Source organism: Streptomyces sp. NPDC098101 (genome assembly GCF_044760185.1).
Taxonomy (GTDB): domain Bacteria; phylum Actinomycetota; class Actinomycetes; order Streptomycetales; family Streptomycetaceae; genus Streptomyces.
In genome coordinates this window covers 112916-228258 of record NZ_JBIWAS010000001.1, presented here as the reverse complement: position 1 = coordinate 228258, position 115343 = coordinate 112916, and the positions used below count along the sequence as shown (strand labels likewise).

At 72.7% G+C, this 115343-nt stretch carries 95 protein-coding genes and 2 pseudogenes (2 of these 97 running past the window's edge); 58 read left to right on the top strand and 39 right to left on the bottom strand.

The features are described 5' to 3' along the window. Positions 1 to 2202, top strand: the 3' portion of a protein-coding gene (locus ACIQVI_RS00965; protein ID WP_403589682.1) for a S8 family peptidase. The gene continues 576 nt to the left of window position 1, outside the view; only the last 2202 of its 2778 coding nucleotides appear in the window; its start codon lies off the left edge, out of view; the stop codon is at positions 2200 to 2202. Between the two features lie 48 nt (positions 2203 to 2250). On the opposite strand, the gene ACIQVI_RS00960 is transcribed toward ACIQVI_RS00965, so the two are convergent. Both ACIQVI_RS00960 and rsgA read right to left on the bottom strand, forming a co-directional pair. After that, a complete protein-coding gene (locus tag ACIQVI_RS00960) occupies positions 2251 to 3708 on the bottom strand; it encodes a DNA-3-methyladenine glycosylase 2 family protein (RefSeq protein ID WP_403589680.1) in 1458 nt (485 codons plus the stop codon). A gap of 37 nt (positions 3709 to 3745) precedes the next feature. Beyond that, positions 3746 to 4855 (bottom strand): ribosome small subunit-dependent GTPase A, encoded by a 1110-nt coding sequence (rsgA, locus tag ACIQVI_RS00955; protein ID WP_351973183.1) that lies wholly within the window; start codon positions 4853 to 4855, stop codon positions 3746 to 3748. A 786-nt stretch (positions 4856 to 5641) separates the two neighbouring features. On the opposite strand from rsgA, the gene ACIQVI_RS00950 reads away from it, so the two are divergent. The 7 genes and pseudogenes from ACIQVI_RS00950 to ACIQVI_RS00920 all read left to right on the top strand — a co-directional run. Continuing rightward, entirely contained in the window at positions 5642 to 9289 is a 3648-nt protein-coding gene (locus ACIQVI_RS00950) for a LamG-like jellyroll fold domain-containing protein (protein WP_403589678.1), read from the top strand. An 81-nt stretch (positions 9290 to 9370) separates the two neighbouring features. Further along, a complete protein-coding gene (locus tag ACIQVI_RS00945) occupies positions 9371 to 16456 on the top strand; it encodes a polymorphic toxin-type HINT domain-containing protein (RefSeq protein ID WP_403589676.1) in 7086 nt (2361 codons plus the stop codon). Next, positions 16453 to 16959 carry an Imm1 family immunity protein gene (locus ACIQVI_RS00940; RefSeq protein WP_332436597.1) on the top strand — a complete coding sequence of 169 codons (507 nt, stop codon included), beginning with the start codon at positions 16453 to 16455 and terminating at the stop codon, positions 16957 to 16959. Before ACIQVI_RS00945 ends, ACIQVI_RS00940 begins: the two co-directional genes overlap by 4 nt. 466 nt (positions 16960 to 17425) lie before the next feature. Beyond that, the gene (locus tag ACIQVI_RS00935) at positions 17426 to 17818 is read left to right on the top strand and encodes a transposase (RefSeq protein ID WP_403592172.1); all 393 of its coding nucleotides are present in this window, start codon (positions 17426 to 17428) and stop codon (positions 17816 to 17818) included. A 112-nt stretch (positions 17819 to 17930) separates the two neighbouring features. Continuing rightward, complete coding sequence (locus ACIQVI_RS00930; protein ID WP_403589673.1) at positions 17931 to 18170, top strand: transposase family protein; 240 nt, start codon at positions 17931 to 17933, stop codon at positions 18168 to 18170. A 23-nt stretch (positions 18171 to 18193) separates the two neighbouring features. Next, positions 18194 to 18672 (top strand): annotated as a pseudogene (locus tag ACIQVI_RS00925) (transposase family protein). Between the two features lie 18 nt (positions 18673 to 18690). After that, positions 18691 to 18876: pseudogene (locus ACIQVI_RS00920) on the top strand (transposase); the annotation flags it as partial. Here the strand turns inward: ACIQVI_RS00920 and ACIQVI_RS00915 are convergent. Then, a complete protein-coding gene (locus ACIQVI_RS00915; protein WP_403589671.1) occupies positions 18787 to 19260 on the bottom strand; it encodes a transposase in 474 nt (157 codons plus the stop codon). The pseudogene ACIQVI_RS00920 and the gene ACIQVI_RS00915 sit on opposite strands and share 90 nt — an antisense overlap. Before the next feature lie 376 nt (positions 19261 to 19636). Here ACIQVI_RS00915 and ACIQVI_RS00910 point away from each other — a divergent pair, with 376 nt between their 5' ends. Beyond that, a complete protein-coding gene (locus tag ACIQVI_RS00910) occupies positions 19637 to 20056 on the top strand; it encodes a VOC family protein (protein ID WP_403589669.1) in 420 nt (139 codons plus the stop codon). Here ACIQVI_RS00910 and ACIQVI_RS00905 read toward each other — a convergent pair. Together ACIQVI_RS00905 and ACIQVI_RS00900 are read right to left on the bottom strand one after the other, a co-directional pair. Beyond that, positions 19993 to 20727: a helix-turn-helix domain-containing protein gene (locus tag ACIQVI_RS00905; RefSeq protein ID WP_403589667.1), complete on the bottom strand. Its 735-nt coding sequence runs from the start codon at positions 20725 to 20727 to the stop codon at positions 19993 to 19995. The genes ACIQVI_RS00910 and ACIQVI_RS00905 overlap by 64 nt on opposite strands. A 14-nt stretch (positions 20728 to 20741) precedes the next feature. Then, a complete protein-coding gene (locus tag ACIQVI_RS00900; protein WP_351973184.1) occupies positions 20742 to 21866 on the bottom strand; it encodes a YihY/virulence factor BrkB family protein in 1125 nt (374 codons plus the stop codon). A gap of 17 nt (positions 21867 to 21883) precedes the next feature. Between ACIQVI_RS00900 and ACIQVI_RS00895 the strand changes: the two genes are divergently transcribed. The 16 genes from ACIQVI_RS00895 (at position 21884) to ACIQVI_RS00820 (ending at position 38633) form a co-directional block, all read left to right on the top strand. Continuing rightward, positions 21884 to 23539, top strand: a complete 1656-nt coding sequence (locus ACIQVI_RS00895) for an acyl-CoA dehydrogenase family protein (protein ID WP_403589664.1) — start codon at positions 21884 to 21886, stop codon at positions 23537 to 23539. 346 nt (positions 23540 to 23885) lie between these two features. Beyond that, complete coding sequence (locus ACIQVI_RS00890) at positions 23886 to 25202, top strand: GAF domain-containing protein (RefSeq protein WP_403589662.1); 1317 nt, start codon at positions 23886 to 23888, stop codon at positions 25200 to 25202. Positions 25203 to 25515: 313 nt separating this feature from the next. Beyond that, complete coding sequence (locus ACIQVI_RS00885; RefSeq protein WP_351973187.1) at positions 25516 to 26085, top strand: GNAT family N-acetyltransferase; 570 nt, start codon at positions 25516 to 25518, stop codon at positions 26083 to 26085. 172 nt (positions 26086 to 26257) lie between these two features. Beyond that, positions 26258 to 26341 (top strand): putative leader peptide, encoded by an 84-nt coding sequence (locus ACIQVI_RS00880; protein WP_310591794.1) that lies wholly within the window; start codon positions 26258 to 26260, stop codon positions 26339 to 26341. 137 nt (positions 26342 to 26478) lie between these two features. Beyond that, a complete protein-coding gene (locus tag ACIQVI_RS00875; RefSeq protein ID WP_403589660.1) occupies positions 26479 to 28176 on the top strand; it encodes a nitrite/sulfite reductase in 1698 nt (565 codons plus the stop codon). After that, positions 28173 to 28352 (top strand): hypothetical protein, encoded by a 180-nt coding sequence (locus ACIQVI_RS00870; RefSeq protein ID WP_351973524.1) that lies wholly within the window; start codon positions 28173 to 28175, stop codon positions 28350 to 28352. Before ACIQVI_RS00875 ends, ACIQVI_RS00870 begins: the two co-directional genes overlap by 4 nt. Next, a complete protein-coding gene (locus ACIQVI_RS00865) occupies positions 28349 to 29056 on the top strand; it encodes a phosphoadenylyl-sulfate reductase (RefSeq protein WP_403589658.1) in 708 nt (235 codons plus the stop codon). The genes ACIQVI_RS00870 and ACIQVI_RS00865 overlap by 4 nt, the downstream gene beginning before the upstream one ends. Then, a complete protein-coding gene (gene cysC / locus ACIQVI_RS00860; protein ID WP_161373340.1) occupies positions 29056 to 29637 on the top strand; it encodes an adenylyl-sulfate kinase in 582 nt (193 codons plus the stop codon). Before ACIQVI_RS00865 ends, cysC begins: the two co-directional genes overlap by 1 nt. Beyond that, the gene (cysD, locus tag ACIQVI_RS00855) at positions 29634 to 30569 is read left to right on the top strand and encodes a sulfate adenylyltransferase subunit CysD (protein WP_403589656.1); all 936 of its coding nucleotides are present in this window, start codon (positions 29634 to 29636) and stop codon (positions 30567 to 30569) included. The genes cysC and cysD overlap by 4 nt, the downstream gene beginning before the upstream one ends. Continuing rightward, positions 30569 to 31912, top strand: a complete 1344-nt coding sequence (locus ACIQVI_RS00850) for a sulfate adenylyltransferase subunit 1 (protein ID WP_403589654.1) — start codon at positions 30569 to 30571, stop codon at positions 31910 to 31912. The genes cysD and ACIQVI_RS00850 overlap by 1 nt, the downstream gene beginning before the upstream one ends. 209 nt (positions 31913 to 32121) lie before the next feature. Further along, a complete protein-coding gene (locus ACIQVI_RS00845) occupies positions 32122 to 33246 on the top strand; it encodes an aliphatic sulfonate ABC transporter substrate-binding protein (protein WP_351971706.1) in 1125 nt (374 codons plus the stop codon). Between the two features lie 37 nt (positions 33247 to 33283). Then, a complete protein-coding gene (locus tag ACIQVI_RS00840; RefSeq protein WP_403589652.1) occupies positions 33284 to 34078 on the top strand; it encodes an ABC transporter ATP-binding protein in 795 nt (264 codons plus the stop codon). Continuing rightward, a complete protein-coding gene (locus ACIQVI_RS00835; RefSeq protein WP_351971704.1) occupies positions 34065 to 34952 on the top strand; it encodes an ABC transporter permease in 888 nt (295 codons plus the stop codon). The genes ACIQVI_RS00840 and ACIQVI_RS00835 overlap by 14 nt, the downstream gene beginning before the upstream one ends. 16 nt (positions 34953 to 34968) lie before the next feature. Next, positions 34969 to 35715: a sirohydrochlorin chelatase gene (locus tag ACIQVI_RS00830; RefSeq protein ID WP_403589650.1), complete on the top strand. Its 747-nt coding sequence runs from the start codon at positions 34969 to 34971 to the stop codon at positions 35713 to 35715. A 133-nt stretch (positions 35716 to 35848) separates the two neighbouring features. Beyond that, positions 35849 to 37069 (top strand): lycopene cyclase family protein, encoded by a 1221-nt coding sequence (locus ACIQVI_RS00825; RefSeq protein ID WP_403589648.1) that lies wholly within the window; start codon positions 35849 to 35851, stop codon positions 37067 to 37069. Continuing rightward, positions 37056 to 38633, top strand: a complete 1578-nt coding sequence (locus ACIQVI_RS00820; protein WP_403589646.1) for an FAD-dependent oxidoreductase — start codon at positions 37056 to 37058, stop codon at positions 38631 to 38633. The genes ACIQVI_RS00825 and ACIQVI_RS00820 overlap by 14 nt, the downstream gene beginning before the upstream one ends. A gap of 30 nt (positions 38634 to 38663) precedes the next feature. Here the strand turns inward: ACIQVI_RS00820 and ACIQVI_RS00815 are convergent, their stop codons facing one another. The 4 genes from ACIQVI_RS00815 to ACIQVI_RS00800 are packed head-to-tail and all read right to left on the bottom strand — an operon-like array spanning position 38664 to position 43538. Continuing rightward, positions 38664 to 39650, bottom strand: coding sequence for a DUF5914 domain-containing protein (locus tag ACIQVI_RS00815; protein ID WP_403592168.1), 987 nt, complete (start codon positions 39648 to 39650; stop codon positions 38664 to 38666). Positions 39651 to 39655: 5 nt separating this feature from the next. Continuing rightward, entirely contained in the window at positions 39656 to 40774 is a 1119-nt protein-coding gene (locus ACIQVI_RS00810; RefSeq protein WP_403589644.1) for a phytoene/squalene synthase family protein, read from the bottom strand. Further along, a complete protein-coding gene (crtI, locus tag ACIQVI_RS00805) occupies positions 40771 to 42327 on the bottom strand; it encodes a phytoene desaturase family protein (protein ID WP_403589642.1) in 1557 nt (518 codons plus the stop codon). The genes ACIQVI_RS00810 and crtI overlap by 4 nt, the downstream gene beginning before the upstream one ends. Beyond that, positions 42324 to 43538, bottom strand: coding sequence for a polyprenyl synthetase family protein (locus ACIQVI_RS00800; protein ID WP_403589640.1), 1215 nt, complete (start codon positions 43536 to 43538; stop codon positions 42324 to 42326). Before ACIQVI_RS00800 ends, crtI begins: the two co-directional genes overlap by 4 nt. 194 nt (positions 43539 to 43732) lie before the next feature. Between ACIQVI_RS00800 and ACIQVI_RS00795 the strand changes: the two genes are divergently transcribed. After that, positions 43733 to 44440, top strand: coding sequence for a methyltransferase domain-containing protein (locus ACIQVI_RS00795; RefSeq protein ID WP_403589638.1), 708 nt, complete (start codon positions 43733 to 43735; stop codon positions 44438 to 44440). A 97-nt stretch (positions 44441 to 44537) separates the two neighbouring features. After that, a complete protein-coding gene (locus tag ACIQVI_RS00790; RefSeq protein ID WP_403589636.1) occupies positions 44538 to 45416 on the top strand; it encodes a MurR/RpiR family transcriptional regulator in 879 nt (292 codons plus the stop codon). Between the two features lie 10 nt (positions 45417 to 45426). Here the strand turns inward: ACIQVI_RS00790 and ACIQVI_RS00785 are convergent, their stop codons facing one another. From ACIQVI_RS00785 to ACIQVI_RS00765, 5 genes are all read right to left on the bottom strand, one after another. Continuing rightward, a complete protein-coding gene (locus ACIQVI_RS00785) occupies positions 45427 to 46725 on the bottom strand; it encodes a cyanophycinase (RefSeq protein WP_403589634.1) in 1299 nt (432 codons plus the stop codon). 81 nt (positions 46726 to 46806) lie between these two features. Continuing rightward, positions 46807 to 48021 carry a M20 family metallopeptidase gene (locus ACIQVI_RS00780; RefSeq protein ID WP_403589632.1) on the bottom strand — a complete coding sequence of 405 codons (1215 nt, stop codon included), beginning with the start codon at positions 48019 to 48021 and terminating at the stop codon, positions 46807 to 46809. Next, positions 48018 to 48770, bottom strand: coding sequence for an amino acid ABC transporter ATP-binding protein (locus tag ACIQVI_RS00775; RefSeq protein WP_403592165.1), 753 nt, complete (start codon positions 48768 to 48770; stop codon positions 48018 to 48020). Before ACIQVI_RS00775 ends, ACIQVI_RS00780 begins: the two co-directional genes overlap by 4 nt. 8 nt (positions 48771 to 48778) lie before the next feature. Next, complete coding sequence (locus ACIQVI_RS00770) at positions 48779 to 49813, bottom strand: amino acid ABC transporter permease (protein WP_403589630.1); 1035 nt, start codon at positions 49811 to 49813, stop codon at positions 48779 to 48781. A gap of 2 nt (positions 49814 to 49815) precedes the next feature. Next, positions 49816 to 50760, bottom strand: coding sequence for an ABC transporter substrate-binding protein (locus ACIQVI_RS00765; protein WP_403589628.1), 945 nt, complete (start codon positions 50758 to 50760; stop codon positions 49816 to 49818). A gap of 289 nt (positions 50761 to 51049) precedes the next feature. Between ACIQVI_RS00765 and ACIQVI_RS00760 the strand changes: the two genes are divergently transcribed. Then, positions 51050 to 52474 (top strand): pre-peptidase C-terminal domain-containing protein, encoded by a 1425-nt coding sequence (locus ACIQVI_RS00760; RefSeq protein ID WP_403589626.1) that lies wholly within the window; start codon positions 51050 to 51052, stop codon positions 52472 to 52474. Positions 52475 to 52487: 13 nt separating this feature from the next. On the opposite strand, the gene ACIQVI_RS00755 is transcribed toward ACIQVI_RS00760, so the two are convergent. Both ACIQVI_RS00755 and ACIQVI_RS00750 read right to left on the bottom strand, forming a co-directional pair. Further along, the gene (locus tag ACIQVI_RS00755) at positions 52488 to 53102 is read right to left on the bottom strand and encodes a DsbA family protein (RefSeq protein ID WP_351971698.1); all 615 of its coding nucleotides are present in this window, start codon (positions 53100 to 53102) and stop codon (positions 52488 to 52490) included. A gap of 74 nt (positions 53103 to 53176) precedes the next feature. Next, positions 53177 to 53731, bottom strand: a complete 555-nt coding sequence (locus ACIQVI_RS00750) for a DUF1697 domain-containing protein (protein WP_403589624.1) — start codon at positions 53729 to 53731, stop codon at positions 53177 to 53179. Positions 53732 to 53990: 259 nt separating this feature from the next. Between ACIQVI_RS00750 and ACIQVI_RS00745 the strand changes: the two genes are divergently transcribed. After that, the gene (locus ACIQVI_RS00745; RefSeq protein ID WP_403589622.1) at positions 53991 to 54848 is read left to right on the top strand and encodes a phosphotransferase; all 858 of its coding nucleotides are present in this window, start codon (positions 53991 to 53993) and stop codon (positions 54846 to 54848) included. A 67-nt stretch (positions 54849 to 54915) separates the two neighbouring features. Here the strand turns inward: ACIQVI_RS00745 and ACIQVI_RS00740 are convergent, their stop codons facing one another. Next, positions 54916 to 55641, bottom strand: a complete 726-nt coding sequence (locus ACIQVI_RS00740; RefSeq protein ID WP_351971695.1) for a 3'-5' exonuclease — start codon at positions 55639 to 55641, stop codon at positions 54916 to 54918. Positions 55642 to 55728: 87 nt separating this feature from the next. Then, complete coding sequence (locus ACIQVI_RS00735) at positions 55729 to 56925, bottom strand: SAV2148 family HEPN domain-containing protein (protein WP_053641949.1); 1197 nt, start codon at positions 56923 to 56925, stop codon at positions 55729 to 55731. A 587-nt stretch (positions 56926 to 57512) separates the two neighbouring features. On the opposite strand from ACIQVI_RS00735, the gene glgX reads away from it, so the two are divergent. Next, positions 57513 to 59636 carry a glycogen debranching protein GlgX gene (gene glgX / locus ACIQVI_RS00730; protein WP_351970310.1) on the top strand — a complete coding sequence of 708 codons (2124 nt, stop codon included), beginning with the start codon at positions 57513 to 57515 and terminating at the stop codon, positions 59634 to 59636. A 141-nt stretch (positions 59637 to 59777) separates the two neighbouring features. Next, positions 59778 to 62150, top strand: a complete 2373-nt coding sequence (gene treY / locus ACIQVI_RS00725) for a malto-oligosyltrehalose synthase (protein ID WP_403589619.1) — start codon at positions 59778 to 59780, stop codon at positions 62148 to 62150. 37 nt (positions 62151 to 62187) lie between these two features. On the opposite strand, the gene ACIQVI_RS00720 is transcribed toward treY, so the two are convergent. From ACIQVI_RS00720 to ACIQVI_RS00710, 3 genes are all read right to left on the bottom strand, one after another. After that, on the bottom strand, positions 62188 to 62682 hold the full coding sequence (locus tag ACIQVI_RS00720) for a hypothetical protein (protein WP_403589617.1): 495 nt from the start codon (positions 62680 to 62682) through the stop codon (positions 62188 to 62190). Between the two features lie 84 nt (positions 62683 to 62766). Then, positions 62767 to 63825, bottom strand: coding sequence for a cytochrome P450 (locus ACIQVI_RS00715; protein WP_403589615.1), 1059 nt, complete (start codon positions 63823 to 63825; stop codon positions 62767 to 62769). 482 nt (positions 63826 to 64307) lie between these two features. Continuing rightward, a complete protein-coding gene (locus tag ACIQVI_RS00710; protein WP_351970315.1) occupies positions 64308 to 64856 on the bottom strand; it encodes a DUF1707 and FHA domain-containing protein in 549 nt (182 codons plus the stop codon). 175 nt (positions 64857 to 65031) lie between these two features. On the opposite strand from ACIQVI_RS00710, the gene ACIQVI_RS00705 reads away from it, so the two are divergent. Both ACIQVI_RS00705 and treZ read left to right on the top strand, forming a co-directional pair. Then, positions 65032 to 65988: a GNAT family N-acetyltransferase gene (locus ACIQVI_RS00705; RefSeq protein WP_403592161.1), complete on the top strand. Its 957-nt coding sequence runs from the start codon at positions 65032 to 65034 to the stop codon at positions 65986 to 65988. 73 nt (positions 65989 to 66061) lie between these two features. After that, the gene (treZ, locus tag ACIQVI_RS00700) at positions 66062 to 67813 is read left to right on the top strand and encodes a malto-oligosyltrehalose trehalohydrolase (RefSeq protein ID WP_351970316.1); all 1752 of its coding nucleotides are present in this window, start codon (positions 66062 to 66064) and stop codon (positions 67811 to 67813) included. Positions 67814 to 67828: 15 nt separating this feature from the next. On the opposite strand, the gene ACIQVI_RS00695 is transcribed toward treZ, so the two are convergent. Both ACIQVI_RS00695 and ACIQVI_RS00690 read right to left on the bottom strand, forming a co-directional pair. After that, a complete protein-coding gene (locus ACIQVI_RS00695; RefSeq protein ID WP_403592158.1) occupies positions 67829 to 68908 on the bottom strand; it encodes an aminopeptidase P family protein in 1080 nt (359 codons plus the stop codon). A gap of 197 nt (positions 68909 to 69105) precedes the next feature. Next, positions 69106 to 70065, bottom strand: a complete 960-nt coding sequence (locus tag ACIQVI_RS00690; RefSeq protein WP_351970317.1) for a hypothetical protein — start codon at positions 70063 to 70065, stop codon at positions 69106 to 69108. 212 nt (positions 70066 to 70277) lie between these two features. On the opposite strand from ACIQVI_RS00690, the gene ACIQVI_RS00685 reads away from it, so the two are divergent. Continuing rightward, positions 70278 to 71540, top strand: coding sequence for a hypothetical protein (locus tag ACIQVI_RS00685; RefSeq protein WP_403589612.1), 1263 nt, complete (start codon positions 70278 to 70280; stop codon positions 71538 to 71540). 3 nt (positions 71541 to 71543) lie between these two features. Here ACIQVI_RS00685 and ACIQVI_RS00680 read toward each other — a convergent pair whose 3' ends face one another. Continuing rightward, positions 71544 to 72086 carry a tetratricopeptide repeat protein gene (locus ACIQVI_RS00680; protein ID WP_403589610.1) on the bottom strand — a complete coding sequence of 181 codons (543 nt, stop codon included), beginning with the start codon at positions 72084 to 72086 and terminating at the stop codon, positions 71544 to 71546. Between the two features lie 315 nt (positions 72087 to 72401). Then, entirely contained in the window at positions 72402 to 72908 is a 507-nt protein-coding gene (locus ACIQVI_RS00675) for a MarR family winged helix-turn-helix transcriptional regulator (RefSeq protein ID WP_403589608.1), read from the bottom strand. Between the two features lie 81 nt (positions 72909 to 72989). Between ACIQVI_RS00675 and ACIQVI_RS00670 the strand changes: the two genes are divergently transcribed. Then, positions 72990 to 73550, top strand: a complete 561-nt coding sequence (locus tag ACIQVI_RS00670) for a hypothetical protein (protein ID WP_351970321.1) — start codon at positions 72990 to 72992, stop codon at positions 73548 to 73550. Positions 73551 to 73673: 123 nt separating this feature from the next. Here the strand turns inward: ACIQVI_RS00670 and ACIQVI_RS00665 are convergent, their stop codons facing one another. Together ACIQVI_RS00665 and ACIQVI_RS00660 are read right to left on the bottom strand one after the other, a co-directional pair. Continuing rightward, complete coding sequence (locus tag ACIQVI_RS00665; RefSeq protein WP_403589606.1) at positions 73674 to 74444, bottom strand: hypothetical protein; 771 nt, start codon at positions 74442 to 74444, stop codon at positions 73674 to 73676. Further along, positions 74428 to 75657: a hypothetical protein gene (locus ACIQVI_RS00660; RefSeq protein WP_403589604.1), complete on the bottom strand. Its 1230-nt coding sequence runs from the start codon at positions 75655 to 75657 to the stop codon at positions 74428 to 74430. Before ACIQVI_RS00660 ends, ACIQVI_RS00665 begins: the two co-directional genes overlap by 17 nt. Before the next feature lie 351 nt (positions 75658 to 76008). Between ACIQVI_RS00660 and ACIQVI_RS00655 the strand changes: the two genes are divergently transcribed. Both ACIQVI_RS00655 and ACIQVI_RS00650 read left to right on the top strand, forming a co-directional pair. Continuing rightward, positions 76009 to 76176 (top strand): hypothetical protein, encoded by a 168-nt coding sequence (locus ACIQVI_RS00655; protein ID WP_403589602.1) that lies wholly within the window; start codon positions 76009 to 76011, stop codon positions 76174 to 76176. 256 nt (positions 76177 to 76432) lie between these two features. Then, positions 76433 to 76855, top strand: a complete 423-nt coding sequence (locus ACIQVI_RS00650; protein ID WP_403589600.1) for a hypothetical protein — start codon at positions 76433 to 76435, stop codon at positions 76853 to 76855. Here the strand turns inward: ACIQVI_RS00650 and ACIQVI_RS00645 are convergent. From ACIQVI_RS00645 to ACIQVI_RS00635, 3 genes are all read right to left on the bottom strand, one after another. Next, positions 76825 to 78672 (bottom strand): dynamin family protein, encoded by a 1848-nt coding sequence (locus ACIQVI_RS00645; RefSeq protein ID WP_403589598.1) that lies wholly within the window; start codon positions 78670 to 78672, stop codon positions 76825 to 76827. The genes ACIQVI_RS00650 and ACIQVI_RS00645 overlap by 31 nt on opposite strands. Then, positions 78662 to 79885 carry a hypothetical protein gene (locus ACIQVI_RS00640; protein WP_403589596.1) on the bottom strand — a complete coding sequence of 408 codons (1224 nt, stop codon included), beginning with the start codon at positions 79883 to 79885 and terminating at the stop codon, positions 78662 to 78664. The genes ACIQVI_RS00645 and ACIQVI_RS00640 overlap by 11 nt, the downstream gene beginning before the upstream one ends. Before the next feature lie 95 nt (positions 79886 to 79980). Then, entirely contained in the window at positions 79981 to 80616 is a 636-nt protein-coding gene (locus ACIQVI_RS00635; protein ID WP_403589594.1) for a nucleoside/nucleotide kinase family protein, read from the bottom strand. Positions 80617 to 80675: 59 nt separating this feature from the next. Between ACIQVI_RS00635 and ACIQVI_RS00630 the strand changes: the two genes are divergently transcribed. The 3 genes from ACIQVI_RS00630 to fusA all read left to right on the top strand — a co-directional run bounded on the left by ACIQVI_RS00630 (position 80676) and on the right by fusA (position 85084). Beyond that, positions 80676 to 81110 carry a VOC family protein gene (locus ACIQVI_RS00630; protein ID WP_403589592.1) on the top strand — a complete coding sequence of 145 codons (435 nt, stop codon included), beginning with the start codon at positions 80676 to 80678 and terminating at the stop codon, positions 81108 to 81110. Positions 81111 to 81258: 148 nt separating this feature from the next. Next, a complete protein-coding gene (locus ACIQVI_RS00625; RefSeq protein WP_403589590.1) occupies positions 81259 to 82632 on the top strand; it encodes a PQQ-binding-like beta-propeller repeat protein in 1374 nt (457 codons plus the stop codon). A 445-nt stretch (positions 82633 to 83077) separates the two neighbouring features. Next, positions 83078 to 85084: an elongation factor G gene (gene fusA, locus ACIQVI_RS00620; protein ID WP_403589589.1), complete on the top strand. Its 2007-nt coding sequence runs from the start codon at positions 83078 to 83080 to the stop codon at positions 85082 to 85084. Here the strand turns inward: fusA and ACIQVI_RS00615 are convergent. Continuing rightward, complete coding sequence (locus tag ACIQVI_RS00615; RefSeq protein ID WP_403589587.1) at positions 85044 to 85511, bottom strand: ATP-binding protein; 468 nt, start codon at positions 85509 to 85511, stop codon at positions 85044 to 85046. The genes fusA and ACIQVI_RS00615 overlap by 41 nt on opposite strands. Positions 85512 to 85661: 150 nt before the next feature. Between ACIQVI_RS00615 and ACIQVI_RS00610 the strand changes: the two genes are divergently transcribed. From ACIQVI_RS00610 to ACIQVI_RS00560, 11 genes are all read left to right on the top strand, one after another. After that, positions 85662 to 86507 carry a Scr1 family TA system antitoxin-like transcriptional regulator gene (locus ACIQVI_RS00610; RefSeq protein WP_403589586.1) on the top strand — a complete coding sequence of 282 codons (846 nt, stop codon included), beginning with the start codon at positions 85662 to 85664 and terminating at the stop codon, positions 86505 to 86507. Further along, complete coding sequence (locus ACIQVI_RS00605) at positions 86504 to 86743, top strand: DUF397 domain-containing protein (RefSeq protein ID WP_403589584.1); 240 nt, start codon at positions 86504 to 86506, stop codon at positions 86741 to 86743. The genes ACIQVI_RS00610 and ACIQVI_RS00605 overlap by 4 nt, the downstream gene beginning before the upstream one ends. A gap of 11 nt (positions 86744 to 86754) precedes the next feature. Beyond that, a complete protein-coding gene (locus ACIQVI_RS00600) occupies positions 86755 to 87540 on the top strand; it encodes an SDR family NAD(P)-dependent oxidoreductase (RefSeq protein ID WP_403589582.1) in 786 nt (261 codons plus the stop codon). A 159-nt stretch (positions 87541 to 87699) separates the two neighbouring features. Further along, entirely contained in the window at positions 87700 to 90153 is a 2454-nt protein-coding gene (locus tag ACIQVI_RS00595) for a hypothetical protein (protein WP_403589580.1), read from the top strand. Between the two features lies 1 nt (position 90154). Beyond that, positions 90155 to 91405 carry a hypothetical protein gene (locus ACIQVI_RS00590; protein ID WP_403589578.1) on the top strand — a complete coding sequence of 417 codons (1251 nt, stop codon included), beginning with the start codon at positions 90155 to 90157 and terminating at the stop codon, positions 91403 to 91405. Continuing rightward, the gene (locus ACIQVI_RS00585) at positions 91402 to 93897 is read left to right on the top strand and encodes a GTPase-associated protein 1-related protein (protein WP_403589576.1); all 2496 of its coding nucleotides are present in this window, start codon (positions 91402 to 91404) and stop codon (positions 93895 to 93897) included. The genes ACIQVI_RS00590 and ACIQVI_RS00585 overlap by 4 nt, the downstream gene beginning before the upstream one ends. 28 nt (positions 93898 to 93925) lie before the next feature. Next, positions 93926 to 95575 (top strand): hypothetical protein, encoded by a 1650-nt coding sequence (locus ACIQVI_RS00580; protein WP_403589574.1) that lies wholly within the window; start codon positions 93926 to 93928, stop codon positions 95573 to 95575. Then, entirely contained in the window at positions 95572 to 95730 is a 159-nt protein-coding gene (locus ACIQVI_RS00575) for a hypothetical protein (protein WP_351969704.1), read from the top strand. The genes ACIQVI_RS00580 and ACIQVI_RS00575 overlap by 4 nt, the downstream gene beginning before the upstream one ends. Positions 95731 to 95848: 118 nt before the next feature. Continuing rightward, positions 95849 to 96514 (top strand): tellurium resistance protein, encoded by a 666-nt coding sequence (locus ACIQVI_RS00570; RefSeq protein ID WP_351969738.1) that lies wholly within the window; start codon positions 95849 to 95851, stop codon positions 96512 to 96514. Continuing rightward, positions 96511 to 97647, top strand: coding sequence for a PP2C family serine/threonine-protein phosphatase (locus ACIQVI_RS00565; protein WP_403589572.1), 1137 nt, complete (start codon positions 96511 to 96513; stop codon positions 97645 to 97647). Before ACIQVI_RS00570 ends, ACIQVI_RS00565 begins: the two co-directional genes overlap by 4 nt. After that, positions 97644 to 98987, top strand: a complete 1344-nt coding sequence (locus tag ACIQVI_RS00560; protein WP_403589570.1) for a protein kinase — start codon at positions 97644 to 97646, stop codon at positions 98985 to 98987. Before ACIQVI_RS00565 ends, ACIQVI_RS00560 begins: the two co-directional genes overlap by 4 nt. Positions 98988 to 99037: 50 nt before the next feature. Here ACIQVI_RS00560 and ACIQVI_RS00555 read toward each other — a convergent pair whose 3' ends face one another. Next, positions 99038 to 99367 carry a hypothetical protein gene (locus ACIQVI_RS00555; protein ID WP_351969707.1) on the bottom strand — a complete coding sequence of 110 codons (330 nt, stop codon included), beginning with the start codon at positions 99365 to 99367 and terminating at the stop codon, positions 99038 to 99040. 26 nt (positions 99368 to 99393) lie between these two features. Next, positions 99394 to 100869: a hypothetical protein gene (locus ACIQVI_RS00550; RefSeq protein WP_403589568.1), complete on the bottom strand. Its 1476-nt coding sequence runs from the start codon at positions 100867 to 100869 to the stop codon at positions 99394 to 99396. 223 nt (positions 100870 to 101092) lie between these two features. On the opposite strand from ACIQVI_RS00550, the gene ACIQVI_RS00545 reads away from it, so the two are divergent. The 3 genes from ACIQVI_RS00545 to ACIQVI_RS00535 are packed head-to-tail and all read left to right on the top strand — an operon-like array spanning position 101093 to position 106275. Further along, positions 101093 to 103576: an alpha-glucosidase gene (locus ACIQVI_RS00545; protein ID WP_403589566.1), complete on the top strand. Its 2484-nt coding sequence runs from the start codon at positions 101093 to 101095 to the stop codon at positions 103574 to 103576. 9 nt (positions 103577 to 103585) lie between these two features. Beyond that, a complete protein-coding gene (locus ACIQVI_RS00540; protein ID WP_403589565.1) occupies positions 103586 to 104584 on the top strand; it encodes a TIGR03885 family FMN-dependent LLM class oxidoreductase in 999 nt (332 codons plus the stop codon). Further along, positions 104581 to 106275, top strand: a complete 1695-nt coding sequence (locus ACIQVI_RS00535; RefSeq protein ID WP_403589563.1) for an alpha-amylase family protein — start codon at positions 104581 to 104583, stop codon at positions 106273 to 106275. The genes ACIQVI_RS00540 and ACIQVI_RS00535 overlap by 4 nt, the downstream gene beginning before the upstream one ends. 50 nt (positions 106276 to 106325) lie before the next feature. On the opposite strand, the gene ACIQVI_RS00530 is transcribed toward ACIQVI_RS00535, so the two are convergent. The 6 genes from ACIQVI_RS00530 to ACIQVI_RS00505 form a co-directional block, all read right to left on the bottom strand. Further along, on the bottom strand, positions 106326 to 106982 hold the full coding sequence (locus ACIQVI_RS00530; RefSeq protein WP_403589562.1) for a DUF5701 family protein: 657 nt from the start codon (positions 106980 to 106982) through the stop codon (positions 106326 to 106328). A gap of 43 nt (positions 106983 to 107025) precedes the next feature. After that, positions 107026 to 107967, bottom strand: coding sequence for an endonuclease/exonuclease/phosphatase family protein (locus tag ACIQVI_RS00525; RefSeq protein WP_403589560.1), 942 nt, complete (start codon positions 107965 to 107967; stop codon positions 107026 to 107028). A 178-nt stretch (positions 107968 to 108145) separates the two neighbouring features. Then, positions 108146 to 108553, bottom strand: coding sequence for a peptide-methionine (R)-S-oxide reductase MsrB (gene msrB / locus ACIQVI_RS00520; protein WP_121831270.1), 408 nt, complete (start codon positions 108551 to 108553; stop codon positions 108146 to 108148). Positions 108554 to 108576: 23 nt separating this feature from the next. Beyond that, the gene (murC, locus tag ACIQVI_RS00515) at positions 108577 to 109968 is read right to left on the bottom strand and encodes a UDP-N-acetylmuramate--L-alanine ligase (protein WP_351972885.1); all 1392 of its coding nucleotides are present in this window, start codon (positions 109966 to 109968) and stop codon (positions 108577 to 108579) included. A gap of 161 nt (positions 109969 to 110129) precedes the next feature. After that, positions 110130 to 110600, bottom strand: coding sequence for an indole-3-glycerol phosphate synthase (locus tag ACIQVI_RS00510; RefSeq protein WP_351972886.1), 471 nt, complete (start codon positions 110598 to 110600; stop codon positions 110130 to 110132). A 105-nt stretch (positions 110601 to 110705) separates the two neighbouring features. After that, entirely contained in the window at positions 110706 to 111515 is an 810-nt protein-coding gene (locus ACIQVI_RS00505) for a pyrimidine reductase family protein (protein ID WP_403589557.1), read from the bottom strand. Positions 111516 to 111551: 36 nt separating this feature from the next. On the opposite strand from ACIQVI_RS00505, the gene zapE reads away from it, so the two are divergent. The 4 genes from zapE to ACIQVI_RS00485 form a co-directional block, all read left to right on the top strand. After that, a complete protein-coding gene (gene zapE / locus ACIQVI_RS00500) occupies positions 111552 to 112637 on the top strand; it encodes a cell division protein ZapE (protein ID WP_403589555.1) in 1086 nt (361 codons plus the stop codon). 38 nt (positions 112638 to 112675) lie between these two features. Beyond that, a complete protein-coding gene (locus ACIQVI_RS00495; RefSeq protein WP_351972889.1) occupies positions 112676 to 113101 on the top strand; it encodes an OsmC family protein in 426 nt (141 codons plus the stop codon). A gap of 169 nt (positions 113102 to 113270) precedes the next feature. Beyond that, on the top strand, positions 113271 to 114647 hold the full coding sequence (locus ACIQVI_RS00490; RefSeq protein ID WP_403589553.1) for an alkaline phosphatase PhoX: 1377 nt from the start codon (positions 113271 to 113273) through the stop codon (positions 114645 to 114647). Positions 114648 to 114726: 79 nt separating this feature from the next. Next, positions 114727 to 115343 carry the 5' portion of a PPK2 family polyphosphate kinase gene (locus ACIQVI_RS00485; protein ID WP_403589551.1) on the top strand. Its footprint extends 265 nt past the window's final position, so the window shows 617 of its 882 coding nt (coding positions 1-617); it begins with the start codon at positions 114727 to 114729; the stop codon falls past the right edge of the window.

Genomic DNA, 115343 nt, shown 5'->3' with positions numbered 1-115343 from the left:
GACTCCGAGACCGGGCCGTGCGCGACCATCTCCGGGTGCGACCACGGGACCCACGTGGCCGGCATCGCCGTCGGCAACGGCGCCGGCATCAGCGGCGCCCCGGCGCGCGGCGTGGCCCCCGGCGCCGACCTCATCGCCATCCAGGTCTTCAGCAAGTTCGACTCCGAGGACTACTGCGGCGGTTCCACCCCGTGCGTCCTCAGCTTCACCAGCGCCCAGCTCGCGGGCCTCGACAAGGTGCTGCAGCTCCGTCAGGCCGGGACGCCCGTCATCGCGGCCAACCTGAGCCTCGGCGGCGGCCGTTACACCACCGACTGCACCGCCGACCCCCGCAAGGTGGCCGTCGACAAGCTGCTGGCCGCCGGTGTCGCCACCGTGGTCTCGGCCGGCAACAACGGCTACGCCGACGCGGTCAGCGCCCCCGGCTGCGTCTCCTCCGCCGTCACCGTCGGCTCCACCACCCCCGACGACGAGCTGTCCGGATTCACCAACAGGGGCCCGCTCCTGGACCTGTTCGCCCCCGGCACCAGCATCGTCTCCTCCGTCCCCGGCGGTACGTACGCCCCCAAGAACGGCACCTCCATGGCCGCGCCGCACGTGACCGGCGCCTTCGCGGTGCTGCGGCAGACGTACCCCACCAAGAGCGTCACGGAGCTCCAGGCGCTCCTGAAGAGCACCGGTCGGCCCATCGGCTACACGGGCGCCACCACCCCGCGCATCGACCTCGGCCAGGCGATCGCCCCGAAGAAGACCGGCATCGTGGACTTCAACGGCGACGGCGCCGAGGACATCGCGATCGCCGACCCGGCGGCCACCGTCGGCGGCACCACGACCGCCGGCGCGGTCTGGATCACGTACGGCGGCGGCAAGGGCACCGCGGGCATCCACCAGGACCTCGACTGGGTGCCGGGCGGCTCGGAGCAGGGCGACTGGTTCGGCGAGAAGCTCGCCACCGTCGACTACGACAAGGACGGCTACACCGACCTGGTCGTGGGCACCCCCGGGGAGGACGCGGGCTCCGTGGTCGACGCGGGCTTCGTGGACGTGCTCTACGGCGCGGCCGGCGGCCTCGGCACCGGCAGCAAGAAGGCCACGCACTTCGAGCAGGGCCAGGGCACGGGCGCGATCGCCGCCTCGGGCCCCGAGGCGGGCGACCGCATGGGCCACTCCCTCGCGGCCGGCACCACCCGGTCGGGCGAGCCGTACCTGCTGATCGGCGTCCCCGGCGAGTCCCTCGGCACCCTCACCAACGCGGGCGGGGCCTTCTACGTGCGCGGCACCACCAGCGTCGCCATCCACCAGGACAAGGCGGGCGTCCCGGGCACGGCGGAGAAGGACGACAAGTTCGGCTTCAGCGTGGCCGGCGACTCCAACTTCCTCGCCATCGGCTCCCCCGGCGAGGCCATCGGCAGCCTGGCGAAGTCCGGCGGGGTGGCGATCTTCAACCCCAACAAGCTCGACTCCGAGGGGAAGCCCACACCGCTGGCGGGCCTCGACCAGGACAACCCCGCGATCTCCGGCGGCGCCGAGGCCGGTGACGAGTTCGGCTTCGCGGTGGCCATCGCCCCGTTCCGGGCGTCGGGCGCCGCCACCGCCTCCGAGTCGATCCTCGCGATCGGTTCGCCCGGCGAGGGCGTGGTCGTGGACGGCCAGGACCGGGCCAACGCGGGCCGGGTCGTGCAGATCCGCATCAAGGCCGACGGCACGTGGAGCTACCTGCGCGAGCTGAAGCAGGGCACCGCGGACGACACGGTCTCCGGCACCTCCGAGGTCGGCGACCGCATGGGCGAGACCCTGGCCGCCGTCAACACCGCCCCGGACGCGGTGAGCACCTCCGCCTCCATGCGGCTCGCCGTCGGCACGCCCGGCGAGACCCTCGGCACGGCCGCCCAGGCGGGCGCGGTGCACACCTTCTCCCTGGCCGGTGCGGCCGGGACCAACGACCGCTGGATCGAGGCGGGCGACGGCGACGGCATCCCCGGCACCCCGGGCGCCAAGCAGTACCTCGGCAAGAGCCTCGCCTTCACCGGCACGCGCCTGTACGTCGGCATGGCCTACGGCCCGAACGCCGGCGGCGCGCTGTACGCCCTGCCGATGTCCAACGTCACCGCCGGAGGGGCGGTCGCCCCGGTGACCGCGTACCGGCCGGGGACGGGCGGGCTGCCCTCGGGCGGCGTCCGCTTCGGGTACGCCGCGCGGTAGCCGATCCGCGGGAAGAACCACGGGAGCCCCGTGAGGACCGTCCGGTCCTCACGGGGCTCCCGCGTCTTCGGCGCGCGGAAGCGGACTCCCGGCGGTCCCGGCGGTCCCGGCGGTCTCGGCCGGGAAGAGATAGCGGAAGGCGTACGAGCGCCAGGGCCGCCACTCCTCCGCCCCGGGCCCGTCCGGCAGGGCCGCGTCGGGGTCCCCGAGGGCCCGCATCCGGATCAGGGCGGCGGCCCCGGGGGTCACTCCGGGGACGGCGAGCAGCGCGCGCTCGGCCTCGTCGCGGTCGGCCCCGGGATCGAGGCGTACGGCTCCGTCGGCGAGCGCGCGGGCCAGCGGCCCCGCGACGGGGTGGCCGGTCAGGTCCCGGGGCGCGGGGAAGAGGCGGGTGAGGCCGCCGCAGGCGGTGGCCGCCGGGGTGCCGTGCTCCTCGACGACCCGGGCGGACTCCTCGGCGCCGAGGAGGGTCCGCAGCGCGAACTCCTCGGGTTCGGCCGTGCCCGGGGAGCGCACGCCGGGCCGGGCGGCCACCTCGGCGGCGAGCCCGGGGGCGGCGCCGAGGCGTTCGGCGACGGCGTACGGGTCGGCGTCCAGGTCGAAGAGGCGGCGGAGCCGGTGCACGGCGGTGGTCAGGTCGCGCAGCTCGGTGAGGTGGATCCGGGCGTCCAGCCAGCGCCCGGCGGAGCGCTCGTCGACGGAGACGATCCCGGTGCCGTACGGGAGGCGGAGGGTGCGCCGGTAGGTGCGGGCGCCGGGGGCGCCGACGACCTCCTCGACGCGGGGCAGGGCCTCGGCGGCGAGCAGGTCGAAGACCTCGCCGGCCGCGTAGGGGCCCCGGTGGGCGAGCCGCAGCGGCACCCCGGCGGCGAGGGCGGTGCGGGCTCCCGCGCCGGTGCCGGACTCGGCGCGCAGGGCGGTGGGGGTGCGGGCGTAGACGGCGCGGATCGTGTCGTTGAACTGGCGGACGCTGGCGAAGCCGGACGCGAAGGCGATCTCGGTGACGGGGAGCCCGGTGGTCTGGAGCAGCAGCCGGGCGGTGTGGGCCCGCTGGGCGCGGGCGAGGGCGACGGGCCCGGCGCCGAGTTCGGCGGTGAGCTGGCGCTGGACCTGGCGGGGGCTGTAGCCGAGGCGTCCGGCGAGGCCGGGGACGCCCTCGCGGTCGACGACGCCGTCCCCGATCATGCGGACGGCGCGTCCGACGACGTCGGCCCGGACGTTCCACTCGGCGGAGCCGGGCACGGCGTCTGGGCGGCAGCGGCGGCAGGCCCGGAAGCCGTGGCCCTGGGCTGCGGCGGCCGTCGGGAAGAAGGCGACGTTCCGCCGCTTGGGGGTGACGGCGGGGCAGCTGGGACGGCAGTAGATGCCGGTGGTCCGGACGGCGAAGAAGAACTCTCCGTCGAACCGCGCGTCCCTGCTGCTGACCGCCTCGTAGCGGGTGTCGTCGTCCCTCACGGGTTCCAGTGTGCGGCGGCGCACGGCCCGGGGCTCGCGGTTTTCGGACATCGCGCTCCCCGGAGCCGTACGTCCCCGCCCGTACGGGCTACCGCAGCCGGCCGCTGCGCTTGAACTCGCCGGCGGCCCGGCCCGCGTCCCCCTTGCGCTTCCAGTCCTTGCGGATCTCGTTGCGCAGGCGGGCGTCGGTCTTGGCCACCAGCCGCTGGTTCTCGCGCATGAGCTTGCGGAAGCTCTCCAGGCGGCGGACGGGCAGGGTGCCGTCCTCGATGGCGGCGGCCACCGCGCAGCCCGGCTCCGCCTCGTGGGCGCAGTCGTGGAAGCGGCACTCCGCCGCCAGCTCCTCGATCTCCGAGAAGACCTGGCCGACGCCGGTCTCGGCGTCCCAGAGCCCGACGCCGCGCAGGCCGGGGGTGTCGATGAGGACGCCCCCGCCCGGCAGGACGAAGAGGTTGCGGGTGGTGGTGGTGTGGCGGCCCTTGCCGTCGACGTCGCGGGCGGCTTGGACGGACATGACGTCCTCGCCGACGAGCGCGTTGGCGAGGGTGGACTTGCCGGCGCCGGAGACCCCGAGCAGCACGGTCGTGCCGCCCGCGACGACGCCGGAGAGCACGTCGACCCCCTCGCCCGTGGCCGAGCTGAGGGGCAGCACCCGTACGCCGGGGGCGACGGTCTCGACGTCCTCGACGAGGTAGGAGAGACCGACGGGGTCGGGGACGAGGTCCGCCTTGGTGAGGACGACGACCGGCTGGGCGCCGGACTCCCACGCCAGGGCGAGGAAGCGTTCGATCCGGCCGAGGTCGAGCTCGACGGCGAGCGAGACGGCGATCACGGCGTGGTCGACGTTGGCGGCGAGGATCTGCCCCTCGGACCGCTTGGAGGAGGTGGAGCGCGCGAACGCGGTACGGCGCGGCAGACACGCCCGTACGTACCGGGGATCACCGGCGCCCTCGGGGTCGACGGCGGCCCAGTCACCGGTGCACACGACCCGCAGCGGGTCGTGCGGGGTCACGAACGCGGTGTCGGCGCGGACGGTCCCGTCGGCGGTGACGACGTCGCACTGACCCCGGTCGACCCGGACGACCCGCCCGGGAACGAGCCCCCGGACGGCGTACGGCGCGAAGGCGTCGGCCCAGCCGGAGTCCCAGCCATGGGCGTCGAGAAGGGAGGAGGAGTCAAGGGAAAGCGGGAAAGACAAGGGGGACCCTTCACAGGGGTGGCCCCGGCGGCGCGCTCCGAGCGCGCGAATCGAGTGGGTGTCAGCCGGAGGCCACGGAGGTGGGAACGATGAACTCCTGAATGCGGGCAGAGCCCGTCAGCGTGACAGTCATCAATGTCCTCACCTCCTGCTTCTTCATTCGACGAACCGACCACCGTTCCCTCGGCGACGACACAGCCGCGCCCTGGAACGAGCAGAACCATAGCCCCACCTCGGGGCACGGCACCACCGATTAAATTCGGGGCTTCACCTGGACGCCCCCGACAGCCTGCGGACCAGCGTCATGCCGCGCGTCGTAGAGCATCCTGAGCGAGGACTTACGGTCCACCGGCCTCAACGACCGGCCGCCGGTAGTTCACGGAAATCCCGAAGCGCGTGGTGAACTCCACCAAGTTCGTACCGCAGTACCCACGGCCTGAACAACCGCCATGTCCAGGACAGCAGCCAATACGGTCAGCTCAGCAGCGAGTTCCGCTACGCCGACGGGAGGAAGATCGCACCCAGCTCAGAAGTCCGACAGCCGGAACCCGATGCGCACCTCCGCGCACGTCTTGCCTCCAGAGAAGCGATGGACGGGTTCGACCTGATGCGGGACGCCGGACTACTACGCTCCTCGCTCAACTTGCCATACTCACTGAACGCGCCTTGACCTGCCGTTGATCAGAGCATTGGGTGACCCACCTACTGTGAGCGTTGTGTTAAGCAGGGGTGGGGATTGTGAAGAGACACCGGGCGTATCAACGTGCCTGGAGCGCGGGAGTCGTCTTGTCCGCTTTGGCCATGGGGTTGATGGTTCCATCTCCTGCAGCACGGGCAGCCGCGCCAACCGTTGATGCGCCCGTTCTTGGCGAGGCGGACCTCGCTCTGAAGACGGCCAAGGAGTCCGGCCAGCGTGTCGAGGTCGAGAGCAAGCGTTCCGAGCGAGCAAGCGTGTTCGCGAACTCCGACGGGTTCACTTTCACTTTGGAGCAGCACACGGTGCCGGTGCGCGTGGCAAAACCCGGTGGTGGCTGGCAGGTGCCGGACCCGATGCTGGAGCGGCGTGAGGACGGGTCGATTGGCCCCAAAGCCGCGTCTGCGGTGATGTCGTTCTCTGGGGGCGGCGACGCCGCCCCGCTGGTCGAGATCGCCGATCGCGGTCGTTCGCTTCAGCTCGATTGGCCGGGCGATCTGCCAGTTCCTGAAATCGATGGAGCGAACGCGGTCTACCGCGATGTGTTGCCTGACGTCGACCTGAAGCTGACCGCGACAGTTGAGAGCTTCCAGCAAGTACTGGTGGTCAAGACGCCGGCAGCAGCGGCGAACCCGGCACTCAAGGAGCTCACTTTTGGTCTGAAGGCACATGCCCTGACTGTTCGGGAAGGTGCTGCCGGGAGTCTTGCCGCAGTCGACGGCAGCGGGGCCACTGTCTTCCGTGCTCCGCCGGCTCGAATGTGGGACTCGGCCGGAAAGGTTGATGACGTGCCTGGCGCGGCGCCACAGTTGGTGCGGCAGACTGTCGTAGCGGCGAATGACGCGCCGCCGGGTCCCGCCGACCCGTCTGAGCAGGCGCCTTCCGGTACCGGTCTGCAGCCGGGGCAGGGTGACAACGTCGCCCGCATGGATGTCGATGTCAAGGCAGATGCGCTCACTGTCGTTCCGGACGCCGGGATGCTCAGCAGTACCGCATCCGAGGACTACCCGTTGTTCATCGACCCGACAGTGACGTGGGGTGAGTCGGAGCGGACATTGCTGCGCAACGACGGTTACGAGTCCTACGGGTGGGGTAACGGCGACGACGAGCGCGGTCAGGGCGCCGGCAAGTGCGGCAGCTGGAACGGCTACTACTGCGGCCCCGGCTACGTTCAGCGTCTGTACTTCGAGTTCGCTCCTGACAACCTCAAGGGCAAGCAGGTGCTGGACGCTACGTTCGCGGTGACCGAGCCGTGGTCTTTCCAGTGCGATCCCCGGCAGGTTGACCTGGTTCGAACGAACAACATCTCCTCGGCCACCACGTGGGCGTCCCGGCCCGCCGAGCTCGACTGGATGGCCGATCTGTGGGTTTCCGCCGGACGCGGATCGCTGTGTGATCCGGACTCCCCTGATGCTCCGATCGAGTTCAACGACAACCCGCAGGAGCCGAACGAGAACCTCACGCCAACTGTGCAGGCTTTCGCTGCCGGCAAGTTCGCGCGGCTGACGTTGGAGCTCCGGGCTGGGAGTGAGACTGATACCTCGGCGTGGAAGCGCTTCAGGAATGACGCGGTCCTGCGGGTGCTGTACGTCGCCAAACCGGCATTGCCGACCAACGTCGGCATCGTGAGCGGTAGCAGCCGGATATGCGACACCAACGGCGCGGACCCGGCGGTACTGGACAATCCGCAGCCCACCTTTACCGCAACCCCGCAGACCGCTCCTGGCGGCGAGGCTCAGGCCAAACTGAGGACGTGGATGCGCCTTGAGTACTGGGTTTCTGACGGCGTCTGGTCCGGCAGTGGTATGGCGAGTCCGAGTACCAGCACTGTCCCGGACAACTGGAAGACCACGGCACTGTGGCCCACGAAGCTGACCGAGGGGCGCCTCTACCGTTACTCGGCCGCCACCCAGGTATTCACCGACGCCAATGTCCAGGCATCTGCCTCGGGGTATGCGCCCTGGTGCTACTTCATGGTCGATCCGACGGCGCCGAAGGCACCCACGGTCACCTTCGGGAGCCCCTACAAGCCGTGTTCCGATCCAAATAGCTGTCCCTTCTACGGCGCCCCTGGCGTGCCTGGAACGGTTTCCTTCAAGCCTGCCGCCGGCGACACCGTCGTGTCGTACCACTACCGCCTCTCCAACGGCTACTGGGCTGAAGTGGCTGGCTCGACTGCAACGGTGACGATAAAGCCACCCGCAGCCGGTACCTACACGCTCCTCGTACGAGCCGAGGACCCTCAAGGGCGATGGGGCACCCAGATGGCACATGACTTCAGAGTCGCCAAGGGAGCTGATCCTGTCGGCCGATGGCAGTTCATGGGGACATCCGGCGCGGCACTCGACAACGCGCCGGACGGGGGTTTGTCCCACGCGACCTTGTACGGGGCCGCGACTCGCGACAACCGCGGCCGCCGAGGAGTGATCACCCATGACAAGGACGGGGCGCTTCTGGATCCGCAGGTGGTGGACGGGGGCCTTTCACTCGGCGGCACCACCGGCTATGCCTCCACCGCTGGGCCCGTAGTGACGACCGGCTCTTCCTACACAGTTTCCGCCTGGGTCAGGTTGGAGGACGGTAGCCAGAATCAAACGGCGCTGAGCCAGGACGGCACGATGACCGGCGGTTGGTACAGCGCCTTCTACCTCGGGTATCGCTCCGAGTCGGGGAAATGGGAGATACGCACCTCGCCGAAGGATGCCACGGACGGCAACCTGACCACCCAGTTCGTGCAGTCCAAGGAACCGGCCACCCTCGGTGTGTGGACTCATCTCGCAGCCGTCTACGACGCTACCAACACAGAGATCACCCTCTACGTCAACGGCAAGCTCCAGGGAACGGACCAGGTGGCCCCGTCGTGGACGTCCACGGGTAAGTTCCAGATTGGTCGAGCTTGGTGGCGTGGTGCGTACTACGACTATTGGAAGGGTTCGATCGACGAGGTCAACGTCTGGCAGAGCAAGGTGGATGCCTCGGACATCCTTGATGAGGCGAGCGCCCTCCTTCCGGGCGGCTTCAACGCGGCCGAACTCGTGGCCGACTGGTCCCCTGGCGGAGCCTCCGGAACGACGGTCGCAGACACCACATCCGGATACGGCAAGACTCTGACTTTGACGGGCGGCGCCACGGTGGCTGGTGAAGACATCGTCTTCGACGGCGTCGACGACGCTGCCACGTACAAGGGCCCGTTGGTCGATGACACGGGGTCGTTCACGGTGACGACTCAGGTAGCTCTGGACAAGACCAAGATCAACGCAAAGAGCACGGGCTATGTCGGCCAGATTCTCGGACAGCGCACCGCGGACGGCTCAGCCTGGGGTTTGTGGTACCAAGCCGCTGAGACCAAGCTGGACCTTGTCGAGATCACGCTCCCAGATGGAACGAAGGACATGGTCGAGAAAGAAGTGCCAGTAGGTTACTGGCACTTCGGGCGGCTCAACACGGATGGCACCTTCTCTTCGGTCCGGTCCGAAAAAGAGTCCGAACTGGATACCCCTGTCCGCCTGACCGGGGTGTATGACGCCCAGGCCGCCACGATCTCACTCCGCGTCGGCACGGAACTCGACGCTGTTCCGAAGACGTTCACGGCCAAACTCGGCACCGGAGAGCTCACGATCGCCAAGGGACTGTCCGCCGGAACCTGGAAGCACTTCCTCGCAGCCCGCGTATCCGACATACGGGTGTGGTCGGGAGCTGTACACAACGAGACCCAGATCGACGCGCTGATCAGTTCCTGACGGCACAGCTAGGCAAGGAGTGGGCGGCACCGTGTGCCTGGTGCCGCCCACTCCTGCTCTTCAAGCCAGGGCAAGGAGCCCATGGCTTCTATCAATCCGCAGTTCGAAGGGGTGGGGAGAGTATCTGTGAAACCCGTAATAGGCAGAACAAGTGCGCAAGAGGGAAGGCCGCGGCGTAGACGCCGCAGAGCGCTCGTCATCGTGCCTCTGGCCCTGGCGCTGTCGATCCCGATCGGCCTTACCCCTGTAGCTGCCGAAGGCACAGGCGGCCTGGGCCGACCGGACGTGCCCAAGCCTCGAGTCGGCAAGATCCATGAGGGCTCGGGTCCGGGCGCCAAAAAGGCCCGGGAACAGGTTGCGAAGGAACTGCAGGAGAGCACGACCCAGGTGATGCGCGCCCGGGCCGAGCAGCTGCGATCGGTCTGGCCCGCGGCCGGCAATGCCGATGTCACACTAACGGCCGGGCGCACCAAGATCGCACCCGGCGGCCTACCCGTCACCCTCGCTCGCTCCAACGCCAGGAACGCTCTCCAAGCGAACGGCCATGCGACGGTCACGGTGCTGGGCCAGAAGGCCGCAGACCAACTCGGGATATCCGGAGTTGTGCTGACCGCCGAGGCAGAACGAGCCGGTGGGGCCGAGGTGAGCATCGGTTACAGCGGTTTCGCGTCCGCCATCGGAGGTGGCTGGGCCGGCCGACTCCGGCTAGTGCAACTCCCGACGTGCTCCCTGACCACGCCGCAGAAGGCCGAGTGCCGGACCCAAACCCCCCTTCCTTCGCGCAACGACCCGAAGAACCAGACGGTCACCTCCCGCGTCTCTCTCGCCCAGAGCGCCGACGGAGAGGGCGTCGAACCCCAGCTCGGGTCCTCGACCTCTGGCGTGACAGTCATGGCCCTGACCGCAGCCGGCGCCGATGGCGCAGCGGCGAACGGCACCGGCGACTACAGCGCGACACCGCTTTCAGCCTCGTCCTCGTGGTCCGCCGGAGGTAGCTCCGGCTCGTTCACCTGGTCGTACGGTCTCGCTCTCCCGCCTGCAGCCGCAGGCCCGACTCCGTCCCTCAGTCTGGGCTACGACTCTGGCAGCATCGATGGGCGCACCGCGACCACCAATAACCAGGGAACCACCATCGGTGAAGGGTTCTCCCTCACCGAGTCCTACATCGAACGCTCGTATGGCATCTGCGACAAAGACGGACACACGGATGTGTTCGACCGCTGCTGGAAGTACGACAACGCACGGATCGTGCTGAACGGGAAATCCTCGCGCCTGGTGAAGGCTGACGCGACGAACCCGACTGCCACCACCAGCGAGTGGAAGCTGGAGAACGACGACGCGTCGAAGGTGACCCGTTCCACTGGAGCCGCCAACGACGATGACAACGGCGAGTACTGGACCGTCATCACCGGCGACGGAACGAAGTACGTGTTCGGCCGTGACAAACTCGACGGCGCCACCACCGAGCGCACCAATTCCGCCTGGACCACGCCCGTATTCGGCGACGACGCCGGTGAGCCCGGCCATGACGCGGGTGCCACGTTCGCCGAACGGTCGGTGACGCAGGCCTGGCGCTGGAACCTCGACTACGTCGAGGACACCCACGGGAACGCCGCTACTTACTGGTACACGGCAGAGAAGAACTACTACAAGAAGAACAAGGCCACAAAGGCCGATGCCGAATACGTACGCGGCGGGTACCTGAAGGAGATCAAGTACGGCCTTCGCAAGGGTGCCCTGTTCACGGACGACGCAGACGCCAAAGTGACCTTCGGCTACGCCGAGCGCTGCACGGAGGGAGCATGCTCGTCGCTGACGAAGGAGACGGCCGAGACCTGGCCGGACGTACCCTTCGATGCCATCTGCGCCAGTGGCTCCACCGAGTGTCTGTCCCAGTCGCCCTCGTTCTTCACCCGCAAGCGGCTGACCGGCATCGACACTCACTCGTGGAATACGACCACAGGCACCTACGACGCGGTCGACAGTTGGGACCTCGTTCAGGAGTACCAGGACGGAGGCGACATCGGTGACACCTCCGACCACGTCCTCACACTGAAGTCGATCACACGGACCGCAAAGGCCGGGACGACCGCCATCAAGTCGAACCCGGTGGTCTTCACCTACGACATGCGTCCGAACCGAGTGGATGACAACGCCGACCACATCCTGGCTCTGACCCGCCCTCGGATCCGCACGGTCGTCTCCGAGACCGGCGGCATCACCACCGTGGAGATGTCCCCTGCGGAGTGCGTACGCAGCCAGGTTCTCACCGCTGCCGAGGACACCAACACCCGGAACTGCTATCCCCAGTACTGGAACATCAACGGCAGTTCCATAGCGTCGGTCGACTGGTTTCACAAGTACCGTGTGATCGGCGTCCTCACATCCGACCTGGCAGGCTGGAACGAGCCCGTCGAGAACCAGTACGTCTATAGCGGCGCTGCCTGGCGCTACAACGATGACCCGTTCACGCCGGAGGACGAGCGGACCTGGTCGGACTGGCGCGGTTACCGTGAGGTCACGGTCTACAAGGGTGCGGTCAGAACCGGAGTCAACCGGACCAAGACGGTGTCGCTGTACATGCAGGGCATGCACGGCGACAGGAACAAGAACGGCACGACCAAGTCCGTGTCGATCGCCCCGCTCACGCAGCCAGCAATCGGGCTCGCCTCGGTGCCGGACGCTAACTACTACGCGGGAACACTGCGCGAGCAGGTGACCTACGACGGTGCAACTCCGATCTCCGCGACGGCTAACCTGCCCTGGTCGCGCGAAACCGCGCGCCAATCCGCTGTCCCCGACGCCGGCGACCATGTATCCCGCTTCGTCCGCACCCAGCGCACGACGTCCTACACCTACCTCACCGCATCCAGCTCCTGGCGCTCACGCGCCACGTCGACCGTCTCGTTCGACGACTACGGCATGCCCACCGAGGCTGTCGACCTGGGTGACGAGGACAAGTCGGGCGACGAGGTCTGCACCGAGACCTGGTACGCCCGCAATGCCGACGCAGGGTTGACCAATCTCGTCTCGCGTGTGCGCACTGTGGGCCTCAACTGCGGGTACAAGGAGGCCGATCTCCAGCTCGCCGCGGCCGACGGCACGCGCTCCAACGTCATGGCCGATACGGCGATCTCCTACGACGACATCGCCTGGTCCACGACGATGAAGCCGGTCAAGGGGCTTCCCACCTGGACCGGACGCGCCTCCGCATACGGCACAGGCGGAGCTGTGACGTGGCAGAAGACCAGCGTCACCGCCTACGACAACCTCGGTCGGCCCACTGCGGTCACCGACGCGCAGGGAAGCACCATGACCACGGCGTACTCGCCCGTGGATTCGGGTCCGCTGACGAGAACGACCGTCACCAATCCCCTGACGCACAAGGTCACCAGCTACCTCGACCCGCGGCGCGGCCTCGCCCAGCGCACCTACGACGCGAACCTGAAGAAGACCGAGCTCGCCTACGACGCGATGGGCCGCCTGACCGACGTGTGGTTGCCGAACCGCAACCGCAGCACACAGTTGCCCAACACTCAGTACAGGTATTCGCTCAGCAACACCGCAGAGTCCTGGGTCTCGACGGCAAGCCTCAAGGCCGACGGCGAAACGTACAACACGAGCTACGCGATCTACGACTCGCTACTGCGACCGCTTCAGACACAGACCCCGACTCCTCAGGGCGGGCGCCTGCTGACGGACACCCGCTACAACACCCTGGGAAGCGTCTACGCCACCTACTCCGACGTCTTCGACACGAACGTACCGGGCTCGAAGTACGCGCGGGCGATGTACGGAGGAGCACCGAAGCAGACCGAGACGGTCTTCGACGGTGCAGGGCGACCCACGTCCAATGCCCTGTACGTCAAGGGCACGCTGAAGTGGACTACCAGCACTACTTACACCGGCGACTCCACCGCCACCACCGCGCTCGACGGCGGTTCCGCGACGCGTGCAATCACCGACGCCCTCGGCCGGACGATCGAGACCCGTGCGTACGCGGGTCCGAGCCCGGCGGACGCCGAGTACGGGGCAACGCTCGGAAGTTCTTACACCTCGACTGAGTTCGAGTACACCCGTGACGGCAAGCAGTCGAAGATCACGGGGCCGGACGGCGCCGTGTGGAAGTACTTCTACGACCAGTACGGTCGGCAGAAGACCACGGAGGACCCTGATAAGGGTACGACTCGTACCGAATACGACGGCCTTGACCGGCCGGTGAAGGTGACGACCGGAAGTTCCACGGTCGTGACCGGATACGACGTTCTCGGCCGTCCGACCAACACCTGGTCGGGCACGGCATCGGACGCCGCGCTTTTGACGAGCCGCACCTACGACACCCCCCTCAAGGGTCTTCCCGCCGCCTCAACCCGCTACATCGGAGGCAAGTCCGGCAAGGCGTACACCAAGTCGGTCACGGCGTACGACATCTTCAATCAGCCCGCGACGACCGAGCTGACCCTCCCTGCCACAGACCCGATCACCCCGTCCGTGCCAGGCGGGAAACTGACCTATCAGTCCACCTACCGCATCGACGGAACCGTGGGCAGCACCAGCGAACCCGCTCTGGGCGGTCTGGCGAGCGAGGTCATCGGGTACGGCTACGGAGCCCTGGGCCAGCTCACGTCCGTGAAGGGCCTCAACGGCTACCTGCAGCAGGCCGACTACTCCGAGACCGGCCAAGTCCTGCAGCTCACCCTCGGCAAGGGCGGCACAGGTGACCGCAACGTCTATGTCACCAACAGGTACGAGGAAGGAACAGACCGCCTGACCCTCAGTCATGTCACGGACCAGACACACCCGTACATGCTGCAGCACCTCACCTACACCTATGACCAAGCCGGCAACGTCACCTCGATCACCGACCCGACGACCCTCGGCGGCACCACCAAGGCCGAAACCCAGTGCTTCGCCTACGACGGCCACAGCCGCCTGACCGAAGCCTGGACCCCGACCTCCCAGAACTGTGGCGATACGCGCAACGCCAGCACCCTAGACGGCCCCGCCCCGTACTGGACGTCGTACACCTACAACACCGCCGGTCAGCGCAAGACGGAGACACAGCACCTCTCCACAGGCAACACGACCACGACGTACTGCTACGACCCGGCCAAGCAGCCGCACGCACTGCGCTACACCACCCCCCGCACCACATGCGGCACCGCCGCCGACCCCACCAAGGACAAGGTCTACGACTACGACACAGCAGGCAATACCACCAAGCGTCCCGGTGACACCGCACAGCAGAACCTGACCTGGTCACCCGAAGGCCAGCTCACCACACTCACCGAAAGCACCAAGTCGACCGACTACGTGTACGACGCTGACGGCACTCTGCTGATCCGCAACACCAAGGCCGGCGAACGCGTCCTGTACGTCGGCGCGACGGAACTCCACCGCCGTGACAACGGCACCACCTGGGCCCAACGCAGCTACACCGCTGGCGGCACCCCGATCGCCGTCCGCACGAACGAGACCGGAACGACCCAGCTCCAGTTCCTCGCAGGCGACCACCACGGCACCCAAAGCCTCGCTGTCACCTCGGACACCACACAAAAACCCACAAAGCGCTACATGACCCCGTTCGGGGGGGAACGCGTCGGCTCAATTGGCACCTGGCCCACTGATAAGGGCTTCCTCAACAAGACCGCTGACAAATCGACGGGTCTTACACACATCGGCGCGCGCCAGTATGACCCAAAAATCGGTCAGTTCATCAGCGTCGACCCAATCCTCTCAACCGACCAGCACCAATCTCTTAACGGATACAGTTACGCCAACCAACACCCCACCACGTCCTCGGACCCCACCGGCCTCAGAGAGGTTTGCGGAGCCTACGGAAACTCCTGCATCCCAACTGCCCCAGAGCTCACGGGCACAGTCCCAGGAGACGTTCAGAAACCCTCTGAAGGTGGCAACACCAATGTTGGAACCGTCACCGCCGGCGCAGGAGAGGCATCCGGAACAGCTAGCTCCAACAGTGGAGGTGGTAGAGGAGGAGGATCAAGTGGAACTGCCCCTGCGGGAAACTATGACCTCTCCTGGTCGAATCCTTTCAGCGAAGCATTCTGGGGCACAGTCAGCATTGCCGCACACACGTCATCCCTCTTCGGGTGGCTAGGCGACTCCGACTGCTGGAACGGCGGAGCTGGCGCCCCGGGCTGCGACTACGGCGGCAGCTTCGACCAATGGGTCCTCGAACAAGGCGTGGACTCGACGTCCGACTGGTACCAAGTGCCCGGCTTCATCGGGGAAATGATTGCGCACGGCCGCGCTGGCGGAGGCGCAGGAACAACCCCTCGCAAGTCAACCCCACTGACCGGTGGCCAGTGCTTCCTCGCCGGAACACTCGTCCTCATGGGCGATGGCAGCACGAAGGAGATCCAGGACGTCGAGGTCGGCGACGAGGTCCTCGCGACTGATCCCGAAACCGGAGAATCTGGCGCGCGACCCGTCACTCAACTGATCCGCACCGAGGAAACCAAGCACCTCAACACACTCTCCATCGCCACCCCCGACGGCACGGAGACCCTCACGGCAACGGCTGAGCACCCCTTCTGGTCAGCCTCGCAGCACGCCTGGATTGCTGCGAAGGACCTGAAGCCGGGCATGACCCTGCTCACCGACAAGGGCGAGACTGTTGCCGTCAACAGAAACGCTTCATTCACCAAGTACGTGAAGACGTACAACTTCACCGTTGACGATCTGCACACGTACTACGTGCTGGCCGGCCAGACCCCGGTCCTCGTCCACAACACCTGCCTCAATGTTGCTCAGATATTGAGCGAACTCGCGAACAAGCGCGTCACGACGGGGCGCCTGTTTAGCAACTCAAAGGAAATACATGATGAGATTGAGGCCGGAGGAAACAGTCCTCTGGTTCAAGCGACCGACGCGTACTTGAGGAAGCACGGAGCACCTATCAACCCAAGGGTGAAGTATTATCCGGCAGCGCAGCACGTCGAAGCGCAATACGCCATGGTAATGCGCGACGGGAGAACGAAATCAGCCACTGTGGTCATGAACAATAAAGCGGGCGTGTGTGGCGACATGTACGGCTGTCAAGGGGCAGTTGCCAAGATCCTTCCCGTCGGTTACACAATGGAGGTCTGGTATCCTGGCGCGGAGGCTGCGAAGATAATACATGGAGAGGGATCGGCGCCATGATCCTTAACGCAATAATCCACGGGCGATACCAGTACGCCGATGATTGGAACGGGAAATCTGCACTAATCACGGAGGTTCTAGAGAATCTTCAGCATGAGGACCGTAGTGGGCCATGGATCAGCGCCGGAGAGACCGCGTCGTTCATGTTCGCCGAACGGCGCCACTCTGAAACGGTGCGCGACTGGTGGCCTGACAACTGCCTTCAGGTTGCTGTAAATTCGGAGTCCGGATACGGCGGTCTCGTTTGGTCTGCAAATCAAGACCGGATCACGAGGGACGAGATCTCCGAACACATCTGGGTCTCCGATAATCCGAATCCCCCAGATTTCGATCCGCGCGTGGTATCAGATCCTGGCGTCCCGTACTTCTTCGACCCAAGAAGCACCCTCCCTGTCAACCAGATCAGAGCAGCGCTTGAGGAATTCTGTCGGAATGAATCAGGCAATCGCCCCGAGTGCGTAGCGTGGGTTCACGGGGAATTGAATGGAGAGCGCCATTCATAGAATGATTCACGCAGCCAGCGTGGCACTTAAGCGATAGGCCTCGCGTCACCCAAGCGGAGGACTTCCGACAAGAATCGGATTCCCAGCGTAAGAGTCGAAGCCCCGTCAGGTTACCCTGACGGGGCTTCTGCGATCGACGCCCCCTCTAGCATCCAGTGCGGCTCTCACTATTGTTCCAAAACGCTTTGGGTTCACACTCGTTAACCATGCGTGAGTGATCTGGTGGGGGATGCGCGGACGTGATCGCCGGACACGCAGGAGGCTGTGCGGCTGCTGGCGGTGTCCGCGCTGGTGGAGGGCCGAGACCGGGTGGAGGTCGCGGCCTTGTTCAAGGTGTCGGTCAGGGCCGTGAACCATTCTGTACCGGGTCCGGTTCACCGAGCCCGGTGTGGGCAAGTAACTCAGGCGGTGGTGTCTGACCTTCTGACGGCCGGACAAGCGGGCTGTCGAACAGGATCCGCAGGCTATCTGCGTCTGGTGTGAGGAGACCTGGCCAGCGATCCGGGCCAGGGCAAAGGCGGAGGGCGTCGAAGTCCTCTTCGGCGACCAGGTCGGAACCCGCTCGAACCAGGTCACCGGCCGCACCTGGGGCGAGCAAGGGCGGACACCGGTTGTCCGGCGTACTGGGAACCAGTTTTCCGTGAAGGCGATGTCTGCGATCAGCACGAAGGGGATGCACTTCATAGTCTTCCCGACCGAGACCTTCGACGCGAAGGTCGTGTGCCGCTTCCTCGCCCGGCTCGTGGGGCACTTCGACCGGAAGGTGCACCTGATCGTGAACCGGCACTCGGCTCACCGTTCGAAGACTGTCCGGGCCTGGCTCGCCGACCACAGTGAGCCTTTTCTAACCTGTTCCTGATGCGGTGCAGTTGGGCTGACAACATGGCGAAGCCCCTGGTAAATAGATTTTTGACCAAGAGAACCGGCTCCACCAGAGACTTCACGTGCTTGTTTACCCGTCAGGTATCGACGTGTCCAGTTCCACCCTTTGCTTCCTCACGCAGCAACTGCGTCGCCACCGCCGCACGATCGGCTCCCGGTGGCGGCGCCTGACCGCCGGCCGCCAGGCCCTGCTCACCCTCGCCCATCTACGGATGGGACACACCCATGCCCAGCTCGCCGCCGAATTCGGCATCGGTACCACGACGGCCTACCGCTACGTCACCGAAGCGGTCGAGCTCCTGGCCACGCCACTCTCGCCCCCGGCCTGACCAAAGCGGTGCGGACCGCGTCGATGAAGGCGTACCTGATCCTGGACGGCACCCTCCTGCCGATCGACCGCATCGCCGCGGATCGGCCGTTCTACTCCGGCAAGCACAAGAAGCACGGGATGAACGTGCAGATCCTCGCCAACCCCTTCGGGCGGCTGCTGTGGGCCTCACCAGCCCTGCCCGACGCCGTCCACGACATCCGCGCGGCCCGCGAACACGGCATCGTCGACACCCTCGCCGAGGCAGACATCCCGTGCTGGCCGACAAGGCATACCGAGGCGCCGGCAGCACGGTCCGTATCCCGCGCTGGGGACGGTGGGAGACCCTCTCCACAGGCCAACAAGCGGTCGACCGGTCTCACGCGAAGATCCGAGCCCTCGTCGAGCAGGCCGTCGCCACCCTCAAGTCCTGGCGGCTCCTGCGCAAACTGTGGTGCTCGACCACCCGCGTCACCAACCTCGTCCAAGCCGTCCTCACCCTTCATCTGACCAGCTCAGGGTGAGGATGGAAAAGGCTCAGTGACGAGATCGAGCTGCACTTCCTGCCCTCGTACTCACCCGAGCTCAACCCCGACGAGCTGGTCAACTCCGACCTCAAACAAATCCTTCCCCAACACTCACCGGGCCAGGACCCAGGCGAACTCGCCACTGAAACCCGCAGGTTCTTCCACCGCCGACAGCGTCAGCCCCACGTCGTCACCGGCTAATTCAAAGCCCCGCACATCCGCTACATCCTCGACGAGTGAACCCAATGAGTTTCTGATCAATACCGACCCGTTCCAGCGTCCACAAATCAGTCTCGAAGCCATGGGCCCGGCGCCCTGCCCCAGCGCGATCCGCACCCGCTCGACCTGGGCATCGTCCAGCTTGGGCGGACACCCGGTGGCCGGACGCCGACGCAGCCCGTCGGCACCGCCCTCGTCCCAGACCCGTCTCCACCGCCGCACACTCTCCTCGCTGACACCCAGCATCCGCGCGATCTCGGCACCCGAACGCCCCTGCTCGAACAACTCGGCCGCCCGTACACGACGCGCCTCGGCCAACTGCGGCCGCGTCAAAGGAGGAACAGCTGGCGATGGCTTGAAAGACACGCCACCAGGATCCCACCAACTACGTCATCACGCCCACGGAACTAACGAAAAGATCAGTAGTGATGCGTCTCGGTGGCCGTCTTCGGCGCGGGCAGTTACTACGGCGTCGGCAACACAAGGGAACGTACGGGTCCGACCTGCACTCTTTGTAAGCGGGTCCTGCGCTGCGCATTCAGTTCTTCCGGAGCAAGATCGACGTGGGGCTGGCCCTCGGACCGCTCAGAGGAGGGAGTACGGCGCGCGCGGCATGCATGCCCGTGCATAGCGGGGGGTTGGCGGCGGTCTAGCCGTCGGGAACGTGTCACAGGTTTACCCCCGGAGGCCGTGTCCGATTCGTACAAGACCCGGAGGGCGAGTGCGCCCTAGCGTGCGGCGTATGGACACCACACCCTGTACCGCTCTCGTTCCCCGGTTCGATCTGATCGGGCTCGTCGTCTCCGACATGGCCGCCTCGCTCGCCTTCTACCGGCGGCTCGGGCTGGAGGTTCCCGAGGGGGTCGAGGAGGCGTCGCACGTGGAGGTGGTGCTGCCCGGTGGGGTGCGGTTCGCGTGGGACACCGAGGAGGTGGTCCGGTCCTTCGATCCGGGGTGGACGCGGCCCGGGGGCGGGCACCGGATCGAGCCGGCCTTCCGGTGCGGGGCGCCTGCGGACGTGGACGCGTTGTACGGGGAGCTGGTCGCCGCCGGGTACCGGGGGCACCTGGAGCCCTGGGACGCGGTCTGGGGGCAGCGTTACGCGGTGGTCCTCGATCCGGACGGGGGTGCGGTGTCGTTGTTCGCCGACGAGGCCGTGTAGGCACCGAGCGTCGTGCCCGTGAGCGCGCGGACCTCGCGGGCCAGGTGGGCCTGGTCCGCGCAGCCCGTGCGGGCGGCGGTCTCGGCGTACGGCACGCCGGAGCGGACGAGGGCGAGGGCGCGCTGGAGGCGGAGGATCCGGGCGAGGGTCTTGGGGCCGTAGCCGAAGGCGTCGAGGGAGCGGCGGTGGAGCTGACGGGCGCCGAGCCCGACCGCGTCGGCCGTCTCCGCGACCGGGCGGCCGGCGGCGAGGCGCGCCACGACGGTCCGCAGGAGCGGGTCGGGCGCGGGGGCGTCGGCGGCCCGGAGCCGTACGAACCCCTCCAGGGCCGTGGCCGGGTCGGGGGCTTCCGTGATCCGTTCGCCGGTTCGGCGGGCCTCGGCCCCGGGCCACAGGGCTTCCAGGGGAACCAGGCGGTCGCGCAGTTCGCGGGCCGGGACGCCGAGGACGCGGGGCGCGTCGCCGGGGGCGAAGCGGAGTCCGGCGTACCGGGCGGCGGTGTCCGTCGGCACGTGCGCGCGCGTGTCGGGTCCGGCGACCAGGAGGCGGCCGTCGGCCCAGATGAGGTCCATGCAGCCGTCGGGGAGGATCGGGTGGGCCGAGGCCGCCGGGTCCGTCGTGGCGGTCCACAGGACGGCTCCGGCGAGGCGGGCCGGGCGTTCCTCGTACAACGGTCCTCCCGGTGTCAGTCCTTCTCCCAGCCCGAGTGCAGCCGGGACTTCACGTCGTCCGGGGGGAGGAACTTCGACCAGCGTTCGGGGAACTCGGAGGGCATGTCCGGGTCGTCCTCGTCGACGTCGTCGGCCTCGGCGCGGACGCGGGCGACGAGTTCCGCCGCCTGGACGGCGCGGGCGCGTTCGTTGGCCTCGCGGGCGGCGGCGGTGGCGACGGAGGGCCAGACGCGGTCGATGGCGGCGTTGACGGCGGCGCCGACGAGGACGGCGAAGGCGGAGACGCCGATCCAGAGGAGGACGGCGATGGGGGCGGCGAGCGAGCCGTAGATGGTGGGGCCCTCGACCTGGCTGGTGAGGTAGATGCGCAGCAGGAAGCTGCCGAGGACCCACATGGCGAGCGCGACGAGGGCGCCGGGGATGTCCTCGATCCACGGCGACCTGACGGGCACGGACACGTGGTAGAGCGTGGTGAGGAAGGCGATGGAGAGGAGGATGACGGCCGGCCAGTACAGGACGGAGACGACCTCCGTCCCCCAGGGGATGAGTTCGACGACCCGGTCGGGGCCGACGACGGCCAGGGGCAGCACGACGGCGCCGATGACCAGGGCCACGAGGTAGAGCAGGAAGGCCAGCAGCCGGGTCTTCACGATGCCGCGGTGGCCGTCGAGGCCGTACATGACGGTGATGGTGTCGATGAAGACGTTCACCGCGCGGGAGCCCGACCAGAGGGCGATGGCGAAGCCGAGGGAGATCAGGTCGGGCCGTTTGCCCCGGGTGACGTCGTCCAGGACCGGTTTGGCGATCTCCTCGACGCCCCGGTCGGAGAGGACCGTTCCGGCGGCGCGGAGGATGTTCTCCTGGATGCTGGTGACGGTGTCGGTGTTGGTCCAGTCGTCGGCGTAGCCCAGGAGGGCGATCAGGCCGAGGAGCAGGGGCGGCAGGGACAGCAGGGTGAAGAACGCCGCCTCGGCGGCGAGCCCGAGGATCCGGTACTCGATGCACGAGTTGACGGTGTCCTTGAGGAGCAGCCAGACCATCTTCCGCTTCGAGACGTTGCGGTAGAGGACGCGGGCGCGGTGGAGCTTGCTCCAGGGCCGCCGGTCGGGCCGTTCGGGTGTTTCGCTTGCTGCCTGCACCTGCTTACCGTATCCGCATGGCGCGGACCACCCACACAGTGACCAATCAGCCCCCTCCCCTGGTGGGGTACGACGTCTTCACGGGCGACCGTGCCCTGGTCGAGGCGGTCGAGCGGCACCTCGGTCCGGGGCTGTTCGAGGAGGCCCGGGGGTCGCTCGCGCTGCTCGGCCGGGCGACGGGTTCGGAGCAGGTGCGGGAGTGGGGCGAGCAGGCGAACGAGAACCCGCCCCGCCTGCGGACCCACGACCGCTACGGCCACCGGGTCGACGAGGTCCGCTTCCATCCGGCCTGGCACCGGCTCCTGGGGCGTTCCGTATCGGCCGGTCTGACCGACGCGTGGGACCGGCCGGGCGGGCACGTGCGGCGCGCCGCCGGGTTCCTGGTGGCGACGCAGGCGGAGGCGGGGCACGGCTGCCCGCTGTCGATGACCCACGCGGCGGTGCCCGCGCTGCGGATCGAGCCGGAGCTCGCCGAGGTCTGGGAGCCGGCGGCCCGCTCGCACGTGTACGAGCGGGCGCTGCTGCCGGTCGCGGAGAAGCCGGGCGTGCTGCTCGGGATGGCGATGACGGAGAAGCAGGGCGGCAGCGACGTCCGGGCGAACACGACGGAGGCGAGCCCGCTGGCGGCGGCGGGCGAGTACGTCCTGACCGGGCACAAGTGGTTCTGCTCGGCGCCGATGTCGGACGCCTTCCTGGTCCTCGCGCAGGCCCCGGCGGGGCTCACGTGCTTCCTGGTGCCCCGGGTGCTCGCGGACGGCTCGCGCAACGCGTTCGCGATCCAGCGCCTGAAGGACAAGCTGGGCAACCGGTCGAACGCCTCGGCCGAGGTGGAGTTCGACGGGACGACGTGGGCGCGCCGGATCGGCGAGGAGGGGCGCGGGGTCCGCTCGATCATGGGGATGGTGGCGGCGACCCGGCTCGACTGCGTGCTCGGCTCGGCGGCGCTGATGCGGCAGGCGGTGGCGCAGGCCGTGCACCACTGCGCGTACCGGAGCGCCTTCGGCGGGCCGCTGGCCGAGAAGCCGCTGATGCGGAACGTGCTGGCCGACCTGGCCCTGGAGTCGGAGGCGGCGACGGTCCTCGGGATGCGGCTGGCGGCGGCGTACGACGCGGCGGAGGACGGTGGGGAGGACGCGGCGCGGGAGCGGGCGCTGCTGCGGATCGCGGTGCCGGTGGCGAAGTACTGGGTGACCAAGCGGTGTACGCCGGTGGTGACCGAGGCCCTGGAGTGCCTGGGCGGCAACGGGTACGTGGAGGAGTCCGGGATGCCCCGGCTGCTGCGGGAGTCGCCGCTCAACTCGGTCTGGGAGGGCTCGGGGAACGTGCAGGCCCTGGACGTGGTCCGGGTGCTGCGGACCGAACCGCTCTCGCTGGACGCCTTCCTGCGGGAGGTCGGGGCGGCGCGGGGCGCGGACCACCGGTTCGACCGGGCGGTGCGGGAGCTGCTCGCGGAGCTGGCGGACCTGGACGGGATCGAGGCGCGGGCGCGGCGGCTGGTGGAGCGGATGGCCCTGGTGCTCCAGGGGGCGCTGCTCGTGCGGTGGGCCCCGCCGGAGGTGGCGGACGCGTTCTGCGCGGCGCGGCTCGGCGGGGACGGCGGCGCGGCCTTCGGGACGCTGCCGCACACCCTGGACCTGCGGTCGGTGGTGGAGCGGGCGCGGGTGGAGGTGTAGGGGTCGGGCACGCCCGTATCCGTACGCCCATCTGTACGTGTATCCGTATCCGTATCCGTATCCGTGCGCGTGCGGGCGTCAGGCGCGTCCCCGCGCGCGGGCGCGCGAAAAAGCGGGGGTGGTGCTGCGCCGACACGGCACCACCCGCCGCTCGTCCAAGGCTCGCCCAGGAGGGCGGGTGAGGGCGAGAGTTGCAAAGGGTTGCAGGATTACCCGAACCGGGTCTCGCCGGACGGTCCCGGACGGCACGATGGGCACCGACGCTCCGGACGTCCGCCCCGTGCGGAACCCCGGTCGTCTGCCCTGTGCAGAACCGATACAGCACCCGGGTGGCGGGGAGAGACCGATGAAGAACACGCAGCTCGACATGAAGCGGCTGGCCGCCATGGACGCCGCCCGGGCCACCCGGCTGCTGCACCGGGTGCGCGAGGAGACGCTGGCGGGCCGGACGCCGCCGATCGCGCCCCGTCCGGTCATCGACGCGTCCTGGCAGCGGATGGCCCGGCTCGGCCTCGACCCCGACCAGGGCACCAGCACCGTGCTGCTCCACCGCGACGAGCTGGAGGAGCGGCGCAGGACCACGCTCCTCGCCGAGGTCATGCAGACCCTGACCCGGGGGCTCGCCGGCATCGCCGACGCCTCCCTCCAGATCATGGTGGTCACCGACGAGCACGGCCGGGTGCTGTGGCGGCAGGGGAACTCCGGGGTGCTGCGGCGGGCGAACGGCATCTGCCTGGAGGAGGGCGCGGCCTGGACCGAGCACACGACCGGCACCAACGCGGTCGGCACGGCGCTCGCCCTGGGCCGGGCGGTACAGGTCCACTCCGCCGAGCACTACCTGCACACGCTGCACAACTGGACCTGCGCCGCCGCGCCCGTGCGCGACCCGCGCGACCGGCGGCTCCTGGGGATCCTCGACGTGAGCGGTCCGGCGTCCACCTTCCATCCGGCGATGCTGGCCCTGGTCGACTCGGTGGCGCAGCTCGCCGAGGCCGAGATGCGGGAGCGGCATCGCCGGTCGGTCGAGCGGCTGCGGGCGGTCGCCGCGCCGATCCTGTGCCGGGTGGGCGGCCGGGCCGTCGCGGTGGACGCGCACGGCTGGACGGCGGCGGTGACGGGGCTCGCGCCGGTGGACCGGATCCCGCTGCCCAAGTCCTTCCGTGCCGGGCGGGTCTGGCTGCCCTCGCTCGGGACCTGCGCGGTGGAGCCGCTGCCGGGCGGCTGGCTGCTGCGGGTCGAGGACGGGCCGGGGGCCGGGAAGCCGGACGCGGAGGCGCCGCAGCGGGTGGTCCTCGACCTGAGCCGGCCGCGCCGCTGGACGGTGTCCGTCTCGGGCCCGGCGGGCGGCTGGCAGCAGGAGCTCAGCCCCCGGCACGCCGAGCTGCTCTGCGTCCTGGCGCTGCACCGGGACGGGCGGACGGCGGCGGAGCTGGCCGAGGACGTGTTCGGGGACCGTACGAGGACGGTGACCGTGCGGGCCGAGATGTCCCGGGTGCGCCGGACCCTGGCGGGGGTCCTGGCCCACCGCCCGTACCGCTTCCGCGAGGAGGTGACGGTGGAGGTCCTGCGCCCGGAGCAGCCGGCGGACCTGCTCCCGCACTCGACGGCACCGGCGGTACGGGCGGTACGGGCGAGGGCGGGGCGGCCGGGACGGCCGGGGTGACGTGGGCGGGTGCCGGGCGGGCGGGTGAACGTAGGCGGCTGCCGGGCGGGCGCCTGGCGGCCGGGGTGACGCGCGGGGACCGGGGTGGCGGGTGAGGGTGCGGGGCTGCCGGGGTGACGTGGACGGGTGCCTGGCGGGCCGGTGACGTAGGCGGGTGCCGGGGGGGCGGTGTGACGCGCGGGGTGCGGGTCGCCGGAGTCCGTTCCGTACGGAGGCACCCCCCTGTCCACCATGCGGACACCCGTCTCCCCGCTCCTCCCCCTCCCCCGGGGCCGCTCTGGGAATCTCGTGCTCCGCGTGATGCGATGGCCCCATGAGCATCACTCTCACCACCTGGTCCCTCGAACAGACCTCCCCGTCCGACCTGCGCCCCGCCACCCCGCCGGAGGGCGACGACGTGGCGATCCGGCGCGCCGAGGTGCCGTCGGCGGAGTTCAGCCGCTTCCTCTACACCGCCGTCGGCGGCGACATCCGCTGGTCCGACCGGCTGTCCCTGACGTACAAGCAGTGGCAGGAGATCGTCGAGAGGCCGGGCGCCGAGATCTGGGTGGCGTACGAGAAGGGGACGCCGGCCGGGTACGTGGAGCTGGAGGCCCAGGCCGACGGCGTGGTGGAGATCGTCTACTTCGGCCTGATCCCGGCCTTCCGGGGCCGCCGGATCGGCGGTCACCTGCTGTCGTACGCGACGGCCCGCGCCTGGGACCTGGCCGACCGCTGGCCCGGCCGGGAGGCGACGGAGCGCGTCTGGCTGCACACCTGCTCGCTCGACGGCCCGCACGCCATGGCCAACTACGAGCGGCGCGGCTTCCGGCTGTTCGACACCAAGGTGGAGCAGGCCGAGGAGAGCGAGACGCCCGGCCCGTGGCCCGGCGCGTACGCCTGAGGACAGCCGCCCGAGACCGGTCGCCGGAAGGGGTTCGGGGAGGGGGTCCGGAGGGCCTCCCCCGGGCCCCTTCCGCGTGACGCAGCACACACCATCTCGTTCTACGAGACGACAATGTCCAAATGATGGACGATGCTGGACTGGTTCCAAAGTCCCGTGACACGCTTCCGCCATGTCTGGAACTGGAATTGCCTTGGTGAGTCGGCGGCACGTCGACCTCGGCCGCATGTCCAGCGCCATCTGTCCGGCGCGCTGAGGGAACCAGCACCGCCGCGATCACCCTTTCCACCCGACTCTGCCCCATCCTGCTGCGCACTGCCGCGCCACCCTCCGACCCGAGCGCGAGTGTGCAGGTCAGAGCCGCCCTCTCGCAGTCCCGAAGGACGAAACGCCATGGCCGCCACCCCGGAAAACCACGCCCCCGCCGCCGCCCGCCGCAAGGTCGGACGCCACCGCGGCGAGGGTCAGTGGGCCGTGGGGCACTTCACCCCCCTGAACGGCAATGAGCAGTTCAAGAAGGACGACGACGGTCTCAATGTGCGGACACGTATTGAGACGGTCTACTCGAAGCGCGGCTTCGACTCCATCGACCCCAACGACCTGCGCGGACGGATGCGCTGGTGGGGCCTCTACACCCAGCGCAAGCAGGGTCTGGACGGCACCAAGACCGGCGTCCTGGAGCCGGAGGAGCTGGACGACGAGTACTTCATGCTCCGGGTCCGCATCGACGGCGGCCGGCTGACCACCGAGCAGCTGCGGGTCGTCGGCGAGATCTCCGAGGAGTTCGCCCGGGGCACCGCCGACATCACGGACCGGCAGAACGTCCAGTACCACTGGATCCGCATCGAGGACGTCCCCGAGATCTGGAACCGCCTGGAGGCGGTCGGCCTGTCCACCACCGAGGCCTGCGGCGACACCCCGCGCGTCATCCTCGGCTCCCCCGTCGCCGGCATCGCCGCCGACGAGATCATCGACGGCACGCCCGCCATCGAGGAGATCTACCGCCGCATCGTCGGCAACAAGGACTTCTCGAACCTGCCCCGCAAGTTCAAGTCGGCGGTCTCCGGCTCGCCGCTGCTCGACGTGGCGCACGAGATCAACGACATCGCCTTCGTCGGCGTGCACCACCCGGAGCACGGCCCCGGCTTCGACGTGTGGGTCGGCGGCGGCCTGTCCACCAACCCCAAGCTCGGCGTCCGCCTCGGCACCTGGGTCTCCCTCGACGAGGTCCCCGACGTGTACGAGGGCGTCATCTCGATCTTCCGCGACTACGGCTACCGGCGGCTGCGCAACCGCGCCCGCCTGAAGTTCCTCGTCGCCGACTGGGGCCCGGAGAAGTTCCGTCAGGTCCTGGAGGACGAGTACCTGAAGCGGAAGCTGACGGACGGTCCGGCCCCCGAGCAGCCCGCCGGCCGCTGGCGCGACCACGTCGGCGTCCACCGGCAGAAGGACGGCCGGTTCTACGTCGGCTTCGCGCCCCGCGTCGGCCGCGTCGACGGCGCCACCCTGACGAAGATCGCCGAGGTCGCCGAGGCGCACGGCTCCGGCCGGGTCCGCACCACCGCCGAGCAGAAGATGCTCGTCCTGGACATCGAGGAGAACCAGGTCGACTCGCTCGTCGCCGCCCTGGAGGCGCTCGACCTGCGGGTCACCCCCTCGCCCTTCCGGCGCGGCACGATGGCCTGCACCGGCATCGAGTTCTGCAAGCTGGCGATCGTCGAGACGAAGGGCCGCGGCTCCTCGCTCATCGACGAACTGGAGCGCCGGATCCCGGAGTTCGACGAGCCGCTGACCATCAACATCAACGGCTGCCCGAACGCCTGCGCCCGCATCCAGGTCGCGGACATCGGCCTCAAGGGCCAGCTCGTCCTGGACGACGCGGGCAACCGCGTCGAGGGCTACCAGGTGCACCTGGGCGGCGCGCTCGGCCTGGAGGCCGGCTTCGGCCGCAAGGTCCGCGGCCTCAAGGTCACCGCGGCCGAACTCCCCGACTACGTGGAGCGGGTCCTCAAGCGCTTCCAGGCGGAGCGCGAGACCGGCGAGCGCTTCGCGACCTGGGCGGCCCGCGCCTCCGAGGAGGCGCTGTCATGAGCGAGCGCGCCGCACCGTTCTTCTGCCCCTACTGCGGCGACGAGGACCTGCGTCCCAACGAGCAGGGTCACGGCGCCTGGGAGTGCGCCGCGTGCAGCCGGGCCTTCCAGCTGAAGTTCCTGGGGCTGCTCGCCCCGGGCACTCCGGCCAACCCTTCTGGAAGGGACGGGATATGACGATCGCTCAGGACGTCACCGCAGCCGACCTCAAGGCACTCGCCGAACGGGCCGGCCGCGAGCTGGAGGACGCCCCCGCGACGGAGATCCTCCGCTGGGCCGTCGACGCCTTCGGCGAGCGCTTCTGCGTCACCTCCTCCATGGAGGACGCGGTCGTCGCCCACCTCGCCTCCCGGGTCCGCCCCGGCGTGGACGTCGTCTTCCTCGACACGGGCTACCACTTCGAGGAGACCATCGGCACCCGTGACGCCGTGGACGCCGTCATGGACGTCAACGTCATCACCCTGACGCCCCGTCAGACGGTGGCCGAGCAGGACGCCGAGTACGGTCCGAAGCTGCACGACCGCGACCCCGACCGGTGCTGCGCGCTGCGCAAGGTCGCCCCCCTCGAAGAGGGCCTGACCTCGTACCGCGCGTGGGCCACCGGACTGCGCCGCGACGAGTCCCCGACCCGGGCGAACACCCCGGTCGTCGGCTGGGACGAGAAGCGCCGCAAGGTGAAGGTCTCGCCCATCGCCCGCTGGACCCAGGACGACGTCGACGCGTACGTCACGGAGCACGGCGTCCTCACCAATCCGCTCCTCATGGACGGGTACGCCTCCGTCGGCTGCGCCCCCTGCACCCGCCGCGTCCTGGAGGGCGAGGACGCCCGCGCCGGACGCTGGGCGGGCCGCGCCAAGACCGAGTGCGGGCTGCACGGCTGATGACCACGACCCCCCACCCCCCTTCACAGACCTCCCGGGAGAACCACGTGACCGGTGCCACCATCTGGCTCACCGGCCTGCCGAGCGCCGGCAAGACGACCATCGCGTACGAGCTGGCCGGACGGCTGCGCGGCGAGGGCCACCGCGTCGAGGTCCTCGACGGCGACGAGATCCGCGAGTTCCTCTCGGCGGGCCTCGGCTTCAGCCGCGAGGACCGGCACACCAACGTGCAGCGGATCGGCTTCGTCGCCGAGCTGCTCGCCTCGCACGGCGTGAAGGTCCTGGTGCCGGTCATCGCCCCGTACGCCGACAGCCGCGAGGCCGTCCGCAAGCGGCACCACGCCGAGGGCACCGCCTTCGTCGAGGTGCACGTGGCCACCCCCGTCGAGGTCTGCTCCGTCCGCGACGTGAAGGGCCTGTACGCCAAGCAGGCGGCGGGCGAGATCAGCGGCCTCACCGGGGTCGACGACCCCTACGAGGCCCCCGAGGCGCCCGACCTGCGGATCGAGTCCCAGAACCAGACCGTGCAGGAGTCCGCGGCGCAGCTCCACGCGCTGCTCACCGAGAAGGGTCTGCTGTGACCACTGTCGCCCACGTCCACGACACGACCGACGGCTCGTTCGCGCTGTCGCACCTGGACTCGTTGGAGTCCGAGGCGGTGCACATCTTCCGTGAGGTGGCGGGGGAGTTCGAGCGGCCGGTGATCCTGTTCTCCGGTGGCAAGGACTCCATCGTCATGCTGCACCTGGCCCTGAAGGCGTTCGCGCCGGCCCCGGTGCCCTTCACGCTGCTGCACGTCGACACCGGGCACAACTTCCCCGAGGTCATCGACTACCGCGACCGCACCGTCGCAAAGCACGGCCTGCGCCTCCACGTCGCCTCGGTGCAGGAGTACATCGACGCCGGGACCCTGCGCGAGCGCCCCGACGGCACCCGCAACCCGCTGCAGACCGTTCCGCTGACCGAGGCCATCCAGCGTCACCGGTTCGACGCGGTCTTCGGCGGCGGACGCCGCGACGAGGAGAAGGCCCGGGCCAAGGAACGCGTCTTCTCGCTGCGCGACGAGTTCTCCCAGTGGGACCCGCGCCGCCAGCGCCCCGAGCTGTGGCAGCTCTACAACGGCCGCCACGCCCCCGGCGAACACGTCCGCGTCTTCCCGCTGTCCAACTGGACCGAGCTGGACGTGTGGCAGTACATCCAGCGCGAGGGGATCGAGCTCCCGGAGATCTACTTCGCCCACGAGCGCGAGGTGTTCGCCCGCAACGGCATGTGGCTCACCGCCGGTGACTGGGGCGGTCCGAAGGAGGGCGAGACGGTTCAGACCCGTCTGATCCGTTACCGGACGGTGGGGGACATGTCCTGCACCGGTGCGGTGGACTCCGACGCCACCACGCTGGACGCGGTGATCACGGAGATCGCCGCCTCCCGGCTCACCGAACGGGGCGCCACCCGCGCCGACGACAAGATGTCCGAGGCCGCGATGGAAGACCGCAAGCGCGAAGGGTACTTCTAATGAGCACGTCCACCGAGCAGCCGGCCGACCTGACGGCGGCCACCACCCTGCTGCGCTTCGCGACCGCCGGTTCCGTCGACGACGGCAAGTCCACCCTGGTGGGCCGGCTGCTGCACGACTCCAAGTCGGTCCTCGCCGACCAGCTGGAGGCCGTGGAGCACGCCTCGCGCTCCCGTGGCCAGGAGGCGCCGGACCTGGCGCTGCTCACCGACGGTCTGCGGGCCGAGCGGGAGCAGGGCATCACCATCGACGTGGCCTACCGCTACTTCGCCACCGCACGGCGCCGGTTCATCCTCGCCGACACCCCCGGCCACGTGCAGTACACCCGCAACATGGTCACCGGCGCCTCCACCGCCGAACTCGCCGTCGTCCTCGTCGACGCCCGCAACGGCGTCGTCGAACAAACCCGCCGCCACGCCGCCGTCGCCGCCCTCCTCCGCGTCCCCCACGTCGTCCTCGCCGTCAACAAAATGGACCTCGTCGACTACGCCGAACCCGTCTTCGCCACCATCGCCGAAGAGTTCACCACCTACGCCACCGAACTCGGCGTCCCCGAGATCACCGCGATCCCCATCTCCGCACTCGCCGGGGACAACGTCGTGGAGCCGTCGGCGAACATGGACTGGTACGGCGGTCCGACGGTCCTGGAGCACCTGGAGACGGTCCCGGTCAGCCACGACCTGACGGCCTGCCACGCCCGCTTCCCGGTGCAGTACGTGATCCGGCCGCAGACCGCCGAGCACCCCGACTACCGGGGCTACGCCGGGCAGATCGCCGCCGGCGCCTTCCGGGTCGGCGAGGAGGTCACCGTACTGCCGTCCGGGAAGACCTCCACGATCACGGCGATCGACGCGCTCGGCGAGGCCGTCGACATCGCGTGGGCGCCGCAGTCGGTGACGATCCGGCTCGCGGACGACATCGACATCTCCCGCGGCGACCTGATCGCCCCGGCCGGGGACGCCCCGGCCACCAGCCAGGACGTCGAGGCGACGGTCTGCCACGTGGCGGACCAGCCGCTCGCGGTAGGCCGGCGGGTCCTGCTCAAGCACACCACCCGTACGGTCAAGGCGATCGTCAAGGACATCCCCTCGCGGCTGACCCTGGACGACCTCTCCCAGCACCCGAACCCCGGGCAGCTGGTCGCCAACGACATCGGCCGGGTCGTGGTCCGCACCGCCGAGCCGCTCGCGCTCGACGCGTACGCGGACTCCCGCCGCACCGGTTCGTTCCTGCTGATCGACCCGGCCGACGGCACCACCCTCGCGGCCGGCATGGCGGGCGAGTCCTTCGCCACCGCCAAGGCCGTCGTGAGCGTCGAAGACGAGGAAGGATGGGACTTCTGATGATCCAGGACGTCTACGCCACCTTCGCCAAGGAGGGCGGCCGGGTGGGCTCCGGCGCCCTCGGCGCGGGCCGGGGAGGTGTCGCACGATGTGCGTGCTGACCTCGGTGCGCCGCGCGAGCGGTGCGACACGGCTCCACCCGCTCCACCCCGTACGTGACAGACACAGACACAGACTTCGAAGACGCTGAATCGAGGGGAACACCTCCCGTGCCTTCCACCACCCGTACCACCCCGCGCCGCGGCCTGCTCGCCGCCGCCGCCCTGCCCCTGCTGATCGGCGCACTCGCCTCCTGCGGCTACGGTTCCGACGCGACGAAGGAAGAGCCCGCCGACAAGAAGGCCCCGGCCGCCGCCGACGCGAAGAAGCTCTCCGCCTCCGAGGTACGGATCGGCTACTTCCCGAACCTGACGCACGCCACCGCGCTGATCGGCGTCCAGGACGGCCTCATCCAGAAGGAGCTGGGCGGCACGACGCTGAAGCCCCAGACCTTCAACGCCGGCCCGTCCGAGATCGAGGCGCTCAACGGCGGCTCCCTCGACATCGGCTTCATCGGCCCCTCGCCCTCCATCAACGCGTACGTCAAGTCCAAGGGCAAGAACCTGCGGATCGTCTCCGGCTCCGCCTCGGGCGGCGTGAAGCTGGTGGTGAACCCGGACAAGATCAAGACCCTGGACGACCTCAAGGGCAAGAAGATCGCCACCCCGCAGAAGGGGAACACGCAGGACGTCGCGCTCCTCAACTGGATCTCCGAGAAGGGCTGGAAGGTCGACCCGGAGTCCGGCAAGGGTGACGTCTCGGTCGTCCGCACGGACAACAAGGTCACCCCGGACGCCTTCAAGTCCGGTTCGATCGACGGCGCGTGGGTGCCGGAGCCGACCGCGTCCAAGCTGGTCTCCCAGGGCGGATCCGTCCTCCTGGACGAGACCACCCTGTGGCCCGACAAGAAGTTCGTGATCACGAACATCATCGTGTCGCAGAAGTTCCTCGCGGAGCACCCGGACGTCGTCGAGGCCGTCCTCAAGGGGACGGTGAAGACCAACGAGTGGATCAACGCCAACCCGGACAAGGCCAAGGAGTCGGCCAACGCGGCTCTGAAGAGCCTCAGCGGCAAGGCCCTGGACGCCAAGGTCATCGACCCGGCGTGGCCCAGCATCGCGATCACCAACGACCCGCTGGCCGCGACGCTGAAGACCCAGTCCGAGTGGGCGGTCAAGGCCGGGCTCATCAAGCAGCCCGACCTGGCCGGCATCTACGACCTGACGCTCCTCAACAAGGTGCTGAAGGCCGCAGGTCAGCCCGAGGTCTCCGACGCCGGTCTCGGCGTCAAGTAACCGCAGGCGAATCCACGAACCCCAGGAGGTGACGACCATGGCCACGACACTCGCCAAGGCGGCCGAGGACACGGCGGCGGAGCGGACGCACGCCGCCCGGATCGAGCACGTCTCGAAGTCCTTCTCCGGCCCGGCCGGTAACCAGCTCGTCCTGGACGACGTCACCCTCGACGTCGCGCCCGGCGAGTTCGTCACCATCCTGGGGGCCTCGGGGTGCGGCAAGTCCACCCTGCTGAACCTGGTCGCGGGCCTCGACCGGCCGACCCAGGGGTCCATCGAGACCCCGGGCGGCCGGCCGGCCCTGATGTTCCAGGAGCACGCCCTCTTCCCGTGGCTGACCGCGGGCAAGAACATCGAACTCGCCCTGCGGCTGCGCGGGGTGCCCCGGGCGGAGCGCAGGCCGGAGGCCGAGCGGCTGCTCGAACTGGTCCGGCTCGGCGGCGCGTACGGCAAGCGGGTGCACGAGCTGTCCGGCGGCATGAGGCAGCGGGTGGCCCTCGCCCGGGCGCTCGCCCAGGACAGCCAACTGCTCCTGATGGACGAGCCGTTCGCGGCCCTGGACGCCATCACGCGCGACGTGCTGCACGGCGAGCTGACCCGCATCTGGGAAGAGACCAGTCTCTCCGTCCTCTTCGTCACCCACAACGTGCGCGAGGCCGTCCGCCTCGCCCAGCGCGTGGTCCTGCTCTCCTCCCGGCCCGGCCGGGTGGCCAAGGAGTGGACCGTGGACATCCCGCAGCCGCGCCGCATCGAGGACGCGGACGTGGCCGAGCTGTCCGTCGAGATCACTGAACACCTGCGTGGGGAGATCCGCCGCCATGGCCAGCACTGACACCGCCGCGGCGGTCAAGAAGGACGACCTCGCCGGTCTGGAAGCCGGGCTCGACGCCCTGGACGCGGTCGAGATCCGCCGCACCCCGGTCCGCGAGGTCCTCGTCAAGAAGGTCCTCCCGCCCACCCTCGCCGTCGCCCTGGTCCTCGCCGTCTGGCAGGTCCTCGTCTCCGCCGGGATCACCGAGGAGACCAAGCTGCCCGCGCCGTCCGCGGTGTGGGACGGCCTGACCGACATGTGGCTCCAGGGCACCCTCCTGGAAGTCATCTGGACCAGCGTGTCCCGGGGCCTGGCCGGCTTCCTGCTGGCCCTGGCCATCGGCACCCCGCTGGGCCTGCTCGTGGCCCGGGTGAAGTTCGTGCGCGCCGCGATCGGCCCGATCCTGTCCGGTCTGCAGTCGCTGCCCTCGGTGGCGTGGGTGCCGCCGGCCGTGCTCTGGTTCGGCCTGAACGACGCGATGATGTTCACCGTCATCCTGCTCGGCGCCGTCCCGTCCATCGCCAACGGTCTGGTCTCCGGCGTGGACCAGGTCCCGCCGCTGTTCCTGCGGGCCGGCCGCACCATGGGCGCCACCGGCCTCAAGGGCACCTGGCACGTGGTCCTCCCGGCCGCGCTGCCCGGCTACCTGGCGGGCCTGAAGCAGGGCTGGGCGTTCTCCTGGCGCTCGCTGATGGCCGCCGAGATCATCGCCTCCTCGCCGGACCTGGGCCTCGGCCTGGGCCAGCTCCTGGAGAACGGCCGGAACAACATCGACCTGCCCGGCGTGTTCCTGGCGATCCTGCTGATCCTGGTCGTCGGCATCGCGATCGACCTGCTGATCTTCAGTCCGCTGGAGCGGTGGGTGCTCCGCAGCCGCGGCCTGCTCGTGAAGTGAAGTGAGCCGAACCACCATGAACCGCCCCGTCCTCCTCGTGATCGCCCACGGCAGCCGCGACCCGCGGCACGCCGCCACCGTCCAGGCGCTGGTGCGCCGGGCCGGTGCGCTGCGGCCGGGACTGCGCGTGGAGACGGCGTTCCTGGACTTCAACCTGCCGTCGGTGACGGGGGTCCTCGACCGGCTCGCCGCCGAGGGGATCCGGGACGTGGTGGCGCTGCCGCTGCTCCTGACCCGGGCCTTCCACGCGAAGGCGGACGTGCCGGCCGTCCTGCGGCAGGCCCCCGCCTCGCTGCGGATCCGGCAGGCGGAGGTCCTGGGACCGTCGCCGCTGCTCATCGCGGCGGTGGAACGGCGGCTGTACGAGGCCGGGCTCGCGCCCGGCGACAAGAGCGCGACCGGGGTCGTCCTGGCCTCGGCGGGCTCCACCGACCCGGAGGCGATCGCGGTGATCGCAGAAACGGCGCGGGAGCTGCGGCGCACCGGTTGGTGCTCCGTGCGGCCCGCGTTCGCCTCCGCATCCCTTCCGCGCACGGAGGACGCCGTACGGGCCCTGCGCGCCGAGCCGGGCGTCCGGCGGGTGGCCGTCGCCCCGTACGTGATCGCGCCGGGGCGCCTCCCGGACCGGATCGCCGCGGGAGCGGCGGAGGCGGACGTCCTGGCCGACGTCCTGGGCCCCTCCCCCGAGCTGGCCCGGCTGCTGCTCGCCCGGTACGACGGCGCGGCGCGGGCGGCGGAACGGGTGACGGCGGCGGCCGTCTGACTTTCCGGCACCTCTCCCCACCCCGCATCCGCCGCCCCCCTGTGGGCCGAATGCAGCACGGGGCCGCGCATCGCCCCCGTTCCCGGGTAGACCCACCGGGACCGCTTCCGAGGTGACGTGAGGGGGGTGACGGGTGGCCGTGGACGCCGGTGCCGAGGTGGTCGTCGTCGGGGGCGGTGCGGCCGGGCTCTCCCTCGCGTGGCGGCTGCTCGCTCCTCCGGACGGCGTCCCCGCCCCCCGGGTCACCCTCGTGGAGGCGCCGCCGGGGCCGCTGCGGCCCCCGGAGCGCACCTGGTGCTTCTGGGAGGCCGGGCCGGGCGCGTACGACTCCTTCCTGACCGCGAGCTGGGGCGGGCTGCGGGTGCGGGGGCCCGACGGGTCCGGCCCCGTGCGTCCCCTCGGCGGGCTGCGGTACAAGATGCTGCGCTCCGGGGACTTCGAGCGGGGCCTGCGGCCGAGGCTCTCCGCGCTGCGCCGGGTCGAGGCCGTCGTGGAGGAGGTGGCCGACGGGCCGGACGGCGCCGTCGTGAGCTGCCGCGCGGCCGACGGGACCGTCTCGCGGCTCCGGGCCCGCTGGGTCTTCGACTCCCGGCCGCCGGCCGCCGCGCCGCCCGCGCGCACCGCCCTGCTCCAGCACTTCCGGGGCTGGTTCGTGCGGACCGAACGCCCGGTGTTCACGCCGGACGTGGTCGAGCTGATGGACTTCCGCACGCCCCGGCCCGCGTACGGCCTCTCCTTCGGCTACGTCCTCCCCACCGGCCCGTACGAGGCGCTCGTCGAGTACACCGAGTTCGGCCGGGCCCCGCTGACGACCGCCGCCTACGACCGGGCCCTGGCCTCGTACACCCGGGACGTGCTGCGGCTCGGCCCGTTCCGGGTGCGCGACACCGAGCAGGGCGTCATCCCGATGAGCGACGGCCGCCACCCCCGCGCGGCCGGGCGGCACGTCTTCCGGGTCGGGGCGGCGGGCGGGGCCGTCCGTCCCTCCACCGGGTACGCCTTCGCGGCGATCCAGCGGCAGGCCCGGGCCGTCGCGGACGCCCTGCACGGGGGCCGCCGCCCGCTGCCCCCGCGCGCGTACTCCTCCCGGGCGCTCGCGATGGACTCCGTCCTGCTGCGCGGCCTCGACACGGGCCGGATCGACGGCCCGGCCTTCTTCACCGGGCTCTTCGCCCGCGTCCCCTGCGAGCGCCTGCTCCGCTTCCTCGACGGCGCCACCGGCCCGGCCGAGGAGTTCTCCATCGGGCTGCGCACGCCCGTCCCCGCCATGCTCCGCACGGCGGCCGAAGTCCCCCTACTCCCCCGGCGCCCCCGGCCGGGACCGCACCAGGAGGCCCCCGATGACCGGCCGTGAACACCCCTCGGGCCCGGAGCGGGCCGCGGCGCGGCGCCGCGGCCGCGACCGCCGGGCGGTCGTCCTGCCCGCCCACCCCGGACGGGACCGGGCGGACCGGGACGGGCCGCGCTGCGCCGTCGTCGGCGGCGGGATCGCGGGCATCGCCGCCGCGACCGTCCTCGCGGAGCGCGGGGTGCGCGTCACCCTGTACGAGCGCGAGGCGTCGCTCGGCGGGCGGCTCGCCGGATGGCCCGTGGAGCTGGCGGACGGCTCCGCCGCGACGATGAGCCGGGGCTTCCACGCGTTCTTCCGCCAGTACTACAACCTGCGCGGCCTGCTGCGGCGGGTCGACCCGGGCCTGGAGCGGCTGCGGCCGCTGCCCGACTACCCCCTGCTGCACGGCTCGGGCCTGTACGACAGCTTCGCGCGCGTGCCCCGCACGCCGCCGTGGAGCGCCGTGGGGTTCGCCGCGCTCAGCCCCTCCTTCGGCGCGCGGGACCTGGCCCGGATGAACCCCCGGGCGGCGCTGCCCCTCCTGGACGTGCGCCTCCCCGGCGTCCACGAGCGGTACGACGACGTCAGCGCCCGGGAACTGCTCGACCGGATCCGGTTCCCGGAGAAGGCCCGGCATCTCGCGTTCGAGGTCTTCTCGCGCAGCTTCTTCGCCGACCCCGGGGAGCTGTCGGCGGCCGAACTCGCCCTGATGTTCCACATCTACTTCCTGGGCTCCTCCGAGGGGCTGCTCTTCGACGTGCCCGACGAGCCCTATCCGCAGGCCCTCTGGGAGCCCCTCGCCCGCTACCTCGAAGGCCACGGCGCCGACATCCGCACCGGCGCCCCCGTCGACCGCGTCGAGGCCGTGCCGGGCGGGGGCCACCTGGTCCACGGTCCGGGCGGCGCGGAGCGCGTCGACGCGCTGGTCCTGGCGCTCGACACCGCCGGGCTCCGGGCCGTGGCGGCGGCCTCGCCCACCCTGTGCGACGAGGCCTGGCGCGCCCGGGTCGCCGCCCTGCGCACGGCCCCGCCCTTCCTGGTGACCCGGCTCTGGCTGGACCGTCCCGTGGCCCCGGACCGGCCCGGTTTCCTCGGGACCGGTGGCCACGGGCCCCTGGACAACATCAGCGTCCTCGACCGCTGGGAGGGCGAGGCCGCCCGCTGGGCCGCGAAGACCGGCGGCTCCGTGGTCGAGCTCCACGCCTACGCGGCGGACGCGGCGGCGGGTCCGGAACCGGTCGCGCGGGAGCTGGTCGAGCGGCTCCACCGCGTGTATCCGGAGACGGCGGCCGCGCGGATCGTGGACCGGCGCGACGAGTGGCGGGACGACTGCCCGCTGTTCGCCGTCGGCGGCCACGCGGACCGGCCCTCGGTCGACACCTCCGACCCCACCGTCACCGTCGCGGGCGACCTGGTCCGCACCGACCTCCCGGTGGCCCTGATGGAGCGGGCCGCCACCACCGGCTTCCTGGCCGCCAACGCCCACCTGTGGCGCTGGGGCCTGCGGGGCCAGACCCTGTGGACGGTGCCCCGGCGGGGCCGGTCGGCGGTCCTGAGGGCGGCGGCCCGGGCGTACGGGGAGTACTGAACGGGGCTCGGTGGGCCGGGACCCGGTCGTTCAGCCCGGGAACAGCCCCCGTGCCCGCAGCGACCAGCGCCGCTCGGCGTACGCCAGGTCGTCGCGCCACAGGCGGCCCGCCGCCGCCCGCATCGCCGGGCGGAGGAGCGGGGCCGCCAGGCGGGCCACGGCGAATCCCCGCCGGTCCGAACCGGCGACGACGGCCTCCACGACGGCGGTGCGCGGGCGCCGGGCCCCCGCCGCCGTCAGGGGCGTCGCGTGCGTCTCGACCACCGAGCCCGTGCCCTCGCCCGCCGTGATCCGCATGACGACCGTCCTCGGGTCCGGCGCGGTGAACACGGCCCGGACGGGCACCACGACCCGTCCGGCCACCTTGAACGACACCTCGACCTCCAGCTCGTCGTCCTCCTCCGTCGGGGTCCGCAGGACCTCCAGGTCGACGAAGGAGTACGGGTGGAGCCAGGCGCCGTGCCAGGGGTCGAGGCGGTTGGCGACGACGTCCTCCGGCTCGCACGTGCCCACGCCCGTGTAGACGGCGCCGACCGCTCCGGCCGCCGGCGGGCGCTCCGGCACGAGGGGCCGTTCCGTGGGGGGTTCGCCGCCCGCCCGGTCGAGCCTGACCCACAGCAGCAGTCCGTCGTCGTGGACGGGCCACGGCGCCCAGCCCGCGAAGGGGCCGCCGTCCAGGGCGAGTCCGTGCCAGTGGCAGATCAGCGTCCCGCACCGCACGACGCTGTCCTTCAGCGGCGCCCCCAGGTGCGGGCAGGCGCCCGGGCCCACGTGGGGCGTGCCCTCCGCGTCGCGCCACAGGACGATCTCGGTGCCCGCCACGGTCCGTCCGAGCGGCCGGCCCTCCCCGAGGTCGCGGCTCGCGCCGACGACGAACCAGTTGCCCGAGGGGCGGGCCTTCGACCGGTCCAGCGCCTCGGCGATCAGGGCCGGTTTGGCGTCCCGCCACGTCGGCCGCTGCCGCTCCCAGGAGACGGGGTTCCGGCGCAGCCGCAGCGGGATCTCCGGCCTCCGCATCGCGCTCACCGCTCGCCGCCTCCCGTCGTCCGCGTCGTCTCCGCGATCTCCGCGGTCTCCGTCGTCCCCGTCTTCTCCGCCGTCTCCGTCGCCCGCCTCGTGCGGTCGAGTTCGGCCCCGCTCCTCGCCCACGTCCTGCGGACGTCCGTGCGCGGCACGGCCGGGACGGCGGCGGAGGCGGCGCGGGACCGGTCCGGCAGGGTGCGGGCGGCGAGCGCGCCCACCAGGCCGCGCGCCGCGACGGCCGCCCTGCGGCGGCGGCCGACGACCGCCCGGCGGTGCACCGCCGCGTACCCGTCCCGCTCGATGGCCGTCAGGATGTCGCGGTACAGCACGAAGGCGGCGCGCACGCAGGGCGCGGACACGGGGGCGAGCCGGGCGATGCCGGGCTCGGCCTCGCGGTAGACGCCCCGGGTCAGGGCGGCGGCGGCCCGCAGCGCGGCGGTGATCCGGGGGTCCCGGCAGCCGGTCAGCCTGCTCCACATCAGCAGGTCGGGGTCGACCCCGTACGCGGCGAGGAGGTCCAGGGGCAGGTAGACGCGCCCCCGGTCGAGGTCCTCGCCCACGTCCCGGAGGAAGTTGGTGAGCTGGAAGGCCCGGCCGAGGGCCGCCGCGTACGGCTCGGCCTCCGCGCGGGGGACGACGGTGCCGAGGACGGGGACCATCTGGAGCCCGATGACGGCCGCCGAGCCGTGCATGTAGGCGTGGAGGTCGGCGTACGTCGGGTACCGCTCGACCGTCAGGTCGCTGCGCATCGACGTCAGGAAGTCGGTGAAGTGGCGCTCCGGGATGTGGTGGCGGGCCCGGGCGTCGGCCGCCGCCATCACCACCGGTTCGCGGACCTCCCCGCCCTGGACGGCGTGCCGCCACTGGCTCTCCAGGACGTCCAGGGCGGCGGCGCGCTCCTCCGCGGGGGCGTCGGTGCCCAGGTCGTCGACGATGTCGTCGGCGCGCCGCGCGAAGCCGTACAGGGCGTGGACGGACGCGCGCCGGTCGACGGGCAGGAGGCGGGTGGCGAGGAAGTACGTCCTGCCGTGGCGGGCGTTCAGGCGCCGGCAGGCGGTGTACGCGGCCCGCAGGCGCGGGTCGGTGATGCCGGCGGCGTCCAGCTCCCGGGCCGTCATCGCGCGGCCCCGCTCGCTCCGGGCACCCGGGTCCGGTCCGTGCCGGGCCGCGCGGGGCGCCGCCCGGTGCGGGCGGCGCCGCCGGTGATGCGCGCGGCGGCGAGCTTCCCGGAGATCAGCACCGTGGGGACGCCGACGCCGGGGGTGGTGCCGCAGCCCGCGAGGACGGCGTTGGCCGTGCCCCGCACCAGGTTCCGGGGCCGGAAGGGGCCGGTCTGGGCGAAGGTGTGGGCGGCGGAGAAGGGGGTGCCTGCGGCGTGCCCCTGGGCCGTCCAGTCCGCCGGGGTCACCAGGGCCTCCTCCTCGATCGACGCGCCGAAGCCCTCCAGGCCCCGGCGTTCGAGCTCGCGGACGAGCGCGTCGCGGTAGCGCGGGCCGAGGTCGCCCCAGTGGGCGGCGTCCGGTCCGACGCGGGTGTTCGGGCAGGGGGCGAGGACGTAGTGCAGGTGGCGGCCGGGCGGGGCGAGGGAGGGGTCGGTGGCCGTGGGCCGGGTGACGAGCAGCGAGGGGTCGCTCATCAGGCGCCCCCGGTCGATCAGCTCGTGGAAGGTGCCCTCCCACGCGTGCCCGAAGGAGAGCGTGTGGTGGGCCAGGTGGTCCCAGGTGCGGTCCGTCCCGGCGTGGATCACGACCGCGCTCGGGGAGTGCCGCAGCCGGAGCGGGCGGCGGGGCTCCTGCCCGAGGAGGCCGTAGGCGACGGGCAGGTCGGGGGTGAGGACGACCGCGTCGCAGGGGATCCGGCCGTGCTCGGTGAGGACGGCGGTGACGCGCTCGCCCCGGCGTTCGAGCGCGGTGACCGGCTCGTCGTACCGGACCGTGCCGCCGGCCCGTACCACCGCGTCCGCCATGGCGGCCGGTACGGCGTGCATCCCGCCGCGCGGGAAGTACACCCCGGCGACCGTGTCCATGTAGGCGATCACCGCGTAGGCGGCCAGGGCCCGGGAGGGTGCCACGCCCGCGTACAGGGCCTGGAAGGAGAAGACGCGCCGGAGCCGTTCGTCCGAGAGGAAGCGGGCCACGGCCCGGTCGAGCCGGCCGAAGCCGCCGAGGGCGGCGAGCCGGGCGAGGTCGGGGTGGAGGAGCTGGAGGGGGGAGTCGAAGTTGGCGTCGATGAAGCGGCGCATCTGGACCGCGTACAGCTCCTCCAGCCAGCGGCGCAGCCTCCGGTACCCGTCGGCCTCGCGGGGCCCGGCGAAGGCGGCGACCGCCGTCTCCATGGCCTCGGGGTCGGTGTGCACGTCGAGGCGGGTGCCGTCGGCGAACAGCGCCCGGTAGGCCGGGTGGAGGGGCACGAGGTCGACCCGTTCGCGCAGGGAGTCGCCCACCGCGCGGAAGGCGTCGTCGAGGATGTCGGGCATGGTGAGGACGGTGGGCCCGGTGTCCGTGCGGTAGCCGCCGAGGTCGAGGCGTCCGGCGCGGCCGCCCGGGAGCGGGTCGCGCTCGACGACGGTCACCCGGCGTCCGGCGCCGAGCAGGTGGAGGGCGGCGGCGAGCCCGGAGAGCCCCGCGCCCACCACGACGACGTGGTCCGTCGGCCCCGCGATCGCCTTCACCGGGCCTCCCCGATGAGCACCGGGAGGGTGGGCGGGACGGAGGGGACGGGTGGTTCCGGTGCCGGGCCGGTGGCGCGGCCGGGGCCCGTCGCCGACGCGGGGGTGCGGCCGGCGCTCGTCTCCACTCCGCAGGCCGCCGCGAAGAGGTGCGCGATCCGGTCCGCCGCCTCCCGTGCGAGCCCGGCGCGCGCCACCGTCTCCGCGCCCCGGGCGCACAGCTCCTCGACCCGCCGGGCGACCCGGTCCCGGGCCCCGCAGGCGACGAGCAGGTCGAGCGCGCGGTCCACGTCCTCCTCGGTCGTACGGGCTCCGCCGGTGATCCGCTCCAGGAGTCCGAGCCCCGCCCGGTCGCCCAGCTCGGCGCACCGCTCCCCGGCGACGGCCAGGAGGTAGGTCGCCTTCCCCTCCCGGATGTCCTCGCCGACCGGCTTCCCGGTGGCCGCCGGGTCGCCGAAGGCGCCCCGCACGTCGTCGTGGAGCTGGAAGGCGAGCCCGGCGGAGCGGCCCGCCTCGCGGAGCGCGCGGACCGTGCCGTCGGGCGCTCCCGCGAGGGTGGCGCCCAGGGCCAAGGGGTGGCCCATCGAGTAGAGGGCCGTCTTCAGGACGGCCGTGCGGGCCGCCCCTTCGGCCGAGGCGTCGCCGGTGACCTGGGCGCGCAGGTCGAGGTACTGGCCCGCGACCATCTCCGTGCGCATCACCCGCCAGACCCCGGTCGCCCGGGGCGCGGACGGCAGCCCCGCCACGGCCTCGGCGAAGGCGTCGTCGGCCCAGGCGAGGGCCAGGTCCCCGGCCAGGACGGCGGCGGCGCCGCCGAACGTGCCGCAGGGCAGCGCCCGCTCCCCCGTGCCGAACCGCGCGTCGAGCTGCACGTGGACGGAGGGGCGCCCCCGGCGCAGGGGCGAGCCGTCCATCACGTCGTCGTGGATCAGGGCGCACGTCTGGATCAGTTCGAGGGCCGCCGCGACCCCCAGGGCCGCCGGCGTCTCGCGCGTCCCGCCGCCGCTGCCCCGCAGCGCCCACCACAGGAACTCGGCGCGCAGCCGCCTGCCGCCGCCGAGCGCGAAGGCGGCGACCCGGTCGGCGATGTCGGACGCGAAGTCCGGGTCGGCGTCCGCCGCGTCGGCCGTCCGCTGCCGGAGGACGGCGGCGAGGCGCTCCTCGACGGCGGCCGGCACCCCCTCGTCTACCTGAAGTGGATCGGGCACGCGCATCGGTTCACCCCTCGCTCGCCGGGCGGCATCTCTTCGTCCTCACGGGTCATTCAGTACCGCCGGGGAGATCGGATGCACCGTTCCTTGGGCCGCCCGGCCCAATCACCGGCCGCCGTCCCCGGCGGGGTGGCGCCGTGAACGGGATCCGGCGGGGAAGACTCCGGTGGACGAGAACCCCAGCGGAGGAGCGGACCATGTCCTTGTTGCGAGACGCCGACCTCGCCCACGCCTTCGACCACGCCTCGCGGACCTACGACCGGATGACCTCCGCGAGCCCCGGCTACCACCGGCACCTGCTCCGCTCCGCCCGCCGCCTCGCCCTGCCCGACGGCGGCCGGGGGTGGTCGGTGCTCGACCTCGGCTGCGGTACGGGGGCGTCGACGCGGGCGCTGCTCCGGGCCGCGCCCGGGGCGTCCGTCACCGGGGTCGACGCGTCCGCCGGGATGCTCGACCGGGCGCGGGACAAGCCGTGGCCCCCGGGCGTCTCCTTCGTGCACGCACCCGTGGAGGGCATGGCGGAGGCCGGGGTGCGCGGCCCGTACGACGCGGTGTTCGCCGCCTACCTCTTCCGCAACGTCGCGGATCCCGACGGGGCCCTCGCCGGGGTGCGGGACGTGCTGCGGCCGGGCGGGCGCCTGGTCGTCCACGAGTACGCCCTCGGCGGCCCGGCGGTCCACCGGGCGGTGTGGTCGGCGGTGATGCGCGCGGTCGTCCTGCCGTGGGGGCGCCGCCACGGGGACGAGGCGCTCTACCGGCACCTGTGGCGCAGCGTCCTCGACTTCGACACCGCGCCCGCCTTCGCGGACCGGCTGCGCCGCGCGGGCTTCACGGACGTGCGGGTACTGCCGCAGCCGGGCTGGCAGACGGGCATCACGCACACGTTCACGGGCGTGCGGGGCTGAGCGGCCCCCTTCCGGCCGGGCCTGTGGCCGGGGCGTAACAGGCGATACATTTGGCCCCGGAAAGCACGCCGTCTGTACGGTCGAGGAAGGGAAGCCCGTGAGCCCCACGCTGGCCGACGAGATCCGGAGCAGGCTCGGTGACCTGAGCCCCGCCGAGCGCAAGGTCGCGCGGGTGCTGCTCGCGGGGTATCCGGCGGCGGTCTTCGAGACGGTCGCGACGATCGCGGAGCGCGCCTCGGTCTCCGCGCCCACGGTGCTGCGCTGCGCGTCGCGCCTCGGGTACAAGGGGTTCCCCGACCTCCAGGCCGCGCTGCGCGCCGAGCTGGACGTGCGGACCGCCTCGCCGATCACCCTGTACGAGACCGGCGGCTCGTCGCAGCGCGAGGCGTCCGGCGACGCGGACGGCGCGGACCCGCACCGGCTCGGGGAGCGGCTCGCGCTCGTGCGGCAGGCGGTGTCCCAGACCTTCAAGGAGCTGGCGCCGCACGAGTTCGAGGACGCGGTGGACCTCCTGGCCGATCCCCGGCGCCGCGTCCACGTGGCGGGGGGCCGGTTCACGCACCTGCTCGCCCGGTATCTGGGGCTGCACCTGACGCAGTTCCGCGACCAGGTGGACTTCCTGCCGGACGGGGACGTGGAACGGGCCTCCTTCCTGGCGCAGTTGGGCCGCCGTGACGTCACCGTCGTCTTCGACTACCGGCGTTACGAGACCGACAAGACCGTCATCGCGGAGCTGGCCCGCGAGCGCGGCGGCAAGGTGGTCGTGTTCACCGACCCGTGGCTGTCGCCGGCGGCGGCCCACGCCGACGTCGTCCTGATCAGCCAGGTGGCCTCGGACTCGCCGTACGACAGCCTCACTCCGGCCGTGGCGCTCATCGAGGCGCTGATCGCCGCCGTCCTCGAACGGGTCGGCGGCGACGGTCACGAGCGGATGAAGCGGGCCGAGGACGTGGCGCGGCGGGCCGGTCTGCTCTGACGCGCGGGGGTCAGCGGGGCGCGATGTCGATCCGGAGGCCGACGAGCGTCCGGGGGGTGGTGCCGTCGGTGGTCCAGGCCCCGGAGCCGCCGGTCCTGCCGAAGGTGACGGTGAAGCGGGGGCCGGTCTCGAAGGTGGTGGCGGTGGCGGTCCGCCGGGTCCGGGTGGCGAGTTCGCGCGCGGTGGCGCGGAAGGAGTACGACGGGCCGTCGGGGTTGGCCACCGAGTGGAAGACGTCGGTGTTGGCCGGGACGGGGCCGGTGGCGCGGGCGGTGAGGGGCCTCTTGCCGGGGGCGACGGTGGGCGTCCAGGTGCGGGCGTCGTAGCGGTCGCCGTCGGTGAGGTAGGTGTAGCGGGCGTCACGCAGGGACCAGCCGGCCGCCGTGGTGCGGGCGCGCGCCCGGCGCAGGTCGAGGACGGCGACGCCCTGGGTGCCGATCACCGTCATCCGCTCGTTGCGGCTGCCGGGGGCGTCGACGACCAGGGCGGTGTTCTCCTCCAGGGCGTAGACGCGGTCGTGGCCGGTGTCGGCGGCCAGGCGCAGGGCGCGGCCCTCGCGTCCGTAGGCGCCGGTGTGGGTGTCGACGAGCCCGGAGCGCAGGAAGCCGAAGCCGCCCTCCGGGATGTACCCGAGGCGGGTCGGGTCGTCGAAGTAGCCGGGGGCGCTGCCGTCGCGGAGCCCCTCGTACGATTCGCCGCCGCTGACCATGTCCGGTCCGGAGGCGATCTGGGCTCCGGCGGAGGATCCGGAGACGACCGCTCCCCGGGCAAGTTTGGCGCGGATGGCGGCGAGGACCTTGGAGTCGGTGTGCTTCTCGCCGTGGAGGAGGGTGGTGACGTAGCGGTACTGGTCGCCGCCGCCGAAGAAGAAGCCGGTCATGGACTCGACCTGGGCGACGACGGCGTCGGAGTCGGCATTGGCGACGTGGTCGAGGTCGATCGGAATCCACTGGGCGTCGGCGGCGCCGTGCTTCTCGAACAGCCCGGCGTAGTGGGCGCCGTTGCAGGCCGAGTTGGCGCACCGGTCCGGGTCGTCCGCGTCCGGGTCCTGGCTCTCGGGCACGGAGGCGGCGGTGATGACGCCGATGCGGGCCGCGGGGCCGCCGGCGCGCTCGACGATCTCGCCGTAGACCGCCGCGTTGTCGTCCTCGAGGGCGCCGCCGACCAGGACGAGGGAGCCCGTCGCGCTCCCGGGGCGGGCGGAGTGGTGGCCGGTGCGGGCCTGGGCGGCGGGGACGGCGGTGAGGAGGGCGAGGGCGATGCCGCAGGCGAGGGCGGTGCGGCGGGCGGGGCGGGCGGGTGCGCGCATGGTGCCTCCGTGGGGGTGGTGGGGTGGGTGAACGGGCCCGCCGGGACGCACGCGGGGGCCTTTGCGGGGTGGGGAAACGGTTCAGTCGTGCCCGGCGTCGCCGAGGGAGACGACGAGGGCCGCGAGGACGGCGACGCGATGGGGGACGCTGGAGACGTCGAGCCACTCCCCCGGGGTGTGGTCGGCGCCCCCGACGGGGCCGAGGCCGTCGAGGACCGGCACGCCCGCCCCGGCGATCAGGTTGGCGTCGCCGACCCCGCCGGTGGCCGTGGCACCGAGTTCCACGCCGACCGACCGGGCCGCCCGCCGCGCCCGGTCGAACATGCGGCGCGAGGCGGGGGTGTCCTCCATGGGCGGGCAGAGGTCGAGCCGTTCGACGGTGACGCCGGTGCCGGGCACCGCGGGGTGGTCGGCGGCCTCCCGGATGGCCCGCTCCGCGCACCGTACGCCGTCCGTGGTGGCGGCGCGGACCTCGACGCGCAGCTCGGCCTCGGGGCAGACGATGTTGGCGCGGGTGCCCGCGCGGACGACGCCGACGTTGACGGTGACGCCGTCCCAGCGGCCGTTGAGGGCCTGGAGGGAGACGGTCAGGTGCGCGGCGGCGAGGGCGGCGTTGGCGCCGCGCTCGGGTTCGATGCCGGCGTGGGCCGCCCGGCCGGTGACGGTGAGGCGGAAGTCGGCGACGCCCTTGCGGGCGATGACGAGGTCGCCGTTCTCGCGGGCGCATTCGAGGCCGAGGCCGTAGTGCGCGCCCCGGGCGGTGCGTTCGATGAGGCCGCGGCTGGCCGGCGAGCCGATCTCCTCGTCGGGGGTGGCGAGGAAGACCAGCTCGTCGTACGCGTCCTCGCCGTGCTCTGCGAGGAGGCCCAGGGCGGTGAGGCCCGCGAGCAGGCCCCCCTTGTCGTCGCTGACCCCGGGCCCGGAGGCGATGCTCCCGTCGACGCGGAAGGGGCGTGCGGCGGCGGTGCCGTCCTCGAACACGGTGTCCATGTGGCCGGCGAGGACGATCCGGCGTCCGCCCTCGGCCTCGGGGAGGCGGCCCCGCTTGCGGCCGACCAGGGCGTCGCCGGACCGGCGGCCGTCCACCGGGGCGAAGCGGACGCGCTCGACGTCGAAGCCGAGGTCCTCCAGGCGGCGCTGCACCCAGTCGGCGACCTCGTCGACGCCCTCGGCGTTGTAGGAGCCGGAGTCGATGGAGACGAGGGCCTCCAGGTCGCGCAGGTACCGGGCCCGGTGGGCGCGGGCCGCGCCGAGGAGTTCGGCGGCCGGCTCCCGCCGGCGGGTCGGGGCGCTCACAGGACCTTGGACAGGAAGGCGCGGGTGCGCTCCTGCTCCGGCTCGGCGAGGACCCGGCGGGGGTCGCCGGCCTCGACGACGACGCCCTCGTCCATGAAGACGGCGGTGTCGCCCGCCTCCCGCGCGAAGCCGATCTCGTGGGTGACGACGACCATGGTCATGCCGTCGGCGGCGAGCTGCCGCATGACGTCGAGGACGTCGCCGACGAGTTCGGGGTCCAGGGCGGAGGTCGGCTCGTCGAAGAGCATCAGCTTGGGCTTCATGGCGAGCGCGCGGGCGATGGCGACGCGCTGCTGCTGTCCGCCGGACAGCTGGGCGGGGTAGTGGCGGGCGCGGTCGCCCAGGCCGACCCGGCCGAGCAGTTCCCGGGCCTGGTCGCGGGCTTCCGCCTTCGGCACCCCGGCGACCCTGACGGGCGCTTCGGCGACGTTGTCGAGGGCCGTCATGTGCGGGAAGAGGTTGAAGCGCTGGAAGACCATGCCGATGTCCCGGCGGCGCGCGGCGACCTCGCGCTCGCGCAGCTCGTAGAGCTTGTCCCCGTGCTGCCGGTGTCCGACGGGCTCGCCGTCGACGGCGAGCCTTCCGCCGTCGACCTTCTCCAGGTGGTTGATGCAGCGCAGGAAGGTGGACTTGCCGGAGCCGGAGGGGCCGAGCAGGCAGCAGACCTGGCCCCGGTCGACCGTGAGGTCGATGCCCTTGAGCACCTCCAGCCTTCCGAAGCGCTTGCGGACGCCTTCGGCGCGCACCATGGGAGTGCTCATCGGTTCTGCTCCTTGCTGTTCCTGCCGAGCCGCTCCGCGGTCCCGCCCAGCAGGCGGCGGAACGGCGAGACGTGTCCGGCCCGCGCGGTGCCGCGTCCGTAGCGCCGCTCCAGCCAGGCCTGGGGGACGCTCAGGAGGGTCACGAGGGCCAGGTACCAGAGGCTGGCGACGACCAGCATGGGGATGACCTGGTAGTTCTGGGCGTACACGTCCTGGATGTTGGACATCAGGTCGTGGGCGGAGATGACCGAGACCAGGGCGGTCATCTTGAGCATGTTGATGGTCTCGTTGCCCATCGGGGGGATGATGACGCGCATGGCCTGGGGCAGGACGATCCGGCGCATCGTGAGCGCGGGCCTCATGCCGAGCGAGTGGGCGGCCTCGGTCTGGCCGGGGTCGACGGACTGGATGCCGGCGCGGACGATCTCCGAGGCGTAGGCCGCCTCGTTGAGGCCGAGGGCGAGCAGGGCCGCGATCGCGGGGGTCAGCAGGCTGTTGGTCTCGGCCTGGAAGAAGGTGACGTCGGTGAAGGGGACGCCGATCTTCACGTACTTGTAGAGGGCGGCCGCGTAGCCCCAGAAGATGATCTGTACGAGCAGTGGGGTGCCGCGGAAGACCCAGACGAAGGCGCCGGCGAGGCCGTACAGGACGGGGCTGGTGGACAGCCTCATCACGGCGACGAGGGTGCCGAGGGCCAGGCCGAGGAGCATGGCGGCGGCGGTCAGCCACAGGGTGGTGACCAGGCCGTCGAAGACGAGGTCGGCGAAGAGGTACTTCCCGACGACGTCCCAGCGCAGGTTGTCGTTCTTCGCCAGCGATCCGATCAGCCCGACCAGGGCGAGGAGCGAGGCGACGGCGGCGATCCAGCGTCCGTGGTTGCGGACGGGGACGATCTCCAGCTCCCGCACGGGGCCGGCGGGACCGGGGGTCCCGGCGGCTCCGGGGATACCGGCGGCTTCAGGAGTGCTGACGGCTCCGGGAGTACCGGCGGCTTCGGGGGTCGTGGCGGCGGAGGCCTTGGCGGTGGCCATCTCTAGTCCACCGCCGCGTTCTTCGTGGCCGTCTTCACCGCGATCGACGCGACGCCGTACTTGTCGTAGATCTTGGTGAGGGTGCCGTCGTCGATGAGGGCCTGGAGCGCCTTCTGGACCGCGTCCGTCAGCTCGGGCAGCTGCTTGCTGATCGCGATGCCGTTGGGCGAGGCGCGGTAACCGCCGGGCGCCGCCGGGTCCTCGACCAGGTCGAAGGCCTTGCCGGCGTCGGCGGTCTTGGCGACCCAGCCGGCGGCGGGCTTGGTCAGCACCTGTGCGACGACCTTGCCGGAGCGCAGGGCGAGCTGCGCGTCGGAGTCCTTCGGGAAGGTCTGGACGTCGATCTTCCCCCTGCCCGCCTTCGCGCAGGCGTCCTGGTGGGACTTGAGCAGGTCGAGCTGGTTGGTGGCGGCCTGGACGGCGACCTTGCGGCCGCACAGGTCGTCCAGGGTCCCGATCCCGGAGGGGTTGCCGTCGCCGACGAGGATGCCCGAGCCGGACTGCGAGTAGTCGACGAAGTCGACGACCTGCTGGCGCTCCTTGTTGTCGGTCATGGCCGACATGGCGGCGTCGAACCTGCCCGCCTGGATGGCCGGGACGATGCCGTCGAACTTCTGCGGGGCGAAGGCGAAGGCGACGCCGAGCTTGCCGCCGAGCGCCTGGCCCAGGTCGTAGTCCAGGCCGGTCAGGGCGGTCTCGCCCTCCTTCACGTACATCTCGAAGGGCGGGTAGGGGACGTCGGTGGCGACCCGGACCTTGCCGGCCTTCCTGATCCGCTCCGGCAGCATGTCGTGCAGGGCCTGGTCCTTCGCGATCTCCACCCCGGCGACCGAGACCCTGCCGTTCGCGACGGGAGCGGGGTCGGAGTCTCCGCAGGCGGAGAGGGACACGAGCGCGGTGGCCGCGGCGACGGCGGCGGCCGCGCGGCGTGCGGAACGAGCGTTCATCGGGTGGAGCCTCTCGGGGGATTCTTCGCCGGCGGAATCCGGCCGCCGACCACACCAGGGAAATTACAGATCACCTCCGAATCTGACTAGATGTACTTCGCGTTACGTTCGCGTAACGCGGACTCGGGAGCGCCTCTTCGCCCCTTCTACGGAGGTTTGGGCGGCGATTTCACCCCGGCCGGACGCGCCGCATACGAAAAAGGCCCGTACATCTTCCCGTCCGGATCGATGACTTGTATGTTCCGCTACCAACTCGCAGAGCCCCCTCTCTTCGCCCCCTGGAGCGCAGATGACGTCACGCCCCCTCCGCAGAACGACACCGGTCGCCGCCGCCCTGCTGGCGGTGACCGCGGCACTGACGGTGCACCAGCCCGCCCACGCGGCCGCCGACAGGATCCGGCTGGGCAGCGCCTCGGACGTGAGCAGGAGTTCCTGGAACGGACCCGCGTTCACGATGAACGGCGCCGGCGGCGTCGTGGCCGCCTCGATGTCACGCGCCGTCGACGAGATCCGCGGCGGCTCCGGCAGCATCGACGTCGTCGTCCTGGCCGGATCGGCCCCCACCTCGGGGAGCAGGACCCCCGAGTGCGACACCGTCATGGGCCTGACCGGCGTCAACTCCTGTACGACGTGGACGCTCACCGCCGCCGCCGACGGGAACAACGGCCAGGTCAACACCGACGTCCGCAACGCCGAGTTCATCTACTTCGCGGGCGGCGACCAGTGCAGGTACGCGGCCTGGAAGGGCACCGCCCTGGAGGCCTCGGTCGAGTCCGTCGTCGCCAAGGGCGGCGGCTCCGGCGGCGGAAGCGCCGGCCACCACATCAACAGCCCCGTCGTCTACGACGCGTGCGACGGCAGCGTGACCAGCGCCGAGGCGCTCGCCGACCCCTACGACAGCCACATCAGCTTCACCACCGGCATGTTCCAGTGGGCGAACTACGGCGGCGTGATCAACGACTCCCACTTCGTCACCCGCGACCGGATGGGCCGCACCATGGCGTTCCTGGCCCGCGCCGTGAAGGACGGGCTCACCCCGGGCGGGGCCGCCTGGGGCGTCGGGGTCGAGGAGGGCGGCGGCTCGCTGTTCCTGGACCGCGACGGCAAGGCCACCCAGTACGGCAAGGACGCCTATGTCGTCCTCGCCGACCACCAGCCCGAACAGACCGTCGCGGGCAAGCGGCTGACGTACTCCGGCTTCAAGATCTGGCGCCTCGCCCCCGGCGCGACGTTCGACTTCAAGAACCGGCCCGTCTGCGGCTACTACCTGCGCGGCGTCACCAACGGCACCCCGGACGCCAACCTCTACGGCGGCACGCCCGTGACGGACTGCGGCGGCGGGGGCGGCGGCCTCGCCGAGAGCGAGCCCAACGACACCCGGGGCACGGCCGACGACGCCACGGCCCTGGCGTCCCCCGGCTCGATCACCGGCGGCATGAAGTCGGCGAGCGACCGCGACTACTTCAAGGTCACCCTCGCCTCGGGCAGGACCGCCACCCTGAACTGCGCCGTCCCCACCGCCTACGACGCCGACGTGTACTGGCTGGACTCGTCCGGCGGCACCCTGGAGCGCTCCGTCACCAACGGCGCCGGGGCCGACGAGTCCCTCACCTTCACCAGGACCGCCTCCGGGACGGGCACCTACTACGTCGACGTGGAGGCCTACAGCGGCTCGGGGTCCGCCCCGTACACCTGCACCCTGACCAAGGGCTGACGCCGGGGCCGGGTCACCCGAAGTCGAGGCCCCCGGTGCGGGTGCGCTTGAGTTCGAAGAGGTCCGGGTGGGCGGCCAGGACGCGGAAGGCGTCGAAGAGTTCGGCCGCCCGCTCGCCGCGCGGGACGGCGCGCAGGACCGGGCCGAACCAGGCGGTGCCGTCGACGTGGAGCGTCGGGGTGCCGACGTACGCCCCGGCGTCGGGGTCCCGGCCCGCGTCGTGGCTGCGGCGGACCGCCGCGTCGTGCGCCGGGTCGTGCGCGGCGGCGGCGAGCCCGGCCGGGAGGCCGAGTTCGGCGAGCGACTCGGCGATCACGGCGCCGAAGTCCTTCCGCTTCCCCTCGTGGATGCGGGTCCCGTACGCGGTGTAGAGCGGGCGCAGGACCTCCTCGCCGTGCGCTTCGGCGGCGGCCACGGCCACGCGCACGGGGCCGAGGGAGGCGTCGACGAGCTCCCGGTACCAGCCGGGCAGTTCGTTGCCCTCGTTGTGGAGGTACAGGCTCATGACCCTGAAGCGGAGGTCGACGTCCCGGTGGCGCTCGACCTCCAGGATCCAGCGGGAGGTGATCCAGGCAAAGGGGCAGGCGGGGTCGAAATAGAAGTCGACGGTGGTGCGGGTGGCGGTCATGGGGCCGAATCTAGGCGGCGGACGGCCCGCCTCCCTGGTCCATTTCGAGGTCGTTCCGGCGGGCCATTCCCCCGTCAGCCCTCCCGGGTCATCTCCACCAGCTTGAGGACCGTGTTCCAGTTGCGGGCGGTGACCACGAGCCCCTTGGAGAGGGACGGCCGAGAGACGACGGCGCCCAGCCCGGACCCGCCGAGACCCTCGGGGACGTAGAGGTAGAGGACCCGGTCGCCGAGGGCGAAGGCCTCCGGGCGGTGGGCCTCCTGGTCGATCGCGGCGAAGCGCTCCGGGTCGGGCGGGCCCGAGAAGTAGAAGGCGTGGAGCTGCTTGCCGTCGATCCCGGCCGTGGGGAACGGGCAGTCCTCCGCGACGGCGGCGAGGTAGGCGCCGTCGCGGACGAGGCAGTCCACGCGGAACCCGAACCGGTCCTCGATCGCTCCTTCGATCGCGGCCGTGAGTTCGTCCTCCGGGGCGCCGCCGCCGGTGGTGATCACGGCGTTCCCGCTCTGGAGGTGGGTGCGGACGTTCTCGTGGCCGAGGCCTTCGAGGAGGGAACGGAGCTCCGCCATGGGGACCTTGCGGTGCCCGCCCACGTTGATGCCCCGGAGCAGCACCGCGTATGTCTGCGTCATGGCCCCAACCTACGACCCTGCGCCGCGGCCCCGGCGCGAAAGGGCCACCGCGCCTCGTGGGGGGCGGCACGGTGGCCGGTTCGAACACTGTCCGATGAAGAGGGGCGGGAGAAGGACCTTCACCCTACTGTGACTTTTTCAACAAGGTTTCGTAATGACGGGCCGTCCGCGAACCGTTCATTTGCCTCGATAGCGGGCGGGTGCCCCGGCGGATGCGAGACTTCGACGCGAACGCACAGGTCGGGTGAGGGAGAGGTCGATGGACGAGGCGCGGGCGCGGGAGGTCCTGGACGGGGCGGGGTTGCCGGCCGGGGAGGCCGGGCTCCTCGCACTCGGGGAGAACGCGGTCTTCGCCGTGGGCGACCTGGTGGTGAAGGTCGGCCGGGACGCCGAGCTGCTCGGGCGGGCGGAGCGGGAGCTGGCGCTCGCCGCCTGGCTGGCGGAGGCCGGGGTCCCGGCCGTGCGGGCGGCGGAGGAGCGGCCCCGGCTCGTGGCGGGCCACCCGGTCACCCTCTGGCACCGGCTGCCCGACGCGGTCCGGCCGCCCGAGCCCCGGGACCTCGCCCCGCTGCTCCGGCGGGTGCACGCCCTGCCGGAGCCGGAGGGCTTCGCGCTCCCCCGCCGCGAGCTGCTCGGCGGGGTGGAGCGGTGGCTGCGGCTCGCGGGGGACGCGATCGACCCGGCGGACGCGGCCTTCCTGCGCGAGCGGCGCGACGCCTTCGCCCCGGCGGCGGCCGCCCTGATCCCGCGCCTGGTGCCGGGACCGATCCACGGGGACGCCCTGCCCCGGAACGTCCACGTCGGCCCCGACGGTCCGGTCCTGGTCGACCTGGAGACCTTCTCCTCGGACCTGCGCGAGCACGACCTCGTCGTCCTGGCCCTCTCCCGGGACCGGTACGGCCTCGACCCGGCCGCGTACGACGCCTTCACCGGGGCGTACGGCTGGGACGTCCGGGAGTGGGAGGGGTGCGCGGTGCTGCGCGGGGCGCGGGAGACCGCGAGCTGTGCGTGGGTGGCCCAGCACGCGCCCGCGAACCCGAAGGCGCTGGCCGAGTTCGAGCGGCGGGTGGCCTCGCTGCGGGACGGCGACCCGGAGGTGCGCTGGTACCCGTTCTGACGCCCGGCCCGCCGTGACGGCCCGACCGGCCGGAAGGCCTCGGGGAGAAAACTGCCCGGGGAAGCGGCTAGCGGGTCGGCACGACCGCGTCGCGCAGGGGCCACGCGGTGTCGACGACCGCCTCCGCGTCGCCCTTGCGGCGCAGGAAGGCCTGGAAGTCCTCGGCCCAGGCGCGGTACCAGTCGATCTGGCGCGCGTGGAGCTCGGCCGGGTCGAGGTCGGCCACCCGCCGGTGCCGCTCGGCTATCGCGACGGCGACCCGGACGGCGGCGAGCGCGTCGGCCGCGGCCTCGTGCGCGGATTCGAGGACGACGCCGTACTCGCCGCAGACCGCCTCCAGGGTCCGCTTGCCGCGCCGGTAGCGGTCGACGGCGCGGTCGATGGTGTACGGGTCGACGACCGGGCCGATGCCGGTCCCGCCGAGCCGCTCCTCCATCGGGGGCAGTCCGTGGCGGCGCAGCTCGGCGGCGAGGAGCGTGAGGTCGAACGAGGCGTTGTACGCGACGACCGGGACGCCGTCCTCCCAGTACTCCGCGAGGGCCTCGGCGATCTCGTCGGCCACCTCCCGCACCGGCCGGCCCTCGGCCGTCGCGCGCTCGGTGGTGATGCCGTGGATCGCGGCGGCCTGCTCCGGGATGTCGACTCCCGGGTCGGCGAGCCAGTCCCGCCGCCGTGCGACGCGTCCCCCGCCGTCGACCTCCACGATCGAGGCCGTCACGATGCGGGCCTCCAGCGGATCGGTGCCGGTCGTCTCCAGATCGAAGCCGACCAGCGTCTCGCCGTGCCAAGCCATCGGGTCCTCCTTACGTGATCTCCCCCGTGGTACCGACCAGCCTCGCACGCGACACTGACAACCGCCTCGGGCGCCCCTCGCGGGGGCTCAGGAGACGGGCCGGGAGTCGAGCCAGACCGATTCGAACTCCTCACGGTACGTCTCGAACAGGCCGTGGTCCCCGTCACGGGCGTGCTGGTCGTGGCGGACCACGTTCCGGCCGCCGCCGCGCAGCACCAGGACCGGGGCCTCCATGCCCCGGGCGCGGCGCAGGTAGGACTGGACGACGCCGACCCCGTCGGGGCCGTCGCCGTCGACCAGGTAGGCGGTGAAGCGGGGGGTCTCGTCGAAGACGTGGATCTGGAAGGCGCCCGGGTCGCGGAGCTTGGAGCGGACCCGGCGCATGTGCAGGATGTTCATCTCGACCGAGCGGCTCAGTTCGCCCTTCTTCAGGCCGAGTTCCCGCTCGCGGCGCTTGACGGCGCTGCTGGCGGGGTTGAGGAAGAGGAGCCGGGTCCGGCAGCCGGACTCGGCGAGGCGCACCATGCGGCGCCCGGAGAAGTTCTGCACGAGCAGGTTGAGGCCTATGCCGGTGGCGTCGAGGCGGCGGGCCCCGCCGAAGAGGTCCTCGGCGGGCAGCTGCCGCTGGAGCCGGACCCGGTCGGGGTGGACCTGCACCACGTCCGCGTACCGGTCGCCGACGAGGTCCTCGACGGCGTCCACGGGCAGCCGGTCGGCGGACGGGACCCCGGCCCCGCTGCCGAGGATCTCCAGGATGCGGGCGGAGGCCCGCTCGGACTGGGCGAGGACGGTCAGCGAGAGGGCCCGGTTGCGGGAGACCACGTTGCGCGTGACCTCCAGCTCGTCGAGGGCGAGCTCGACCTCGCGGCGGTCGTCGAAGTAGGGCTCGAAGCAGGGCCAGTGCTGCACCATCAGCTCGCGCAGCTGCGGGAGGGTGAGGAAGCTCAGCACGTTGTCGTCGGCGGGGTCGAGGAGGTAGCCCTTGCGCCGCGAGACCTCGCGCACGGCGACCGCGCGCTGCACCCACTCCTGGCCGGCCGGTCCGGCGGCGGCGACCACCCACTCCTCGCCGTGGACGGGTTCGTACACGGGCCGCAGGACGGCGGCGACGACGGCCCGCAGGCGCTGTTCGACGAGATTCAGCCAGATGTAGGCGCGGCCGGCGCGCTGGGCCCGGGTGCGGACCTCGCTCCAGGCCTCGGCGTCCCAGTCCAGCTCGGCCCCTATCTCGACCGGCCGGGCGACGGCGACCGTGCCGGGGGGCGCGCCGGCGCCCGGCGGCACGCCGGTCCCCGGCGGTGCGGCCGCTCCGGGCGGCGCCTCGGCGGGGCCCGCGGGGCCCCCGTCCCGGCCCGCGTCCCCTGGGGGCAGCTCCAGACCTCCCGAGCTCACCCGCGCACCGCCTTCTGCTCCTGGACGCTCGTTTCGACCACTCCGACAACGATCAAGGAAGGGTACTCCGGGAGCGGGACGCGGTGCAGCAGGATCGTCAGGCTCCTTCCTCAACTGCCCTGGCGGAAGCGCCCGTTCCCCGGGGCGAGATCGGGTGGAGTGAGCGGATTCATAGCGGTTGCGCCCCCGGTGGCGGCGGGGGTCCGGCCGGTGGGCCGGACCCGGTCGCGGGCCCCCGTCCGGGGCGACGCGGCGGAACCCGATGTTGACCCCGGAGGCGGCCCGTCCGGAGTCTCCCGAGTTGCCCGTTCCCCCGAGTGGCGGGATGTCATTTCGTACACATTTCCTCCCCGTCCCCCTCCCGGTCGGCGGTCACCCGGCAGGACCGGGCGAAGTCCTAGGAGTCGGACCGCCTTTCGGGCAGGATCTGGCCGAAGACCATCCAGAAGAACCCGGACAGAAGAGGAATAGTCGTATCCATGCAGGTCTGGCCGGGACAGGCGTACCCCTTGGGCGCCACCTATGACGGTGCGGGAACCAACTTCGCGGTCTTCTCGGAGGCCGCCCACAGGATCGAGCTGTGTCTGCTCCACGACGACGGCTCGGAGACGGCGGTGGAGCTGCGCGAGACCGACGCGTTCGTGCGGCACGCCTATCTGCCGGGCGTGATGCCCGGACAGCGCTACGGGTTCCGGGTGCACGGCCCGTACGCCCCGGAGCGCGGGCTGCGCTGCAACGCGGCGAAGCTGCTGCTCGACCCCTACGCGCGCGCGATGTCGGGGCGGGTCGAGTGGGGCGAGGCGGTGTACGGCTACCCCTTCGGGAAGCCGGACGCGCGCAACGACCTCGACTCGGGCCCGCACACGATGGCCTCGGTCGTGGTCAATCCGTACTTCGACTGGGGCGACGACCGGCGCCCGCGCACCGAGTACCACCACACGGTGATCTACGAGGCCCACGTGAAGGGCCTGACGATGCTCCACCCGGACCTCCCCGAGGAGCTGCGGGGGACGTACGCGGGCCTGGCGCACCCGTCGGTGATCGGGCACCTGAAAGAGCTGGGGGTGACGGCGCTCGAACTGATGCCCGTCCACCAGTTCGTGAACGACCACCGGCTCGCGGACGCGGGGCTCTCGAACTACTGGGGCTACAACACGATCGGCTTCTTCGCCCCGCACAACGCGTACGCGTCCTGGGGCGACCGGGGCCAGCAGGTCCTGGAGTTCAAGTCGGCGGTCCGGGCGCTGCACCAGGCAGGCATCGAGGTCATCCTCGACGTGGTCTACAACCACACCGCCGAGGGCAACCACCTGGGCCCGACGCTCTCCTTCAAGGGCCTGGACAACCCCTCGTACTACCGGCTCGTGGACGACGCGCCCGCGCACTACTTCGACACGACCGGCACCGGGAACTCGCTGCTCATGCGGTCCCCGCACGTGCTCCAGATGATCATGGACAGCCTGCGGTACTGGGTGACCGAGATGCACGTGGACGGCTTCCGCTTCGACCTGGCGGCCACCCTGGCCCGCCAGTTCCACGAGGTGGACCGGCTGTCGTCCTTCTTCGACCTGGTGCAGCAGGACCCGGTGGTGAGCCAGGTGAAGCTGATCGCCGAGCCGTGGGACGTGGGCGAGGGCGGCTACCAGGTGGGGAACTTCCCGCCGCTGTGGACCGAGTGGAACGGCAAGTACCGGGACTGCGTGCGGGACCTGTGGCGGGGCGAGCCGCGCACCCTCGCGGAGTTCGCCTCCCGGCTGACCGGCTCCTCCGACCTGTACCAGGACGACGGGCGGCGGCCGCTGGCCTCGGTCAACTTCGTGACCTGCCACGACGGCTTCACGCTGCGCGACCTCGTCTCGTACAACGAGAAGCACAACGAGGCGAACGGCGAGGAGAACCGGGACGGCGAGAGCCACAACCGCTCGTGGAACTGCGGTGCCGAGGGCGAGACCGGGGACGTCGGGATCGCGGAGCTGCGCGCCCGCCAGATGCGCAACTTCCTCGCCACCCTGATGCTGTCGCAGGGCGTGCCGATGCTCAGCCACGGCGACGAGTTCGGGCGGACGCAGGGCGGCAACAACAACGCGTACTGCCAGGACAACGAGGTGTCCTGGGTGCGATGGCCCAAGGAGAACAGCGAGGCGGAGGCCACCCTGCTCCGCTTCACGCGGGCGATGGTGCGGCTGCGCCGCGAGCACCCCGTCTTCCGGCGGCGCCGCTTCTTCCACGGGCGGCCGGTCGAGGGCACCCACGACGAGCTGACCGACATCGCCTGGTTCACGCCCGAGGGCGAGGAGATGACCTCCCGGGACTGGCAGGCGGCGCACGCCCAGGCGCTGACCGTCTTCCTCAACGGGAACGCGATCTCGGAGCCGGGCACGCAGGGCGAGCGGATCGCCGACGACTCCTTCCTCCTGATGTTCAACGCCTCGTCCAAGGAGCTGGAGTTCTCGGTGCCGGACAGCCACGGCCACTACTGGCGCATGGTCGTGGACACCTCCGACCCGCAGGGGATGCCGCCGCACGAGGGGCCGGAACTGGCGGGCGGCGAGCGGGTGACGCTCGCGCCGCTCAGCCTGACCGTGCTGCGCCGCCCGGCCTGATCACCGCCTCCGGGCCACGGCCCCGCCGGGAGACCGGCGGGGCCGTTCGGCGTCATCCTTTCGGGGGAATCCGGTGCGGCGGGGCCGGGCGGACGCGGAGGCGATGACACAGAAGCCCTCCAGCGGGGTACGTACGTTCGCATGACCTCCTCTCCGGCCCCCTCCCCGCTTTCGCGCCCCGCCTCCCCGCCGACCGCCACCTACCGGCTCCAGCTCCAGCCGGACTTCCCGTTCGCGGCCGCCGAGCGGGCCGTGCCGCACCTGGCCGGTCTCGGGATCTCCCACCTGCACCTCTCCCCCGTCCTGGAGGCGGTGCCCGGCTCGACCCACGGCTACGACGTCACCGACCACCGGTCCGTACGGGCCGAGCTGGGCGGCGAGGAGGGGCTGCGGGCCCTGGCCGCGACCGCGCGGGCGCACGGGCTCGGCCTGGTCGTGGACCTGGTGCCCAACCACATGGCGGCCTCCCCCGTCCACAACCACGCGCTGCGCGCCGTGCTCCGCGACGGCCCCGAATCGCCGTACGCCCGCTGGTTCGACGTGGACTGGCGGGCCGGGGACGGGAGGCTGCTGCTCCCGGTGCTGCCCGCCCGGCTCCCGGAGGTGCGGGACCGGCTGCGGGTCTCCGGCGGGGTGCTGCGCCTGGACGGGCAGGAGTTCCCGCTGCGCCCCGGCACGGAGGGGCTGCCGCTGGACGAGCTGCTCGACGCCCAGTGGTACCGGCTCGCCTGGTGGCGGCTCGCCCGCACCGAGCTGAACTACCGGCGCTTCTTCACCGTCTCCGACCTCATCGGGGTGCGGGTGGAGGAGCCCGGGGTCTTCGAGGCCACCCACGCGAAGATCGTGGAGCTGGTCGCGGACGGGGTCGTCGAGGGGCTGCGCATCGACCACCCGGACGGCCTCGCGGACCCGCAGGGCTATCTGGAGGACCTGGCGGAGGCGACCGGCGGGCGCTGCTGGACGGTGGTGGAGAAGATCCTCACCGGTACGGAGGAGCTGCCCGGGGCCTGGCCGGTGGCGGGCACCACGGGGTACGACGCGCTGCGGCGGCTTGACGGGGTGTTCACCGACCCCGTGGGCGCCGACACGCTCGCCGAGCTGTACCGGGGGTTCGTCGGCAAGGCCGCCGACCGGGGCGGCCGCTGGGAGGCGACCGAGCGGCGCGCCGCGTACGAGGTGGTCGGGCACGACCTGGCCGCCGAGACGGCCGCGCTCACCCGGATCGCGGAGCGGATCTGCGCCGCCGACCCGGCCCTGCGGGACCACGCCCCCTGGGCGCTGCGCACCGCGATCCGGGAGCTGCTCGTCCGGGTGCCGGTCTACCGGACCTACCGGACCGGCGGCGAGGAGGTGATCACCCCGGAGGCGGCGCGCGGCGCGAAGGCCGCGTTCGCGGTGGAGGAGGAGGCGTCGGCGGTCGACCTCGTACGGGAGCTCGCGCTCGGGCTGCGGGGCGACGGGCCGGAACACCGGGCGTTCCGGGCCCGGTTCGCGCAGACCTCCTCGGCGCTGCGGGCCAAGTCCGTGGAGGACACGGCCTTCTACCGGTACACGCCGCTGCTCTCGGCGAACGAGGTGGGCGGCGACGCGGGGCGCCCGGCGGTGCCGGTGGAGGAGTTCCACGCGTACTGCCTGCGGATCGCCCGGGACTGGCCGGCCACGGGCACGGTCCTGTCCACCCACGACACCAAGCGGAGCGCGGACGTGCGGGCCGCGATCGCGGTCCTCGCCCAGTGCCCGGAGGTGTGGGCGGAGCTGCTCGGGGAGGTCGCGGGGGTGCCCGCGCCCGACCAGCACCTGGCGTGGACGGCCTGGCAGACGGCCTTCGGCCTCGGCACGCCCGACGCGGACCGGCTGGTGCCCGCGCTCCTCAAGTCGGTGCGGGAGGCCGGGCTGCGGACCAGCTGGACCGAGCCGGACGAGGAGTACGAGCGGGCGGTGGCCGAGTTCGCGGCGGCCGGGCCCGGCCGGATCCCGCTCCGGGCGGCCTCGGAGGCGGCCTTCGCCCTGGAGCCGCACATCCGGACGCACGCGCTCGGCGCGCTGCTCGCGCAGCTGACGATGCCGGGGGTGCCGGAGCTGTACCAGAACACGGAGCGGGAGTACCGGGCGCTCGTCGACCCGGACAACCGGGCGCCGTTCGCGGCCGGTCCGGACGACGACCGGACGGCCCTGGTCCGGGCGGCGCTGCGGCTGCGGCGCGAGCGCCCGGCGGCCTTCGGCCCCGGCGGGTCGTACGTGCCGCTGGCGGCGGAGGGGCCGGCGGCCGGCCACTGCCTGGCCTTCGCCCGCGCGGGCGAGGTGGTGACGGCCGTGACCCGGCTCCCGCTGCGGCTGGCGGAGGCGGGCGGCTGGCAGGACACGGAGCTGGTCCTGCCGGAGGGCCGCTGGGCCGACGCCCTGGGCGGGGTGCGGGAGTTCACCGGCGGCCCGGCGACGGAGCTGAAGCTGGCAGAGCTCTTCGAGGAGCGGCCGGTGGCGCTGCTCGCGCGGATCCCGGACGAGACGGGGTGACGGGAGGGGGGCGCGGTCCGCGCCCCCCTTGCCCGGGTCAGGAGCGGCTGGCCCGCGTGACCTCGCACTTGGTGTACTCGGAGCCGTCGCCGGTGCCGGGGTACGGGGTGGTCATGTCGGCGCTCTTGGAGGCGCCCGCCGCGACCGCGATGTCGGTCGTGGTCGCGGTCGCCGGGGTCGCGGAGGTGCCCTTGAACTTCAGCGTGACGTCGTAGTCGTAGTCGAGCGCGCCGTCGTTCTTGACGGTGATCCGCGCGGTGAGGTTCTTGGTCGCCGCGTCGTAGGCGCACGTGTCGATGGTGATGTCGCGCAGGGCCTCGTTCGCGCTGCCCGAACCGCCGGACACGGAACCGCCGGAGGTGCCGTTGTCGTCGTTGTCGTGGTGGGAGCCGCTGCCGCCCCCGCTGCTGCTGGAGCTGGAACCGGAGTTGCTGTGGCTGTCGCAGCCGCCGCCGCCCGAGCCCCGGGCGCCGGTCAGGGCGACGAGCGCTATGCCGAAGACGGCGAGTGCGCGGACATGACGCATCTTCATGTTTCAAACCCCGTTGAAAGTGGTAGTAAATACGGCTCGGTTGACGAGCGCACGACACCCTAGCAGCGACGGGGAGCGCCGGTTTCAGCCTCCGGGACGGACGATCAGGGTGCGCGGGGCGCGGGTGATGAGCCCCGCCGGAGTGGGGCGGAAGCCGTCGGCGAGGCGCAGCCGGGGCATCTCCGCGAAGAGGGCCCGCAGGGCGTACTCGGCCTCGATGCCGGCCAGGATGACGGCCGGGCAGAAGCCGGGTCCGTAGGTGAGCTGGCCCGGGTCGTCGCGGAGCGGGTCGAAGCGGTCGGGCTCCCGGAAGCGCTCCGGGTCCCGGCCCGCCGAGCCGACGAGCAGCGCGACGGACGCGCCCGCCGGAACGAGGCCGCCGCTCACCGGGACCTCGGCGGCGGTGCGGCGCACCGCGATCTGCACGGGCGGGTCGCGGCGCAGCGACTCGGTCCAGGCGCGGGCCACGAGCGCGGCGGGCGCGTCGCGCAGGGCGGCGACCTGGTCGGGGTCGGAGAGGACGTTGCCGAGGAAGGAGGCGAGCGCCTTCTCCCGTACGGCGATCTGGGTGCCGCACTCCCCGGCGAGGGCCCCGGCCGCCCGGCCCCGTACGAGCCGCATCATGTCCCGGTAGGGGACACCGACGGCGGCGGCGACGGTTCCGGCGGGCAGCCAGTGGCAGAAGTCGGCGACCAGGTCAGCCTGGGGCCGGTCGGCGATCCGGCGGGCCAGGACGTACGCGGTGCGTTCGGTGACGGCCCGCAGCGCGGCCGTGTCGACGTCGACGTGGGCGCGGACGCACGGCGGGTCGCCGGGCCGGTGGCCGTGGGTGAAGCGGCCGTCGGTGAGGGCCGTGGCCACGTCCGCGTACCGGCTGAGGACCCAGGCCCGCAGCAGCGGGTCGTACGTCAGCGGGAACTCCTCGCGGAGCCTGCGGTGGATGCCGTGCGGGTCCTGCGAGGCGCCGGGGTCGAGGGGGCTCGGCGCGACGGTCCGCCCGCCGGCGCCGCCGGAGGCCGGTCCGGGCGCGGTGCGCACGCGGCCGGGGAGGGGCGCGGCGCCCCGTCCGGTCCGCACGGGGGAGGCGGCACGTCCCGGCTCCGCCTCCGAGGGGGTGGCGGCGGAGGGGGTGGCCGGGTTCATGACCGGCAGCCGGGCCCAGTCCCCACCGGACCTCTCCGGCCGGTCGCCGCGGACACCCCGGTCTCCCGGGAGGTCGCCGGGGCCGCCCGGGTCTCCCAGGAGGTGGTCACGGCCGCCCCAGCCTTCCGGCTGGTCGTCGCGGACACCCCGGTCTCCCGGAAGGTCGCCAGGGACGCCCCGGCCTTCCGGAAGGTGGTCACGGACGCCCCGGTTTCCCGGAAGGTCTCGGGGGACACCCGGGTCTCCCGGAAGGTGGTCACGGACGCCCCGGTCTTCCGGCCGGTCGTCGCGGACGCCCAGGTCTTCCGGCCGGTCGTCGCGTATGCCTCGGGTCGGTTCGGCGGTCATCACGCCCCCTGCGGTCGGCGGTGGGTGCCGCGGCCGGAGAACGTGGCCCGCGTCCGCTCCAGCCCACCATCCGGGGCCCCCGACCGCCCACCACGCACCGCCGAACGGGTGAAAACCCGAGGGGTGGGGGCGGCTCAGTGGTGGGAGAGGCGGAACGACATCTGGCCGAAGCCGACCACGTCGCCCGGCCGCACCACCACCGCGCCGGTGACCCGGCGCCCGTTGACGGTGGTGCCGTTCGTCGAGCCGAGGTCGCGCAGCACCCACAGCCCGCCCTGGAGCGAGAGCTCGGCGTGCAGCCGGGAGGCGGTCTCGTGGCTGAGCCGCAGCCCGTTCACCGGATCGCGGCCTATCCGCAGCGGGTGCGGGCCGGGGAGCGGGAGCAGCAGCTTCGGCAGCCGCTCCGCGTGCCAGGCGCGCCCGAGCTTCGCCGTGAACGCGGACATCCGCTCCACCACGCCCACCGCGCGCCGGGTCCAGGTCCCCTCGCTCCTCAGGTCGGCGACGAGCAGGTCGAGTTCGTCCGGCCGGCGGGCCTGGAGCGCGCGCTCCATCCGGAAGACGAAGGTGTCGTGCGAGAGGCGGCCCTGGGCGGCGCCCTCACGGAGCAGCACCAGCGCGCGGTCCCGCTCGGCGTCGGTCAGCCGAGGGGAGTTCGCCGGAAGCTCGAAAGGGGTCGTCACACCCGAGATTGTCGGCCCGACGGGCCCGAAGTGTCCAGAAGGGCCCCCGCGGGGGCCGCACCGGGGCCACAGCCGTCCCCCGCGCCCCCGCCGAAAAACCCGTACCCGCTCTCCAAGATCACTGCTACGGTCGCCCGGCCTCGTCACCGAACTCCCCAGGAGAACACCACACGTGATCGTGATACGCCCGCTCGCGGGACCGCAGGAGTTGGACCTCTTCCTCCGCCTCTCGTACACGCTCGACCACGAGCTCGCCGACGACCTCGCCACCGGCCGCCGCCTCCCGGAGTGGCTGTGGGTGGCCCTGGACGGCGACCGGCTGCTCGGCCGGATCGCCTGGTGGACCCACAAGGCGGGCGCCGAGCCGCAGGCGCTCGACTTCTTCGACCTGGACCCGGGGCTGTCCGACGGGGAGCGCGCCGACGTCGGCGCGCGGCTCCTGGAGACGGCGACGGCGGCGGTCGTCCCGGCGGGCGCGCCGCGCCCCGAGTACGGGCGGTTCATTCCCGGCGACTGGCGCGAGGTCCCGGAGACCCGGTCGTACCTGGAGTCGGTCTTCGCCGTCCTGGAGCGCTCGGGCGCCCGCCCCCTCGTGGAGCGGCTGCGCCTGGAGTGGCGGCCCGGCACCCCCGTGCCGGAGCCGGAGGGGCGCCTGGAGTTCCGGCCCGTGCGGGACCGCGAGGACCTGGTCTCCCTGATGGTCCCGGTCCTCGACGGCACCCTCGACGCGCACGGGCGGGCCGATCTGGCGTCCGGGCTCTCGGCGCGGGAGGTGGCGGAGCGGCACTACGACGAGGAGTTCACTCACTACTCCTCGCCCCGGGAGTGGTGGCGGGTGGCGGTGCTGCCGGGGACCGGCGAGCCGGTCGGCTTCGTCGTCCCCGCGCGGAACAACTACCACCACACGATCGCGTACGTCGGTGTGCTGCCCGCCCATCGGGGGCAGGGGTACGTCGACGACGTCCTGGCGGAGGGGACCCGGATCCTGGCCGCCGCCGGCGTGCCCCGGATCCGGGCGGCCACGGACCTGGGGAACGTGCCGATGGCGGCCGCCTTCGCCCGTACGGGCTACGACACGTTCGAGCGCGCGATCAACTACGTGTGGGACGCGCCGGGCACGCCGGGGTCCTGACTGCCAGGATGGTCGCGGTGGTCGGCCGTCACCATCGCGCGGCCGACCGGTTGACGACGACGAGGGGATTCCCGTGCTCTTCGAGGTGTGGGCGCCGAACGCCCGTGACCGGGTGACGCTGGAGCTGAACGGCACCGGCCACCCCCTGGAGCGGGACGCCGAGCGGGACGGCTGGTGGAGCGGCGTGGCGCCCGCCGGGGACGGCGACCGGTACGGCTTCGCCGTGGACGACGGCCCCGTGCTGCCCGACCCGCGCTCCCGCCGGCTGCCCGACGGGCCCGACGGCCGGAGCGCGGTCGTCGACCACTCCGCGTACGCCTGGCGGAACGAGTCCCCGAAGCTGCGGCTGCGCGGCGGCGTCCTCTACGAGCTGCACGTCGGCACCTTCACCGACGAGGGCACGCTCGACGCGGCGGCCGGGCGGCTCGGGGAGCTGGCGGGCCTCGGCATCACCCATGTGGAGCTGATGCCGCTGTGCCCGTTCCCCGGGACGTGGGGCTGGGGGTACGACGGGGTGGCGCCGTGGGCGGTGCACGAGCCGTACGGCGGGCCCGAGGCGCTGAAGCGGTTCGTGGACGCGGCGCACGGGCTCGGGATGGGCGTGGTCCTCGACGTGGTCCACAACCACCTGGGCCCCTCCGGAAACTACCTGCCCGCCTTCGGGCCGTACTTCACGGACACCCACCACACTCCGTGGGGCGCGGCGGTGAACCTGGACGCGCCCGGTTCGGACGAGGTGCGGGCGTACTTCCTGGGGAGCGCGCTGGCCTGGCTGCGGGACTACCGGATCGACGGGCTGCGGCTGGACGCGGTGCACGCGCTCGCGGACACCCGGGCGCTGACGTTCCTGGAGGAGCTGTCGGCGGCCGTGGACGAGCTGGCGCGGGAGCAGGGCCGCCAGCACTTCCTGATCGCCGAGTCCGACATGGGCGACCCGCGCACGACGACCCCGCGCGCGCTGGGCGGGGTCGGGCTGCACGCCCAGTGGAACGACGACTTCCACCACGCCCTGCACACCGCCCTGACCGGCGAGTCCCAGGGCTACTACGCCGACTTCGCGCGGGCCCCGATCGCGGCGCTCGCCAAGACGCTCACGCACGTCTTCTTCCACGACGGCACGTACTCCAGCTTCCGGGGCCGCCACCACGGGCGGCCGGTGGACCGGGAGCGGACCCCCGCCCACCGCTTCCTCGGGTACGCGCAGACGCACGACCAGATCGGCAACCGGGCCCTCGGGGACCGCCTCTCGGCCTCGGTCTCCCCCGGCCTCCTCGCCTGCGCGGCGGCCCTGGTGCTGACCGGTCCTTCGGTGCCGATGCTGTTCATGGGCGAGGAGTGGGGGGCGACGACCCCCTGGCAGTACTTCACCGACCACACCGACCCGGAGCTGGCGGAGGCCGTGCGGCGGGGCAGGCGGCGGGAGTTCGCGGAGCACGGCTGGGACGAGAACGAGGTGCCCGACCCGCAGGACCGGGCCACCCGGGACCGCTCGGTCCTGGACCGGACCGAGCGCGAGGAGGACCCGCACAAGCGGCTGCTCGCCTGGCACCGGGAGCTGATCGCGCTGCGCCGCACCCTGCCGGACCTGACGGATCCGGACCTGGGGGGCGTGAAGGTGGCGTACGACGAGGAGGACCGCTGGCTGGTCTTCCGGCGGGGGGACCTGCGGGTGGCGGTGAACCTGGGCAAGGAGCCGGCGGTGATCCCGCTCGGCTCCAACGGCCGGGACCGGGTCCTGGCGTCCTGGGAGCCGGTCGACCCGCCGGCGGCGGACGGGGTCCTGAGGGTGCCGGCGGAGTCGGCGGTGGTCCTGGCGGACGGCTGATCCCGGCCGCCCCGGCTACTCCACGATCGCCATCTCGTGCGGGGTGTTGTTGAAGCGGCGCGCCCCGCCGTCCTCGGTGGCCGTGACGATGTCCTCGATGCGGACGCCGAAGCGGCCCGGGAGGTAGACCCCGGGCTCGATGGAGAAGCACATGCCGGGGACGACGGGCAGTTCCTCGCCCTCGATCATGTACGGGGGCTCGTGCGTGGTGACCCCGATGCCGTGGCCGGTGCGGTGGATGAAGTATTCGCCGTATCCGGCTTCGGTGATGACCTTGCGGGCCGCCCGGTCGACGTCCTGGCAGGCCACCCCGGGCCGTACGGCCTCGAAGCCGGCCTGCTGGGCCTCCCGTACAACGTCGTGGACGCGCCGTTCCTCGTCGGTGGGCTCCCCGACGTGGACGGTGCGGGTGGTGTCGGAGCCGTAGCCGTGCTTGAGGCCGCCGAAGTCGAGGACGACCATGTCGCCGCGCCCGATGGTCCGGTCGCCGGCCTCGTGGTGGGGGTTGGCGCCGTTGGGTCCGGAGCCGACGACGGTGAAGTCGACCTGCGAGTGGCCGAAGCGCAGCAGCAGGGCGGCGAGGTCGGCGGCGACGTCGGTCTCCTTCCGGCCCTCGAAGCGGACCTTCAGGATCTCGCCGTACGCGCGGTCGGCGGCGGCCCCGGCGGCGGCGATCCGGTCGAGTTCGTGGGCGTCCTTGACGCCCCGGAGCATCGGCAGGGCCTCGGTGAGGGAGACGTACGAGGTGCCGGGCAGGGTCCGCTGGAGGCCGAGCAGGTGCATGGCCCAGGCGTTGTCGCTGACGCCGAAGCGCCCGTCCGCGTCGAGGAGGGGCGCGGTGACGGCGTACGGGTCCTTGCCGTCGGTCCAGTCGCGCAGGGTGAGCGCGGCGGCCCCGGCGGACCGCTCGGCGTCGGGGGCCTCCAGGGTGGGGACGACGAGGACCGGTTCCCGCCCGGCGGCGAGGACGAGGGCGGTGAGGCGCTCGGTGATCGCGGTGGGCTGATAGCCGGTCAGGTAGACCAGGTCCGGGCCGGGGGCGACGATCACTCCGGCGAGTCCGGCGTCGGCGGCGGACTCGGTGGCGCGGGCCATCCGGGCCCGGTAGTCGTCGGCGGTGAAGGGCGCGGGCTCGTCGGGCCCGTCGGGCCCGACGGCGGCGGGGGTGGCAGGGCCGTCGGCGGCGGGGGTTGCGGGGCCGTCGGGGGTGCTCGGCATGGGGGGCTCCTTCTCGGACCGCTGCGTCCCGGACGTACAGCATCCTGCCCGGCGGGGGCCCGCGCCGCGACCGCTCAGTGGCGGTCGGGCCCCTGGGCGATGAGCCGTTCCAGGAGCTCCTGGAAGTCGTCGCCGACGACGATCCGCAGGTCGCCGCGCTCCTCGTCGTGCTCGCTGAGCTGGGTGAGGGTGCCGTCGCGCCACCAGAAGACGTACGGGCTGATGGCGCCCGGGGTGTCCTCGTAGCCGGTGGCGGCGAAGGAGGCCATCGCGCCGAGCGCCGGGATGATGGAGGTGTCCCGGATGGGGTGGAAGGCGAGCTGGTGCCGGAAGGGCAGGGCGACCAGGGCGCCGTGTTCGCCGAGCGGGAGGCCGGTGACGCGGCGGACGACCCCGTCGAGGTCGAGGACGCGGCTCGCGGTGTAGAAGGAGTCCCCGAGGACGACCTCGAAGCACATGCCGTCGGCGTCGCGGACGGTCTCGTGCCCCTCGACGGGAAGGCCGCGCAGATTGCGCAGGGCCCGGTCGCGCAGCTGCGCGTGGCTGCCGAGCCGGGCGAGGGCGTCGTCGGTGAGCATCATGACGCTCTCGGGCAGGTCCAGGGCGAGGATCTCGTACAGGCCGGGGGCGACGGTCCTGGCGTATCCGAACGAACCGGTGTCGATGCCGTCGCCGCTGACGACCCGGGGGTAGAGCTGGGAGCGGATCTGCTCGGGCGGCAGGGTGTCGAGCGCGGAGGGGCCGTCCATGGCGCGGACGACCAGCTCGATGTGGCGGCGGATCAGGCCGGGCCAGACGCGGGGGCCGCGCCGGTCCTGGTGGCAGACGGCGGCGAGGTTGGTGAGCCCGAAGCGGCGTCCCCGGTCGTCGACGACGTGGTCGGCGTAGACGGTGACCTCCAGGCCGAGTTCGGCGAAGGTCTCCCGGACCCGGCCACGGAAGAGCGCGGCCTCGTTCCGGGAGAAGTACGCGAACCCGGGATCCCTCGGTGCGTCGTCGCCGTCCCGCCTGGGTCCCCGCCGCAGCCAGCCCACGCCCGCCCGCCTTCCGTCGCCGTCGGTCCCAGGGTAGCGACTGCGGATGTCGGCCCTCTTGCGGTCGGGTCAACTCGGCCGACGTCCCGGCGGGTTCGCCGGGAAAGGCCGCCGTCCGCGACGCGCCGGTGTGGACGTGACGCGCCGCGCCGGTAGAGTCCGCCGCCGCGAGACCGACGAGGAGGTCTCCCTCTCCCTCCAGGAGTGCGCGCATGAGCAGCTCCGCACGTGTCCTTTCCGCCCTGACCGCCGGTCTGGTCTGCCTGGCCCTGATGGGCGCCTCCGGGTGCACGTCGGCGCCGGACGACGGGGACGGCCGGAAGGACGGGGCGGCGCCGACGGGGGCGTCGAGGTCCGACCCGCCCCCGGTGACCGTCGCCCCCTCCGAGCGAGGGACCGCCGACTTCTGCCGGGTCGAGCGGCCGGAGGCGTGGGCGGCCGCCGAGGAGCGGGGGCGGTACGGCTCCGGCTCCGGGGCGGCCCGCCGGGGGGTCGCGGTCGGCGCGGACGGGGAGACCGTGTTCGCGGTCGAGGAGGCCGGGACGCGGAGCGAGCTGGTCGCCCTGCGGGACCGGGGGCGGAAGAGGCGGGTCGTCCACGGTCTGGCCACCGTCGTGGACGGGAGGAAGAACCAGTACGGGAGCGCCCGCTTCGACGGCCGCTGGCTGGTCTTCGAGGTCACCCACGACGTGGACGACTGGAACGACTGGAGCCTCTACGCCTGGGACTCGGCGGGAGGTTCCGCGCCCTTCCTGGTCACCCGCCACGACAAGGCCGTCCCCGGCCCCGCCCTGCTCGTCCGGCTCCACGGCGGGAAGGCCGCCTGGACCGAGGGCGTGCGGGGCGGGAGGCAGGCGGTCCACCTCTACGACCTGGCGGCCCGCGAGGACGCGGTCGTGCGCACCGGTCGCCTCGGCCCCGTCTTCCTGGCCGGCGACCTGCTCGGCTGGCGCGAGGACCCGGGGGCCGGGGGCCGCGTCACGGTGAGGGCGGTGTCCGTCCGGACCGGCGGGCCGGCCGCGCCGCCGCCGGTGATCGCCGGGATACCCGGCACCGCGCACCTCACCGGCGACGGGGAGACCTGGGCCTGGGTCTCCCCCGACCTGCGGACCCTGTACGCCTGGCGGCCCGGCTGGAAGGAGTCCGCGACCGTCGCGAGGGCGGCGGAGGGCGAGACGGTGGGCCAGGTGGAGGTCACCGGCGACCTCGTCACCTGGACGGGAGGGGCGGCCGTCTGGGCGGCGGACCTGCGCAGCCACTCGCGGACCGCCCTCACGCCCGGGTACGGCTATCTCGGCGCCTCCGGGACCTCCCTGCTCGTCGGGTACCTGCCCGAGGGCTTCGGCAAGGACCCCGCCGCGCGGAAGCGGGCCGTCGACTACGTGCTGAGGGCCCGGGAGCTGCCGCCGCTGCCGGACTGCCCGGCCTGGACGCCGGTGCCGCAGCCCGCCGGAGAGACGGGCTCCGCCCTCTGACGCTCAGGAGCCGTCGGGGGCGGTGAGGAGGGCGCGGGCGTAGTGGGCGAGGGAGCGGTTGTAGCGGGGCAGGAGGGGGGCGAGGGCGCCCAGGGCGAGGGAGGCGGCCTCGCGGTCGCGGCCGGTGTCGGCCAGGGCGAGGGCGAGGAAGGCGTCGACGGCGCCGGAGAGGGCCCGCTCGTCGGCGTCGAGCCGGTCGGCGGGAACGTCCCGTTCGGTGGTGAGGAGGTCGACGGCGAGGTCGGGGCGGCCGAGGTTGCGCAGGCTGCTGGCGAGCTGGATGACGGCCCGGCGGCGGCGCAGTCCGGTGAGGCCGAGGTCGAGGGCGCGCCGGTAGCGCGCGACGGCCTCCTCCGGGAGGCCGGTGGAGTCGTGGGCGGCGCCCTGCTCGAAGAGGGCGGCGGGGTCGTCGGCGGGCCGCTCGGCGGCCAGTTCGGCCACGCGGGCGCGGAAGTCGGCGGGCTCGTGGGCGTCGATGCGCTCCCAGAGCGCGGCGATCCGGCGCTCCCAGTCCTGGTCGTCGGTGATGGTGGCGTCGTCGGTCATGGCGGCACCCTAGTGCTCTGACCGGGAAGGTTCACCGGGTTGGCGGTGGTGGCGGTGGAATGTGTGGTGGCGTCCGTCCGGTCGTCGGGGTGCGGCGGCTGAGCCTGTCCGTGTGCGCGGGTTGACCGACCAGGAGGGTCAGAAGCCGCAGCAGATCGTGCGCCGGGGCGGCCGGCTCCTGGCCAACGTCGCATGAGCGGCGAGTCCGGCCAAGAGCAGCACCGTGCCGGAATGCCAAGCAAGCGACAGCCGTACCGGCGCGCCCTCGGGACACCGACACCGGACCGAACCCGGCGAACCGATGCGGTCGGAGCACTAGGGCGTGTGTCGAAGGTCCTGATCGCCGCGCACAGCGGGGCTGTTGTGGTGGGTGCGGATCTTTGTCGTGGCCTCTCGGAGGGCCGTGACGGTTCCTGTGAGCCATCGGCCGACCGTCTCGCGTTCGGACTCGGTGAGCTCGCTGGTGACGCGGGACATGCCGTCGATCAGCGGTGCCATCAGGCCGGTCATGGACTGCCGATGCTCCGGGGTCACGGCGAGGGCGAACTTCCTGCCGTCGGAAGGGTCGCGCTCCCTGCGCACGTAGCCGAGCTCGACCAGGCGATTGGTGATCTTCGTGATGGCCGCATGGCTCAGTCCCGTCTCCTGGGCGAGTCGGGTGGGGCTGACGCCGGGATGGCGGCCGATGAGGTCGAGGACCTTGTGCTCGGTCGTGTTGACGCCCAGGCGGGCGGCGACGGCGTCATGGAAGAGCACCACCCGCAGGCTCAGCTCGTGCCCCAGTGAAGCCCCGTCCATCGGGGACTCTTCCTCGGCGTTCATGCGGACGAGGCTACGCCACTCTTTTACTTGAGTGAAGAAAAGTTATTCACCAAAGTGAAAGAGTGTGCTTGACTCGATGACATGGACACCACTTACGCCCGCCGCCGTGACGTGATACCCCCGATCGGGGTCCTGAGCCGTGTCTACGCGGCCGGCCTCGTGGTGAACCTCCCGATCCTGGCCCTGCTGCTGACGCCGCAGATCCGCAGCCGTGTCGGCTCGGAGACGACCATGGCGATCAGCGTCGTCGTCCTGCTCGGCCTGGTCGTCGCGGCCGTGGTGTTCGCGCCGGAGGTCAGCGCCCGCGTCGCCCCGGCAGGCGCGCGATGGCGCTTCGGCGGCGCGCGCGCTCAGGTCCGGGCCCTGATCCGGCGGGACCGCCGCGCCTACGCTTGGCGCCTGGGGGAGTTCGTGGTGTTGTACATCGCCGCCCAGGGCCTCGGGGGAGTGATCGCGTGGAAAATGCCCCACATCTGGAGCAACCCCGACTTCGGCAGCGACCCGGCCGCGGGGCGGTGGGAGTTCCACTACCCGAACTTCGCCGTCCAGGCGGTCGCCATCTACTTGGTGATCTGTCTCGCCAGCAGTTGGTACGCCTGCCGCCTGCGTCAACTGGCTCTAGCCGGACCGGACGACCACTGACGAAGCGTCGACGCGTACTTGTCACGGCCACTCGTCGATGGCCGCGACGCAGTCCTCCGGGCCGCACTTCGGGGGACGGCCGCCACGGGAGCCGAGCGCCTCGGGCGAATCCCGCCCCGGGGCTCAGACGGGTGGCATCAGGTCGCTCTCGCTGACGGTGTACGGCAACGGGGGATAGCCGAAGTCCGTTTCGGCGTTCTCGCGGCGGCGCAGCCGGTAGAACTCGCTCCGCTGTTCCTCGTCGGCCGGTACGAGACGGTCGCCCCGCGGGAGGTACGCGTGTCCGTCGCGGAAGCGGACGACGGTCTTCGACGTCCGGAACGTCACGCCCCACCACGGGTTGTCGTCCGCCCCGGCGGGCGCGTTCCACACGATCCGGTGCTTGAGCCGCCGGTTCGTGGCGACGGAGAACGCGACGACGCCGTGGTGGACGAGGGGGATCTCGAACTTCTCGCCGCCGGGTTCCTTGGTTGCGAAGACCAGTTTCCGCGAAGGGCCGGCTTCGGGGTCCCGGTAGCAGGAGAAGACGGCGATGAACGAGTCCTCGGCCAGGTCGAGGGCCTGGTCGGAATGGGCGCCCATGGTCTTGTAGGCGTTCGTGTAGCTCTCGACGAGGGCGTTGTTGAAGCCGACCGGGAGATCAGCCCCTTCCCGAACGCGCCGCGCCAGCCGCTCGTGGACCTCCCGGAAGCGCTGCGCCGGGCTGCCGTAGCGGGTGGTGGTGCGGACGAGGGGCACGCCGCCGGTCTCGTCCACCCTGGTGATCACGGCGCCCCGCCGGCCCTTTCCGACGTCTTCCAGACGCGTGGAAGCGGACAGCTCCGCGAAGGTGTTCCCCTCGGCCGGCAGGGCGTACGAGAGGATCCCGTCCGCGATCCTAGGCACGGGGAGCACGGTAGTCCCCCGCGTTCATGCTGAAGAGGAACGCGTCGCCGTAGTCGATGAAGGACGAGGTCCTGTTCTCCTCGGCGTACAGCCGGCGCAGCTCGTCCATGCCGTCCTCCGTGGGCGGCCCCAGCCTCACCAGGCCCCCGGCCTTCTTGAGGAACGTGTGGCCGTCCTGGTGCACGGCTTCGGCGCTCGAACAGCGCACCACGTATCCCAGGCGGGTCGGGAGCGACGCGGCGTCCAGCGACGCGGGCCGGATCTCGTGCGTATAGAGCCGGTTGGTGGACAGCGGCATGAAGAACACGGAACCGGGATAGAGCGTGATGCCGAACTGCGCGGGGAGTACGGCCCCTTCGTGGTCTCCGGCCGGTTCCTTGAGGCGGAAGTGGAGTCGGGTCAGCCCGCTGACGCCCTTCAGGCCGTGGTCGAAGGCGTCCTCGGCCAGGGGCTCCAGCTTGTCGAGCCCGTCGTAGAAGGTGCAGAAGGCCATGACACCGTTGCCGGGCATGTCCTTGGTCTTGTCGGCGTGGGCCGAGATCTTGGCCTTGGACTGCTTGCGCTCGGGCGTGGCGTGGGTGTTGTGGTAGATCTGGGCGAGGACGTGATTGAGCGGCGCCTGGCCCCGGAAGACGGTGGCGGCCTCGCGGTTCAGCTCCTCGACGATGTGCGTGTCGGTCGGCCGGAAGCTCTCGGTCGGCCCCGAGAAGTTCGTGGAGCACCGGAGCAGACGGAAGTGCAGCGCGTCGCCGTCGCGCGTGACGGGCGTCAGATAGATGCCGCTGCGGTGGGCCGTTCCGGGCTTGGTGGATTCCGTCAGGGACTGGAACGCGTGCTCCGTACGGATCTTGTCGAAGTGGCCGGCGTCGAGCGCGAAGAAGCGCCGGTAGTACACGCCGACGCCGTGGACGCGGAGGGGGACGCGACCGAGGTCGACGGGGGTCCAGGGCGCGTCGGCGCCCTCGCCGTAACCGTGCGACAGCTCCCGTACGACGAACACCTGCTCTGCCGACCGCAGATGATCGCCACTGACCCCGGATATGTCACCGCACAGGTAGACGGTCTTCCCGGCGAGGTCGGTCGCCCCGGACGCGAGGTCCTCCGGCGTGATCGTGGCCCCGAAGAAGTCCCCGACCCCGCCGTCGCCCCACAACTCCGCGGGCGCGACCAGGACGTTGTCCGCGTCCTCGATGCGTGCTTCTGCCAGCTCTGTCGTATTCATCAAACGGTACCCGCCGTTCGCAGACCTCGATGGATCGTCCGAAACCGTGGACATGCCGACGGCCCGCGCTCTTTCGTTCGCGCCGCACAGCGTGAACGAAAGGGGACGGACCGTTGATCCCGATGCTCTCACGGGGGTTCGAGGGCGGGCAACGGACTTCTGTCGCGCGCCGATTGAACGGGGATCGGTGCGGCGGAAGGAAAGGAGGGCTCTCCCGTGGTTTGTCCGCGCACCACATCGTTTGATCATTCTCGAAACCGCGAGATCACTTTCCCCGGCGCGTCCCGGCCGGACCAACCGGAACGAACTCACCCGGCGGGCAAGGGTTTTCCCTCCGTGAAAGGTGATCGCGTGGTACCGACCCGTGAAACGGTCATACGCAACCTGTGGGCGTCGCCGGGACTGTTCGTCACCGCCGCCCTCTGCGCGTCCCACAAGGAGAGTCCCGGCCCCGGAGGGGCCTTCGCCCTGGTCGCCCTGCTGGGTTTCGGCCTGTTGTTCTGGCTCAACCACGCCTGAGGTGACGGGCGGGGCGCCCGCCGAGCCGGACATCGCAGGTCGCGTGCGCCGTGGATCCACGCGAGGCGCCATCAGACTCGCGCACCGTGTCGTGGGGCGCACCGCGTGATGGGCCATACAGGGCTCTCGGGCTCACTCCGCGTGTCCGCGCCGGGCCGGGCGCCTCCCCCCGGAGTGTGCGGGATGCGCCGCCAGGGAAGGTGCACCTCCAGGGTGGGGCCGAGCGGAGAACCGCCCACGACGGCCGGGAGGGCTCATGTCCACGACAGAGGACGGCTACGGGTACGGCACGGAAGCGACGTCCGGCACGGAGTCCATGGGGGTGGAATCGGCGGCCACCGGCGAGAGCTGGGGCACGGAGCAGCCCTTCGACGTGGCCGGGAACATCACCCTCCACGGCTCGGTGTCACGCACCGACGAGCAGAAGATCGAGAACGGGAGGAACACCGAGTCCACCACGTTCGACGGAGAGCTCGGCCTGACGTATCCCGACTCCTGGGACAGGCCCGACCCCGCACCGGCCTCCGCCTGCCCCCCGGAGGGCCAGACCGGTGACCGGCCGGGCTCCTCCGGGGACACGCACTCGTTCAACGACACCGACCAGAACTACCCCTCCGTCACGGAAAGCACCGTCGCGGACACCACCGACTACGGCGGCGGGGCCACCTTCGACGTCTGACGCGCTCCCGCGGCCTCCAGGGTCCGCCGCCATCCGTCCAGCTCGCCACGGGCTTCGGTGATGCGGTCCTGGTGGCTGCGGAGCCCGGCGACGAGCTTCTCCGGGTGGTCGGCGGCGGTCCCCGCCAGCAGGGTGATCCGGTCGCCGATCTCCTCTCGGACCAGGCCGACCAGCTGCCTCCGCTGCCGCAGCCACGCCTTGGCCTGGCCGCCTTCCGGCGCCGCCAGGAGGTCCACGGTCTGCTGCCGGGCCTCCCGCAGACGTCTCTGCACGTGCATCAGGTGCCCCCCGCCCAGATAGTGCAGGGGTACCAGGTAGAGGAAGGCACCGATGTTGAACAGCACGCTGTCGTCGTACTCCTTGACTCCGCGCTCGTAGCGCTCGTAGGCGCTTTCGTACCGGTAGCTCCCCACCTCCATCTCGGAGTCCTGACGATTCCGCGGGCGGGTCCGGTGCAGGCCCGTGGGAACCAGGGAGTCGAAGAGGGCCTCGCGCTCCCGGGCGACCGCGTCGAGGTCGAGGCCCAGTGCCCGCAGCCCGGGGGCGCAGGCCTCGGCGATGCGCCTCCGGGTGACCGCGATCTGTCCCTCCACCGCCTTGCTGATCGTCTTCGCCCGGTGCTTGTCGATCAGCAGTTCCGGATTCAGGTCCCGGAGGTGTCCGTCGACGAGTCCGGTCAGCCGCGCGTTCTCCTCCAGGAAGACGCCCTTCACCGCCTGCCAGTCCTCGGCACGCCGCGCCGCCTCCACGGCGTTCAGCTGGTCGGTCCGGTTGAAGCGGGTGCGTCCGAAACCGAAGAGCGCGCTCAGCCCGCCGGTGTCGAGACCGGCGAGGGCCTCGTCCGCGTGGCGGCCGATCTCGGCCCGGTCCATGTCGCCGTCGAGGACGGCGTGGACCCGGCGGGCCCGGCGCTCCAGTGCCGCGTCGAGGACCGGCAGCGTATAGCGGGAGGTCTCGGCGACGGTGCGATCGACCTCTTGGCGGACGGAGACGGTGATCCTGGCGCGCAGGACGTCCAGTTGCCTCTCGTCGGGTGCGGAGAGGTCGATGCAGTGCAGGCTCGCGTCGGCGAGGCCGAGACGACCGTCGGTGTCCAGGGGCACGAGGAACTTGGTGACGCTCTCCCGGCGCATCGCGAGGTGGGCGGGGAGCCGCTCGGGGGTGAGCAGCCGGGAGTCGTACTCGTTGAAGAGGACGGCGGCGATCCGGGCGGGGCGGGGGCTGTCGGCGAGGTCGCGGACGGTGTCGGCCAGTGCCTTGAGGCTGAGCCGGCCCATGGAGACCAGGACGACGGTGAAGGCCTTTCCGGCCAGGTCGCGTTCGGCTTGGGCGGCGACCGCCCGGGACACTCCGGAGAGTCCGGGGTGGTCGACCAGACGGAGGCCGCCCGCGAGCATCGGCGCGGGCAGCCTGATCTCCCCGCGGAGCACTTCGAGGACGTTGTCCTCGTTGTGCTCCTGCAGCATCCAGCGCTCGAACGCCGCCCGGTCCGCCGGCTCTTCGGTGACCCGGTTTCCGGAGCCGTCGGTCCGCAGGACCCGGTAGCGGGGGTGCTCGACCTTCGCATGGAGGACGTGCACGGGGGCCACCGTCCCCGGCATGGCGATCGACACCGGGCTGATCTCGGCGTCCACCAGGGCGTTGACCAGGGTGGATTTGCCCGCGCTCTCGGGACCGAGGATCGCGAGGTGGGCCTGGTCCCGGGAGCGGTCCAGGGCGGTCAGGGCGTCTTCGAGGGCGGGTTCGGGCGTCGACAGCAGGGTGTGGTACCGGTCGAGGGCGGCGGCGAGGGCGGTGAGGTCGGTCTCAGTGGTCATCCAGGGCCTCCCGGACGGCGGCGGGGCCTTCGGGCAGTTCGCCGCCGGCCCCTTCGGTGACGGCGGTGACGGTCTCGCGCAGGGCCTCGGTGTAGCGGGGGTCGGCGTCCGCCAGGTGGTCCAGGATCTCCGCGGGCGGGGGGAAGGGCGGTCCGGCGAGCGTGTAGTCGGGGTGGGCGAGGATCGCCAGGGAGCGTTCCAGGGCGGCCACCGCCTCGGTGGGGCGGCCCCGTGCCGCCAGTCGGCGGGCCACCGTCAGGAGGTGGTAGGCGGGGTCGGCGACCCGGTCGAGGGGCACGCCGAGGTCGGCGGGCCAGTCGGTCCGGGCGGCGGGTCCCAGGAGGGCCGCGGCCGCGTCGAAGCGCTGCCGGTAGCGGACGGCTCCGGCCAGCCAGTACGCGTCCACGGCCGAGGTGACCACGGCGGTGACGGCGCGGGCGGCGACCTCGACCTCCAGCCGGTTGAGGCCCTCGGGGTCGGCGGGCACGGCGAGTTCATGGCCCGCGGGGGCTTCGGCGTTCAGCCGGGCGACGGTCTTCTCCGTCCAGGTGCCGGGCGGCTGCCGGCGGTGCCGCAGCAGCAGGCGCAGGGGCTCGGTGGGAACCGTGCCGGTTCCCAGGTGGCAGCCGCCGAGGCTCAGGTCGAGGGTGTCGCGGTAGAGGGAGACCTGCGCGACGAAGGCGGGGACACCGTAGAGGTCGTTCCAGTACAGGCCGGCGTGCGGCCAGGTCAGGGCGCCCACGCCGTCGTGGAGTTCGACCAGTCCCTCGTTGCCGAGAGTGTGCCTCAGGGCGGCCGAGAGGGCGGTGCGGAGGCCGGCCCAGTGCGGTTCGTTGAGGCCGCTGAACCTGGGGAGCAGCAGGAGCGGCGGCAGGTCGGAGAGGTCTTCGGCGAGGAGGTGCAGTCCGGCCCGCAGGTGGCCGGGGCCTTCGGGGACGGGGTAGGTCGAGTACAGCGTCTGGTTGCCGAGGGCTTCCAGGGACTCCTGCCGGCGGAGTCCGGATTCCAGGTGCCGGAGGTCGAACTGGCGCTGGTGGCGGACGGCTTCCAACTGGAGTTCACGGCCGAAGCGGGTGTCGGACTGGTTGCGTTCGAACTCGTGCTGGGTGGTGCGGGCGCGTTCGGCGGCGCTGATCTGGCGTTTCGTGTTGACCAGCGAGGCGGCGGCCTGGGCCGCCGCTCCTATGCCGAAGCTGATGTATCCGTCGGACATGTTCCCCCGGGTGGCTCGTTCGGGTGAGGGCTGCCTGTCCTGTTCTGTCCACCCGCCAAACCCCCAAACCGGTCTGCCCGACCGGCCCGCCAGCCCTACCCCATCGGAACGACCAAGTGGGCCCGGTCCCGTCCCCGGGCGATCAGGCGGGCGTTGGGTTCGTCGGAGGTGTGGACCCGGTGTTCGGCGCGGGGGCGGTCCTTGCCGAAGTGGATGTGGCGGGCGATCAGGCGGGGGACGCGGTGGTGGTCGGGCAGGTCGAGGTACCAGGCCTCGTGGAGGAGGGGGAGGACGGCGGTCCAGGGGGCTTCGTCGTGGAGGAGGTAGTTGCCCTCGGTGACGACGAGGGGGACGGCGGGGTCCACGGGGACCGATCCCGCGATCGGTTCCTCCAGGGAGCGGTCGAAGGCGGGGGCGTAGACGGTGGTGCCGGGGTCGGGGGTGCGCAGCCGGGTGAGGAGCGCGGTGTAGCCGGCGGCGTCGAAGGTGTCCGGGGCGCCCTTCCTGTCCGCCCGGCCGAGGCGCTCCAGCTCCGCCCGCGCGAGGTGGAAGCCGTCCATGGGGACGAGGACCGCGAGCCCGTCCAGGCGGTCGACGAGCCGGGCGGCGAGCGTGGACTTCCCGGCGCCGGGCGGGCCCGCGAGGCCCAGGATCCGGCGGTCCCCCGCCTCCGCCAGGGCCCGCGCACGGGCCGCGAGGCGCTCGAATTGTTGCGTGTCCATGTCGGGCATTCTTCACGGCGGGCGTGCCGGTTGACGCGGGTAGACCGATACATACTACTTTTGGTTCCATGCCGTCCATCGCACTCGTCACCCTCGTCGTCCGTGACTACGACGAGGCCATCGCCTTCTACACCGACGCCCTCGGGTTCGACCTCGTCGAGGACACCGACCGGGGCGGCGGCACCCGCTGGGTCGTCGTCCGGCCGCGCGGCGCGGCCGGGGTCGGCGGCCTCGGGAACGCGGGCCTGCTCCTCGCCCGCGCCAAGAACGACGCCGAGGAGGCCTCGATCGGCAACCAGAGCGGCGGCCGGGTCGGCTTCTTCCTCCACACCGAGGACTTCGCCCGCGACCACGCCCGCATGACGGAGGCCGGCGTGAAGTTCCTGGAGGAACCGCGCCACGAGCCGTACGGCTCCGTCGCCGTCTTCGAGGACCTGTACGGCAACCGCTGGGACCTCCTCCAGCCGGCGGGCGCGGCCGACCCCGCGCCGAGCCCCGCCTAGGGACCGCGTCTCCGGCGCCTCCCCCGTCGCCCCGGAACCGGCGTGCGAACGCCCGTGACGCCGGAACGCGTTGATCGTCTACCCTGACCGCCGCGGAGTCAGGGGGTTCCGCGCGGCCGGGGGGCCGGGGAAGACGAGGGGGCCGGGGATGACGACGACGGACGCGCGGGCGGGAGACGTACCGGGGCCGGCGGCCCGGTCCGGACGGCGGCGGTGGCCCGGCTGCCTGGCGGTCGTGGCCGTGCTCGCGCTGGTCGGCGGCGGCGTCTCCGGCATCCTGATGATCACCGGGAACATGCCAGGCGACTCGATGGACACCGTCTGGGAGGCGCCGGCCGACCCGGCGGCCGCCGAGCACGGCAACGGCAGCTGGCCGGTCGGCGACGTCCTGGTGCGCAGCCGCTTCGACGCGGTCACCGGCTACGGCACGCGGACCGGGAAGCGGCAGTGGGAGTACGTGCCGCCGGGCCGGTCCGAGATCTGCTCCACGTCCGCCCCCGACGACTCGGTGCTGCTCCTGGTCCGCGGGGAGAACGTCACCGCCACCCGGACCGAGGGCTGCGCCGACGTCACCGCGCTCGACCTGAAGACCGGAAAGGAGCTGTGGAGCGGCTCCCGCAAGGCCTCCGCCGAGGCCACCGCCGGCGGTCCCGTGAGCGGCACGGTGGCTGCGGGCGGCGGACTCGCCGTCGTCCTCGACACCTGGACGGACGGGGACGGCGAGGCGGTCGCCGACGGCAGGAAGGCGATCCGCGCCGTCGACCTGCGGACCGGCGAGCGCCGCTGGACGGCCACCCTTCCGGAGGACTGCCGGCCGTTCGACGTCGGGGCCGCACAGCGCAGGGTCGCCGCGGTCCTCAGCTGCGGGAAGGGGGACCGGGCGGAGCTGACGGCCGCCGTCCTCGACCCGGCGACCGGCACGCTGCTCCACAACGAGCCGCTGGACGCGCGCCGCCCGGTCGCCCCGTCCCCGGTCCGGACGGCGCTCGTGTCCGTCGACCCGCTGGTGGTGTCCGTGCGTCCCGCGTACGACAACGGGCCCGGCACCGGCACCTTCTTCGCCTTCGGCGCGGACGGTCGGCGCACGTCCCGGATCGAGAGCTCCGGCGAGCACGGGAAGATCGTCGCCGACAAGCCCTCCAAGGTCGCCGTCGACGGCGAACGCCTGTACGCGGTGGCCGAGTTCGGCAAGTCCTCCACCAGCTCCCGGGCCATCGCCGTCGACCTCGCGACCGGCCGCCTCGTCTGGCAGGCGGACTCCGGCCGGGGTGAGACCGTGGCGCTCGCCGCCCACGACGGCGAGGTCACCGTCCTCCAGCAGGACCGGGGCAGCTTCACCGAAGAGCTGTACGTCCTGGACGGTGCCACCGGCGAGGAGCTGGACGACCGCACCTTCTCCTTCGACGTCGACCACGAGGACGGCTGGCTGGGCGGCTTCTTCGACCGCGACGGCCTGCTGATCGTCTCCCGGTACGACACCGAGGGACCGGGGCGGCCCTTCGCCGTGTACGAACGCTGGTGAGGGAGGCGGCGGGGCGCGGGCGCGGCGGGGCCTCCCGCCGTCGCCGACCCGGACGTCGCGGCCGGAGGGACGGCGGCGGAGCCCGGCCGGCCCCGTGGTCCCGGTCCGCATCCCGGTCCGCGTAAAACCGCTGTCGCGCCGCGCGTCCGCGTCCCTACACTCACCTCCCGGCGCACCCTTCGGTGCCGCCGTCAGCCGTCAGGCGTCCGTCCGTTCGTCCGTCCATCCGAGGGGAGAAGACCGTGCGCAGCCACGCCGCCGTCGTCGTGTCCTCCCCCCGTGCCCGGTACGACGTGATCCTCGCCTCCCCGGCCGCGCGGTGGCGGCTGCGCGCCCGCCATCGCCGCCCGTGACGACCCCGTACGCCTTCCGAACCCGATAGGCGTCCGTCGTCCGGGAATCGCGCTGCCCGTTCCACCACCGCAGCAGCGAAAGGCACGAGACCGTGCGCACTCCTGAGACCACCGCCGTCCGCAACCTCGGCATCCTGGCCCACGTCGACGCCGGGAAGACCACCGTCACCGAGCGGATCCTGTATCTGACCGGGGCCGTCCACAAGCGGGGCGAGGTCCACGACGGCACCACCGTCACCGACTTCGACCCGCAGGAGCGGGACCGGGGCATCACGATCTTCGCGGCGGCCGTCAGCTGCGACTGGGCCGGTCACCGGATCAACCTGATCGACACGCCCGGCCACGTCGACTTCTCCGACGAGGTCGAGCGCTCGCTGCGCGTCCTCGACGGCGCCGTCGCCGTCTTCGACGCCGTCGCGGGCGTCGAGCCGCAGAGCGAGACGGTGTGGCGGCAGGCCGACCGGCACGGCGTCCCGCGCCTCGCGTTCGTCAACAAGCTGGACCGGGCGGGCGCGGACCTCGACGCCGCCGTGGAGTCGATCCGCGACCGGCTCGGGGCCGTGCCCCTCCCCGTCCAGCTTCCCATCGGGCGCGAGGACGGCTTCACCGGCGTCGTGGACCTGCTCCGGACGCGAGCGTACGTGTGGGCCGACGGCGACGGCCCGTACGCCGAGCTTCCCGTACCCGACGACCTCCTCGACGAGGCCCGGCGGCGTCGGCGCCGCCTGGAGGAGGCCGTGGCGGAACTGCACCCCGGCGCCTTCGAGGAGTTCTGCGCGCGCGGGGAGCTGGCCGAGGCGACGCTGCGGGGCGCGCTCCGCGACCTCACCCTCGCCGGGGAGGCCGTGGTCGTGCTCTGCGGCTCGGCCTACCGCAACCGGGGGATCGAGCCCCTGCTCGACGCCGTCGTCGCCTACCTCCCGGCCCCGTCGGACCTGCCGCCCGTGCGCGGCGGGGTCCCGGCGGACCCGGAGGCGCCGTTCACCGCGCTCGCCTTCAAGGTGAGCGCCACGGCCACCGGCCGCATGACCTACGTCCGCGTCTACGCGGGCACGATCAGGAAGGGGGACACCGTGCTGGACACCACCGGCGGGCGCACCGAGCGGATCGCCCGCATCCTGCGCGTGCAGGCGGACCGGGCCACCGAGGTCGGGTCGGCGCGCGCCGGTGACATCGTCGCCGTCGTCGGGCCGAAGGCCGTCCGCGCCGGAGCCACCCTGTGCGATCCGGCCGCGCCGGTCGTCCTCGAACCGCCGACGACCGCCGACCCGGTGGTCTCGGTCGCCGTCGAGGCCCGCCGCGCCACGGACACCGGCCGCCTGGCGACGGCCCTCGCCCGCCTGTCGGAGGAGGACCCGTCGCTCGTCGTGCGGTCCGACCCGGAGACGGGCCAGACCGTCCTGTCCGGCCTGGGCGAACTCCACCTGGAGGTCGCGGTGGAGAAGCTGCGCCGCGACCGGGGCCTGGAGGTCGCGGTCGGCCGCCCCCAGGTCGCGTACCGCGAGACGGTGGCGAAGGGCGTCACCGGCCTGCTGTACCGCCACGTCAAACAGGACGGCGGCGCGGGCCAGTTCGCCCACGTCGTCCTCGACCTCGAACCCCTGGAAGGAGACGAGGAGTTCGCGTTCCGCTCCACCGTCACGGGCGGCCGCGTCCCGCAGGAGTACGTGCGCGCGGTCGAGGCCGGCTGCCGGGACGCCCTCCTGGAGGGCCCCCTCGGCGGCCACCCGGTGACCGGCGTCCGGGTCACCCTCACGGACGGCGCCACGCACCCGAAGGACTCCTCGGAGATGGCGTTCCGCACGGCGGGCCGCTTCGCCCTGCGCGAGGCGCTCCGGGCCAGTGCCATGACCCTCCTGGAGCCGGTGGCCGACGTGACCGTCACCGTCCCCGCCGAGTCCGTCGGCGCCGTCCTCGGCGACCTCGCGGCCCGCCGGGGCCGGGTCACCGACCGGACCACCCGGGGCGGTACGGCGGTGGTGGCGGCGACGGTGCCGCTGGCCGAGCTGTTCGGCTACGCGTCCCGTCTGCGGGGCCGCACCCAGGGCCGGGGCACCTTCACCACCCGCCCGGCCGGGTACGAGCCGGCCCGGGGCTGAGGTCGAGCTCGGCCCGTACGGTCTTCCCGACCGGTACGCGGTCGAGCACGGTCCACCGCGAGGCCAGCGCCCCGACCAGGAGTAAGCCGCGCCCGCCCTCGTCCAGCGACTCCCGCTCGGCGGGGGCGGGCCGCCGCTCGCTCCGGGTGTCGGACACCTCGATACGGAGCACCCGCCCCGGCGCGTACGAGAGCGCCAGCTCGCAGTCGCGCCCGGGCACCCGGCCGTGGGTGACGGCGTTCGCGGCGAGTTCGGCGACGAGCAGCGCGGCCGTCTCGGACGTCTCGGAGTCGTACGGGACGCCCCAGCGGTCCAGCTGGAGCACGGCGAGGCGGCGGGCGAGCCGGGCGCCGCGCGGGGTGGAACTGAAACGCTGCGCGAACACACGTACGGTGACGGGCCCTTCGCGGGTCACGGGGGAGGTCATGGGGCCAATGTGGCGCCGTGCGGGGCTGGTTGCCAGCTCAGAAACTCGTACGCTGCGACAGCGTACGGGTTCACACTCTGGACCGTACCGATCACCATCCGTGACGATGGAGCCGTTCAGACGAGCGCACAGGTGCGGGAGGTGGCCGGAGTGACGGACGCAGTGCCGGACGAGGGACAGAGCGGGAGCGAACCGGAGACGGCAGACAGCCTGAAGGCCTTCGGGGAGGTGGTCAAGGCCTTCCGCAAGCGGGCCAGACTGACCCAGGAGACCTTCGCGCCGCGCGTCGGGTACTCCGTGCCGACGGTGGCCTCGATCGAGCAGGGCAGGCGTTTCCCGTCCGACGACTTCGTGGAACAGGCGGAGGTGGTGCTCGACGCGTTCGGGGTGATCCGGGGCACGGCGAAGCACCTGACGCGCAAGCCGGGCCTCGCGAAGTGGTTCCGCCAGTGGGCGAAGCTGGAACTCAAGGCGGTGACGCTCTACACGTACGAGAACCGGCTGGTGCCGGGGTTGCTCCAGACGCCCGCGTATGCCAAGACGCTGTTCGACGACCAGATCCCGGGGCTGGGCGACGACGAGATCGAGTCGAAGCTCGTGGCCCGTGTCGAGCGGATGAAGTTGCTCACCGATCGCCCCCACACGATCTACAGCTTCATCGTCGAGGAGCACGTGCTGCGCCGCCGGACGGGCGGCCCGGAGGTCATGCGCGAGCAGATCGACCACATCATCGACATCGCCGCCCGGCGCAACATCGATGTCCAGATCATGCCGCACTCGCGTGGACACCATGCTGGCCTCAGCGGCCCCTTGTGGCTCCTGGAGACTCCGGAGAACAGGTGGTACGCCTACAGCGAGGGCCAGGAGAACGGCCTCCTCATCTCCGAGACCAAAGTGGTCAGCATCCTCCAGAAGCGGTATGCCAGGATGCGAGCACAGGCTCTTTCCGCAGAGGACTCCATGAGCCTGTTGCAGGAGATCCGAGGAGCACTATGAGCAACACTGACCTGGCCTGGTTCAAGAGCAGCTACAGCAGCGGCAGCGGCGACAACTGCGTAGAAGTCGCCCTGTCCTGGCACAAGTCCAGCTACAGCAGTGGCGGGAGCGGCGACTGCGTAGAGGTCGCCTCCTGCCCCTCCACCGTCCACGTTCGCGACTCCAAGAACGTGACCGGTCCGCAGCTCGCCCTCTCCCCCGCCGCCTGGTCCGCGTTCCTGACCCGGCTGGGCTGAGCGGCATCGCCATGAGCGCGAACCCGGCCGACTACCTCTCCGGCCTCTTCTCCCTCGACGGGCGCACCGCCCTCGTCACGGGAGGAAGTTCCGGTATCGGCCGGGCCATCGCCGGGGCCCTGGCGCGGGCCGGGGCGAAGGTCGTGGTGCTCGCGCGCCAGGAGGCCGGGCTCGTCGCGACCGTGGACGAGCTGACGGCCGACGGCTGCCGGGCGGCCTGGGTGAGCGCGGACCTGAGCACCCGGGAGGGGATCAGGTCCGGGGCCGAGGAGGCGGCGGCCGTGTTCGGGGAGCCGGACATCCTGGTGAACTCGGCCGGCGTCAATCTGCGGCCCCCGCTGGGCGAGCTGGGCGAGGACGTCTGGGACACGACGATGACCGTGAACCTGGAGGCGCCCTTCCTGCTCGGTCAGCGGTTCGGGCCGGGGATGGCCGAGCGCGGCTTCGGGCGGATCGTCCACGTCACCTCGCAGCAGGCGCACCGCGCGTTCGTGCAGAGCGGGGCGTACGGGGTGTCGAAGGGCGGCCTGGAGTCGCTGGCCCGCTCGCAGGCGGAGGCGTGGTCCCCGTACGGGGTCACGGCCAACACGCTCGTGCCCGGGGTCGTCCTGACCCCGCTGAACGAGCGGCTCGCCTCCGACCCCGAGAAGGTCGCCGCGCTGGCCGCCCGGACGCTGATCGGCCGCAACGGGCTCGCGGAGGACTTCGCGGGCGCGGCCGTCTTCCTGGCGAGCACCGCCTCCGCGTACGTCACGGGACACTCCCTCTTCGTGGACGGCGGGCTGTCCGTCCACTGAACCGGTCCGGTCCCGGAGGCCGTCCCTCCGGGCCGCCGGTGATCACTCTGCGCACGCTTACCGGCACGTCGGGTAATAGGAGTAAATCTCCTCCGGGGTGCCGGTTCTTCTGCTGAGATGTACCCCCAGCGGGTAGCGGTACGAGCACAAAGGACGGGAATGCGACGGGGGTTCGGAGAACGGTCGGGCCTGCCCCGCGCACTGGGTCCCCTCCCCCTCGCCCCGCTCGTCCCCGAGTACGACGAGCTGATGTCCCGCCAGATGGCCGCGGGAGTCGACCACTTCGGCGAGGCCCTGGTCGGGAGCGGCGAGTCGCTGTCCTTCGTGGACGGCCTGTTCCTGTGCGCGGGGTCGCGGCGGCGGCACGTCGACGCGGCCCGGCTGCGCGCCCTCGCCGCCGCCGATCCGTCGCGGGCCCCGCTCCTGGAGCTGCTCGCGGACGTCCAGGAACGCGACCCGGCCCTGCTGCGGCGCGTCCTGCTCCACCAGCTGATCCCGCTCCTCCAGGGGGGCGGGAGCCGGGCGTCCTTAGCCGGGGTCGAGCCGTCCGAGACGGCCGTCCTGGCGCAGGCCGTCCGGACCGTGCCCGTCCTCGACGCCCGGCAGCGCAAGGCGGCGGACGCGCTCGGACGGCTCTGGCGGCAGCGGCGGTTACGGGCCGTCGGACGGGCCCTCGACACCCTGGGCACCACCGCGGTCCAGGCGGACCCCGCCCTCACCACCCTCGCCGCCCGGCTCGCCCTGCGCCTCGACCGCTGCGACCGCTCGCTCGCCGCCGCCCGCGCCGCCCGGGACCCGCACACGGCCGGCCGCCACTACCTGGACGCCCTCGGCACGGCCGCCGACGACGACACGGCGACGCGCGGCCTGATCATGCTGGAGCGGCCCCGCCCCCGCGAGGACGCCCTCCTCTCCGTCCGGCTCACCGGCGACCGGGTCCTGCTCTCCTGGCCGGTGCCGGACGGGGCGGGGTCCGGCGGAACGGGGTCCGACGGGACGGGGCGGCGGCTGGTCCGGCTCACCCGGGGCACGGACCGGCCGGCGATCGTGCCGCTGTCCGCCCCCGGTCCCGGGTCCCGGGAGACCGCCGTCGACCCCGACCCCCTACGGGGGACCCTGGTGCGGTACGCGGTGTTCCCGACCCGCGACGGCGTCCCCGACGCCCTCCCGCTCGTGTCGCATCCCCTCCTGATCGCCCCCGACGTCGAGGACCTCGCCGTCACGGACGGGCCCGCGCGGCTCACCGTCCGCTGGACCCGGCCGCCCCGCACCGGACGCGTGACGGTCACCCTCCACGCCGGAACGGCCTCCGCGCCCCCGGGGGACGTCGTCGCGCGGCACGGGGCCGACGCCCGGACGGACACGCACGCCTTCACGGGGCTCGCGCCGGGCCCCTACTCCGTCCGCGTGGTCTGCCACCACCCCTCGCCCCGGGGCGAGGACGTGGAGTCGGCGGGCGTACGGGCCGCGGCGACCGTCCATCCGTGGCCGGAGGCGCTCGCCTCGCTCACCGCCGAGGCGGACCCCGAGGGGGGCGTCCGGTTCACCGGGCGGGGACCGGCCGGCACCGAGGTCCGCCTCGTGGCCTGGGCCGATCCCGCCGGGACACCGCCGCCGGGGACCGGTCTGCGCACCGACGCGCTGCCCGCGCCGCTCCCCTGGGCCGCGTACGGCACCGACCGGCCCGTCGAGCCCCCGTCCGCCTTCTCGGGTCTCGTCGCCGGGGTGACCGTGCTCGGGGAGCGGGCCGTCGTCGGTCCTTCCGTACGGCTCGACGTGCCCGCGCCCGTCACCGGGCTGCGGGCGCTGCGCGAGTCCGACGGGCACGTCAGGCTCGTCTTCGACTGGCCCGCCGACGCCGGTTCGGTCGAGGCCTCGTGGGAGCGGCGGGGGGTCCGGGAGCGCGTCCGGGTCAGCCGCTCCCGCTTCCTCCGGGAGGGCCTGCGGCTGCCCGTCGGCCCGTCCGCCGCCCGGATCGACGTGCGCGCCGCCTCACGGCACGAACCGACGGCGGCCGCGCCGGAGACGGGCGCTCCCGAGGCGGGCGCGTCGGGGCCGGGGGCTTCGGGATCGGGCTCCTCGGGATCGGGTGCTTCGGGATCGGGTGCTTCGAGGCCGGGCGTCTCGGGACCGGGCGTCTCGGGACCGGGTGCTTCGGGATCGGACGCTTCGGGACCGGGCGCCTCGGGTCCGGGTGCGGGCGCGGCGAGTCGTACGGTCGTCGTCCGGCGTGCCCCCGCCTCGGTCGTGCTGCCCGGGGACGTCGTCGTCTCCTACCGGCTGGTGGTCCGCCGCCGGGGCCTCACGCGCAAGGTGGTGTCCGCCGGGGTCGAGGTGACGGTCGCCGGGGCGGACCCCGGCTGCCCCCTCCCCGACTTCGTCCTCGTCCGCCGGGGCGGCGACACGGCCTCCGCCCGCCCCCGGCACCGGGACGACGGCGACGTCCTCGTCCGGCTGACCGGGGCGGACCTGGCGGCCTCGCCGCACACCACCCGCGAACTGTCCCCCGGGCTCCTCCGCCCGCCCTACGCCCTGCGCGCGTTCCTGGCCGGCGAGCACGCCGCCTCCGCGCGGCTCGAAGAACCAGCCCTCTCGACCCTGGTGGTGCGCTGACATGACGACGGTGATCTGCCCGTACTGCTTCGACCGTTCCCAGGCCTCGCGCCTGCCCTACCGCTGTCTGATGTCCCGCACCGGCCTGCGCGGGGGCACCCCCTGCGACCCCGAGCGCGACGACCTGTGGGCCAGCTTCACCGGCTCCGCCGCGCCGCCCGCCGCGTACATGAAGGGACCGGTGTTCCCGCCGCCGCGCAGCCTCGGGCGGCTGCGCGGCGGGGGCGGGCGCGCCGAGTGCCCACACTGCGGGGTGGCCACCCCCGTACGGGTGTGCGCGGCCTGCCACAGCGACCTGCCCAGCGACTACTGCGCCCAGGACAGCCGGATCATCGCGCTGGTCGGCGCCAAGTCGTCCGGCAAGAGCACCTACGTGTCCGTGCTCGTCAACGAGCTGCGGCACCGGGTGGGGCAGGCGTACGGGGCGGCGCTGGCCGCCATGGGCGACGAGAGCCAGAACCGCGACCGCGAGATGGCCGAGGACCTCTACGAACGGCTGCGGCTGCCCGGCACCACCCGGCCCGCCGCGACCGGCTTCAACGACCCGCTGCTCTACCGGCTGAGCCTGCCCCGGCAGGGCCGCCGGGGCACCCGGCACACGGCGCTCGTCTTCTTCGACGCGGCCGGGGAGGACCTCAAGTCGGCCGAGTCGATGGCCCGTTACACCCACTACCTGAGCGCGGCGGACGGCATCATCCTGCTCGTCGACCCCCTCCAGCTGGGGGCGGTGCGGGACGCGCTGCCCGAGGACGGCGGGCCGCCGCTGCCCTCGCGCGAGACCCCGGCCCTCCAGATCGCGGCCGACGTGGCCACCCAGCTGCGGTCCCACCGGCGGAGCGGCTCGCGCGGCCGGGTGGACACCCCGCTCGCCGTCGCCGTCACCAAGACGGACGCGCTGCGCCCGCTGCTCGACCCGCACTCCCCGCTGCTGCGCAACACCCCGCACTCCGGCGGCCGGTTCGACGAGGCCGACCGGATCGCCGTCCACGAGGAGGCCCGGTCCCTCCTGGAGGGCTGGGACTCCGGGGCGCTCTGGCGGCAGCTGGAGCGGGACTTCTCCTCGGTGTCGCTCTTCGGCCTCTCGGCGCTGGGCGCGCCGCCGCCCGCCGACGCCCCCGCCGACGCGCCCAAGTCCGGTCCGCAGCCGGTCCGCGTCGAGGACCCGCTGCTGTGGCTCCTCGGGCTGCGCGGCCTGATCCCGGTCGCCAAGCCGCCGCGCGACGGCGCCCGCAAGGGGGAGTCCGCGGCATGAGCCTGCCCCAGATGCACTACACCTCGGCCCCGCCCGGACCGGACGGCTCCGGCTTCCGGTTCACCGCCGTCACGCCGGGCGTCCCGGCGTCCGTCCTGCGCGAGGCGGAACAGCTCATCGGGTACGAGCCGCCCCGGGACGCCCCGTCGCGCCCCACCCCCGACGACCTCGCGCTGTTTCCCGAGATGTTCAGCCACACCCGGCTCTCCGACGGCAGCGGACTGCTCAGCCGCACCGTGTACACGGGCGCCGACTACAGCGGGCGGTGGGGCAACTTCCACGCGCACGCCGTGCACCTGGCGGCCGGCGAGCGGCTGTCCGGCGACATGCCACCGATCGCCGCGTGGGGCGCGCCCGAGTGGGCGGACCGCACCCCGGAGGACGGGGCGCCGCCGCTCGGCGGCCTCACGCCCCTGCCCCCGCACGCGCTCCGGGCGGAGCTCGCGGCCTTCGCGGCCGACCGGACGCCCTGGCTCGCGGCCGTCCTGGCCGATCTGCGGCGGCTCGCGGAGAGCCCGCACGCCCCGCAGGTCGTCCTGGCCGAGGAGGACACCGGGCGGATCGCGCACTGGGTGATGCTGGCGTGCACCGCGCTGCCCCGGGACTTCGCCCGCGACCTGACGTTCACCACGTACACCCGGCGTCCGCAGCAGGCGCGGCAGCAGTTCGTCGGGGTCCGCCCGGAGGACGTCCGGTCCGTGGCCGGACAGCCGCACCGGTACAGCGTCCACGACTGCTCCGACCCCTCGGCGGCGCCCGCCGTCCCGGCCGACCTCTGGGCGCGCACGGCGGCGGCCGTCCTGACGGCCGGTGCGCTCCCGCTCTTCCGGAAGGCGTGCGAGGCGGCCGGGGAGGAGTACGCGGCGGCGCCGTTCGCGGCGGGTCCGCTGGCCGCGCTCGCGCTGGTGCGGGGCGTCGCCGTCCCCGAGGACGCCCGGACCGAAGCGGCCGCCTGGGTGCGGGCGCACCCCGCCGCCCTCGACGAGCCGACGCTCGCCCGCTTCCTCGAAGCCGTCTGCGAGGCCGTCCCGGGGACGCCCGAACTCCCGTCGGACGCGCTGGCGGGCCTCCTGGACGCGCTGCACGGCACCGTCCCCGCCGCCCTGACGGCCCCGCTCACCGCGCGGCTCGTCGACCGGGCCCTGCGCGGCGGGACGACCGCCCTGCCGCCGCTGCCGCCGGGCGCGCTGCCCGAGCCGTACCGGAGCCGGCTGGCCGCCGAGTCCGGCGAGGAGCTGCGCCGGGCGCTCCGGGACCCGCTCACGCCGCTGGCCCGGGTCACTGAACTGCTGCGAGTGGCCCGACTGCTCGGGGTCAGCCACGACGACTTGGCGGCGCCCTTGGCCGAGCGGATCGGGGACGGTCTGCTCTCCGGGGCCGGGTCCGGTGCCGCTGCGGCGGAGGCCCTGCGGGACGCGTTCGCGGAGCCCGGTCGCCTTCTCGACCTGGTGCTCGTCCACCTCGACGCCCGGGCCGCCGACGACCCGCCGGGGACCGCCCGCGCCCTGCGGGGCGCCCGGCTCCCCCTCCACGGGGTCCGGGCCGTGCCCCACCTCCTGATGTGCGCGGCGGCCGGGTCCGGTGGCGGGTCCGGCGTCCCCGGACACGACCGGAACGGCGAGCTGCACCGGCTGCTCCGGGTCGCCGGGGCCTCCCCCCACGGGGACCCGCTGGCCCTGCGCACGGCGGTCGCCCTGGTCTGGGAGGACCGGGGGCCGACCGCGGCCGAGGCCTCCCTGCTCCTGAGCGAGACCGGGCCCCGGCCGCACGTCGCCGCCGGGACCTGGGACCACCTGGTGACCGCCGCCGTCGAGGCGCCGACCGAGGACGCGGAGGCACCGCTCCTGGCCCGCCAGGTCCTCGCGGCCGCGCCCGAGTCCGTCGGAAGCTCGGTCCTGAACGACCTCAAGCTGCTGTCCCTCGTCCACGACCTGGAGGAGAAGGAGGACGGCAGCGCGCAGGGCGGCTGGACGGCCCGGGTCCGGGCGCTCTCCGACTCCGCGCGCCCCGACGTCCGCAGGCGCGCCGCGGCCGCCCTGGCCCGTCGGCTCCTGAGCCCGGACCGGCCCGCCGACGAACTCGGCGAACTGGCCCGCAGCGACGACCTCGACGTCATCGACGCGTACGCCTCGGCGGCCCGCACGCCCCTCTTCCGCAACGTGCTGCGGTCGGTCCCCCTCCGGACGGCCAACTGCTTCGTCGACTGGAACGCGCACGCCGGAGCGAGCCCCGCGTGGGACCTGACGCGCCGGGCACTCCTCGACGAGGTGCTGCGCCCCGCCGTGCGGGACCTGTCCGACGAGAACGTCCGCAAGGTGGAGGAGCAGCTGTCGCTCCTGGCCATCGGCCGCGTCTACGACTTCCGGGAGTGGAACCGGCCCGCGAGCGCCCTGGTCCGCCTCTTCCGCAGGCGCGGACGTGCCCCGGAGACGCCGTCGTCGGCCTGGCGGGGCGACGTCGAACGGCCCGAGGGGAAGGGGGACCCGCGATGACGGAGGCACGGAAGAGGGGACGGACGACATGACCGGCGACGAACTCACCAGGACCGTCGTCGTCGTACTGCTGGCGTTCTGGGCCGTGACCGGCCTCCTGGTCTGCTGCGCGTACGCCTTCTGGCAGTTCCTCACCACCGCGTGCCGGAGCGCGGCGCGGGCGCTGGGCCCGCTCCAGCCGGGGCGGCCGGACCTCCGGGTCCTCACGATCGGCACGGAACCGGCCCACCCGTCGTACTGGCACGGCCAGGTGTGGATCGACACGACCACGGCGGTGGGACGCTCGTACCGCGCCCTGTGGCAGCGCTGGTGGGGGCACTGGACGCGCACCGTCGCGGCGAGGCTCTTCCGGGGGCGGCGGCCGGGGACGGACCGGCGGGGCAAGAACACGCTGACCCGTCTGACGATGCGGCTCGTGGCGCCGGGCACGGCGGCCGGCGCGACCGTCGCCGCACTGCTCGCCGCCGCACTGCACACGGGCGTCGTCGTCGTGTTCTGCGCGTGCGTCGCCCTCCTCTGGACCGGCTGGATCCTGACCGTGGGCGCCGTACGGGGGGCGGAGCGCGGCTGGCTGCTGCTGCGCCGGGTCCGGACGGTCTGCCCGCACCCCGACTGCCACCGGCCGTTCCCCCGGGCGGCCCACCCCTGCCCGCGGTGCCAGGCGGTCCACACCTCGCTGGTGCCGGGGCGGTACGGAGTGTTCCGGCACACCTGCCGCTGCGGTGGCCGGCTCCCCTCCGCGCTCTTCGCGGGCCGCTCCGGCGTCCCGGCCGAATGCCCGTCCTGCGCACGTCCGCTGCCGCCGTCGGCGGGGACCACCCGCGTGGTCCACGTCCCCCTGATCGGCGGCTCGTCCTCGGGCAAGACGATGCTCCTGGCGGCCGTCGTGGCGGGGCTCCGCTCCTGGGCGGAGCGCGGGAACCTCACCGTGGAGTTCGCCTCGGACGCGGACCAGCGGGACAGCGAGGCGCTCGACCGGGAGATCGACCGGAACGACTGGGCCCTCAAGACGCAGGGCGACCAGCGCGCCTGGATGATCGTGGTGGGCAAGGGGCTGCGCAGACGGCTCCTGTACCTCTACGACCCCATGGGCGAGTCGCTGCACCGGGCCGACCGGGTGCGCGAACAGCAGTACCTCGCCCACGCGGACGGCGTCCTCTTCGTCGTCGACGTCCTGGCCGACCGTACGGTCCGGCGGGCGCTGAGCGGCGCGGACGACACCCTCGCAGGCGAGGCCCGGCCCGCCGCCCAGGGGCCCGTGGACACCTACCAGGGGCTCACCGGCGAGCTGGCCTCGCTCACCGGCGGACGCGGCGACCTGCCCGCGGCCGTGGTGGTCACCAAACGGGACGTGCTGGACCGCGTCGAGGCGCTGCCCGCCGCGGGGGCGCGGGTCGACGACTGGCTCTGCGCCATCGGCCTCGGCGGGCTCGTCCGCGGCTTCACGCACGACTTCGGGGCGGCGGGCTTCTGGGCGGTCAGCGCCTCGGCGGCCACCGGCGACGGGGCCCTGGACAGCGAGCGGCGGCGGGCGGCGGAGCCGGTCCTGTGGCTGCTCGCCCGCACCGGCCTGCGGGTCGGGGACCTGGTCGAGTCGCGGGGGACGGTCCCCCGGCAGCGCGGCCTCGGCGGCACGATCCGCACCGGCGCGAAGGGACAGGGGGTCCGACGGGGATGACGGTGGTGACTCCGCGCGTGGCGCGGGCCCGCAAGGCGCTCACGGCGCTGTTCGCCACGGCGTGCGTCGTGGTCTTCGGGGCGGCCGTGCTCGGCGCCCTGTACGGGCTTCCCGGCCTGGTCGACGAGGTGTGGCGGCTGTGGGAGGAGAGCTGACCCACGCCCCCTCCCCCCTCCCCCGCTCCCTCCGCTCCTCTCCCTGCTCAGTTTCCGCACCATCCGATCCCTACCCACCCTCAGGAGGATGCTCGTGACCGAGATCCCCGGCGGCCCGATGGCGAACCGCCCGGTGCACTTCATCTGGCTGCTCGACTGCTCGTACTCGATGCTCGGCGAGAAGATCGGGCAGCTGAACTACGCGATCCGGGAGGCGATCCCGGAGATGCGCTCGGTGGCGCACGACAACCCGGCCGCGCAACTGCTGCTGCGCACGATCACCTTCTCCACCACCGCCCGCTGGCACCACAAGGACCCCGTCGCGGTGGACGACTTCACCTGGCAGGACGTGCAGCCCGACGGCACGACCAACCTCGGTGAGGCCCTCCAGCTGGTGGCCGGCGAGCTGCGCACCCCTCCGATGCCCGAGCGCGCCCTCAAGCCGGTGATCGCCCTGGTGTCGGACGGCGTGCCCACGGACGACTGGCGCGCGGGCCTCAAGGCGATCGACGCCACCCCGTGGGGGCGCAAGGCGGTGCGGGTCGCCATCGCGATCGGCGCCGACGCCGACCGGAGCGTGCTCCAGGAGTTCCTGGCCAATCCGGAGCTGCGCCCGCTCGACGCCAACAGCCCCAAGCAGCTGGCCGCCGCGATCCGCTGGGCCTCGACGGCCGCGGTCAAGGCGGCCTCGCAGCCGGTGGCCGGTGCGAACGACACCGCCACCAAGCCGGCGCCGTACGCGCCCCCCGTCCTCGCCGACGACGACGAAGACGACGTGTGGTGAGCGCGCTGCCGACCTGGGAGACCTTCCACGAGAGCGTGCGGGGCGTCAACAAGGCGCGGAACCAGGACCGTTGTCTGGTCCGCGGCGCCGGTACGGCCGAGGACCCGCTGATCCTCACCGTGGCGGACGGGCACGGCTCCGCCGCGTATCCGAGGAGCCACGTCGGGGCCCAGTACGCGACGGACCTGTTCGCGCACCGGGCGTTCGAGTTCGCCACCTCCGTGGCCCGGCGCGACCGGGCGGGCTGGCGCGGGCGGCTGCGCGACTACGCCCGGATCGGCCTGCCGGAGCGGCTGGTCCGGGACTGGCAGGGCAAGGTCCTCGGCCACTGGGAGCGGGACCCCACCCCGGACGGGGACCCGGCGTCCCCCGGGGCGATCCTGCGGCTGTACGGGTCGACGCTGATCGGCGCGGTTCTCACGCCGGACCTGTTCGTCGCCTGGCAGCTGGGGGACGGCGAGCTGACCGTGGTGGACGACGACGGGCGGGTCAGGCTGCCGCTGGCCCCCGCGCGGGCCGAACTCGGCGACGAGACGGCCTCCTTGTGCACCCGGAACGCCTGGCAGCTGGTCCGGGTGCACTGGGAGCCGCTGCCCGATCCGGCGCGGGCGCCCCGGCTGCTGGCCCTGTCCACGGACGGCCTGTCGAAGAGCTTCGTCTCGGACGACGGCTTCACCGAGTTCGCGGCCGGGCTCCACCGGCGGCTGGCGGAGCGGGGCCTGCCGGGCACCGCCGAGGACATCCCCCGGTGGCTGGAGGAGGCCTCCCGGCACTCGGGCGACGACACCACCCTGGCGCTCGCCCGGCGGCCCGTCGCCGGGACGGACGGCGACGGCGCTGGAGGGGGTGGCGACGAGACGGCGGGGAGGGCGGCTGACGAGACCGCCGGGAAGGTCGCCGGCGCAACCGCCGAAGAGGCCGCCGGGAAGGCCTCCTCGGGGGAGGCCGTGGGCGGTGCCGCCGGAGAGGGCGTCGCAGAGGGTGGCGCAGAGGGCGTCGCAGAGGACGTCGCAGCGGGTGCCGCAGAGGGCTTCGGCGGAGCCGCGGGCGAAGCCGCCGAGAAGGTCGCGGAGGAGCCGGGGAACAGCCCCCGGGACCCGCGCATCCACGATGAGGAGACAGGACGTCCATGAACGGGATGCTCGACAGTGGGGACTCGCTGACCACGGACGACGGCAGGACGATCGTCGTCGACCGCCTGCTCGGCTCGGGCGGCCAGGGCGAGGTGTACCGGGTCGGACTGCCCGGCGGCGGCGTCAAGGCCCTCAAGTGGTACTACCCGGACAGCGCCACCCCGCAGCAGCGCAGGGTCGTCGAGGACCTGGTGTCCCGGGACTTCGACGACGACAGGTTCCTCTGGCCGACGGCCTTCGTCAGCGCCGGGGACGACCGCTTCGGCTACCTCATGGACGTCCGCCCCGACCGCTTCCGCGGCCTCCCCGAGCTCTTCCGGCGGACGGTGAGCACGTCCTTCCGGGCCCTCCTGACCGCCTGCCTGTACACGGTGGAGGCGTACCAGGCGCTGCACTCCAAGGGGATCGCGTACCGGGACATCTCCTGGGGGAACATCTTCTTCGACCCGACCACCGGCGAGATCCTGGTCTGCGACAACGACAACGCGGTGGTGGAGGGCGACCGGAGCGGGATCTCCGGGACCATGGGGTTCATGGCGCCCGAGCTGGTCCGCGGCGACCCCGGCGCGCAGCCGGGGACGCAGAGCGACCTGCACTCGCTGTCGGTGCTGCTGTTCATGTTCCTGATGAACCACCACCCGCTCAAGGGCGCCCGGGAGCTGGCCATCCACTGCCTGGACGAGAACGCGGAGCGCAAGCTGTACGGCCGCGAGCCGCTGTTCGTCTTCGACCCGCAGTACACGGACAACCGGCCGGACCCCGTCGAGCACTCCACCGTGCTCGCCCTGTGGCCGCTGGTGCCGCCCTCCCTCCAGGCGCTGTTCGTCCAGAACTTCACGGTCGGGCTGCGCGAGCCCTCGGCCCGGGTGCGCGAGTCGCAGTGGCGGGACGCGCTGCGGGCCGTCCGGGACGCCGTGGTGGAGTGCGCGAACTGCGGCCGGGAGAACATGACGGAGCCGGGCTCGACCACCCCGGGGACCTGCTGGAAGGACGGGTGCCGCGCCACCCTCGTCCTGCCGCCCCGCCTGGTGGTGACCACCCCGCCGCCGAGGGCGGAGCGGCACATCATGCTGGGCCGGACCGCCCGGATCCACCTGCACCACCTGAGCCCCGAGCCCTCCCGGCACGACTACTCGGAGGAGAGCCTCGTGGCCGAACTCGTGGAGCACCCGCAGAAGCCGGGGCGCTACGGGCTCGCCAACCGGTCGGCCACGGCCTGGACGGGCACCCGCTCCGACGGCACCACCCAGCAGGTCGTCCCCGGCCAGACGGTGCCGCTGCGGTCCGGGCTCGCCCTGGAACTGGACGGCGGCGCCAGGGCCGAGGTCCGGGCCCGCTAGGGCCTGTCCGGCGGATCAGGGCCTGGCGGACGGGGCTCCTCTCCGGGGGATCACATGCCGACGATTCCGGCGATCCCCTGGACGAGGGCCAGACCGCCGCTGCCGACGGTCACGTAGGGCTCGATGGCGGTGAGCGCGGACCGGATCCGGCCCCGGTCGGCGGGCCGCTGCTCGCGCTCGGCGCTCACGAGTTCGCCGTGCACCGCCTCGGCCTGCTCGACGGCGGCCCGGGCCGCCTCCTCCTCGCGGAGCCAGCGGACGAGCCGGGCCGCCATCGCCACGGCGCTCGCCGCGTCCGTCCCGTACTGGTGGATCTCCACCCGGCCGTTGTCCCCGATGTTGCTTCCGGACACCTGGCCGTGGAAGTTGTACGTGCTCATGGGTTCCCTCCCTCTCAGGACCGGCCCTACGGGGTCGGAGCGCCCTGCTGTCCGCCCGGTCCGTGCTGGTTGACGACGCCGTGGCCGCCGACGTTGCTGCCGTGGATGTCGCCCGAGATGTTGTACGTCTGGGTGCTGATCACCTGGACGGCCTGCTCGTACGAGCTGGTGTCCACGTGGTGGGCCTCCAGGAACCGTTCGGTGGCGGTGAGGACGCCGCCCTGGAGCCGGTGCAGGTAGTCCCGGGAGTCGGAGCGGTCGTTGTGCACCATCCGGTCCCAGGAGGAGACGCTCTCGCGGATGCTCCCGGTTGCCCCGTGGTCGAAGAGGACGTGCCGCTCGGAGATCTCCCTGCGCCACTGGCGGAGTTCGCGGGAGCGGTTGCGGGCGCGGGAGCGCCGCTCGCCGTTGCGGCGCCCGGCGCCGCGCAGGGCGGTCCACCAGGAGCGCCGGGTGGCCCCGAGGAGTTTCCGGGCCCGTTCGAAGCCGCCGAACGGCAGGGCGTCCACGTGGTCGTAGACGGCGTGCAGGGGCGGGATGACGAAGACCAGGACCTCCCAGGAGAGGAGCGGGAGGTGGAGCCGGGCCCGCAGCTGCATGGTCACGATCACCCGGCCGCCGTCGCTGACGCGCTCCAGGCTGAGGAAGGTCCGCATCCCCGCGCCGGGGTTGACCAGGCCGGTGCGCACGAGGTCGGTGTCGATCTGGGCGCGCGGGCGGCCCTGCGGCTCCTCCAGGAGCTCGTCGGCGAGGAGCGGGACGTGGTCGCCGCAGACGTACAGCCGGTTCCTGGCCCGCAGGCCCTCGAGGCCCGCGATCTTCGCCATCTCCTTGGCGACGTAGGTGTGCAGGTCCACCGCGTCGAAGGGGACGATGGCCAGTTTCCGGCCGGGGTTCGCCGGGTCCTCGGCGGGCCGCGAGACGTCGATGGGCTGCCAGACGACGTCCTTGATCCGCTTTCCGCTGCCGACGAAGGGGTCGGTGTGGGCGGCGGCGGCCGCGTACGGCACCACGTTGGCCTTGGCGAGGGACTTCAGCCGCTGCTCGGCCCGCTGTTCGACGGGGTCGGCGAGGGTCTCGGGGCGGGCACCGCCCCAGTACACCTCCTGGGCCGCGCGCCAGGAGGCCGACAGGGCGTCGTGGACGGCCCACCAGGCTCCGGCGAGGCAGCCGACGACGACCGCGCCGCCCGCCCACAGGCCAGGGGCGGCGCCATTCACGAGGCTCCACACCAGCAGGGCGACGCCCGCCCAGAGGGCGAGGAAGAGGACGGAGAGGACGCGGTCGCGGCGCTCGGCCCGGCGGACCGCGGCCCTCGCGTGCCGGGCGAGGGCGATCAGGTGGATCCCCAGGGGGAGCCCGAGCGCCGTCATCCGGTCCGCGGTGAGTTCGGTGTCCATCTCGCGGGCGAAGGCCTCGTCGAGGTGGACGTGTGCGCACAGTTTCCGGGTCACCGCGTCCTTGCGGTAGGTCGGAAGCGTCCGTAACTGTCTGCGTGCCATGCGGTTCTCCCCCTGTGCGTCACCGCACACCCTAGGGAAGAGCGCCCGCCGTGTCCCCCGGATCGGTAGGGAAGCCCCTGCTCTTCGCGGGGTGGGCGGGGTTCGGGAGGGACCGGGTCGGACCGGGTCGGGTCGGGTCGACGTCCCGGAGCCGTCGGGCATGATCTGGGGGAAGGGACGGAGCGGGGGAACCCCTCCGGAACGCCGACGGGGGGACAACGGCATGGAGTGGGGAACGCTGGCCGCCACGCTGGGCGGTGGCCTGATCGCGATCGCGGGTACGGTCCTCGCCGACCGGCTGCGCACCCGTCAGGAACACCGGCGCGGCCTCCGGGAGCGCCGCCGGGAGGTCTACGCGGAGTTCATCGCGGCGGCGGGCGCGGCCCACACGGAGCTGCGCCGGCTCGCGCAGGACGGGGCCGGGGCGGCCGGTCTGGAGGCGGCGAGCCGCGCGGCGCTGACGGACGCCCGGGTCTACGAGGTGCGCGAGCGCCTCTTCCTCGACGCCAGCGCGCGGATCGCGGGCACGGGCCAGACCATGTTCGAGCGGCTGCGCGCCCTCCGGAGGACGGTCGCGGCGGGCGCCGGCGTCTCGGCCTCCGCGTTCCACGACGTCTACCACCCCTATCTGGACGCCGTCTGGGCCTACCGTGAGGCCGTCCGCGCCGAGTTGGAGGGCCCCGCGCTCGTCCCGTCCGACTTCGGCTGGTCCGCGTGGGACGGCCGCGAGCGCTGCCCGCACTGCGCGGGCGGGGCGGGCGGGACGGGTGCGCTGCCCGGGGGGGGCGGGTGCCTGAGGGGCGGGTACCCCTCCCCGGCCACGCCCGGCGGGGCGACGTCCCCTAGGGCGTTCTCCGGGGGTCGTTCCGGGGTTCCGGGCCGGTTCGGACGCCGTATGCGGGAAAGGAAATCTACGGCTCGTGGCCCCGATCCCCGGAGGAGACCGTCGATGACGTCCGGCAGCGTGACAGAGCGGACCGACGCGTGGTGGAAGTCCGCGGTCGTCTACCAGATCTACCCCCGCAGCTTCGCCGACTCCGACGGCGACGGCATCGGTGACCTGGACGGCGTCACCGGCCGTCTGGACCACCTCGCGGACCTCGGCGTGGACGTGGTGTGGCTCTCGCCCGTCTATCCGTCGCCGCAGGACGACAACGGCTACGACATCAGCGACTACCAGGACATCGACCCCGTCTTCGGCGACCTGGCGGCCTTCGACCGCCTCCTCGCGGCGGTGCACGGGCGCGGCATGAAGCTGATCATGGACCTGGTCGTCAACCACACCTCCGACGAGCACCCGTGGTTCCGGGAGTCGCGCGACCCCGACGGCCCCAAGCGCGACTGGTACTGGTGGCGCCCGCCGCGCGACGGCCGCGAGCCCAACAACTGGGGCTCGTTCTTCTCGGGCCCGGCCTGGACGCGCGACCCCGCGAGCGGCGCGTACTACCTCCACCTGTTCTCCCCGAAGCAGCCCGACCTCAACTGGGAGAACCCGGAGGTGCGGCGGGCCGTGCACGCGATGATGCGGTGGTGGCTGGAGCGGGGCGTGGACGGCTTCCGGATGGACGTCGTCAACCTCGTCTCCAAGGACCCGGCGCTGCCCGACGGGGTGCCGCGCGGCGACGGCCCGTACGGCGACGGGTCGCCCTCCTACGTCTGCGGGCCGCGCGTCCACGAGTACCTCCGGGAGATGCACCGGGAGGTGATGGCCCGGTACCCCGGGCGGCTGCTGACCGTCGGGGAGATGCCCGGCGTGACCGTCGAGCAGGCCCGGCTGTTCACCGACCCGGACCGCGCCGAGCTCGACATGGTGTTCCAGTTCGAGCACGTCGGACTCGACCACGGCGCCCACAAGTTCGACCCTCGGCCGCTGCGGCTGACCGACCTGAAGGCGTCCCTGGGCCGCTGGCAGACCGGCCTCGCGGACGTCGGCTGGAACAGCCTGTACTGGAACAACCACGACCAGCCCCGCGTGGTCTCCCGCTTCGGCGACGACGGCCCCAGCCACCGCACCCGGTCCGCGACCATGCTGGCCACGGTGCTGCACCTGCACCGGGGCACTCCCTACGTCTACCAGGGGGAGGAGCTGGGCATGGCCAACGCGCCCCTGCGGACCATCGAGGACTTCCGGGACATCGAGTCCCTGAACCACTACGCGCAGGCGCTGGAGGCGGGGGCGAAGCCCGAGGAGGTCCTGCCGGGGCTGCGCGCGATGGGCCGGGACAACGCCCGCACGCCCATGCAGTGGGACGCCTCCCCGCAGGCCGGCTTCACCACGGGCACGCCCTGGCTCCCGGTCAATCCGGACCACACCGAGGTCAACGCCGCCGCCGCGTACGCGGATCCGGATTCCGTCTACCACCACTACCGGCGGCTCATCGCCCTGCGCCACGACGAACCGGCCGTCGTGCACGGCGACTTCACGATGCTGCTGCCCGAGGACGAGCGCGTGTACGCCTTCACCCGCCACCACGGGGGGACGACGCTGCTCGTCGTCGGCAACTTCACGGGCGACACGGTGGCCGTTGACCTCCCCGGCTGGGAGGACGCCGAACTCGTCCTGGGCAACGGGCCGTCCGCACCGGCGGAGGACGGGCGGACGGTCCTCGCGCCCTGGGAGGCGAGGGTGCACCGCCGGGTCGCACGGGGCGCGGGGGACCCGATCGGCGCGGGCCGCACCGCCGATGATCCGCGCCTCCCCGGGTAGGCGCGGCCCATGACCGTCTACGGATTCCACGCCTCGCACGAACAGGTGCCCCCGGCCGACCTGCTGGCCGCGGCCGTCCGCGCGGAGGAGGCCGGTTTCGGCGCCGCCATGTGCTCGGACCACTTCTCGCCCTGGAGCGTCCGGCAGGGCGAGTCCGGCTTCGCGTGGTCCTGGCTGGGCGCCGCCCTCCAGGCCACCGACCGCATCCCCTTCGGCGTCGTCAACGCGCCGGGGCAGCGCTACCACCCGGCGATCGTCGCCCAGGCCGTCGGCACCCTCGCCGCCATGTACCCGGGCCGCTTCTGGGCGGCCCTGGGCAGCGGCGAGGCGTCCAACGAGCACATCACCGGGGACCGCTGGCCGCGCAAGGACGTGCGCAACGCGCGGCTGCGCGAGTGCGTCGACGTCATCCGGGCGCTGCTGCGCGGCGAGGAGGTGAGCCACGACGGCCTGGTCACCGTGGACCGGGCGCGGCTGTGGACCCGCCCCGAGACCGTGCCGCCGCTGATCGGCGCCGCGTGCAGCGAGGCCACCGCGGCCTGGTGCGCGGAGTGGGCCGACGGGCTCATCACGGTCAACGCCCCGCACGAGCGGCTGCGCCGGATCGTGGACGCCTACCGCTCCGCCGGCGGCGCCGGTCCGCTCCGCCTCCAGGTCCACCTGAGCTGGGACCCCGACCCGGACACCGCCCTCGCCGTCGCCCACGACCAGTGGCGCACCAACGTGCACGGACCGCCCGTGAGCTGGGACCTGGACACGGCCGAGCTGTTCGACGGCGTCAGCGAGCACGTCACGCCCGAGCGGGTCGCGCGGGCGGTGAACGTCTCGGCGGACCTCGGGCAGCACGCGGCCTGGCTCCAGGAGTACGCCGACCTCGGCTTCGACACGGTCATGCTGCACCACGTGGGCCGCGAACAGAGCGCGTTCCTCGACGCGTTCGGCGACAAGGTGCTGCCCCGGCTCGACGCGGCCCCGGCGGGTCCCGCGGTCGTGGAGGGCGCCCGATGAGACTGACCAGGACCTCCGACCTGTGGTGGAAGAACGCGGTCGTGTACTGCCTGGACGTGGAGACGTACCAGGACGGCGACGGGGACGGGACCGGCGACTTCGCGGGCCTGACCCAGCGGATCGACCACCTCGTCCGCCTCGGCGTCACCTGCGTCTGGCTGATGCCGTTCTATCCGACCCGGGAGCGGGACGACGGCTACGACATCACCGACTTCTACGCCGTCGACCCGCGCCTGGGCACCCTCGGGGACTTCACGGAGTTCGTGCGGACCGCCCGCGACCGGGGCATCCGGGTCATCGCCGACCTGGTCGTCAACCACACCTCCGACCAGCACCCGTGGTTCCGCGAGGCCCGCTCCAGCCGCACGGCCGCGCGCCGCGACTGGTACGTCTGGTGCGACGAGCCGCCCGAGGACGGGCCCAGCGGCATCGTCTTCCCCGACGCCGAGAAGAGCCTCTGGGAGTACGACGAGAAGACCGGGCAGTACTACCTGCACCGCTTCTACCGGGAGCAGCCCGATCTCAACGTGGCCAATCCCGCCGTGCGCGACGAGATAGCCCGCATCATGGGCTTCTGGACGCAGCTCGGGCTGTCCGGCTTCCGCGTCGACGCGGTCCCGTTCCTCCTGGAGACCGACGGCCAGGAGGACGCCGACGCGCTGCCCGACCCGCACGAGTACCTGGCCGACCTGCGGGCCTTCCTCGGCCGCCGCAACGGCGAGGCGGTCCTCCTCGGCGAGGTCAACCTGCCCTATCCCGACACCCTGCGGTTCTTCGGGGACCCGGAGTCCGAGCGGGGCGACGAGCTGACCATGTGCTTCGACTTCATCGGGATGCAGAAGATGTACCTGTCCTTCGCCCGGGGCGAGGCGGGACCGCTGGCCTCGGCGCTGCGGGAGCGGCCGGAGGCCCCGCGCGACGGGCACTGGGCGACCTTCGTCCGCAACCACGACGAGCTGACGCTCGACAAGCTCGACGAGGACGAGCGCGCCGAGGTGTTCGCGGCCTTCGGCCCGGACGAGGACATGCGGCTGTACGGCCGGGGGCTGCGCCGCAGGCTGCCGCCCATGGTCGGCGGCGACCGCCGCCGGGTGGAGCTGGCCTACAGCCTGCTGTTCACCCTGCCCGGGACGCCCGTCCTCTTCTACGGCGAGGAGATCGGGATGGGCGAGAACCTCGCCGCGGAGGGCCGGCAGGCCGTCCGCACCCCCATGCAGTGGACGGCGGAGGAGGGCGCCGGGTTCTCCACCGCCCCGGCGGGCGACTTCCCCAACCCGATGACCGGGGGCGCGTACGGGCCGGGCCGGGTGAACGTGCGGGACCAGGCGCACGATCCCGATTCGCTGTTCACGCGCGTACGGACGCTGATCGAGCGGTACCGCGAGGCCCCCGAGCTCGCCTGGGGCCGTACCGAGGTGCTCGACGTGGACGACCCCGGCGTCCTGGCCCACCTCGCCTCGCTGCCCGAAGGGGCCGTCCTGGCCGTGCACAACCTCTCGGCCCGGCAGACCCGCGCGACCGCCACCGTGCCCGGTCTGGAGGGCGGCCGCACGCTCACCGACGTGTTCACCGGGGACACCGTGGAGGCGTCGGCCGGCGGCCGCGTCGGCGTCGCCCTGGCGCCGTACGGCTACCGCTGGCTCCGGGTGGACACCCCGCTGGACGATCCGGAGCGCACGACCCGCGTCTGACCGGGCCGCGTCCGGACGCCTCCGCGCGGGGTGCGGCCCGGTCGTGCGGTCTACGCGCCGGGGCGGCGGCCGGTGGTGGAGGCGAAGCCGAGCCAGGTGTGGCGGTTGTTCCACCAGCACCAGCCGATCTTGGGGGCGTCGCGCCGCTCGCGGCCGTCCCGGCCGGTGCCGTTGCTGATCCAGATGGCCGGGGTGCGGGCGTCCCAGGAGCCGTTGGCCTTGCGCAGCCGGGAGCCGATGGTCATGAAGCAGTGGTTGCGGACGAGGACGTCCGGGGTCTGGAGCACCCAGTGCATTCCCTCGGTGAGGAGCATGGGGGTGCGGCCCTCGCCGGTGAGGGCGGGAAGGGCCTCGTCGGGGCTCCAGTTGGACATGCGGTCGCCGCGGTCGGCGCCGTCGACGAGGTAGAGGGGGCCGTCGGGCAGCTCGACGCCCGTCGGGGCGAAGAGGTCGACGTCGGGCATGTCGGTGACGACGAAGCCGGGCCGCTCGGCGTGGCGCAGCAGCGGGGCGAGCGCCGAGGCGGGCAGGGTGCCGGGGTGGACGGCGAGCAGGGAGCCCTCCGTACCGCCGTCGGCCTTCGCCGCGAAGGAGCGCACCTCGTCGGCGCTCAGCCCGGCGAGCTCGGGCACGCCCAGGTCGATCAGCCGGTCCGCCTGGGCGTCGAGGGACGGCAGCGGGGGCGGAAGCGGAATGGTGTCGGGCACGTGGAATCCGTTTCGTGGTCGGGAACGGGACGGAGGGGCCGGGTCAGGGCGCGACGACCGTGCTGTAGATCAGGTACCGGTGGTCGGAGAGGTTGGCCGTGCCGGCCGGGGCCTTGGGCTCCACTTCGCACCAGCGGCCGGGAAGGCTGCCGAACAGGTAGTCGATCTTGACGTTGCTGTCGTGCGTGGGGCGTCCGTTCCGCGGCTTGGTGGTGCCCGGCAGGCCGGCCTGCTCGCATTCGGCGTACCCGGGCTGTCCCGTGCCGGTGGAGTACAGCTCGGCGGGCTTCCAGACCTTGGCGGAGGACGGTCCGGCGTCGGGCGGCTGGGTGTTGAAGTCGCCGCCGAAGACGACCTGCGGATGGTCGTCGACGACGTCCTTCACGGCGAGCATGTGGTCGTCGCGGTAGTCGAGGCCGGGGAAGTCGTCGTCGGACTGGCTGCGCGGGAGGTGGGCGTTGCAGAGCCGGACCCCGAAGTAGGCGGCGGTGGCGCACTGGAACGGCGGGACCAGCTGGGTGCTCGCCCGGATCATCGGGTACTGGACCGGGTCCTCCAGACCCGCCTTGACCACGATGGCGGTGCCGACGTCGTCGTCCGGGTCCGCGGGCCGGCTGGTGCCCGGCTCGGTCGCGCACGGACTGACCGTCAGGACGCCCTTCTGCGACCAGTGGTACGGGGTGAAGTGGGCGCTCCAGGCGGGGCCGAGCTGTCCGAGCAGTTCCTTCAGCGTGCTCTGGCAGACCTCCTGGAGCAGCATGGCCTGCACGTACTTCTCGGTGACCTGCCGCTTGAGCAGGGCGACCTTCTCGGCCGTCCGGCGCTCCGTGCAGCCGCCCCAGCGGACGACGTCGCACACGTTCCAGCTGAGCACCTGGAGGTTCGTGCCCGCCGGTGGCGGCGGAACGGCGGCCACGCTGCCGCTCGGGCCGATACCGAGGACCATCAGGACGACCCCGGCCGCGGCGGCCCCTGATCTGCGCATGTCGCTGCTCCCCCTTGGACCGGCTCCGGGGGGCGCGCGGCGGCGTCGATCTCGACGCCCGTCCGGCCCTCGCTCCCCCGTGACCCCGGTGATCGCGTTCGATCATACGGTCGAAACGATCACCGGGCCGGGGATATGTCACGTCCTCGGCGGAAGCCCGCGCGCCACCGGCGGCGGCTCAGCCCTCGCGGGGCTCCAGCCGCAGGGAGATCGAGTTGATGCAGTACCGCTGGTCCGTCGGGGTCGGGTAGCCCTCGCCCGCGAAGACGTGGCCCAGGTGGGAGCCGCAGCGGGAGCAGCGGACCTCGGTGCGGACCATGCCGTGGGAGCGGTCCTCGATCAGTTCGACCGCGTCGGAGTCCTTCGGGTCGTAGAAGGACGGCCAGCCGCAGTGCGAGGAGAACTTCTCGTTCGAGGTGAACAGCTCCGCGCCGCACGCCCGGCAGGAGTAGACGCCCCGGGTGGTGGTGTCGGTGTACTCACCGCGGAAGGCGGGCTCGGTGCCCGCCTGGCGCAGCACCTGGTACTCCGCCGGGGTCAGCTCCGCACGCCACTGCTCGTCCGGCTTCTCGACGTCGTACGCCATGGGCTCGCTCCCTCTGCTTCGCGCTACTTCGACAGGTGGTCCAGGATGCGCGGGCCGAGGTCCGTGACGTCGCCCGCTCCCATGGTGAGAACGAGATCGCCGGGGCCGGCCATTCCCTCCACGATCTCCGGCACGGCGCCCTTGTTGTGGACGGGCGTCACGTCGGCGCCGGCCCTGCGGGCGGCCTCGACGATCAGCTCGCTGGTGACGCCCGGGATCGGGTCCTCGCGGGCCGGGTAGATGTCGAGGACGACGGAGGCGTCCGCGAGGGCCAGCGCGTCCCCCATCTCCTTCCCCAGCTCCTGGGTGCGGGAGAAGAGGTGCGGCTGGAAGACGACGAGGAGGCGGGAGTCCCCGGCGGCGCCCCGCATGGCCTCCAGGTCGGCGGTCATCTCGGTGGGGTGGTGCGCGTACGAGTCGATGACCTGCACGCCCTTCGCCTCGCCCTTGAGCTGGAGGCGGCGGCCGACGCCGGTGTAGGCGGTGAGGGCCTGCGCCAGCTCGGCCGGGTCGATGCCGACGCGGGCGCCGGCGGCGAGCGCGGCGGCGGCGTTGTGGGCGTAGTGGCGGCCGGGGACCGAGACGGTGAAGGTGTGCTCGGTGCCGTCGAGGGCGACGGTCACCTCGCTCTTCATGCCGTTCGGGACGATCTTCAGGATGCGGGCGTCGGAGTCCTCGGACTCGCCGACCGTGACGATCCGCAGGCCCTCGCGGTCCGCGACCCGGCGGGCCAGCTCGCGGGCGCCGGCGTGCTCGCCGACGACGAGGGTGCCGCCGGGGCGGATCTTGGCGGTGAAGGCCTCGAAGGACTCGTAGATCTCGTCCATGGAGGCGTAGTTCGCGTGGTGGTCCAGCTCGACGTTGAGGACGATCGCGACCTCGGGGTCGTACTTCTGGAAGCTGCGGTCGCTCTCGTCGGCCTCGGCGACGAAGACCTCGCCGTCGCCGTGCAGCGCGTTGGTGCCGGGGCCCGCCAGGTCGCCGCCGATGGCGTACGAGGGGTCGAGGCCGAGGTGGGTGAGGGCGACGGCCAGCATGGAGGTGGTCGTGGTCTTGCCGTGCGTCCCGGCGACCGCGATCGCGCGCAGGCCGTCCATGAGGGAGGCGAGCGCGTCGGAGCGGTGCACGACGGGGATGCCGAGCTCGGCGGCGCGGGCCAGCTCGGGGTTGTCGGCGCGGATGGCGCTGGAGACGACGACGGCGGAGGCGTCGTCGGCCAGGTGCTCGGTCGCGTGGCCGATGTGCACGGTGACGCCGAGGGCGCGCAGGGCCTCGGCGGTCGCGGACTCCTTGGCGTCGCTGCCCGCGACCTTGGCGCCGCGCTGGGCGAGGATCTTCGCGATGCCCGACATCCCGGCACCGCCGATGCCGATGAAGTGCGGCCGTTCCATGGCGGCGGGAATGGCGGGTGCCATGCGGATCTCTCCCAGGGGTACGTCGTTGGGTGTTGTTGGGTGCTTCTTTGGGTGTAAGCCCCAGCCTAGTGGCTCATCTCATGCGTGCCCGGCGAGGCGCAACGAAGCAGGTCGGGCCCGCGCCCCCTGCACGGAGCGCGGGCCCGGCCGTCACCGTGCGGTCACTCGCTGTGCGCGAAGAGCTTCAGGACGGGGACGCCGACCTTGTGGCGGGCCCGGGAGGCCCAGTCGCGGTGGAAGAACTCCTCCACGTAGTGCGGTGCGGTGAGGACGATCACCTCGTCCGCCTCCGCCTCGTCGACGACCGCCTTCATCCGGTCGAGCGGGTGGTCCTCGACGACCTGGCCGACCGCCTCGCAGCCGGCGTCTCTCAGCGCCCGGAGCGAGTGCTCCAGGGCCTGCTCGGCGGGGGGCCTGGCCTCCCTGCCCTCCGGCTCCTCCCCCTCGCGGGCCGCTTCCTTCAGTTCGCCCATGGCCACGTCGTCGATGGCGCGCAGCAGTACATCGGCCTGGTCACCGCGCGGCTGCATCAGAACGATGAAGGACGCGCCCTCGTCGCCGTGCAGCGTGGTGACGAATTCCACGTCGACGGACGTCAGGGGCTTCTCGATCATCAGAACGCTTGTGAACACTTCGGGAGCCCTTCTGCGGAAACCATCCTTCCCCGTGTTCGCACGGGGTCTGCGACAGTAAGTGTGCCCAGCGGACGGTAAGCGGAACGATGAATTCCGCGATTGTCAGATCCGAAGGTAGCGGGTGAAGAGGAAGCCGTCCCGCTCCAGGACGGAAGCCACCTGGAAGCGTGTCGGGACGGCCACCGGGGGGCCTCCGGCGATCCGCTGGGCGTCGCCCGCCGTCATCGTGGGCGAGATCGTCAGGCACAGCTCGTCGAGGACCTCCGCCGCCACGAACTGGCCGAGCAGCCGGGGCCCGCCCTCGGTGAGCTGGCGGCGCAGACCGCGCTCCGCCAGCGCCGCCAGGGCGCGGGCGGGGTCCACCCGGGGCCCGTCGCCCGCGAACAGCACCTCGGCCCCCGCCTTCCGGGCCGCCCCGACCCGCTCCGGGGGCGCCCCGGTCCCGGTGAGGACCAGGGTCGGCACCAGCGGCTCCGTGAAGAGCGGAAGCGAGAAGTCCAGGTCGAGCGAGGCGCTGACCACGGCGATCACCGGGGCCGGGCCCTGTCCGGCGGCGGCCCGGCGGGCGGCGAAGGCCTCCCGGGCCCGGGCGGGGCGGTACCCCTCCAGGCGTACCGTTTCCGCACCCACCACGATCACGTCGGCGAGCCCCCGCAGGGTGCCGAAGATCCTCATGTCGGTCTCGGAGGAGAGCGGCTGGGAGCGGCCCCCGTGCTGGCCGGCGCCGTCGAGCGAGGAGACCATGTTGGCCCGCAGCCAGGACCCGTCGCCCTCCGGATAGGCGTAGGCGTCGGCGAGCGCGTCGAGGGACCACTCGCCGCCCCCCGGCCCGGTCCCGCGAGCGGGTGCGGCGGGCGCGGCCGGCCCGGCCGATTCGGCTGTCATGTCCGTCACAGGGAACAGGCGTCGCATTCTGGCAGTCTGACACGGCGCTTACAGTGGGGAACTGTGTCGACCCGTGCCCTCACCGAAGCCGTCTCCTCCGCAGCGGCCCCGCTCTCGCTCTGCTCCCGAGAGCCCCACGTCCCCGCCGAGCGCCTCGTGGCGGAGATGGTGCCGCCCCCGCGCTTCGACTCCGTGCGCTTCGACACGTACATCCCCGACCCGAACCAGCCCAGCCAGATCCAGGCCGTCGAGGTCCTGGGCGCCTTCGCCGAGGGGCTGGGCGGAGCGCACGCCTCCGGCGCCGGGAAGCGCCGCTGGTTCGCGAAGAGGCCCGCCGCCCCCACCGGCCCGCGCGGGGTCTACCTGGACGGCGGCTACGGCGTCGGCAAGACCCACCTGCTCGCCTCGCTCTGGCACGCGACCCCCGCCGAGCCCGCCCTGAAGGCGTTCGGCACCTTCGTCGAGCTGACGAACCTGGTCGGCGCGCTCGGCTTCCAGCAGACGGTGAGGACCCTGAGCGGGCACCGGCTCCTGTGCATCGACGAGTTCGAGCTGGACGACCCGGGCGACACCGTGCTCGTCTCCAGCCTGCTCGGCAAGCTGGTCGAGGCGGGCGTGGCGCTCGCCGCCACCTCCAACACGCTCCCGGGCAAGCTCGGCGAGGGCCGCTTCGCCGCCGCCGACTTCCTGCGCGAGATCCAGGGCCTCTCCGCCCACTTCCGGCCGCTGCGGATCGACGGCGAGGACTACCGCCACCGGGGCCTGCCCGAGGCCCCCGCGCCGTACTCCGACCAGGCCGTCACGGAGACCGCGTACGCCACGCCGGGCGCCTCCCTGGACGACTTCCCGCACCTGCTCGAACACCTGGCCAGGGTCCACCCGAGCCGGTACGGCGCCCTGACCGACGACCTCACCGCCGTCTGCCTCACCGACGTGCGGCCCGTGCCCGACCAGTCGACCGCGCTGCGGCTGGTCGTCCTGGCCGACCGGCTGTACGACCGCGAGATACCGGTGCTCGCCTCCGGCCTGCCCTTCGACCGCCTGTTCAGCGAGGAGATGCTGAACGGCGGGTACCGCAAGAAGTACTTCCGGGCGATCTCGCGGCTCACCGCGCTCGCCCGCGACGCGAAGGGGCTCGTCGCGCAGTAGCTTGGGGGCCGTACCCGATCGATCGAAAGGGATCCACCATGGCCACCGTGCGTCACGCCCACACCGTCTGGGAGGGCAACCTCATCCAGGGTTCCGGCGTCGTCTCCCTCGACTCCTCCGGCGTCGGACGGTTCGACGTCTCCTGGCCCGCCCGGTCGGAGCAGCCGAACGGCAAGACCAGCCCCGAGGAGCTGATCGCCGCCGCGCACTCCTCCTGCTTCTCGATGGCGCTCTCCCACGGCCTGGCCGGCGCGGGCAACCCGCCCACCCGGCTGGAGACCAAGGCGGACGTCACCTTCCAGCCGGGCGAGGGCATCACCGGCATCCACCTGACCGTGCGCGGCGAGGTCCCCGGCCTGGACGCGGCGGGCTTCCAGTCGGCGGCGGAGGACGCGAAGAAGAACTGCCCGGTCAGCCAGGCGCTGTCGGGCACGACCATCACGCTCACCGCCGAGCTGGCCTGATCCCCCTCCTGACCCCCGGTCAGGAACCGCGCCACACGGGGCAGTTGCGGCCCGCATGGTTCACGCGCCACCGGAGTGCGTGATACACACGTGCGGGTCGCACGTCACACAGGCAACACGTGACACGACGGAGCGTCACCACCTGTCCGCCAGCAGGGAGCGTTGCCTCATGTCCGCAACACGACGTCAGATCCTGTCCCGCACCGGCGCGTCCGTCGCCGGGATCGCCTTCACCGGCGCCCTCTCCGAACTCTTCGCCGGAAGCGCCTCGGCCGGCCCCGGCGGCCCGCCGCCCCGGGGCGGCTACGGCCCCCTCGTGCCCGACCCCGCCGGTCTCCTCGACCTGCCGGCCGGCTTCCGCTACGAGGTGCTCTCGCGGCAGGGCGACCCCCTGCGCTCCGGCGAAGGCCCCGTCCCGAGCAACCACGACGGGATGGGCGCCTTCCCCGGCCACCGGGGCCGGGTGCACCTGGTCCGCAACCACGAGAACAGGGCCACCGGGGAGATCGGCGTCCCGACCGTCCCCGGCCTCACGTACGACCCGGCGGCCAAGGGCGGCTGCACGGTCCTCGAACTCGACGGGCGGAACCGCGTCCTCGGCGAGCGGGTCGCCGTCGCGGGCACGGCCGTCAACTGCGCCGGCGGGCCCACGCCCTGGAACACCTGGCTGACCTGCGAGGAGACCGAGGACAAGGCCGGTACGAACGGCTACGCCAAGGACCACGGCTTCGTCTTCGAGGTCGACGGCGCCGACCCGCGCCGCACCGGGGCCGTCCCGCTCACCGCCCTGGGCCGCTTCCAGCACGAGGCCATCGCCGTCGACCCGCACAGCGGCATCGTGTACGAGACGGAGGACGCCTTCGACCGCCCCTTCGGGCTCTTCTACCGCTTCCTCCCCCGCAAGCCGCTCGGCGGCACGGGCTCGCTGCGCGCGGGCGGCGCCCTGGAGGCGATGCGGGTGCCGGACGTCCCCGACCTCTCCGCGATCCAGGAGACCGGCGCCCGCTTCGAGGGCGTCGAGTGGGTCCCCGTACCGGATCCGCTCGCGGCCGGAACGCCCGTCAGGTTCCAGGACTTCGGGCCGAAGGGCATCACGCACGCGCAGAAGCTGGAGGGCTGCTACTGGGGCGGGCGGGCCGTCTACTTCGTGTCCTCGTTCGCGCGGGCCGGGGACGGCTCGGCGGCCACCCACTTCGGCCAGGTGTGGAAGTACGAGCCGCACCGGCGCCGGCTCACCCTCGTCGTGGTCTTCGGCCCGAGCACCGACGTCCGGCTGCCGGGCGAATCGCCGGACAACATCTGTCTGGCGCCGACCGGGGGCCTGATGGTCAGCGAGGACGGCGGCGGCGCGCAGCACGTCTTCGGGGTGAGCGAGCGGGGCGAGGTCTACCCGGTGGCCCGGGGGCGGCAGAACATCGGGACCCCGGAGGAGCCCGAGTGGGGCGAGTTCGCGGGGGTCACCTTCTCCCCGGACCGGAGCACGATGTACGTCAACTGCTACACGCCCGGGACGACGTTCGCGGTGACGGGCCCCTGGCGGCGCTGACCCGCCCCGGCGGTCGCGGGCGGCCCGGTTGCGGTGGAGGATCGGGGGAAGGCGGGCGGGACTGCGGAAGGAGCGCGAGATGCCGAAGAAGAGCGGCGGGAAGAAGCGGCGGGAGGAGCGGGAGCCGGTCCTGCGCGACGTGCTGCGGGTGCCCGTGGGCGAGCCGGTCGACCTCGCGTCGTACGACGCCCGGGGCATCCCGGCGGGCCCCGCCGACAAGGCGGCCGGGGTGGCCGCCACCGCCGCCCTGGGGCCGCGCCTCGCCGGGCTCCAGGAGCGCCTGTACGCGTCGAGCACCGCCGGGGACCGGCGCAGGCTGCTCCTGGTCCTCCAGGGCATGGACACCAGCGGCAAGGGCGGCACGGTCAAGCACGTGATCGGCTTCCTCAACCCCTCGGGCTGCCGGGTGCGCGCCTTCAAGGCCCCGACGCCGGAGGAGAAGGAGCACCCCTTCCTCTGGCGGATCGAGAAGGCGCTCCCCCTGCCGGGCGAGATCGGCATCTTCGACCGCTCGCACTACGAGGACGTCCTCGTCCCCCGCGTCCACGACCTGGTCTCCCGCTCCGAGATCAAGCGCCGCTACCGGCAGATCAACCACTTCGAGAAGTCCCTCGCGGACGACGGGGTGACGGTGGTCAAGGTCTTCCTGCACCTCTCGTACGAGGAGCAGCGCGGCCGGCTCCTCGAACGCCTCGA

Excerpts from the sequence above, each read along its gene's own strand:
- ACIQVI_RS00585 (WP_403589576.1), top strand. The coding sequence starts at position 91,402 with ATGAGCCTGCCCCAGATGCACTACACCTCGGCCCCGCCCGGACCGGAC.
- ACIQVI_RS00675 (WP_403589608.1), bottom strand. The coding sequence starts at position 72,908 with ATGAACGCCGAGGAAGAGTCCCCGATGGACGGGGCTTCACTGGGGCAC.
- ACIQVI_RS00600 (WP_403589582.1), top strand. The coding sequence starts at position 86,755 with ATGAGCGCGAACCCGGCCGACTACCTCTCCGGCCTCTTCTCCCTCGAC.
- ACIQVI_RS00960 (WP_403589680.1), bottom strand. The coding sequence starts at position 3,708 with ATGTCCGAAAACCGCGAGCCCCGGGCCGTGCGCCGCCGCACACTGGAA.
- ACIQVI_RS00875 (WP_403589660.1), top strand. The coding sequence starts at position 26,479 with ATGGCCGCCACCCCGGAAAACCACGCCCCCGCCGCCGCCCGCCGCAAG.
- ACIQVI_RS00680 (WP_403589610.1), bottom strand. The coding sequence starts at position 72,086 with ATGACCGACGACGCCACCATCACCGACGACCAGGACTGGGAGCGCCGG.
- ACIQVI_RS00885 (WP_351973187.1), top strand. The coding sequence starts at position 25,516 with ATGAGCATCACTCTCACCACCTGGTCCCTCGAACAGACCTCCCCGTCC.
- ACIQVI_RS00555 (WP_351969707.1), bottom strand. The coding sequence starts at position 99,367 with ATGAGCACGTACAACTTCCACGGCCAGGTGTCCGGAAGCAACATCGGG.
- ACIQVI_RS00645 (WP_403589598.1), bottom strand. The coding sequence starts at position 78,672 with ATGACCACTGAGACCGACCTCACCGCCCTCGCCGCCGCCCTCGACCGG.
- ACIQVI_RS00785 (WP_403589634.1), bottom strand. The coding sequence starts at position 46,725 with ATGCGCGCACCCGCCCGCCCCGCCCGCCGCACCGCCCTCGCCTGCGGC.
- ACIQVI_RS00650 (WP_403589600.1), top strand. The coding sequence starts at position 76,433 with ATGTCCACGACAGAGGACGGCTACGGGTACGGCACGGAAGCGACGTCC.
- ACIQVI_RS00715 (WP_403589615.1), bottom strand. The coding sequence starts at position 63,825 with ATGAACCCGGCCACCCCCTCCGCCGCCACCCCCTCGGAGGCGGAGCCG.
- ACIQVI_RS00615 (WP_403589587.1), bottom strand. The coding sequence starts at position 85,511 with ATGACCTCCCCCGTGACCCGCGAAGGGCCCGTCACCGTACGTGTGTTC.
- ACIQVI_RS00940 (WP_332436597.1), top strand. The coding sequence starts at position 16,453 with ATGATCCTTAACGCAATAATCCACGGGCGATACCAGTACGCCGATGAT.
- ACIQVI_RS00865 (WP_403589658.1), top strand. The coding sequence starts at position 28,349 with ATGACGATCGCTCAGGACGTCACCGCAGCCGACCTCAAGGCACTCGCC.
- ACIQVI_RS00490 (WP_403589553.1), top strand. The coding sequence starts at position 113,271 with ATGTCCGCAACACGACGTCAGATCCTGTCCCGCACCGGCGCGTCCGTC.
- ACIQVI_RS00765 (WP_403589628.1), bottom strand. The coding sequence starts at position 50,760 with ATGAACGCTCGTTCCGCACGCCGCGCGGCCGCCGCCGTCGCCGCGGCC.
- ACIQVI_RS00575 (WP_351969704.1), top strand. The coding sequence starts at position 95,572 with ATGACGGTGGTGACTCCGCGCGTGGCGCGGGCCCGCAAGGCGCTCACG.
- ACIQVI_RS00945 (WP_403589676.1), top strand. The coding sequence starts at position 9,371 with ATGGCTTCTATCAATCCGCAGTTCGAAGGGGTGGGGAGAGTATCTGTG.
- ACIQVI_RS00750 (WP_403589624.1), bottom strand. The coding sequence starts at position 53,731 with ATGACGCAGACATACGCGGTGCTGCTCCGGGGCATCAACGTGGGCGGG.
- ACIQVI_RS00880 (WP_310591794.1), top strand. The coding sequence starts at position 26,258 with ATGTCTGGAACTGGAATTGCCTTGGTGAGTCGGCGGCACGTCGACCTC.
- murC (WP_351972885.1), bottom strand. The coding sequence starts at position 109,968 with ATGGCACCCGCCATTCCCGCCGCCATGGAACGGCCGCACTTCATCGGC.
- ACIQVI_RS00795 (WP_403589638.1), top strand. The coding sequence starts at position 43,733 with ATGTCCTTGTTGCGAGACGCCGACCTCGCCCACGCCTTCGACCACGCC.
- ACIQVI_RS00635 (WP_403589594.1), bottom strand. The coding sequence starts at position 80,616 with ATGCCCGACATGGACACGCAACAATTCGAGCGCCTCGCGGCCCGTGCG.
- ACIQVI_RS00745 (WP_403589622.1), top strand. The coding sequence starts at position 53,991 with ATGGACGAGGCGCGGGCGCGGGAGGTCCTGGACGGGGCGGGGTTGCCG.
- ACIQVI_RS00830 (WP_403589650.1), top strand. The coding sequence starts at position 34,969 with ATGAACCGCCCCGTCCTCCTCGTGATCGCCCACGGCAGCCGCGACCCG.
- ACIQVI_RS00720 (WP_403589617.1), bottom strand. The coding sequence starts at position 62,682 with ATGAAGATGCGTCATGTCCGCGCACTCGCCGTCTTCGGCATAGCGCTC.
- glgX (WP_351970310.1), top strand. The coding sequence starts at position 57,513 with ATGCAGGTCTGGCCGGGACAGGCGTACCCCTTGGGCGCCACCTATGAC.
- ACIQVI_RS00630 (WP_403589592.1), top strand. The coding sequence starts at position 80,676 with ATGCCGTCCATCGCACTCGTCACCCTCGTCGTCCGTGACTACGACGAG.
- ACIQVI_RS00685 (WP_403589612.1), top strand. The coding sequence starts at position 70,278 with ATGAGCAGCTCCGCACGTGTCCTTTCCGCCCTGACCGCCGGTCTGGTC.
- ACIQVI_RS00820 (WP_403589646.1), top strand. The coding sequence starts at position 37,056 with ATGACCGGCCGTGAACACCCCTCGGGCCCGGAGCGGGCCGCGGCGCGG.
- ACIQVI_RS00770 (WP_403589630.1), bottom strand. The coding sequence starts at position 49,813 with ATGGCCACCGCCAAGGCCTCCGCCGCCACGACCCCCGAAGCCGCCGGT.
- ACIQVI_RS00590 (WP_403589578.1), top strand. The coding sequence starts at position 90,155 with ATGACGACGGTGATCTGCCCGTACTGCTTCGACCGTTCCCAGGCCTCG.
- ACIQVI_RS00840 (WP_403589652.1), top strand. The coding sequence starts at position 33,284 with ATGGCCACGACACTCGCCAAGGCGGCCGAGGACACGGCGGCGGAGCGG.
- treY (WP_403589619.1), top strand. The coding sequence starts at position 59,778 with ATGACCTCCTCTCCGGCCCCCTCCCCGCTTTCGCGCCCCGCCTCCCCG.
- ACIQVI_RS00640 (WP_403589596.1), bottom strand. The coding sequence starts at position 79,885 with ATGTCCGACGGATACATCAGCTTCGGCATAGGAGCGGCGGCCCAGGCC.
- ACIQVI_RS00850 (WP_403589654.1), top strand. The coding sequence starts at position 30,569 with ATGAGCACGTCCACCGAGCAGCCGGCCGACCTGACGGCGGCCACCACC.
- ACIQVI_RS00550 (WP_403589568.1), bottom strand. The coding sequence starts at position 100,869 with ATGGCACGCAGACAGTTACGGACGCTTCCGACCTACCGCAAGGACGCG.
- ACIQVI_RS00695 (WP_403592158.1), bottom strand. The coding sequence starts at position 68,908 with ATGGCCCGCGCCACCGAGTCCGCCGCCGACGCCGGACTCGCCGGAGTG.
- ACIQVI_RS00660 (WP_403589604.1), bottom strand. The coding sequence starts at position 75,657 with ATGAATACGACAGAGCTGGCAGAAGCACGCATCGAGGACGCGGACAAC.
- ACIQVI_RS00800 (WP_403589640.1), bottom strand. The coding sequence starts at position 43,538 with ATGCGCGTGCCCGATCCACTTCAGGTAGACGAGGGGGTGCCGGCCGCC.
- ACIQVI_RS00870 (WP_351973524.1), top strand. The coding sequence starts at position 28,173 with ATGAGCGAGCGCGCCGCACCGTTCTTCTGCCCCTACTGCGGCGACGAG.
- ACIQVI_RS00525 (WP_403589560.1), bottom strand. The coding sequence starts at position 107,967 with ATGCGCAGATCAGGGGCCGCCGCGGCCGGGGTCGTCCTGATGGTCCTC.
- ACIQVI_RS00535 (WP_403589563.1), top strand. The coding sequence starts at position 104,581 with ATGAGACTGACCAGGACCTCCGACCTGTGGTGGAAGAACGCGGTCGTG.
- ACIQVI_RS00605 (WP_403589584.1), top strand. The coding sequence starts at position 86,504 with ATGAGCAACACTGACCTGGCCTGGTTCAAGAGCAGCTACAGCAGCGGC.
- ACIQVI_RS00835 (WP_351971704.1), top strand. The coding sequence starts at position 34,065 with ATGGCCAGCACTGACACCGCCGCGGCGGTCAAGAAGGACGACCTCGCC.
- ACIQVI_RS00505 (WP_403589557.1), bottom strand. The coding sequence starts at position 111,515 with ATGCGACGCCTGTTCCCTGTGACGGACATGACAGCCGAATCGGCCGGG.
- ACIQVI_RS00625 (WP_403589590.1), top strand. The coding sequence starts at position 81,259 with ATGACGACGACGGACGCGCGGGCGGGAGACGTACCGGGGCCGGCGGCC.
- ACIQVI_RS00895 (WP_403589664.1), top strand. The coding sequence starts at position 21,884 with ATGGCGCGGACCACCCACACAGTGACCAATCAGCCCCCTCCCCTGGTG.
- ACIQVI_RS00545 (WP_403589566.1), top strand. The coding sequence starts at position 101,093 with ATGGAGTGGGGAACGCTGGCCGCCACGCTGGGCGGTGGCCTGATCGCG.
- ACIQVI_RS00740 (WP_351971695.1), bottom strand. The coding sequence starts at position 55,641 with ATGGCTTGGCACGGCGAGACGCTGGTCGGCTTCGATCTGGAGACGACC.
- cysC (WP_161373340.1), top strand. The coding sequence starts at position 29,056 with ATGACCACGACCCCCCACCCCCCTTCACAGACCTCCCGGGAGAACCAC.
- msrB (WP_121831270.1), bottom strand. The coding sequence starts at position 108,553 with ATGGCGTACGACGTCGAGAAGCCGGACGAGCAGTGGCGTGCGGAGCTG.
- ACIQVI_RS00580 (WP_403589574.1), top strand. The coding sequence starts at position 93,926 with ATGACCGGCGACGAACTCACCAGGACCGTCGTCGTCGTACTGCTGGCG.
- ACIQVI_RS00495 (WP_351972889.1), top strand. The coding sequence starts at position 112,676 with ATGGCCACCGTGCGTCACGCCCACACCGTCTGGGAGGGCAACCTCATC.
- ACIQVI_RS00910 (WP_403589669.1), top strand. The coding sequence starts at position 19,637 with ATGGACACCACACCCTGTACCGCTCTCGTTCCCCGGTTCGATCTGATC.
- ACIQVI_RS00810 (WP_403589644.1), bottom strand. The coding sequence starts at position 40,774 with ATGACGGCCCGGGAGCTGGACGCCGCCGGCATCACCGACCCGCGCCTG.
- ACIQVI_RS00755 (WP_351971698.1), bottom strand. The coding sequence starts at position 53,102 with ATGACCGCCACCCGCACCACCGTCGACTTCTATTTCGACCCCGCCTGC.
- ACIQVI_RS00595 (WP_403589580.1), top strand. The coding sequence starts at position 87,700 with ATGCGACGGGGGTTCGGAGAACGGTCGGGCCTGCCCCGCGCACTGGGT.
- ACIQVI_RS00670 (WP_351970321.1), top strand. The coding sequence starts at position 72,990 with ATGGACACCACTTACGCCCGCCGCCGTGACGTGATACCCCCGATCGGG.
- ACIQVI_RS00775 (WP_403592165.1), bottom strand. The coding sequence starts at position 48,770 with ATGGTGCGCGCCGAAGGCGTCCGCAAGCGCTTCGGAAGGCTGGAGGTG.
- ACIQVI_RS00570 (WP_351969738.1), top strand. The coding sequence starts at position 95,849 with ATGGCGAACCGCCCGGTGCACTTCATCTGGCTGCTCGACTGCTCGTAC.
- ACIQVI_RS00760 (WP_403589626.1), top strand. The coding sequence starts at position 51,050 with ATGACGTCACGCCCCCTCCGCAGAACGACACCGGTCGCCGCCGCCCTG.
- ACIQVI_RS00815 (WP_403592168.1), bottom strand. The coding sequence starts at position 39,650 with ATGCGGAGGCCGGAGATCCCGCTGCGGCTGCGCCGGAACCCCGTCTCC.
- ACIQVI_RS00890 (WP_403589662.1), top strand. The coding sequence starts at position 23,886 with ATGAAGAACACGCAGCTCGACATGAAGCGGCTGGCCGCCATGGACGCC.
- ACIQVI_RS00560 (WP_403589570.1), top strand. The coding sequence starts at position 97,644 with ATGAACGGGATGCTCGACAGTGGGGACTCGCTGACCACGGACGACGGC.
- ACIQVI_RS00540 (WP_403589565.1), top strand. The coding sequence starts at position 103,586 with ATGACCGTCTACGGATTCCACGCCTCGCACGAACAGGTGCCCCCGGCC.